The sequence below is a fragment of the Nocardioides sp. NPDC047086 genome (genome assembly GCF_040643685.1).
Classification (GTDB): Bacteria; Actinomycetota; Actinomycetes; order Propionibacteriales; family Nocardioidaceae; genus Nocardioides.
Genome location: NZ_JBEYUV010000024.1, coordinates 1 through 93,316 on the forward strand (window position 1 = coordinate 1; position 93,316 = coordinate 93,316).

The following is a 93,316-nucleotide window of genomic DNA, read 5'->3' on the forward strand; positions in this document are numbered from 1 at the left end:
GGGCGACGAAACTCGAGTTTCGTCGCCCACAACTACAGATTCGACGCGCCATAACTGCGGATTCGGCTGCTTGGGTCCGTGTGTCGGTGGTCAGAAGCGGCGTGAAGAGTACGTGGGTGTGAGCGCGTCCTTGATCTCGCGGAGCCAGGCGTCGAGGCGATCGCCGGTGAAGTCTCCTCGTCGCACGACGATCACGATCCAGCCATGGTCGACCAGCCAGCCCCGTCGCTCCTCGTCGTAGATCTGCTGGTCCGGGTCGTCATGGTCTTCGCCGTCGTACTCGACGGCAACCTTGGCGAGGCGGTAGGCGAAGTCGAGGCGATAGGTCGGGATGCCTTCCACATCGACCCAGACCTGTGTCTCCGGGAGTGGTAGACCGGCGTCGCTGATGGCCAGCAACGTCCAGGACTCTCGCTGGGATTCGACGTGGCGATTGAGAAGCGGAACGAGACCCCGGAGCTGGACGACTCCACGGCGGCCTTTGAAACGGGGAAGCTCCTGGTTGAGAGCAGCCCGGGTGATGCCGTGCTCCTTGGCGAATTCGTTGATGGCGGCCATGGCCTCGCGGCGCTTCAGGTTGCAACCGAGGTCGAGTGCGGTTCGCAAGGGGGTCGTGATCTTGACGCCGTTGATCGTCATGATGTCCCGGTCGAGGAGGTCACGTGAGCGCCCGTCGACCCCTTCCAGTCGCGTCGGCGCGTAGCCACGCCGGGCGCAGGTTTCGACGGCTGGAATCTGGCTCTGTTCGCTGAGCGAGTAGGTGTTGATCCCATGGATCCATGCCGCTGTGCGGTCGGAGACGACATGGTGAGGAGATACGACGCGGGAAACCGCTGCAGCTCTTGTCTCCGCGGTGTCCTCCACGTCGGAAGGAATGAAGACACCGCGGAAGGGCCTGAGAATCTCACCGCGCTCGACGGCAACGCGGAGGTCGTATCGCTTGATGGAGAGCTCGCTGAGCTCACTGGCTGTAAACGGGCGCGCTGGCAGAGCCGAGGTAGCGCCGACAACTGACAGGTTCATGCGGGCCACTGTCCGCTTGTGGCGTACGAATTTCACTGCCGTTTCCGTCGGCTGTGGATAACGTCAGCTCGAAGGACGCCTGTGGACGGTAAGTGGCCCGAACTCGTTCGCCAGAACCACCTACTCGTTCGCCACAGCTACCGATTCGGCGGGGAGGGTCAGTACTGGCCCTTGAGAGCCCGGGGGATCTCCTTGCCCTGGGCGATGGCCTTCTCGGGAGCCTTGACCTTCTTCACCTTGCGTACGCCGATGAAGGCGAGCAGGGCGGCGAGGAGGACGTAGAAGCCGAAGACGATGAGGAAGGACCAGTGCAGGCCTAGGCCGGTCAAGTGGATGAAGTAGGCCGCCGAGACCGACAGCATGATCACGGCCAGGACCAGCAGGAACGCGGTGGCGGCGAAGAGACCGACGCCGACGCCGGCATTGGTCACCGAGACCTTGAGCTCCTGCTTGGCGAGCGTGATCTCCTTGTTGACGAGCTCGGAGATGTCGCGGGTGGCGTCGACGACGAGCTTGCCGATCGTCGGGTCCTCGTCGCCCGGGGACTTCACGATGTCGACTGCCATGGGAACCCTTCGCTGAACGTGTGTTGGGGGAGCGCCCACGACCTTACCGGTCCAGACCCCGATCATCCTCGAACACGTCCGGCACGCCGTCGTTGTTGGCGTCGATCGTCTCGAGTTCCTCGATGCGGCGGTAGACGCGGTTGCGGGCCCGCAGCACCACCGTGGCCAGCAGAGCAGCCAGCACGGACCCGAACAGAACGCCCACCTTCATGTGGTCGTGAGCCGACGGATCGGAGCTGAAGGCGAGCTCGCCGATCAGCAGGGACACCGTGAACCCGATCCCGGCCAGCATCGCCATCCCGATCACGTCGGTCCAGGCGAGGTCGTCGTCGAGGGAGGCACGGGTGAACCGGGCCAGCAGCCAGGTCGACCCGGAGATCCCGATGGTCTTGCCGACGACCAGGCCGAGGATGATGCCGAGCGTGATCGGGTCGTGCAGGGCTCCGGTGATGCCCGCCCAGCCGCCCAGCGACACGCCGGCGGCGAAGAAGGCGAAGATCGGCACCGCGACGCCTGCCGAGATCGGCCGGACCAGGTGCTCGAAGTGCTCGGCGAGCCCGCGCTTGGCCTCCGGGTCGCGAGCGATCACGGGCACGGTGAACCCGAGCAGCACGCCGGCGACGGTGGCGTGGACACCGCTGGAGTGGACGAGGGCCCAGGCGATCAGGGCGAGCGGGAGGAGCAGCCAGGGGTTGCGTACGCGGCGCTGCACGAGCACCGCGAAGAGTCCGATCGGGATGAGCGCGAGCAGGAGGAAGCCGATGTGCAGCTCGGAGGTGAAGAAGACCGCGATGACGATGATGCCGAGCAGGTCGTCGACGACGGCGAGGGTCAGCAGGAACGTACGCAGCCCCGCAGGCAGATGCGTCGAGATGACCGCCAAGATCGCGACCGCGAAGGCGATGTCGGTGGCCACCGGCGTCGCCCAGCCGGCCAGCGAGCCGTCTCCGATCAGGTTGACGGCCACGTAGACCAGCGCCGGCATGACCATGCCGCCGACCGCGGCGGCGATCGGCAGCGCGGCCCGCCGCGGGTCGCGTAGGTCGCCGGAGACGAACTCGCGCTTGAGCTCCAGACCGGCGACGAAGAAGAAGATCGCCAGCAGGCCGTCGGCCGCCCAGGCCCCGATGGTCAGATCGAGATGGAGGGCCGCCGGGCCGATCCGGAAGTCGCGGACCGCCTCGTACGCCTCCTGCCAGGGGCTGTTGGCCAGGACCACCGCGATGAACGCGGCGATGATGAGGAGTACGCCGCCCGTCGTCTCGGCTCGCAGGATCTCGGCCGTGCGCGAGGTCTCCAGCCAGGATCCGCGGGTGAACAGGCGGTTGCGGGTGTCGGTCACGGGTGTGCCTCCAGGGGCTCAGGGGTCGACGAATTCACGCCGACCAGACTTCCCGGCACACCTGACGACGACCCTAGCAAGCGCCGTTGTCGGCGGCAGGAGGGTGATCAACTTGGGGTCACATCCGGCCGAAGCACAAATGAAAACTAAAGCAAACACAAACAAAACCATGAAACAGAGAGTGAGTTGCTGCACAAATGCCCCGCCCGGCACCGGGTTTCGTTGCATAGTGGAGGAGCCCTCACCGAATGGTGGGGCCGCTCCGGTCGCGCCGAGGCCCGTCACAACCGGAGGAGAGTCGATCCGACCACGGTGGCGGGCACGGGGGAGCCGAGCAGTACGCCGGGAGCCAGAGACAAGGCAGACCGGCTCGGGGTGAAGGCGTAGACGGAACACCACCAGCGCCCGGGCAACAGCAGCCCGAATCCGACAGGTAAACCTTCGCAGGCGTCGCTGCAACAGGGGAACCCCGAATGACCGGATCGTGTGTCCGTGCGCTTTCGCGCGTCTACAGAACGATGACCGTCGGCCTCGCGACCGCCCTTGTGGTCGGTCTCGCGCTCGTCGCCGCTCCCAACCAGTCCGCCACGGCAGCTTCCCCGCCGGGCGCAAGTGCCCAGGCCGGCGCCGACAACGGTGCCCGGACGAGCACCCCCACCACCAAGAAGAAGCACAAGAAGTCGCGCGGGTTGCGGGCGCTGCGTCGCGCCAAGAGCCAGGCCGGCGATCCCTACTCCTACGGCGCCAACGGCCCCCACGCCTACGACTGCTCGGGCCTGACCCAGTGGGTCTACAAGAAGCTCGGCCACAAGCTGCCGCACAGCTCGTCAGCCCAGGTCGGCCACACCTTCAAGGTCAAGAAGCCGCGCAAGGGCGACCTCGTCTTCTTCTACGGCAGCGGCGGCGTCTACCACGTCGGCATCTACGCCGGGAAGCGCGACGGCCGCCGCTGGGTCTGGCACGCGCCCGGATCCGGGAAGGCTGTCACGAAGGACCCGATCTGGACCGACAGCTACTTCATCCGCCGGGTGAAGTACAAGAAGCACTAGCACGTACGCAGCGGCCCGGTCGCCCCGCGAGGGGTGACCGGGCCGCTGTGCGAGTCAACCGTGATCAGTCGTCTGTCGCGGTCGTCTTGCCGGCTGCGATCAGATCCATGATCGTCTGGTCGGCAAGCGTCGTCGTGTCGCCGACGCCGCGACCCTCGGCGAGGTCGCGGAGCAGTCGCCGCATGATCTTCCCCGAGCGGGTCTTGGGCAGCTCGGGCACAATCATGATCTGCCGCGGCTTGGCGATCGGGCCGATCTCCTTGCGGACGTGGTCGGAGAGCTCCTTGTGGCAGTCCTCGGGCGACCCGTCGCGCAGGATGACGTACGCCACGACGGCCTGTCCCGTGTCGGGGTCGGTCGCGCCCACGACCGCCGCCTCAGCGACGTAGGAGTGGGAGACCAGGGCCGACTCGATCTCGGTCGTGGAGAGCCGGTGCCCGGACACGTTCATCACGTCGTCGACGCGGCCCAGGACCCAGACGTCGCCGTCCTCGTCCTTCTTCGCGCCGTCGCCGGCGAAGTAGAAGCCCTGGTCCTTGAACCTCGACCAGTAGGTGTCGATGTAGCGCTGGTCGTCCCCCCAGATCGTACGCAGCATCGACGGCCACGGCTGGGTCAGCACGAGGTAGCCCCCGGCACCGTTCGGGACGGAGACGCCGTTGTCGTCGACCACGTCGGCACCCACGCCCGGCAGGGCCTTCATCGCCGACCCCGGCTTCCCGGCCGTGACCCCGGGGAGCGGCGAGATCATGATCGCGCCGGTCTCGGTCTGCCACCAGGTGTCCACCACGGGCACCTTCGAGCCACCGATGACCTCGCGGTACCAGATGTAGGCCTCGGGGTTGATCGGCTCACCGACGGACCCGAGCAGGCGGACCGAGGAGAGGTCGCGGGCGTCCGGGATGGCGCGGCCCTGCTTCATGAACGTCCGGATCGCAGTCGGCGCGGTGTAGAAGAGGGTGACGCCGTACTCCTCGATGATCTGCCACCAGCGACCCTTCTCCGGGTAGTCCGGGGTGCCTTCGTAGAGCACCTGGGTCGCGCCGTTGGCCAGGGGTCCGTAGACGATGTAGGAGTGGCCGGTGATCCAGCCGATGTCGGCGGTGCACCAGTAGACGTCGGTCTCGGCCTTGAGGTCGAAGACCTCCCAGTGGGTGAACGCCGCCTGGGTGAGGTAGCCGCCGGTGGTGTGCAGGATGCCCTTCGGCTTCCCGGTGGTGCCGCTCGTGTACATGACGAAGAGCGGGTGCTCGGCGTCGTGCGAGACCGGGGTGTGCTCGGTCGACGCCGACGACACGACGTCCGACCACCACTTGTCGACCGACTCGTTCCAGTCGACGTCCTGCCCGGTGCGCTTGACCACGAGTACGTTCTCGACGAGGCCGGGCTGGGTCGCCTCGACCTTCGTGACCGCCTCGTCCACGGCGGGCTTGAGCGCCGAGGGTGCGCCCCGGCGATAGCCGCCGTCCGAGGTGACGATCAGCTTCGCGCCGCAGTCGACCACGCGGGTCGCGAGAGCGTCGGCGGAGAAGCCCCCGAAGATGACGGTGTGGATCGCGCCGATCCGCGCACAGGCCAGCATCGCGAACACGGCCTCGGGGATCATCGGCAGGTAGATCGCCACCCGGTCGCCCTTGCCGACCCCGAGTGCTTCGAAGGCGTTCGCGGCCCGGGAGACCTCGTCCTTGAGCTCGGCATAGGTGATCGTCCGCTTGTCGTCGGTGGGCTCGCCGACCCAGTGGATCGCGACCCGGTCACCGAGCCCGGCCTCGACGTGGCGGTCGACGGCGTTGTAGGCGACATTGATCTCGCCGCCCTCGAACCACTTCGCGAACGGCGGGTTGTCCCAGTTCAGGACGCGGTCGAACGGCTTCGACCAGGTGAGCCGCTCCGCGGCGGCCGCCCAGAACGCGTCGCGGTCCGCCGCGGCGGCGTCGTACGCATCGGCCTTGACGTTGGCAGCGGCGGCAAGCTCGGCAGGCGGCTCGAACCGGCGCTTCTCGTGCAGCAGGTTGGACAGGGTCTCGTCGCTCACAGTGACTCCTACGTACGAAAAATGTGTGGCTCAAGCCACAGGGTAGTGCGGGGGAAAGAATGATGGCGGGCCGTCGTACAACATCAGGTGTACGACGGCCCGCCGAGGGGGATCAGTGCGTGATCGCCTTCTCCGAGCCGGCGCCGGTGAGGGCGCGCACCTCGAGCTCGACGTACCGCTCAGCGGTCTCCGGCTCCTTCGAGGTCACCGTGCCCAGCCAGCCCAGGAAGAACCCGAGCGGGATGGAGATGATGCCGGGGTTCTCCAGGGGGAACCAGGAGAAGTCCACGCCGAGCGGGAAGAGCGAGGCGGAGATCGTCTCGCCGGTCACCGCGTCGACGGCCGTCTTGCCGGAGACGACCGGCGAGAAGAAGACCAGGCCGACACAGGAGATCAGGCCGCCGTAGATCGACCAGACCGCGCCGCGGGTGTTGAACCGCGCCCAGAACATGTTGTAGATGATCGCGGGCAGGTTCGCCGAGGCGGCGACCGCGAAGGCCAGCGCCACGAGGAACGCGATGTTCAGCGACTGTGCCGGGATGGCCAGCAGGATCGCGACCAGGCCGATGCCGGCCGCGGCCCAGCGCGAGACCTTCATCTCGTCCTTCTCCGAGGCCTTGCCGCGCTTGATCACCGAGTTGTAGATGTCGTGGGCGACGGAGACCGACGAGGTCAGCGTCAGACCCGCGACCACGGCGAGGATCGTGGCGAAGGCGACCGCGGAGATGAGTGCCAGCAGCACGGCACCGCCGACGGAGCCCTCGCCGCCGCCGACCTCTTGGGCGAGCAGTGGCGCCGCCAGGTTGCCCGCCTTGTCCATGGTCGCCGGGTCGACCAGCGCGGCCGCCCCGAAGCCCAGGACCAGGGTGAACAGGTAGAAGACGCCGATCAGGCCGATCGCCCACAGCACCGACTTGCGGGCATCCGCCGAGGTCGGGACGGTGTAGAACCGGATCAGGATGTGCGGCAGGCCGGCGGTGCCGAGCACCAGGGCGAGACCGAGCGAGACGAAGTCGATCTCGCTGGTGAAGCTCAGGCCGTACTTCAGACCGGGCTGCAGGAACGCGTCGCCCTTGCCCGAGGCGTCGGCGGCGGAGCCGAGCAGCTCGGAGAGGTTGAAGCCGAACTGGGCGAGCACCAGGATGACGATCAGCGCCGATCCGGTCATCAGCAGGACGGCCTTGACGATCTGGACCCAGGTCGTTCCCTTCATCCCGCCGACGGTGACGTAGAAGATCATCAGGGCACCGACGAACAGGATCACGACGTTCTTGACCGCCTGGTCCTCGACGCCGAGCAGCAGGGCCACCAGGGCGCCCGCACCGACCATCTGGGCCAGCAGGTAGAAGATCGAGACGACGACCGTGGAGGTCGCCGCGGCCATGCGGACCGGGCGCTGCTTCATCCGGTACGCCAGCTGGTCGGCCATCGTGTAGCGACCGGAGTTACGCAGCACCTCCGCGACCAGCAGCAGCGCCACCAGCCAGGCGACGAGGAAGCCGATCGAGTAGAGGAACCCGTCGTAGCCGGACAGGGCGATGGCGCCGGAGATACCGAGGAACGACGCCGCCGACATGTAGTCGCCGCCGATGGCGAGACCGTTCTGGAAACCGGAGAAGCCGCGGCCACCGGCGTAGTAGTCGGCCGCGGTCTTCGTCTGCCGGCTCGCCCAGAAGGTGATGCCGATCGTGATCGCGACGACCGCGAGGAAGAGGACCGTGGTGAGGATCTGGCTGCCGTCCATGTCAGACCTGCCTCTTCTCGATCTCGTACTCCGCGTCGAGCTTCCTCGCCAGGGGGTCGAGGTGCTTGTTGGAGTAGTTGGCGTAGAGGTACGCGATACCGAACGTGGTCACGAACTGGAGGAGTCCGAAGACCAGCGCGACGTTGATGTTGCCGACCAGCTTGGTGTCCATGAAGCCGTCGGCCCAGTTGGAGCAGAAGACGTAGAGGAGATACCAAGCCAGGAATGCCACCGTGGCCGGGAATACGAACTTCCGGTACGCCGACCGCAGAGCGCGAAACTCCGCCGTGGCGTGCAGGCTGTCGTAGACCGGGTCGTGTCGGTGGGCTTGGTCGTGTGCTTCAGCGCTCACGGTTAACCCTTTCGTTGACGAGGCCGTCCATCGTGGGGGTGACGGACGGACGACGTGTGATCGCAGTCACATTAGGGGTCGCTCGCCCTGCTCGTCGCGGGGTGACACGCACTCCCTCGGTCAGCGGCACGGTCGCGCGACGAGCGGTCGATTTCGTACGTCGAGTGGCTGGTCTCGCCTGTCGGGGGTCAGCGCTGCAGGGCGGGTGAGACGGCGGGCTCGATCGTCGGTTCGGGGGTGTGGAGGCGCACCAGAAGCCGGGTGGTGTGGGCCGGGACGTGAGCCGAGGTGGCGAGGCTGACGGTGATCATGACCGCGAAGGAGAGCGGCACCGCCCACAGCGCAGGCTGGGCGAGCACGACATCCGCCCACGTGCCCGTGCGCGAGCCGCTGATGGTGAACACCACGGCCGAGCCCGTGGTGACCAGGCCGGTGACCAGCCCGGCGGCGGCGCCGTGGGCGGTCAGCCGGCGCCACCAGATGCCGAGCAGGAGCAGCGGGCAGAAGGTCGCCGCCGCGAGCGCGAAGGCCAGCGCGACCCCGCGGGCGACGCCGACGCTGGGCGTCAGCAGGGCGCCGGCGACCGGGACGATGACGGCGACCAGCGAGGCGATCCGGAAGGCGGCGACGCCACCGAACCGGCTTCCTCGGCGGCGCAGCCACGGCACGACCACATCCTGGGAGAGCACGCCGGAGACGGCGATCGCCAGGCCGGACGAGGTCGACAGGAAGGCCGCGAAGGCGCCCGCGCAGACCAGTCCGGTCAGCGCGTCACCCGCCCAGCCGGGGACCATCAGGCGGGGCAGCTCGAGCACCAGGGTGTCGGCGGAGGCGGGAGTGGCTGCGTACACGCGTCCCAAGAGGCCGAGGATCGGCGGCAGCAGGTAGAAGGTGCCGAGCAGCGCGAGCACGACCAGGGTCGTGCGGCGGGCGGCGCGGCCGTCGGGGTTGGTGTAGAAGCGGACGCCCACGTGCGGCAGGCCCATGGTGCCGAGGAAGGTCGCTGCGATCAGGGAGTAGGTGGCGTAGAGACCGGCGGAGCCGTCGGTGCCCATCGGCAGCGACCAGGTCTGGCTGAGGTCGGTCGCGCGGGGTGCACCGTCGCTGTCCCAGACCGCGACCAGCACGCCGACGGGGACCAGGAGCGCGGTCAGCTTGAGCCAGTACTGGAAGGCCTGCACGAAGGTGATCGAGCGCATCCCGCCCGAGAAGACGCTGACCAGCACCACCGTCCCGACCAGCACGGGTCCTACCCAGCGGGGCGCTCCGGCGACGAGCTCCAGGGTCAGCCCGGCGCCCTGCAGCTGGGGCAGCAGATAGAGCCAGCCGATGCTCACGACCAGCAGCGAGCACAGCCGCCGCACCCCTCGTGAGGCGAGCCGCTCCTCGGCGAAGTCGGGCAGCGTGTACGCCCCTGACCTGCGAAGAGGGGCCGCGACCAGGGTCAGCAGCACGAGATAGCCGGCGGTCCAGCCGATCGGATACCAGAGCATCTCCGCGCCGGAGGTGAACACCAGCCCGGCGACCCCGAGGAAGGAGGCGGCCGAGAGGTACTCCCCGCCGATCGCGCTCGCGTTGAGGCCGGGTCGCACCGACCGCGAGGCGACGTAGAAGTCGCTCGTGGTCCTGCTGAACCGCAGCCCCCAGGTGCCGATGGTCAGCGTCGCCAGGGTGACCAGGGTGACGGCGACGATCGCCGGGGCGGAGTCGAGGGTCATGGCGCCTCGTCGTCCGAGCGGAGCAGGTCGGCGTAGCTGGCCTCGTTGCGCTCCGCGCCGCGCAGATACCAGCGGCCGAGGAGGAACAGGAACGGGTAGACCAGCACCCCGAGGAGCAGCCAGGGGAGGGGGACGCCGAACGGAGCCGTGCGCACCAGCCCCGGAGCCAGCCAGAACAGCAGCGGGAGCGAGCCGACGCCGAGGAAGAGCACCGCCAGGGTGCGTACGGCGATCGAGAGCTGGGCGCGCATCAGCGAGCCGAGGTAGATCTCGCCGAGGCGGGTGTCCTCGTCGACGTCGACGCGGCGCACGGCCGGGCGTCGCCGGGGCGGTCCGGTGACGCGTACGCGTTGGGGCTCAGTCATCAGGATCTGCTGTCAGGAGGGGTCATGAGCGCCGGGCGAGCAGGTCCTTGAGCTGGCGCGTGTGCCGGCGGCTCACCTGCAGCTCGCTGCCGCGGGCAGGGCCACCGACGACGACCGAGGTGCGCCCGGCCTCCGACCGCACCTCGGTGACGTGGGCGAGGTTGACGAGGAGGGACCGGTGGATGCGTACGAAGCGGGCCGAGGCCCACTCCTGCTCCAGCTGGGTCAGCGGGACCCGCACCAGATGGGAGGCGTCGGCGGTGTGCAGCCGGGCGTAGTCGCCCTGCGCCTCCACGTGGGTGATCTGGGAGCGCCACACGAAGCGGGTGACGCCGCCGAGCTCGACCGGGATCTGTACGTCGCCGCTCGGCTCCTCCTCCGGCATGTTGCCCATCAGCCGGGTGACGGTCTCCGCCAGGCGCTCGGCGCGCACCGGCTTGAGCACGTAGTCGACCGCGCGCAGGTCGAAGGCCTCCAGCGCGTGCTCCTCGTGAGCGGTCACGAACACGACCGCCGGCGGCGTCTTGAACCGCGCCAGGAGCCGGGCCAGCTCCAACCCGTTGAGGCCCGGCATCTGGATGTCGAGGAACACCGCGTCGACGCCCGAACCCTGCAGCTGCTGCAGCCCGTCGGTCGCGTTCAGGCAGGTGCGCACCTCCGCCACCCGGGCATCCTGGGTGAGCAGGTAGGAGAGCTCGTCGGCCGCCGGCGGCTCGTCGTCGACTACCAGGATCCGCAGCCGGCCGCCGGGCGCGCCCTGCCGCGCGGCGACTGCCTGGGTGGTGCGGTTCATGTGTGGACTCCTGGGGCGAACTTCGGGATTCTGAGGATGACCTTCGTGCCGGCACCGGGGGCGGTCTCGACGACCAGCCCGTAGTCGTCGCCGTAGGCGTTGCGGAGCCGGGCGTCGACGTTGCCGAGCCCGACGGAGTCGGCGCCGCCGGCCAGCGCGTTGCGTACCTTCTCCGGGTCCTCGCCGGCGCCGTCGTCCTCGACCTCGATCACGCACTCGGTGCCGCTGTCGGCGGCCCGGATGGAGATGTGGCCGGTCTGTGCGTCGGCCAGACCGTGGCGTACGGCATTTTCGACCAGCGGCTGCAGGCACAGGAACGGCACCGCGATCGGCAGCACCTCAGGCGCGACCGAGAGCCTCACCGAGAGCCGCTCGCCAAACCGGGCCTGCTCCAGGAGCAGGTAGCGCTCCACGGAGCGGAGCTCCTCGGACAGCGTCGTGTATTCGCCATGGGTCCGGAAGGAGTAGCGGGTGAAGTCGGCGAACTCGAGCAGCAGCTCGCGGGCGCGCTCCGGGTCGGTGCGTACGAAGCTGGCGATCGCCCCCAGCGAGTTGTAGATGAAGTGCGGGCTGATCTGAGCGCGCAGCGCGCGCACCTCCGCCTCCATCAGGCGCCGCCGCGACGCGTCGAGCTCGGCCAGCTCGAGCTGCCCGGAGACCCAGGTCGCGACCTCGTCGGTCGCGCGGACCATCATCGCCGAGGTGTCCGGGGCGTACGCCTGCAGCGTGCCGACCAGGTGGTCGTCGACGACCAGCGGGCTGACCACGGCCGAGTGCAGCGGGCAGCCGGCCAGGCCGCACTCGAGGTCGACCCGGTCGTAGAACCGGGTCGCACCGCGCTCCAGGGTTCCCTCCGCCAGCTTGGTCACCTGGTCCTGGTGGTGGGTGCCGATGCCTTCCCAGGCGAGCAGGCCGTCGGTGTCCGTGATCGCGAGCGCGGGAGCCGCCAGGAGCGCCTGCAGATGAGGGGCCGCGCGCTCCGCGCTGTCGACGGTCAGGCCGCCACGCAGCGCAGGGCTGGCCAGCGATGCGTTGTGAAGGGTGCGGAAGGTCGCCCGGTCGGCCTCTGTGCCCAGGTGAGTGCGCCTCCAGCGCCGCATCCACACTCCTTCTCTCCGGTGGTCGAGCCTGCCGAGCGGTGTATCGAGCTCGTCGAGATGACCCCAACAATTGTGACGGCGCCCACGCTATCTGTCACCCGAGCCGCCGTAGGGCCGCGAGGTACGTTTGCGGCATGCGATTGAGTCGAGTGATCCCGGGTCTGCTGGCCGCCGGTGTAGCGGGTGCGGGCGCCGCCTTCGTGATCGGCATGCGCAACAAGTCGCCCTGGCTGCAGGACCGCATCCGCGCCTTCTCGAAGCGGTTCGCCTCCGAGGCTCTGAAGACCGCCGGGACCGAAGGTGCGACCAACGGCGTCGTCCTCCATGTCGGCCGCGCGAGCGGCCGGGAGTACGCCACCCCGATCACGCCGTTCCCCACCCCGGACGGCTTCGTCATCAACCTGCCCTACACCTCGAAGGTCGACTGGGCCCAGAACGTCCTGGCTGCCAACTCGGCCACGATCGTCTACGACGGCGTCGACCACCGGGTCACCGATCCCCGCGTCGTCCCCTACGCCGAGGTCGCGCCTCTGCTCCCGAAGGCCGCCGGCGTCTTCCGCGCCGTCTTCGACGTCCAGGAGTTCCTCCGCGTCACCAACGCGGACTGATCTCTCGTCGGGTTGGCGGGACTCGAACCCGCGATCGCCTGGACCCAAACCAGGAGGGATGGCCGCTTCCCTACAACCCGTCCACGTACAACAAGGCCGCCACGAGGAGTTCGTCCTCGGAGCGGCCCCGGTCGTTCCTGCGTGCAGGCTCAGCTCGGCGGCCGCTCCCCGGACGGGTAGCGGAACGGAAGCGGTCGCTGCTGCATACCGACCACGCTAGGCAGGCGCGGCGCCGGATGCACACCATTTTCTTCGCGTACGCCCTCCGGTGAGTCCGGGTGCGGGCGGCTCATTCCGCGCTCTCCCGCTCCTCCAGCCCGACGGCCTGTCGTAGCTCGTCGCGGTCGTCGCGGAGCTCGGGATGGTCGCGGGCCAGTCGTTCCATCATGGCGGAGAGCCCTTCGGCGATGGCGTTGAGCTTCTGCTGGACGGCGTCGTCGGTCCGCTTCTGGGTGTTCTGCAGGAGCGCCACCAGCAGGAACGTGACGATCGTCGTGGCCGTGTTGATGATCAGCTGCCAGGTGTCCACGTCGGGCAGCACGATGATGGACGGCGCCCAGATCACCACGAGCAGCACGCACATCACGAAGAACCACGCCCGCGACACGAACGCGCTCGCATGGGTGGCGAATCTGTCGAACACCCCGACGTCGTTGCTGACCTGGGAGGGCATCGTCTTCACGTCGTCGTGGTGTGACTGGCCGGACCCGTCCCGTTCGGAGTGCTGCTCACGCTCACTCGTCGACATCACTACCTCCTGTGCCGAGGGCTCCGGTACCCGAATCACGGTCCCGCCACCCCCGCGGCCGATCGCCGTGGGCACCACCGACGACGTCGGGCCGGATCGCCCGAGGACGATCCGGCCCGACGAGCGAGGTACGTCAGTTGCTGACCGGGAAGGCGAGCAGCGAGCCCGGGTGGGCGAGGTCGGTGGTCGGGGCGTCCCCCTCACCGCGGACGAGGCCGGCGGTGTCGGTGATCGCGTAGACCGTCTTGCCGTCGGGGCTGACGATGGTGGCGCGGAACCGGTCCTGGTCGGTGTAGAGCGGCTCGACCGCGACCACGTCGGTCTCGATCGAGTTGAGGCCCAGCCGGTAGATCGTGCCGTCCTTGAGGCTGGTCATGATCACCGAGTTCTCCCAGCCCGGCATCGCCCGGCCGGTGGCCGGCTTGTAGTAGGTCAGGCTGGAGGGCGCGATGGTCGGGTAGCAGATGTAGTAGAGACCCGACTCGTCGCACGGGGCGCCGGTGAAGTCGTGGTCCCAGGTGACCGACGTTCCGAAAGTGTCCAGCGGCTCGGTGAAACGCTCGGTGAACTCCGACTCCTTCCACGTCGGTACGTCCTGGTGGATCTCGAAGTCGGAGTGCGTCAGCTCCGCGCAGGGCGTGGGGGAGGAGGCGCTCCAGTCGCCGTAGACGTAGGCCGACTCGTCGTCCTGATAGCCGGCGACGTTGGGCCAGCCGTAGTTGCCGCCGGCCCGGAGCAGGTTGATCTCGTCGTCGGTCTTGGGCCCGTGCTCGGCCTCGAGGAGCTTGCCGGACGCGGTGAACGCGAAGCCCTGGGGGTTGCGGTGCCCGTAGGTCCAGATGTGGCTGCGTACGCCGCTGATCGTCGGGTTGTCGGTCGGGATCGAGCCGTCGCGGTTCAGGCGCAGGGTCTTGCCCTGGTAGGCGAACCAGTCCTTGCCGGCGACCTCGGCCGCGGTGGGCAGCGTCTGGGCCTGGTTCTGACGGCAGGCGAGGGAGTACTGGTTGGTGCCTTGGTCGCCGATCGAGTAGTAGAGCTTCCCGTCGGGACCGATCAGCAGGCGGCCGGCCTGGTGGTCGATGCTGCCGGGCAGCCCGGAGATGATCGTCGCGGGCTTGACCAGCTTCTTGGTGGCGTCGTCGTAGCTGTAGCGGACGATCTTGGTACGCCGGGTCTCACCCGTGGACTCCTCGGCCCGGCCGGAGTCGTAGGTGAACGAGACGTACGCATAGCCGCGGTCGTTGTTGACGACCGACGGTTCCACGGCCAGACCCAGCACGCCGTCCTGGCCGCTGGAGACGGCCTGGGAGGAGAGGTCCAGCAGGGTGCTCTTCGCGCCGGTCGTGGGGTCCACGCTGAGGACCGACCGGCCGCTCTTCTCGGTGAGCCAGAGCTTGTCGCGGGCTCCCCACGCGAGCGAGTAGGGGTTGTTGAGGCCGTCGGCGACCACGCTCGGTCTGCCCAGCGCCGGATCGGCACCGGTGCCCGCGGTGGCGGGCGGAACGGTGATGGCCAGCGCTGCCAGAGCGGCGGATCCGGCGGCGAGACTCAGGCTTCGTGTGATGCTCATGAGACGTACTTCTCCTCCAGGGGAAGGGGGATCGAAGAAAACAAAACAGCGATCCTCCCCGAGAGATGTGGCCGGTGCCACGAGGACGCTGGCGCGAACTATGGCGGACCTGAGTTGATCTGGCAACGACCTGGTTCCGGTCCCGAGCGGTAGGTTGCGGAGCGTGGGATACGAGCTGAGTGACCGGTTGGTGGTCGGGATCGCGTCGAGCGCGCTCTTCGATCTGACCGAGTCGGATGCCTACTTCCGCGAGCACGGGGAGGGGGCCTACCGCCGCTACCAGGACGAACGCATCGACGAGCCGCTCCGGCCGGGTGTCGCGTTCCCGTTCATCAAGCGGCTGCTGGGCCTCAACGACCTGGCGCCGGACGCCGAGGACGGTCTCGTCGAGGTGATCGTGGTCTCGCGCAACGACCCCAACACGGGGCTGCGGGTGATGCGCTCGATCGAGCACCACGGCCTGCCGATGACCCGCGCGGTCTTCACCCAGGGTCGTTCACCTCACCCCTACATCGGCGCGCTGGACATGTCGCTGTTCCTCAGCGGCAACCGTGAGGACGTCATCGCGGCCAACCGCGAGGGATTCCCGGCCGGTCACGTGCTGCCCTCGGCGGCGACGTACGACGAGACCGACCGCTCCGTCGTCGTCGCCTTCGACTTCGACGGAGTGCTTGCCGACGACGGCTCCGAGCGGGTCTTCCGCGAGGAGGGGATCGAGAGGTATCGGGCCTACGAGGCGAGCCGGAAGACCGAGCCGCTCGCGCCCGGGCCACTGCAGCCGCTGCTGCGCGACCTCAACCAGATCCAGCAGATCGAGGAGCAGCGCCGCCTGGAGGATCCGGGCTACGAGCCACGGCTGCGGATCGCGCTCGTCACCGCTCGCGGCGCACCGGCCCACGAGCGAGCGATCCGGTCGCTGCAGTCCTGGGACGTCCACGTCAACGAGGCCTTCTTCCTCGGTGGCGTCGAGAAGGTGCGCGTGCTCCAGGTGCTCCGCCCGCTGATCTTCTTCGACGACCAGACGACCCATCTGGACGAGGTGGTCGAGTCGATCGCCGGGGTGCACGTCCCCTACGGCGTCGCCAACTCCGACGACGTTCCCGCTGGTCAATAGGGCCGTCACAGTTCAGCCACAGGATGTTCTCAACTGGGGGACAGCCCCTGGCTTGTGTCACCCTGGAATGAGTTGTACAGATTCTGTTCACGTATGAAGTGCGAGGAGTTCACTCGATGACTTCGGCTATGTGTGCCAAGTGCACCGAAGACGAGGAGATCCGGGTTCTCTCGCGTACGGCGGGGGGCCGCCGGCGACTGATGTGCTGCAGGTGTGGGTACGCGTGGGAGAGCGGGCGCTCCGGCCCCGCCCGGAGAACCGGCCTGACCGGCCTGTTCGGGGCGGCCTGACGCGCCGTCTCGGCGTACGTTTCACGGTGTGGTCGTCTGAGGTTCACCTCAGGCGGGCGCCCGGGTGTTGCGGAGTGGCTTGGGTAGAGGGCTGAGACCTGTCTCGGGTTCCCCTACCAAGCTCCGAGGAGTTCCAACCCATGTCCGCAACTCGACGCTCCCTGCTCACCGGAGGAGCCGCGGCCGGGGTCGGCCTGGCCGTCGCCGGTGCCGTTCCCACTCTTGCCGAGGCGAAGCCGGTCCGGCCCGGCACCCCCGGACGCAAGCGCGCCCGCGAGCCGTTCCCGCCGCTCGTGGACGACCCGAAGGGGATCCTCGCGCTGGCCGAGGGATTCACGTACGCCATCGTCACCTCGGCCGGAGAGACGACCCTGGAGACGGGGGAGAAGACACCGTCCAACCACGACGGGATGATGGTGCTCGGTGGCCGGCGTGGGCGCTACACGCTCATCCAGAACCACGAGATCGAGCCCGGCGAGGGCATCTCGGTGCCGCTGGTCGACGGCACCGTCTACGACCCGGGCGCACCCTCGGGCGGCTGTACCGTGATCACCACCGACGCGGGCGGCGCCAACCTCGGTGAGTTCGTCGCGATCTCCGGAACCTCGACCAACTGCGCAGGCGGCCCCACCCCGTGGGGGACCTGGCTGACCTGCGAGGAGACCGTCAACGACGCCGGCGAGAAGTGGGAGGGCGAGGACGGCACCACGGGCACCTACGAGAAGGACCACGGCTACGTCTTCGAGGTCTGGGCCGACGGCTCGGCCGACCCGCGGCCGATCAAGGCCTTCGGCCGCTACGACCACGAGGCCCTGGCGATCGACCGGACCCGCACCAAGGTCTTCCTCTCCGAGGACGCCGACGAGCCCAACGGGCTCTTCTACCGCTGGACCGCTCCGGCCGGGGTCAGGCTCGGCCCGGGCGTGCTCACCGAGCTGGCCGACGACGCCGGCACGCTCGCCGCGATGCAGATCATCCTCCCCGACGGCTCCGTGGTCCCCGACGTGGCCTACCTGACCTCCGCACAGCTGGGCCGGCCCTTCCCGGTGAGGTGGAAGGCGGTCCCGGAGCGGGACGCCCAGGAGACGCCGTGCCGCGAGCAGTTCGCCGACGGCGAGGTCACCCGCGGTCGCAAGTTCGAGGGCGTGTGGAGCACGGACGAGGGTGTCTACGTGGTCAACTCCTACGCCTGGGAGGACACCGATCTCCCGGCCGACGCGAGCCCGCACGACGGCATGGTCTGGTTCTACGACTTCGAGGCCGAGACCATCCAGCTGGTCACCTACTTCCCGCACCAGAGGCAGTCCGAGGACGATGCCCCGGCGCCGAAGTACACCGACCTCACCTTCGACGGTCCCGACAACGTCACCGTGACCCCCTGGGGTTCGCTGGTGCTGGCCGAGGACGGCACCGGCGCCTCGCACGTGCTCGGCGCGTTCCCGGGCGGCCCGGCGTACGCCATCGCGCGCAACGACCTCAACGACTCCGAATTCTGCGGCCCGTGCTTCTCGCCCGACGGCAAGGTCCTCTTCGTCAACATGCAGGACCCCGGCTACACGCTGGCCATCACCGGCCCGTGGGAGCGCTACCTCGGCTGAGGCCGAGAAGGAAGACGTACGCGGCGGGCGACTCGGGCCGCCCGCCGCGTACGTCCGGATCACCCGAGGTTGACCAGCTTGCCGGCCGGCGGCGAGGTGCCGTCGGTGCCGGAGAGGACGTCGATCGTGGCGACCACGCCCCACCTGGTCCACTCGACCGCTCCGGGAGTCGGCGGCGAAGCCTTCGTCCAACGGTGGCCGTGGCGTACGGCGGTGATCTTGTTGCCGAACATCTCGGCCACGTAGATCGTGCCGTGCGGACTCACCGCTACGCCGGTGGCGCCGAGGAAGTCACGAGCGACCTGCTTCTTGTGTCCCGTCCGGGCGTCGATCTTGAAGACGCTCCCGCGGGGACCGAGCTCGGGCCCCTCCGGTCCGCCCGGCAGGCTGGTGACGTAGAGCCGTCCGTGGTGGCCGGTCTCGACATCGGTCGGCACACCCTCGAAGTAGTAGGTCCGGCCCACGAAGCACTGGTCGAGCCCGAAGCCTTCGACCACCTCCGGAGTGAAGGTGTACGGGATCCCCGGCAGCGTCGTCACGGTCCGCACGTGACCGTACGAGGAGACCGACAGGATGCTGTTGCCACCGGCGTCGGCGACGTAGGTGCGACCGTGGGCGCCGGCGGTGGCGTACGGGTGCGAGTCGATCGCGCCCTTGTAGGCGGCTGGCGCGCCGATCTCGGCCGGCCACTTCGCGTTGCAGGCGGTGTCGCCGTCGCGGAACCCGTAGGACGCACGGCCGTCGGGGTTGCGCTTCGTCTCGTAGGCGTGCAGGTCGGCGACCGTCTTGACCTTGCCGGACGGGTAGAGCCGCTTCAGCCAGCTGCCCGTGTTCTCGAAGGTCTCGCGGTTGGACCGGGTGACGACGAACGTCACCACGCCGTCGTGGACCGAGAGCCCGCCGACCTCGTAGCCGTTGGGGTCGGTGTAGATGACCTTGGCCTTCTTGCCCGGCCGGACCTTCAGGATCTGCCCGGCGAAGTTCGAGGAGACGTACGCAGTTCCGTCGTGGTCCACCGCCGCGCTGAGCGGGCTGAGCAGACCGGTTGCGAGAACGCCCTTGGGCAGACCAGGTTTGGAATGGGCCTGTGCTGCCGGGGTGGTGGCGATGAGCGCCGCGCCGAGGATCAGTGCGACAGCCGCCGTCAGACACCGTGGAAGTCTGGACATGGTGTGTCCCCCTTGTGTTGTCCGTACCGACCGGCGACCGCGTCGTCACCGGTCGTCATTCAGTCTCATTGCCTTCGGTGGCGATCGAATCGCCCGGTTTGGGTAAGGCCTTTACCTGCCGCTCGACGGCGCACGTGAGGTTGTGAGCGCTGTGAGGCCGTGAGAGGAAGTTGACGGTCTGGCCCGCGAGGGTTGGCTGCCGCTGAAACGTGGGCTGGCGATCGTGGGTGGTATCTCGCCGACTGCCCGCACCTGAGGAGCCCACCATGAGCCGCCGCTACTGGATCGACGACTGGCGTCCGGAGGACGCCACCTTCTGGGAGGAGACCGGGGCCAAGACCGCCCGCCGCAACCTGATCTGGTCGATCTTCGCCGAGCACCTCGGCTTCTCGGTCTGGCTGATCTGGTCGGTCTCCTCGGCCTTCCTGGTCGCCCAGGGTTTCGACTTCACCCCGAGCCAGCTGTTCTTCCTGATCGCCATCCCGAACCTGGTCGGTTCGCTGCTGCGGGTGCCCTACACCCTCGCGGTGCCGAAGTTCGGCGGTCGCAACTGGACGATGATGTCGGCCGCGCTGCTGCTCGTGCCGACCCTCGGCTTCGCGTACGCCGTCACCCAGCCGTCCACTCCCTACTGGGCCTTCTGCCTCATCGCCGCCACCGCGGGGCTCGGCGGCGGGAACTTCGCCTCCTCGATGGCGAACATCAACTTCTTCTATCCCGCCTCGAAGAAGGGGGCGGCGCTCGGTCTCAACGCCGCCGGCGGCAACCTCGGCGTCGCGCTCATCCAGTTCCTGCTGCCGGTCATCGTCGGTGGCGCCGGCATCTTCGGGCTGATCAAGGCATCGTCCGGTGGCATCGACCTGGAGCGGGCGGCGTTCGTCTACGCGGCGCTGGCCGTCATCGCGATCCTCGCGGCCTTCTTCTTCATGGACAACATCAGCTCCGCGAAGTCGTCCGCGCGTGAGCAGCTCTCGGTCGTGAAGTCGAAGCAGACCTGGATCATGTCGTTCCTCTACATCGGCACCTTCGGATCGTTCATCGGCTACTCCGCTGCGATGCCGCTGCTGATCAAGCTCAACTTCTGGGTGCCCGAGCCCGCGCCGCTCGGCACCGGCATCTACTTCGCCTACTTCGCCTTCCTCGGCGCCCTGATCGGCTCCGCGACCCGGCCGCTGGGTGGCTGGCTGGCCGACCGCTGGGGCGGCGCGAAGGTCACGCTCGGCGCCTTCATCGGGATGGTCGTCTTCACCCTCGCGGTGCTGTGGACCCTGATGCAGCTCACCCCGAACCCGGACGCCTCGCCCGCCATCGCCCAGGCGAACCAGTCCTGGTTCCCGGTCTTCCTGGGCTTCTTCATGCTGGTCTTCGCCTCGACCGGCATCGGCAACGGGTCGACGTACAAGATGATCCCGTCGATCTTCCGCCGTGAGGCCGAGCTGGCCACCACCCCGGGCACCGCCGAGCGGGACACGGCCCTAGTCGGCGCGACCAAGAAGTCCTCCGCCGCGGTCGGCATCATCGGCGCCGTCGGCGCGATCGGCGGGTTCCTCATCCCGATCGCCTTCAACAGCCCCTGGGTCGACAACCCCCTCGATGCCACCAAGTCGGCGTTCGTCGCCTTCACCATCTTCTACGCCATCTGCGCCCTGGTCACCTTCGTGGTCTACCTGCGGCCGCAGGGTGCTCGGGTCGGTGAGCTGGCGGACGTGCGGATCTGACGGGCCCGGCAGGGGTAACACGGTGTTACACCGGGTAGCAGCGTGCTGCAGCACGCTCTTACCCGCGCGGACACCGTGTTACCCGTGGCTGCGTCGTCAGCTCAGCCCGATCGCAGCCTCCGCGGCGGCCAAGACCGGGGCGGTCACATCCCGGCACCTCGCCGCTCCGGCGGCGTAGACCTGCGTGACGTACGCCCGGTCGGCGGCGAGCTCGTGGTAGCGCTTCTGGATCGGCTCGAGCTCGGCGATGACGGCGTCGGTGACCGCCGACTTCAGAGCGCCGTAGCCCGACAGCCCGGCAGAAGAACCGCCGCAGGCCTCGAGGATGTCGATCAGGTTGGTCACGCCCGGCCGCTCGGGATCACGCGAGACGTCCCCGGCGGAGTCCGTGACCGCACGAGCCACCTTGCGACGTACGACATCGGCATCGTCCAGCAGGAAGATCGACCCGGGGTGCTCGTCGCCGGCGGACTTCGACATCTTGTTCGTCGGGTCGGCCAGATCCATGATCCGGGCCCCGGCCCCGGGGTGCACGGCCTGGGGGACCGAGAAGACCCGGCCGTACGTCGTGTTGAACCGGATCGCGATGTCCCGGGCGAGCTCGACGTGCTGGCGCTGGTCGTCACCGACGGGCACCTCGGTGGCGCCGTAGAGCAGGATGTCGGCGGCCATCAGCACCGGATAGGTGAACAGCGACGCGCGCACCGATGCCCCGACGCGGCGTGACTTCTCCTTGAACTGGATCATCCGCCCGAGCTCGCCGGTGTGCGCGACGCACTCCAGCAGATAGCCGAGGGAACGGTGCGCGGGGACGTGGGACTGGATGAACAGCGTGGCCGGTTCGAGCCCGGAGGCCATCAGGAGGAGGGCCATCTCCTCCGTCCGCGTACGCAGAACCGACGGTTCGTGCGGCAGCGTCAGGGCGTGCAGGTCGGAGAGCCCGTAGTAGGCGTCCGCGTCGGCCGAGGCGGCCATCTCGACAGGCTCGACACATCGCATCGGGCGCAGCGCGCCGAGCAGGTTGCCGAGGGTGAGCCGGCCGGAGGGCGTGATGAGGGAGAGTCGCTTCGTCATGGTGGACCTTTCGGATGGTGAGGCCCACGGGTCAGCGACGATACCTACGAGAAAGGCCGCCCGTGGGCGGCCTGATGTGAGTGCTCGACAAGAGGGTGGACCGCCTAGGAGGCGGACCACCACTCGGTGGAACGAATGCTGAACACCTCTCCAGTGTTGCACACCTCACGGATACCGTGTGGCCCATGACGACTCCGCCGACCACGTGGCCGACCTCGTGCCAGGGGCACTCGACGGTCGTCTTCGACGAGAGCCTGGCCGACTACGACTTCGGCCCGACTCACCCGATGGCGCCGATCCGGGTGGACCTGACGATGCGCCTGGCGGGCGAGCTCGGCGTACTCGACCACCTGAAGGTCGTCGAGGCACCGATGGGCACCCCGGAGCAGCTGCTCACCATCCACGACGAGAGCTACATCGAGGCGGTCATCAAGGCCGGCCGGAGCGGCGAGTCCGACCTCGCCCACGGCCTCGGCACCGAGGACGATCCGGTCTTCGCGCACATCCACGACGCCAGCGCGCACATCGTCGGCGCGAGCATCGAGGCCTGCCGCCAGGTCTACTCCGGCGAGAGCCTGCACAGCGCCAACATCATGGGCGGCCTGCACCACGCGATGCGCGGACGAGCCTCCGGGTTCTGCATCTACAACGACGTCGCCGCCGGCATCCAGTGGCTCCTCGACCAGGGCGTGAAGAAGGTCGCGTACGTCGACGTGGACGTGCACCACGGGGACGGTGTCGAGCGGGCCTTCTGGAACGACCCGCGCGTCCTGACGATCTCGCTCCACGAGACCGGGCAGCTCCTCTTCCCCGGCACCGGCTTCGCCGAGGAGGTCGGCGGGCCGGAGGCCGAGGGGACCGCGGTCAACGTCGCGCTGCCACCCGGCACCGCCGATCACGGCTGGCTGCGCGCCTTCCACGCGGTCGTGCCCGACCTGATCCGTGAGTTCCAGCCCGAGATCCTGGTGACCCAGCAGGGCTGCGACTCCCACACCGACGACCCCTTGGCCGACCTGGCGCTCAGCGTGGACGGCCAGCGGGCGGCGTACGTCGCGCTCCACGAGCTCGCCCACGAGGTGTGCGCGGGCAAGTGGGTGGCGTTCGGCGGCGGCGGTTATGCGGTCGTCGACGTCGTGCCACGCGCATGGACGCACCTACTTGCGCTAGTGTCGGGGAATCCCTTGGAGCCGACGCTCGACGTGCCAGGTGGCTGGCGTGAGCACGTGCAGACGCGCCTCGGGAGGGTCGCACCGTTGCGCATGACGGACGGACGCGAACCGGCCTACCGCGACTGGGGGAGCGGATACGACCCCGGTACGTGGCTGGACCGGCAGGTCCATGCGACTCGCACAGCGGTGTTCCCGCTGCACGGGCTCGACCCGATGCCGTAGCCCGACACCTAGTTTCGAGCCGGCCTAGAAACCTCAGATCGTCGCGCCCAAAAGCAACTCGACACGCCGGTGGTATGTGAGATTCTCAAGGGTGTCCCCTTCCCCATCAGTCACATCAGGCCCTATTCTCACTTTGGGATCGCGTTTTTGGACCAGCGGTGGGGAAGCCGCTGGCGTCGCGATCACTCGAGAGAGAACGGTGGAAGCAGATGGTTACTCCTTCTGGAGACATCTCTGACAGCAAGTTCCTGACCGTTGCCGAGGTTGCGTCGATGATGCGCGTCTCCAAGATGACGGTCTACCGGTTGGTTCACTCGGGCGAGCTGCCTGCGGTACGTGTCGGTCGTTCCTTCCGGGTTCGGGAGGACGACGCGAACGAGTACCTCAAGAGCTCGTTCTACAACGCGGGCTAGTTGTCGGACCCCGCGCCCGGGCAGGATGGGCGCGGGGGCAACACCGGTCTCACCGGGTCACCGATTCTCTGTGGGTGCCCTGACTTCGTTAGTCTTACCCCCTAGGTCTGTTTGCCGCGCGCTGCGGTGAGTGGCCGCGTCGGCACCGGGCCGGCATTCTCTGCAACGATCGTGAAGGGTTCCCCGTGGGTTCTGTCATCAAGAAGCGTCGCAAGCGCATGGCGAAGAAGAAGCACCGCAAGCTGCTCAAGAAGACTCGCGTCCAGCGCCGCAAGCTCGGCAAGTGACGTTCGTGGCGTAGGTGGCGGAACGCACCGGACCCGGCCGGGTCCTCCTGGTCACCGGGGTCTCGCGTGACCTCGGGCGCCGTTTTGCGCGCGCTGCCGCCCGCCACCCGAACGTCGAGCGGGTGATCGGCGTCGATGTCGCACCGCCTCGCGGTGACATCGGCAAGGTCGGATTCGTCCGAGCCGACATCCGCAACCCGGTGATCGCCAAGGTGATCGCCAAGGAGGAGGTCGACACCGTCGTCCACCTCAGCGTCATCGCGACCCCCGGCACCACCGGGGGTCGTTCGACGATGAAGGAGCTCAACGTCATCGGGACGATGCAGCTCCTCGCGGCCTGTCAGACTGCGCCGTCCCTGCGCCAGGTCGTGGTGAAGTCGACGACCCAGGTCTATGGGGCGAGCAGCCGCGACCCGGCGATGTTCACCGAGTCGATGGAGCCGCGGCGCACCCCGTCCTCCGGCTATGCCCGCGACGTGGCCGACATCGAGTCCTACGTACGCGGCTTCGCCCGTCGTCGGCCGGACATCGCGGTCACGGTGCTGCGCTGCGCCAACGTCCTCGGACCGAGCGTGGTCAGCCCGATCACGGCCCATTTCCGGCGCTCGGTCGTGCCGAGCGTGCTGGGCTTCGACCCGCGCCTGCAGTTCCTCCACGAGCAGGACCTCTACGGCGTCCTCGAGCATGCCGTACGCACCGGTGTCCCCGGGACGTTCAACGTCGCCGGTGACGGCGTGCTGACCCACTCGCAGGTCGCGCGCCGGCTGCAGCGGGTCACCGTGCCGATCCCCGAGCCGCTGTTCGGTCTGACGAGGTTCGGTGGCGGCGAGTATCCCGCCGAGCTGAGGGCGCTGCTGACCTACGGTCGCGGCGTCGACACCACCCGGATGCGCTCCCTGCTGGGTTTCGAACCTCGATACACCACCGAGGACACGGTCGTAGACTTTGCGGACAGCGTGATGCCGTCCGCCAACCGTGCTGACCGTGCGCTGGCCGCCTTGGAGAGCCGACTGACAGGAGCGCCCGGTGACTGAGTCCGCCGCCCAGGGTTTCACCGGCACCAACGCGCGCGAGCGCCACCCGCTGCGGGCGATCCCGGCGGCCGACTGGGCCGCGGCTCTGGAGAGTGCCGCCAAAGAGGTCTTCGGCACCGAGTGGGAGGAGCAGCTCGCTCGGTTCATCGTGTTCCTGCGCCGCCGGATCTCGGGCGAATACTCCGTCGACGAATACGGCTTCGACCGCGAGCTGACCCAACGCTTCCTGCTGGCCGTGCTGCGGCCGATCAAGGAGAAGTGGTTCCGGGTCGAGGTGCGCGGTATCGAGAACATCCCGACCGACGGCGGCGCCCTGATCGTCTCCAACCATTCCGGCACCATCCCGATGGACGGCCTGATGACGATGGTCTCGATCCACGACGAGCTCGGGCGTGACCTGCGCCCGCTCGGGGCCGACCTCGTCTTCCGGATGCCGATCGTCGGCAACATCGCCCGCAAGGCGGGCGCCACGCTGGCCTGCAGCGAGGATGCCGAGCGGATGCTGCGCAACGGCGAGCTGGTCGGCGTATGGCCCGAGGGTTTCAAGGGCATCGGCAAGCCCTACAGCGAGCGCTACAAGCTCCAGCGCTTCGGCCGCGGCGGCTTCGTCTCCTCCGCGCTGCGCACCGGCGTCCCGATCGTGCCGCTCTCCGTCGTCGGCGCCGAGGAGATCTACCCGCTGGTCGGCAACATCCCGGCTCTCGCCAAGGTTCTCGGCGTCCCCTACCTGCCGATCACGCCGTTCTTCCCGCTCCTCGGGCCGCTGGGTCTCATCCCGCTCCCGTCGAAGTGGCTGATCGAATTCGGCGAGCCGATCCGCACCGATGCGTACGACGACTCGGAGGCCGATGACCCGATGCTGGTCTTCAACGTCACCGACCAGGTGCGCGAGACGATTCAGCAGACCCTCTACCGCCTGCTGGGCGAGCGCGCCTCCGTCTTCGGCTGACGCCGCCCCGCGCCGAGAAGTCGGCTTTTGGCCGCGAGAAGTCGATTTCTGGCGTCGAATGGACCATTCGGTCTCATGAAATGACCTCTCGGCGTCAGAAACTGACGCCTCGGCGCTGTGCGTTACGGGGTGAGGAGGCCGGTGGCGCCGGCGAGGACGTCGCCGACCAGGCCGGTGACGCCGGTGACCAGGCCGGTGACGGGGTCCGTCACGGTGCCGGTGTCGGGGTCCGGCTCCTCGGAGGGATCGCCGTCGGCGGGGTTGGTGGGGCTCGGCAGGATGCTGCCGTCCTCATCCGGTTCCTCGGAGGGCTTCTCCGGGTCTTTCTTCTCGCCCTTGGGGTCGGTCACCGAGCCGGGACCGATCTTGTCGGGGTCGATGGAGGGCAGGTCGAGGGCGTTGTCGTCCTGGGTGAGCGGCGGCAGCGCCTCGGCCTCGACGACGGTGTCGGCCGGAAGCAGCCCGTCGATGTCGGAGGTGAGGCTGGAGACCAGCGTCGCCGGAAGCTCGGTGATGCCACCCTCGCAGGTGGGGCAGAGCTGGGCGGCGGCCTGGTCGATCAGCACGAGGGTCTGGGCGGCGTCGGAGACCGCGGGCTCGGCCCGCTCGGGCACCTTCGGGCTCAGCTCGGCCAGTTCCTCGACGCCATCGGCCGCGAACGTACGCAGCTGGGCGAGCGAGTCGTTGTCCTGGGACTGCTCGAAGTCGCTGATCAGCAGGTCGGAGCCATGCGCGGCCTGGCGTGAGAACGTCTCGAGCGTCGTGGTGACCCGCTCGGCGTCGGTCATCGGCGCGTCGGCGACCAGCGACTTGGCCTCGCGCAGGCGGGTGCCGGCGTCCTCGAGGATCCGGATGCCACGGGCCTGGGTGCTGACGGTGAAGCCGGCGGAGACGTTCTCCACGGCACGCTTGACCGGGTAGAGCGAGTCGCCGGGCAGAGCGGTCTGGGACGCGGCCGCGGCACCCGCGGTGCCGCCGACGATCGCCATCGCGGCGAGGGCGACGGCCAGATTGCGCTGCCGGCGCGGCCTGCGTACGGGACCGACGGTGAGCTTGCGCTCGACGGTCTTCTCGGTGCGCGGCGCGGGCACGAGCTCGGTGTCGGCGGCCTCCATGAGGCGCTCGCGCAGGGAGACGGAGAAGTCGCGACTGGGGACGGCGGAGTCGCTGAGCGTGGAGAGCGACGAAGCGAAGACGGCCAGATCACGAAGCTCGTCGGCAGACTGCGAGGCACGCCGATCCGTCGCGGCACACGCCGCGACCATTCGGTCGAACTCGTCGGCACGCTTTCGCGCCGGGAACGCCGGGCTCATCGGAGGGTTCCTACTCGGTATCGGCAGTCAGGGATTCGTCGAAACAGCTGCTCACAAGGTGCAGCCATGTCGGACAACGAGTCGCCCCGGCCGCGGGTTACGGCAACCGGTCGAGCATTCAAGGTGGTGCGGAACACAGTCATCAGCGGATCCCGTCAGGCATCTGCTTGGCGAGATTGCGGATCCCGCGCAGCTGGAGCTGTTTCACGGCTCCGTCGCTGCGCCCGAGGATAGCCGCTGTCTCCGCGATTGACAGCCCTTGGAGGAAACGCATGATGATGCAGTCGCGCTGCTCGTCGGGAAGCTTGGAGAGAGCGCCGAGCAGCATCTCGTTGGTGATCCCGGCCATCACGATCTTCTCGGGCCCGTCCGAGGAGGAGTCGTGCTGGCCCATGTCCTCGGTGGTCATCTCCAGGCGCGTACGTCCCGCCTTGAAGTGGTCCGTGGCCAGGTTGCGGGCGATGGTCATCAGCCAGGCGCCGAAGTCCTTGCCCTGCCAGCGGAAGCCGGTCATCGAGCGGAGCGCCCGGAAGAACGTCTCCGAGGTCAGGTCCTCGGCGACCTGGGTGGAGCGGGTCCGGTAGAAGAGGAAGCGGTAGACCGCACCGTGGTAGTGGTCGTAGAGGAGGCCGAACGCCTCCTTGTCGCCCTTGCGGGCGAGCTCGACCAGCGCGATCAGCCGGGTGCGGTCGGCCTCGCTCTCCTCCGAGGAGGCGGCGAGCCCGGTGTCGTCGTCCGGCTCGTGGTCGGAGTGGGGCGTGGAGTCGTGGGTGCCACCCGAGCCGTGACGCTCGGGCTCGGCGAGCGGGCCGGACGCACCGGCCATACCGGCGTATGCGGGTTCGTAGCCCTCGTTCATCAAGAGCTCGACCGCAGCGCGAAGTGCATCCAAGCGACGATGGACGTCATTGGCGCGGCGCGACATGTGGGTCCCTCCCGAAGACTCCCCCTGAGCGAGCCCAACCTTACGGGTTGCGGCATCCCGATGTCAGGTCCCGAGCCGAAGTTGCCTCGGCGTGTGGTGGCATTTTTCCGACATGACGGCGAATACCCGTCACTGCATGCGGCTCGCCGGCGGCGCGATCACTCCCGCCGTCCGCGCAGCGCGATCGCCACCGCGATCGCTCCCGTGGCCGCGCCACCCAGGGCTGCGGTGACCACGCCGGCCCGGGCTGCCTTGCGCCCGGTGCGGTAGTCACGGATCGGCCAGCCCTTCGCGCGCGCGTGGGCGCGCAGACGCGCGTCCGGGTTGATCGCACACGGATGTCCGACCAGGGAGAGCATCGGCAGGTCGTTGTAGGAGTCGGAGTAGGCCGCACAGCGAGAGAGGTCGAGGTCCTCCCGGGCGGCGATGGCCTTGACCGCCTCCGCCTTGGCCGGCCCGTGCAGCATCTCGCCGACCAGCGCGCCGGTGTAGACGCCGTCCTCGGTGGCCGCCACCGTCCCGAGCGCGCCGGTGAGGCCGAGCCGCCGGGCGATGACCCGCGCGGCCTCGACGGGCGCCGCGGTCACCAGCCACACGCGCTGCCCCTGGTCGATATGGGTCTGCGCCAGGGCGCGGGTGCCGGGCCAGATCCGGTGGGCCATGCCCTCGTCGAAGATCTCCTCCATCAGGCTCTCGACCTCCTCGGCGCGATGGCCGCGGATGAACGACAGCGCCGAGGAGCGCGCCGACTCCATGTGGGCCGGATCCTCGACCCCGGCCACCCGGAAGTAGGCCTGCTTGTACGCAGCCGAGGCGATGTCGCGGGTACGGAAGAACTTGCGCCGATGCAGGCCGCGGGCCAGATGGAAGATCGTCGCGCCCTGCATGATCGTGTTGTCCACGTCGAAGAAGGCTGCCGCCGTCGGGTCTCCGGCCGTCGGATAGAGCCAGGCCTCGATCTCCGCGGCCGCGGCCGATGCCTCGCCGGCGAGAGTCGAGCGGCGTTTGAGGTCTTTTCGCCGCAGCTCGGCGCGGCGGCGGTCGCTGGCGCTGCTCATTTCGCCAACAGTAGTGGTCCGGGGGCCGTCACGGGGCCCAGGTGTCAAGATGGTCGGATGGAACCGCGTGTGACCTTCTACTCCCGTCAGGGCTGCCATCTGTGCGACGAGGCTCGGCTGGTCCTCGAGAAGGTGGTCGGGGACGACTACGCCGAGGTCGACATCGACGCCGACGAGGAACTGCGAGAGCGTTTCACGAACGAGGTGCCCGTGACGTACGTCGACGGGAAGCAGCACGACTTCTGGCGTGTCTCCGAGGAGCGGCTGAGGGCAGCGCTCGCGCGCTCCCCAGAATAACTGTCGATCGGCCCATTACCCCGAACAACCCCCCTATGCCAACTCGGCAAACACGTGTGCTAGCCGACGCTCTGCGAGTTTGTTCTCGCGGTCACAAACTCCGTATGGTGGCGGAGCCGCAGGGCGATCCCGGGCTAAAAAGCCCCCGTCTGTGGCGCCGGCATTGAAAGAGCAGAGCGTGACGGCACGGAGTACGAATACGGGCGAGGGCAGCGGTGCCCAGGACCCCCACCGGGACATTCCCGAGGCGACAGTCGCCCGGCTTCCGGTCTACCTCCGGGCCCTGACCTCGCTCGCCGAGCGCAACATCGTCTCCTGCTCCTCCGAGGAGCTCGCGACGGCCGCCGGAGTCAACTCCGCCAAGCTCCGCAAAGACCTCTCCTACCTGGGCTCCTACGGCACTCGTGGGGTCGGCTACGACGTCGACTACCTGAGCTACCAGATCGCCCGAGAGATCGGCGTGACCCACGACTGGCCGGTCATCATCGTCGGTATCGGAAACCTGGGTCAGGCGCTGGCCAACTTCTCCGGCTTCAGCAGCCGTGGCTTCCGCACCGTCGCGCTCCTGGACGCGGCCGCGCAGATGCAGGGTCGCACGGTCGCCGGGCTCGAGGTCCGGCCGTTCGCCGACCTGGCTGAGATCGTGGCGGCCGAGCAGGTCTCGATCGGGGTCATCTCCGTGCCGGCGACGGCAGCCCAGGACGTCGCCGACGCGATGGTCGCGGCCGGCATCAGCAGCATCCTCAACTTCGCGCCCGCCGTCCTGAACGTGCCGCCCGGTGTCGACGTACGCAAGGTCGATCTCTCGATCGAGCTGCAGATCCTCGCGTATCACGAGTCGCGCAAGGCTGCAGAAGCTGAAGAGGCGGTAGATAATGGTTCCGAGGAAGGGATCACGGCATGAGTGAGCGCCAGCGAAAGACAACGAACCTCAGGCCGGCGAGTCCGTATCCTTGCTCCTCCTCGACGGAGGCGCCGGCATGAGTGTCCTTGTTGTCGGCATCTCCCATAACTCCGCGCCCGTCTCGCTGCTCGAGGCGGCGTCCGTGGACGCCGACGGGCTGCAGAAGCTCCTCACCGACGTGGCTGGTTGTGAGCACGTCAGCGAGGCAGCGGTGATCGCGACCTGCAACCGTCTCGAGATCTACACCGAGGTCGAGCGCTTCCACGGCTCCGTCGAGGAGCTCTCCCGCCGCATCATCGAGGGCGCGGGCCAGACGCTCGAGACGATGCTGCCGCACCTCTACGTCCACTACGACGACGGAGCCGTCTCCCACCTGTTCAAGGTGGCTGCCGGGCTCGACTCGATGGCTGTGGGCGAGGGTCAGATCCTCGGTCAGGCGCGTGCGGCCCTGCAGCTCGGCCAGGAGATGGGCACGGTCGGACCGGCGCTCAACAGCCTGTTCCAGCAGGCGCTGCGGGTCGGCAAGCGCTCGCGCGCGGAGACCGACATCGACCAGGCCGCCCCGTCACTGGTGACCGCGTCGCTGGGCCGTGCCGCTCGAGCCGTGGGTGACGTACGCGGCAAGCGGGTCGCGGTCGTCGGCGCCGGCGCGATGGCTGGGCTGGCCACCGCGACCGTGTCCCGGCTCGGGGCCGCCGACGTCGTCGTGGTCAACCGCACCACGGCCAACGCCGAGCGGCTCGCCAAGGAGTACTCCGCGCGTTCGGCCTCGCTCGACGAGCTCGCCGAGGAGGTCGCGGCCGCCGACATCGTGATCACCTGTGCGGGCGCCAACGGGCTGCTCGTCCCGGCCGACATGGTCGGTGACCGCAGCAGCCGGCCGATCGCGCTGATCGACCTGGCGCTGCCCCACGACATCGACCCCGACGCGGGGTCGCTCCCGGGGGCCACCCTGATCGACCTGGCCGCCCTCGCCGACGAGCTGCACGCCTCGCCCGCCGGCAAGGAGGTGCTCGCGGTCCGCGACATCGTGACCCAGGAGGTCGCGGCGTTCCTGAGCGCTCGTCGCCAGTCCGCGGTGACCCCGACGGTGGTCGCGCTGCGGACCATGGCCACCGGCGTCGTCGCCGCCGAGATGGAACGCCTCGACAACAAGCTGCCCGGCCTCGACGAGGCGACTCGTGCCGAGGTCCTCCGGACCGTACGCCGCGTGGCCGACAAGCTGCTGCACGAGCCGACCGTCCGGGTCAAGGAGCTCGCCAACGAGACCGGCGCGGTGTCCTACGCCGCTGCGCTCGCCGAGCTCTTCGCGCTCGACCCCGAGGCCGTCTCCGCGGTGACCCGGGCCGACGTCCCAGGAGACCACTCATGAGAACCCTTCGCCTCGGCACCCGCCGCTCCCAGCTCGCCGTCACCCAGTCGACCCTCGTCGCGGAGATGCTCCGCGCCCAGGGCCACATCGTCGAGCTGGTCGAGATCGTCTCCGACGGCGACCGCACCCAGGCGGCGAACACCCCGCTGACCAGCGCGAACTCGACCGGCGTCTTCGTCAGCGCCCTGCGCGACGCGCTCCACGCCAAGGAGATCGACCTCGCGGTCCACTCGCTCAAGGACCTGCCGACCTACCCCGAGGACGGCATCGAGCTGGCCGCGATCCTGCCGCGTGAGGACCCGCGCGACGTGATCGTCGCCCGCGACGGCCTGACTCTCGGCGAGCTTCCGCCGGGCTCGCGGGTCGGCACCGGCTCGCCGCGACGCGTCGCCCAGATCAAGGCCCTCGGCCTCGGCCTGGAGCTGGCCGGCATCCGCGGCAACGTGGACACCCGCATCGGCAAGGTCCGCTCGGGCGAGTTCGACGCTGTCGTGCTCGCGCGTGCCGGCCTGGCCCGCATCGACCGGCTCGACGAGGTCACCGAGGTCCTCGACCCGATCCAGGTGCTTCCCGCTCCTGGGCAGGGGGCCCTGGCGGTCGAGTGCCGCGCAGGTGACGCCGATGCCGACGTACGCAAGCTGCTGACCTCCCTCGACGACTCGTCCACCCGAGCGGCTGTCGAGGCGGAACGCGCGGTGCTCGCCACCCTCGAAGGTGGCTGTGCCGCGCCCATCGGGACCCTCGCCGACGTGGTTGAGGGTGAGGAAGGACCAGAGCTCTGGGTGCGGGCAGTGGCGCTCTCACTCGATGGCTCGCTCTCGGTTCGACTCTCCGCATCCGGACCGATCGACGACGCCGCAGGCGTCGGGCGTCGGCTGGCCGAGGAGATGCTCGCCGAGGGTGCAGCAGATCTGACCGACGACCCCACCACTGAACCCGGCCAGGCTGTCATGGACACGGGCGGTTCCCCCCAGACCGCTCCCGAGCAGGACAAGGTGCACAACGCATGACCCGAGCAAAGACCACCGAGCAGACGGCCGAGCTCAGCTCGGCCACCCCACTGGGCTGGGTGTCCTTCGTCGGCAGCGGTCCCGGTGACCCTGAGCTGCTGACGGTACGGGCGATCGACCTGCTGAAGCGGGCCGATGTTGTCGTGACCGAGGCCCCCGAGCACGCTTCGATGGTGCGCGGCGTACTCGGCATTCCCGAGCCGGTCGAGCCGGCCGAGGGTGACGAGGCCCCGGAACCGGTCGGACCCGAGTTCATCGACGGCGGGTTCGGCGTCGACGGCCAGCCCCTGGCCAACGCCGCCCGTGCCAAGGCCGTCGTCAAGCAGGCGAAGCTGGGCAAGCGCGTCGTGCGCCTGATGACCGGCGACCCCTTCCTCTACGCCTCCGGCCCCGAGGAGGCGCAGTCCTGCGCCAAGGCGGGCATCGGCTTCGAGATCGTCCCCGGCGTCTCGTCGGTGTCGGCCGTTCCCGCGTACGCCGGCATCCCGTTGACGACCAAGGACCACCAAGAGGTCGCGGTCGTCACCTGCAACGAGAAGATCGACTGGAGCCAGTACGCCGACAACCGCACTCTGGTTCTCCTCTCCGGTGTCGGCATGATCGGTGACATCGCGAAGGAGCTCGTCGCGGCGGGCCGCCCGGCCAAGACCCCGGTCGCGATCACCCGCGTCGGCACCACGACCGAGCAGTCGACGGTAGAGTCGACGCTGGAGAACATCGCCGTCGACGCTCGTGCCGCACGGATGGCGCCGCCGGCGATCGTGGTGATCGGCAAGGTGGTCAACTTGCGTGAGACGCTCTCGTGGTTCGAGACGAAGCCGCTGTTCGGCTGGCGCGTCCTCGTGCCGCGTACCAAGGAGCAGGCGCCGGCGCTGTCGCTGAAGCTGAAGGGCTTCGGCGCCGTGCCCGAGGAGGTCCCGACGATCTCCGTCGAGCCGCCGCGCAACCCGCAGCAGATGGACAAGGCCGTACGCGGCCTGGTCGAGGGGCGCTACAACTGGATCGCCTTCACCTCGATCAACGCGGTGCGCGCGGTCCGCGAGAAGTTCGACGAGTACGGCCTGGACTGCCGCGCCTTCTCCGGTCTGAAGATCGCCGCGGTCGGCGAGAAGACCGGCCAGGCGCTCGAGGCCTGGGGCCTGCGTCCCGACCTGGTGCCGAACACCGACAACCAGTCGGCCGCCGGCCTGCTCGAGGTGTGGCCGGAGTACGACGAGGATCTCGACCCGATCAACCGGGTCTTCCTCCCGCGCGCCGACATCGCCACCGAGAACCTCATCGCCGGCCTGGTCGACCTCGGCTGGGAGTGCGACGACGTGACCGCCTACCGCACCGTCCGGGCGGCCCCGCCGCCCGCGCCGACCCGCGACGCGATCAAGACGGGCAAGTTCGACGCGGTGGTCTTCACCTCCTCGTCCACGGTCCGCAACCTGGTCGGCATCGCGGGCAAGCCGCACACGTCCACGGTGATCGCGGCGATCGGCCCGGCCACCGCCAAGACCGCCGAGGAGCACGGCCTGCGGGTCGACGTGATGTCGCCCGAGCCGTCGATCGAGGCGCTCACCGAGGCGCTCGCCGCCTTCGGTGCCGCGCGTCGTGCCTCGCTGGTCGAGCAGGGCCTGCCGGTCACCAAGCCGTCCGACCGACGCCCCGCATCGCGCCGCCGTTCGCGCACGAGCTGACCAAATGATTGCCGAGTCGGCTCATCTTGACCTCCTCCGCTTCGCTCCCCGGTCAAGATGAGCCGACTCGGCGTTAGCATGGAGATCTGATGAGCATCGAGAAGCCCGTGATCCGTCCCCGCCGGCTGCGCCGCACGCCGATCATGCGCCGGATGGTCGCGGAGACTGCCGTACGTCCCGCCAACCTGGTCCTGCCCGCGTTCGTGCGCGAGGGGATCGATGAGCCCGTCCCGATCTCGACGATGCCCGGGGTGGTCCAGCACAGCCGCGAGTCGCTGCGCAAGGCGGCGGCCGAGGCAGCGGCGGCCGGCATCGGCGGCATCATGCTGTTCGGCGTCCCGGAGACGAAGGACGCGGTCGGTTCGGGTGCATTGGACCCCGACGGCATCCTCAACGTGGCCATCACCGACGTCGTCGCCGAGGTCGGCGACGCGCTCACCGTGATGAGCGACCTGTGCCTCGACGAGTTCACCGACCACGGCCACTGCGGCGTCCTGGCCGAGGACGGGTCCGTCGACAACGATGCCACCCTCGAGATCTACGCCCAGATGGCGATCGCCCACGCCGAGGCCGGCGTCCACATGGTCGGCCCGTCCGGGATGATGGACGGCCAGGTCGCGGTGATCCGTGACGTCCTCGACGGCGCCGGCCACACCGACGTCTCGATCCTCGCCTACTCCGCGAAGTACGCCTCGGCCTTCTACGGCCCGTTCCGCGAGGCGGTCGACTCCTCGCTCAAGGGTGACCGGCGCACCTACCAGCAGGATCCCGCCAACGCGCTCGAGGGCGTCCGTGAGGCGCTTCTTGACGTGGCCGAGGGTGCCGATATCGTGATGGTCAAGCCCGGGCTCCCGTATCTCGATGTCCTGCAGCGAGTGCGCGAGTCTGTCGATGTTCCGGTGGCTGCCTACAACATCTCAGGTGAGTTCTCGATGTTGGAAGCCGCTGCCGCGAACGGCTGGATCGACCGCGAACCGGCGATCCTGGAGACACTCACCGCCTTCAAGAGGGCGGGCGCGGACGTCATTCTGACCTACTGGGCCACCGAAGCGGCTGGCTGGCTGCGAGGCTGACGTTTTCGCTCGCTCAGCCGATCAGCTCTGTGACGTGGAACATATCCTGAGAGTAGACTCGAGCCTGTGACCAATCGAGAGTTGGGCAGCACAAAGCGCACCGGTCGGCCGCGCAACAGTGGACGCAATTCGGCGAACCCGCGAGAAGAGATCCTCAAAGAGGCGTCCCGCCTCTTCACCGCTCAAGGGGTCGCGGCGACGACGATCAGCCAGATCGCCGAGTGCGTCGGACTGCGCCAGTCCTCAATGTACTACTACTACAAGTCCAAGGAGGAGATCCTCTCCGCCTTGATGGAGAAGAACCGCGAGTCGCTCACGCTCGCGGAGAAGCTTCTCGAGGAGGACGGCCCGGTCGCTCCGCGGCTCTACGCCTTCCTCTACACCGACGTCCGCCAGCTGTGCACCGCGCCGCTCGACTTCTACGAGCTGGAGGTGGCCGCGCTCGCGCAGCCGCAGGTCTTCGCGGGCTTCGAGGAGGACGGCGACAAGCTGCGTGCCGCGGCTGCCCGGCTCCTCGAGCTGGGCGTCGAGAGCAGCGAGCTGCGCCGGACCGACCCGGCGGCGACCGCGCTGATGCTGCTCTCGCTCAACGAAGGCGCCCAGCACCGGCTGTGGCACGGCCGCCGCGACGACGAGAAGGCCTCGACGAGCTCTGCTGCCCTGGCCGAGTCTGTCGCCGACTACCACCTCAGTTCTCTGCTGGCCGACGCGTCCTCCCTGGCTGCGGTCCGCGAGGCCGGCCGCGCCTTCGTCACCGAGTACGAGGACGACCAGCCCGCCGCCTGACGCCGCTCCGTTGGTCGAAGGCCACTTCGTTCAGACCTCGGAGCCGCTAGGCGAAGACGTGTCGAGACCAACTCAGTCCCTTGTCGCGCTCGCTGGGACCGTGTTGGTCTCGACACGCTCGCTGGCGCTCGCGGCTCGACCAGCGAAGGAGACATGCGACGGGCCCCGCCGTGACGGCGGGGCCCTTCGTGGTTCGTGACTACTTGACGAGCCCGAGCAGCCTCAGCAGGCCGGTCAGGATGCCGCCGACAGCATCGGTTGCCTCGGTCAGGGTCTTCCCCTGCAGCTGTGCGACGCAGTCGGTGATCGTGCTCTTCGGGACGGTGCGGGCGAGGACCGAGCCGAGCTGGTCGACCACCGCGTTGGTGCAGATCGTGGTCAGCTCGGAAACGGTCGCGACCACCTTCTCCACCGGCTTGGTCACCGGCTCCAGCGCCTTACCGGGGTCGGTGGTGGGCCCGCCGCCGGCGTCGCCGCCGCCGTTGCCGCCACCGGTGCTACCGCCGGGAGTCTCCCCGGAAGGAGCCTCGCTGGACGGGCTGGAGGGCGACTGCGAGGAGCCGCCGCGCGGGCCGGCCTGCTGGCCGCCTGCGCGGAGCTCGCGGTCCTTCCGCTTCGAAGGCTCGGGAGCCTCCATCCGCGGGATCGCGTAGTCGACCGGGATCGTGCTGTTCGGAATCGAGGTGAAGTCACCGGAGCGATAGGCCTCGGCGACACCGAGCACCGTCGTGACGTACGACTGGCTGTGGTTGTAGCGGAAGACTGCTGCCCGCGCGCCCTGGTCGGTGGAGAGGTCGTCGTCGCCGGAGCAGAGGTAGACGGCGGAGGCGAGGGCGGCGTCGTTGATGTCCTGCGGGTTGCGCTTGCCGTCACCGTCGGCGTCCACGCCGACCATCGCCCAGGTGGAGGGGATGAACTGCATCGGGCCGACCGCGCGGTCGTAGCTGGTGTCGCCGTCGTACTGCCCACCATCGGTGTCGGTGATCTGGGAGACGTTGCCCTTGCCGTTGAGCGGCACCCCGTAGATGCCGGGGGTGGAGACGCCCTCGGCGCTGAGACGGTTGTCGTTGGCGCGTCCGTGGTTGGACTCGACCCGGCCGATCGCGGCGATCAGCGGCCAGTCGATCTTGCAGCCGGCGTCCGCGGCGTTGATGACCGTGGCCGCACGCTGATAGGCGGCGAGCGCGGCAGACGGGATGCCCGCTGCGCTGGCCGTCCCGGGCAGCGACTTGTCGCCCCCGTTGGTCGAGGCTGACACGCTGGCGGGCGCCTCGATGGCCTCCGCCGGGACCGACGTCCCGTCGGGCAGGCTGAACGCGTCGTCGTAACGGGTCCCTGACGCGGTGGCACTCGACTGCGTCAGACCGGTGACGTTGACCGTCCAGGCCGCGCTCAGCAGCGCGAGCGGAACGAGCGCGGTCGCCTTCTGGAGGCGGCTGTAGCGCGTAGCGGACATCGAATCTCCCTCTCAATCCCCAGGGCAGAAAGTCCCGGGTCTTGCTCCCCAAATCGCAACGTTCTCAACGAACCGTCTCACGTCAAAGTTACGCACGTCACGTTTTACTGGCACATTGCGTTCCAGTTAACGAGACGCCGTTGAGACGCAGGTTAATTCGGTTCATGACGACGAACATCGGTTTTCGTACGCATCGGTAACCCGATTCCGTGGTGACGCGCGTGTGGCATGAGGCCCGGAATGGGGATTGCGGCTGGGGTTGATGAAGAATGAGCCGGTGCCTCACGACATCTCACCCCTGTCCGCAGCGGCATCCGAAGCGCTCTTCGCCCGTGCGAAGGCCGTGACGCCGGGCGGCGTGAACTCGCCCGTACGCGCCTTCAACGCTGTGGGCGGGACGCCGCGCTTCATCCGGGAGGCGAAGGGGGCGTGGCTGACCGACGTCGACGGGAACGAGTACGTCGACCTGATCTGCTCCTGGGGCCCGATGCTGCTGGGCCATGCTCATCCGGAGGTCCAGGCCGCGGTCCTGGACGCGGTCGCGCGCGGCACCTCCTACGGTACCCCGACCACGCCGGAGGTCGAGCTCGCCGAGGCGATCGTCGACCGGGCGCCGGTCGAGAAGGTGCGGTTCGTCAGCAGCGGCACCGAGGCGACGATGTCGGCCATCCGGCTGGCACGAGGCTTCACCGGGCGCGACGTGATCCTCAAGTTCGCCGGCAACTACCACGGCCACGTGGACTCCCTCCTCGCCAGCGCCGGCTCCGGCCTGGTCACCCATGCGATCCCCGGCACCCCGGGCGTACCCGAGAGCAGCACCGAGCTCACCGTCGTGCTGCCCTACAACGACCGGGCCGCCGTGACCGCGGCCTTCGAGACCTACCGGGGCCGGGTGGCCTGCCTGATCACCGAGGCCTCGCCTGGCAACATGGGCATCGTGCCTCCGGAGCCCGGCTTCAACGAGTTCCTGGCGACCACCTGCCAGACCAACGGCGCCTTGTTCATCTCGGACGAGGTGATGACCGGTTTCCGGGCCAGCAAGCAGGGGCAGTGGGGCCTGGACGGCAAGAACGAGGGCTGGACGCCCGACCTGGTCACCTTCGGCAAGGTGATGGGTGGCGGGTTCCCGGCGGCGGCCTTCGGCGGCCGCGCCGACGTGATGGGCTCGCTCAGCCCCGACGGGCCGGTCTACCAGGCCGGCACACTGTCGGGGAACCCGGTCGCGACGACCGCGGGCCTGACCACGCTGCGGTTGGCGACCGACGAGGTCTACGACCACATCACCAAGGCCGGCGACGTCGTGAAGGCGGCGATCGAGGAGAGCTTCACCAAGGTCGGTCTGCCGCATGTCATCCAGTCGACCGGCACGATGTTCTCGGTCTTCTTCACCGACAAGCCGGTGCGCGACTTCGACGAGGCCAAGACCACCGACGAGGCGGCGTACAAGGCCTTCTTCCATGCCATGCTCGATCAGGGCGTCTACCTGCCGCCGAGCGCCTACGAGGCCTGGTTCCTCTCCTCCGCCCACGACGAGCGGGCGATCTCCCGGATCATCGAGGCGCTTCCGTACGCCGCCGAGGCCGCTGTGGTCTCGACAGGCTCGACCCCCGAAGGAGCATGAGTATGGAGACGACGGTTCACCTGCTGCGCCATGGTGAGGTCCACAACCCGGAGGGCATCCTCTACGGGCGCAGGCCCGGGTTCAACCTCTCCGAGCTCGGCCTGCGGATGGCCGAGCGCGTCGCCGACCGGATCGGTGGGCAGGACATCACCCACGTCCTCTCCAGCCCGCTCGAGCGCGCCCGGCAGACCGCCGGGCCGCTGGCGAAGGCGCTCGGGGTCGACATCTCGCTCGACGAGCGGGTGCTCGAGTCGGAGAACCTCTTCGTCGGCAAGAGCTTCAAGGACGGCATGGGGCCGCTGAAGGACCCCAAGGTCTGGCCGAAGCTGATCAACCCGCTCAAGCCGTCGTGGGGCGAGCCCTACCTGGAGATCGTGGCCAGGATGATGGCCGCGATCCACGACGCCCGCGATCTGGCGAGGGGCCACGAGGCGGTCATCGTCTCCCACCAGCTGCCGATCTGGACCACCCGGCTCCACATCGAGGGCCGCAGCTTCCTGCACGACCCGCGCCGCCGCCAGTGCGCGCTGTGCTCGCTGACCTCGCTGCACTTCGTCGACGACGAGTTCGTCGCGCTCTCCTACAGCGAGCCGGCCGGCGACATGCTGCCCGCGAAGGACAAGTACGCGCCGTTCTCGGCCGGCGACGCGGAAGATTAACGAGGCTCTCAGGTTTGTCAGGAAGAGTCCTGCGCGTGCGTAAGAAGTTGGGTGGCCTCCTCCTCACCTTGGTGACGGTGGGGCTGCTGGCCGCGTGCGGGCAGACCGGCACGAACGAAGCCGGCTACATCTCCGGTGACGGCCGCACCCGGGAGATCCCGGTCGCCGACCGCGGCGCGCCGGTCGAGCTCACCGGCGAGACTCTCGAGGGCAAGCCGTTCGACCTGGCCGACACCCGGGGCAAAGTCACGGTGCTCAACGTGTGGTGGACCGGCTGCGCGCCGTGCCGCAAGGAGATGCCGATGCTCCAGGCCGCCTATGAGGAGCTGGGTGACGAGGTCGCCTTCGTGGGGCTCAACACCCGCGACGCCTCGGCCGCCCAGGGGCTGGCCTTCGAGCGGCACTACGGCGTCGAGTACCCGTCGGTCTACTCGCCCGACGGTGCCGCCGTCCTCGCGCTGAAGGGCTCGCTGGCGCCGCGCGCCATCCCGGCCACCGCGATCCTCGACACCGAGGGCCGCGTGGCGGCGCTGATCCGCGGCGAGATCCCTTCGGCACGTACGCTCGACGAGCTCATCTCCGCGGCGGGTGAATCCTCGTGACGGACTGGTTCGCGAGCACCGCCGGGAGCGGGTCGCTGATGCTGGCCATCCCGGTCGCGCTGCTGGCCGGGTTCCTCTCCTTCGTCTCGCCGTGCACGCTGCCGATGCTCCCGGGCTACCTCTCCTACGCCACCGGCCTGTCCGGTGCCGACCTCGCTTCCGGTGACGTACGCCGCGGCCGCATGCTTGCCGGGTCGCTGCTGTTCGTCGCCGGGTTCTCCGTGGTCTTCGTGCTGCTCGGCGTGACCGTAGGCGGGATCGCCTACAAGCTGCTCGCCTTCCAGGAGACCGGCACCAAGGTCCTCGGCGTGCTCTCGATCGTCATGGGGGTCGCGTTCATGGGCTTCATCCCGCTGCTGCAGCGTGACCTGAAGTTCCACAAGGTGCCGGCCGTCGGGCTCGCCGCCGCTCCGCTGCTCGGCTTCCTCTTCGGGCTGGCCTGGACGCCGTGCACCGGACCGACGCTCGGTGTCATCACCGGCCTCGCCTGGGACCAGGGCACCGCCGCCCGCGGCGGTCTGCTGCTCGCCGTCTACGCGCTCGGCCTCGGCATCCCGTTCGTCCTCGTCGCGGTGATGTGGCGCAAGGCCACCGTCGCGCTGAGCTGGTTCCGCCGGCACACCCGCGCGATCACGATCGTCGGCGGCGTGCTGATGATCCTGATCGGCGTCGCCATGCTCACCGGCTGGTGGGACAACGGCGTCCAGTGGCTGCAGGTCCAGCTCGTCCAGCGTTGGGAGGGCATCGCACTGTGAGCACCACCTCCGCTCCGGACCAGGAGAAGAACGAAGGCGTACGCCGTCCGGGCGAGCTCAACGCCCGCGAGCTGGCACGCTGGGGCTGGCGTCAGCTGACCTCGATGCGTACGGCACTGATCCTGCTGCTGCTGCTCGCGCTCGCGGCCGTGCCGGGGTCCCTGATCCCGCAGGACGGGGTCGACTCGCTCAAGGCGGACCAGTGGCGCGAGGCGCACACAACGCTGACGCCGATCTACGAGAAGCTCGGGCTCTTCAACGTCTACTCGACGCCGTGGTTCGCGGCGATCTACCTGCTGCTGATGGTCTCGCTGGTCGGCTGCATCATCCCGCGGTGCCTCGTCTACGCGCGGGCCATGCGCGCGGAGCCGCCGGCGACGCCGGCCAAGCTGACCCGGCTGCCCGACTCCACGACGTACGTCACCGACGAGGAGCCCGCCGAGGTGCTCGCCGCGGCCCGGAAGCAGCTCCGCGGCTACCGGATCCGCAAGGACGGTGACGGGGACTCCGTCTCGGCGGAGAAGGGCTACCTGCGCGAGGCCGGCAACCTGATCTTCCACATGTCGCTGATCATCGTGCTGGTCGCGTTCGCGACCGGCAGCCTGTTCGGCTACAAGGGCGGCGTGATCGTGCTGGTGGGGGAGGAGTACGGCTTCGCCAACGAGCTCTCGCAGTACGACGACTTCAAGTCCGGCTCGCTCTTCGCCCCCGAGGACCTCGACGACTTCAGCTTCAAGATCGACGACTTCCACGCCGAGTGGCTGAACACCGGCGCCGGTGCCGGGACCGCGCGCGGGTTCAACTCGAAGATCCGCTACACGGCCGGAACGAGCGACGAGAAGAGCTACGACCTCAGGGTCAACCACCCGCTCACCATCGGCAGCACCGACGTCTTCCTGCTCGCCCACGGCTACGCGCCGGTGATCACGGTGCGCGACGGGAACGGCGACGTCGCCTACTCGGGCCCGACCATCTTCCTCCCGCAGAGCCAGAACCTGCTCTCCTTCGGGGTCGTGAAGGCCCCGTACGCCTCGCCCGAGGAGATCGGCTTCCAGGGGCTGTTCTACCCCTTCGAGGGAACGGTCGACGGCGAGCCGGTCAACCTGATGGGCGATATCGGCGACGGCTCGCACGCGATGCTCTCGCTGCAGGGCTTCCGGGGCGACCTCAACCTCGACGCCGGGCCCCAGTCGGTCTACGCGCTCGACACCTCCAAGGCCAATATGATGTCGCCCGACGAGACCGGCAAGGCGTTCAACCTGCGACTGGGGGAGACGGCCGAGCTCCCCGACGGCCTGGGGTCGGTCTCCTTCGACGACGTCCAGCAGTGGAACCGGGTGCAGATCTCGAAGTCGCCCGGCAAGGAATGGGCCCTCCTCGGCGTCTCCCTCGCCCTCGTGGGGCTGCTCGGGTCCCTCTTCATCCGCTCGCGACGGGTGTGGGTTCGCGCTCGCCGCGTCGATGGGCGCACACTGGTCGAGATCGCCGCCCTCGACCGCTCCGGCGGTGGAGACACCGCTGCCGTCGTCACCGGCCTTGCGGAGACCTTACGAGGCGCGCGAACACAGGAGGAGAACCGATGACTGACCACACCTGGGGCGTTCTCAGCAACCAAGCCATCACGGCCGCCGGCGTCGTCTACTTCCTGGCGCTGCTCTGCGCGCTGGTCGAGTGGTCGGCCTGGCAGTCGCGCGCCAGGGCCGCGGTGGGGGAGAAGGAGCTCGTCGGCGCCGGTGCCCCGGCGGACGAGACCGACGCTCCGGCGGACCCTGCCGATGCCGTACGCGCGCAGCGGGCCGCCCTCTTCGGACGCCTCAGCCTGCTGCTGACGGCGATCGCGGTGGCGTGCCACTTCGTGGCGCTGGTCGGCCGCGGGATGGCCGCGGACCCCAACCGGGTGCCGTGGGGCAACATGTACGAGTTCACGATCTCGGGCTCGTTCGTGGTGGCCGCTGCGTACGTCGCTCTCCACCGGCGGCTGAAGCTGTCCTGGATGGCGCCGTGGGTGCTCGGCTTCACGATCGTGGTGCTCATGCTGGCGGTGGTCGGGCTCTACGAGCCGGTCGCGCCGCTGAGTGAGGCGCTCAACTCCTACTGGCTCGTCATCCACGTCATCGCGGCGATCATCGCGACCGGTGGGTTCACGCTGGGCGGCATCGTCTCGGCGGCGTACCTCCTCAAGGCGCGCTTCCCCGACGCCGCGCTGCTGGCGCGAGTGCCCGATCTCGACAACCTGGACCGGGTCTCCTACCGGATCCACGCCTTCGCGTTCCCGGTGTGGACCTTCGGGGTGCTGATCTCCGGGCCGATCTGGGCCCACGAGGCCTGGGGCTCCTACTGGAACTGGGACCCGAAGGAGGTCTGGGCGTTCATCACCTGGGTCGTCTACGCCGGCTACCTGCACGCCCGCGCGACCGCCGGGTGGAAGGGCAAGAAGGCCGCGATCGTGGCGCTGATCGGGCTGGCCACGCTGTGGTTCAACTTCATCGGCATCAACTACTTCTCCTCGACCTCGCAGCATTCGTACGCTGCGCCCGCGGCCCCGGCGGTTGTCGAGCTCACTGAGGGAGCCTCACGATGAAAGAGTTCTGGATCTACACCGGCCTGCGACTGCTGTCGCTGGTCGCGACCTTCGGCATCGTGGCGGGCGTCTGGTCGCTCGTCGCCGGGGAGGTCGACATCTTCTTCGCAGTGATCGTGGCGTTCGTGATCAGCGGCGTACTCTCCTTCTTCGTCCTCGACCCGCAGCGGCGGGCCTTCGCCGAGAAGGTCGAGGCCCGGGCGGCGAAGGCGGTCGAGGCCACCCGTGCCAAGGAGGACGCGGAGATCGACTCCGAGGCCGACAGCCCCTCGAACGGCGAAGGCGATAGCCACAAGGTGTCCTGACCTGTTAGACAACGGTCATGTCGATCGTTCACAAGGCCACGCTCACCCCGACGAAGAACGAGATCTTCGGCGCCTGGCTCGCCACCCAGACCTGGTCGCCGGGTGAACTGGTGGGCACGATCGGCTCCTACCGGTTCGACGACCCGGCCGGGAAGGTCGGGATCGAGTGTGTGCTCCTCGAGGTGGGGGACTCCGTCGTCCATCTCCCGGTCTCCTACCGCGAGGCGCCCCTCGACGGCGCCGATGACTTCTTGATGGCGACCACCGAGCACTCGGCGCTGGGAACCCGTTACGTCTACGACGCCTGCGCCGACGCGGTGGCCGTCCGGGCCCTGCTGACGGCCGCGCTCACCGGCGCGACCCAGGAGCCGATGGACGTCTACGACCAGGGCCGTCTGGTGGATCGCCGCGACACCGTCGTCACCGCGACCGGGACGGGCTCCTCGACCGTCGGGGTGCCTCACTTCGACGGTGTCACGATCCGCGCCCACGGCGCCGAGTCGCGCGTCGACGTGGGTGGCTTCACCGTCGCCGTGAAGCGCGTCGTCGACGGCTCCGACGCCGATGGCACGGAGTCGATCCAGGTCACCTGGCCGGGCGGGTCCGGGGCGCTGGTCGGCGTACGCCACCGCTGACCCCCGCACGCCGAGTCGGCTCATCCTGACCAGATCCCCCGCCGAGTCGGCGCGTCATAACGCGCCGACTCGGCGGGGTTTCGAGAGGTCTTGGGGCTTGTCTGTGAAACCCCTGTGTGAGCGCTGATGATCAACGCGCCCTCCCGTAAGTCACGAGTCGGAAACATCCTCGTCCTGCACTTGACGCATTCGGACATGAAGGGGCAGCCTGTCCCAATGTGAGCGTTCACATCTGTGATCTGACTCACCTGGGAACCGGCCCGTGCGCCGGTCTCCAGCACCCCCGACAGCGGCGCGTAGGCCTACCGACGTGGCCGTAGATGAAATGGAGCAGGTAAGTGCGCAAGGTACTCACCACGATCACCGCGGCGGCGCTTGCGCTCGGCCTGGCGGCATGCGGCGGCGGCGACGGCGGCGAGGGCGGCGACAAGGGCACCGTCGGTGTGGCCATGCCGACCAAGTCCTCGGAGCGCTGGATCGCCGACGGCAACAACATCAAGAAGCAGCTCGAGGCCGAGGGCTACGACGTCGACCTGCAGTACGCCGAGGACGACATCCCGACCCAGGTCTCCCAGGTCGAGAACATGGTCACCAAGGGCGTCGACGTCCTGGTGGTCGCCGCCATCGACGGCACCGCGCTCGGCGAGGTCCTGGAGACCGCCGAGTCGCAGGACATCCCGGTGATCAGCTACGACCGCCTCATCCGCGACACCGAGGCCGTCGACTACTACTCGACCTTCGACAACTACCAGGTCGGCGTGCAGCAGGCCACCTCGCTGGTCGAGGGTCTGAAGGCCAAGGGCGCGGGCCCCTACAACGTCGAGCTCTTCGGTGGTTCGCCCGACGACAACAACGCCACCTTCTTCTGGGACGGCGCGATGTCGGTGATCGAGCCGCTGATCAAGTCCGGCGAGATCGTCATCCCCTCCGGTCAGACGGACTTCAAGCAGGCCGCGATCCTGCGCTGGGACCCCGCCACCGCGCAGAAGCGCATGGAGGACATCCTCACCAAGACGTACGCCTCGAAGAAGGTCCAGGGCGTGCTCTCGCCCTACGACGGCCTCTCGCTCGGCATCATCGCCGCGCTCAAGGGCAACGGCTACACCACCGCCGACCTCCCGGTCGTGACCGGTCAGGACGCCGAGGTGCAGTCGGTGAAGTCGATCAACGCCGGTGAGCAGTACTCCACGATCTTCAAGGACACCCGCGAGCTCGCGAAGGTGACCGTCGACATGATCATCGCCGTCGGTGCGGGCGAGGAGCCCGAGGTCAACGACACCGAGACGTACGACAACGGCAAGAAGGTCGTTCCGTCCTACCTCCTCGACCCGGTCGTGGTCACCAAGGACGACGTCACCAAGGTGCTCGTCGACTCCGACTACTACACCGCCGACGAGATCAAGTAGCACCCCGTACGCGGCGTGGGCCCGGGTCCCTCCGGACCGGGCCCACGCCGGCCCCTGGCCAGATAGCAGGAACCACATGAGCTCACCGATCCTGGAGATGCGCGGCATCACCAAGGAGTTCCCCGGCGTCAAGGCGCTCGCCGACGTCAATCTCGTCGTCAACCGCGGTGACATCCACGCGATCTGCGGTGAGAACGGCGCCGGCAAGAGCACCCTGATGAAGGTGCTCAGCGGGGTCTACCCCCACGGCACCTACAGCGGCGACATCGTCTTCGAGGGCGAGACCGCCAAGTTCGCCAACATCCGGCAGAGCGAAGCCGCCGGCATCGTGATCATCCACCAGGAGCTCGCCCTCATCCCCGAGCTCTCGATCGCGGAGAACATCTTCCTCGGCAACGAGACCGCCAAGCGCGGCGTCATCGACTGGGGCCGCGCCAACCGCGAGGCGATCGACCTGCTCGCGCGGGTCGGCCTGCGGGAGAACCCGCTGACCCCGGTGAAGAACCTCGGTATCGGCAAGCAGCAGCTGGTCGAGATCGCCAAGGCGCTCTCGAAGGAGGTCAAGCTGCTCATCCTCGACGAGCCGACCGCCGCCCTCAACGACGACGACTCCCAGCATCTCCTCGCGCTCCTGGAGGGGCTGAAGGAGAAGGGGATCACCTCGATCATGATCAGCCACAAGCTGAACGAGATCGAGCAGATCGCCGACGAGATCACGATCATCCGTGACGGCCAGAGCATCGAGACCCTCTCCGTCGCCGCCGGTGGCGTCGACGAGGACCGGATCATCCGCGGGATGGTCGGCCGCGACCTCGAGAACCGCTTCCCCGACCACACCCCCTCCATCGGGGACGTCCTCTTCGAGGTGCGCGACTGGACCGTCATGCACCCGCAGGACAGCCACCGTGAGGTCATCCGCCAGGCCAACCTGTCCGTGCGGGCCGGCGAGATCGTCGGCATCGCGGGGATGATGGGCGCAGGACGTACGGAGCTGGCGCGGTCGATCTTCGGGCGCTCCTACGGCTCGCGGACGTCCGGCTCGCTGGTGCTGGACGGCGCTGAGCTGCAGCTCAACACGGTCACCCAGGCGATCGACGCCGGCATCGCGTACGTCTCGGAGGACCGCAAGGGCCTCGGGCTCAACCTCATCGACGACATCAAGACCTCGATCACCGCCGCGGCGCTGAAGAAGCTGCGTACCGGGCTCGTCGTCGACGAGCACAAGGAGGTCGTGGTCGCCGAGGGCTACCGCAAGAACCTCAACATCAAGGCGCCCTCGATCACCGCCGGGGTCGGCAAGCTCTCCGGCGGCAACCAGCAGAAGGTGGTGCTGTCCAAGTGGATGTACACCGACCCGAAGCTGCTGATCCTCGACGAGCCGACCCGAGGCATCGACGTCGGCGCCAAGTACGAGATCTACGGGATCATCCAGGAGCTCGCCCGCAGCGGTCGCGGCGTACTGGTGATCTCCTCCGAGCTGCCCGAGCTGCTCGGTCTGTGTGATCGCATCTACACGCTCGCCGAGGGCGTGATCACCCATGAGTTCGACCGCTCAGAGGCCACCCAGGAGTCACTGATGCGCTACATGACCGCGGACGCGAGGAAGTAACCCCCGATGAATGCCCTGCTCAACACGCTGCGCGGGAACGTCCGCCAGTACGGGATGATCATCGCTCTGGCGGCGATCGTCATCCTCTTCCAGATCTCGACCGAGGGCGTGCTGCTCAAGCCGCTCAACGTCTCCAACCTGGTCGTCCAGAACGCCCAGATCCTGATCCTGGCCATCGGCATGGTGATCGTGATCGTGGCGCGCCACATCGACCTCTCGGTCGGTTCCGTGGCCGCCTTCGTCGGCGCCGCCTCGGCGATCATGATGACCCAGTACGACTTCCCGTGGTGGCTGGCCGTCTTCCTGGGCCTGTTGATCGGCACCGCGATCGGCGCCTGGCACGGCTTCTGGGTGGCGTACGTCGGGATCCCGGCGTTCATCGTCACGCTGGCCTCGATGCTGCTCTTCCGCGGTCTGACTCTGGTCGTGCTCAAGGGCGCGACCGTCGGTGGCCTGCCGGAGCAGTTCAAGGCCATCGGCAACGGCTTCCTGCCCGAGATCGGGCCGGACACCGGGTTCCACAACCTGACGCTGCTCATCGCCGTGGCCGCCGTCGGTGTGCTGATCTTCCTCGAGGTGCGTCGCCGCAACGCCCAGACGGCCTACAACTTCGACGTCCTGCCCTTCCCGCTCTTCGTGGTGAAGCTGGCGCTGCTGACGATCGTGATCATGTACTTCGCCTACCTGCTCGCCGACGCGCGCGGACTGCCGATCGTCGGGCTGATCCTGGCGGGGCTGATCGTGGTCTACACGTTCATCATGAACAAGACCGTCTTCGGCCGGCACGTCTACGCGATCGGTGGCAACGTCGACGCGGCCACGATGTCCGGCGTCAACACCAAGCGTGTCGACTTCCTGGTCATGATGAACATGGGGCTCCTGTCCGGGCTGGCGGGCCTGGTCACGACCGCCCGCCTGACCGCGGCCAACCCCAAGGCCGGCGTCAACTTCGAGCTCGACGCGATCGCCGCCGCCTTCATCGGTGGCGCGGCCGTCACCGGCGGTGTCGGCACCGTCGTCGGCGCGATCATCGGTGGTCTCGTCATGGGTGTCCTCAACAACGGCATGTCGCTGCTCGGTGTCTCCATCGACTGGCAGCAGGCCATCAAGGGCCTCGTGCTCCTGCTCGCCGTCGCCTTCGACGTGTGGAACAAGCGCCGCACGGCCGGTTCCGGTGGCGCCGGTGCCGAGTCCGCCGAGCCCAGCGCGCCGCCCCCCGACAAGCTGGCCGAGGAGATCGAGGCCATGGAGGCCGAGCTGAGCGTCGACTCCAACGATCCTCCGAAGACCTGATCCGTCCCCCACACCCCCACCCCTCGACCCCTGCCTCCCCCCAAGGCAGGGGTCGTTTGGTTTTCGGGCGAAGCTGGCGGGGGTAACCGTGTTACCCCGGGGCTCGCTCGCCGGACCCCCGGTGTTGAATAGCGGGGTGGCAAATTCCGCTCAGTGGCTCCAGGGAGCCCGCCCCCGCACCCTCCCCGCGGCGCTCGCGCCCGTCATCGCCGGCACAGGAGTGGCTGCGCACGCCGGCGGGTTGGTCTGGTGGAAGGCGCTGCTCGCGCTCGTCGTGGCGCTGGCGCTGCAGGTCGCGGTCAACTACGCCAACGACTACTCCGACGGGATCCGGGGGACCGACGACGAGCGCGTGGGTCCGCTGCGGCTGACCGGCTCCGGCCTCGCGTCACCCTCCTCGGTCAAGCGTGCCGCGTTCATCGCGTTCGGGATCGCCGCGGTCGCGGGCCTGGTGCTGGCGCTGACCTCAGCATGGTGGCTGATCCTCGTGGGCCTGATCTGCATGGTCGCGGCCTGGTACTACACCGGCGGCTCCCACCCCTACGGCTACGCCGGTCTCGGCGAGGTCATGGTCTTCGTCTTCTTCGGGCTCGTTGCGGTCATCGGCACCACGTACGTCCAGACCCAGACCTGGGAGTGGGGTGCGCTGTGGGCCGGTGTCGGGATCGGCGCGATCACCTCCGCGCTGCTGGTCGCCAACAACCTCCGCGACATCCCCGGCGACACCGAGTCGGGGAAGATCACCCTCGCCGTACGTCTCGGCGACGCGCGCACCCGCTGGCTCTACGTCGCCCTCGTGGCCGTCGCCGCCGTCGCCGTCGTGCTCGTGGCCCTGACGACGTCCTGGTGGGCGCTGCTCGGTCTCGGGTTCATCGCTGTCGCCGCGCAGGGCGTTCGCACCATTCTCGACCGCGACAACCTCGGCCCGCGGCTGATCCCGGTCCTCCAGCAGACGGGTCTGGCCACCTTGGTGTGGGGGCTGCTCGTCGGCGTACCCCTGCTGTTCGTCTGACGTAGGCCGCGAAAGGCGTCACGCCGGGGCAGGGACGGGCTGAGTGCGCCGGGCCAGGTAGCGCTCGGCGGCGCGGGCGGAGGGATGGACGCCGATGGCAGCGACGACGATGATCCCCGCGATGATGGCCCAGCCGAGGTGGCCCAGCTCCATGGCCAGGAACGTGTACGCAGCGGGAGCCCACACGGTGCCGAGGGTGTAGCCGACCTGGGCGGCGCCCTGGTAGTCGCCGCGGTGGTCCGGGTCGGAGAGGTCGGCGACCAGGCCCCACTCGCCGGCGGACTGGAAGAGCTCGGCGCCGGTGACGGTCACGTGACCGATCCAGACGAGGGCGATCGTGACCAGGCCGACGGTGTCGTGGGTGACCGCGATGATCGCGCAGGAGGCGAGGAAGCAGAGCGCGCCGCGGCGCTGGGCCTGGAGTGAGGTCGTCACGTCGGTCACACCACGGGCCGCGATGACCTGCAGCCCGACGGCCATGACGGTGTTGGTGCCGAACAGCCACGCCAGCAGCACCCGCGGCGCGTCGGTCTCCTGGACCAGCCACAGCGGGATGACGACGTTGAGCAGGACCTGGTGCGTGCCGAGCACGCCGTCGAAGAAGGTCGTGGCGAGGAACGCGCGGTTGCGCAGGGCGCCGAGGCGGTCGCGTACGTCCTTCTTCAGGTCGCCGGGCGAGGCAGCGGCGGCGAGGCGGGGGAGGCGCGAGATCCAGTAGGCGTTGACCAGCAGTACCACGGCGGTCATCAGCGGGACGGCCTTGATCAGGGTGTTGGAGTCGGCGGCCAGGGCGAGACCGCTTGCCAGAGCCCCGAGCGTGTAGCCGACGTTGCGCGCGGCACGCATGTAGGCGAACGAGCGCACCCGGGTCGCCGCGGGGAAGACCGAGATCCGATAGGCGTCGCGGCCCGACCTCTGCCAGGACGAGGCGAGCGCGAGGAGCACCTCGACGGCGACGTACGCCGCGAAGTCGCCGACCAGCACCCAGGCGCCGAACAGCAGCGCCTGGAGGACGGCACCGGCGATCCACGTGAACCGGGTGCCGAGACGGTCCGCGAGTCGGCCCAGGGGGACGGCGAACAAGAAGGTTGCGACGCCCGCGATCGTGAGACCGAGGCCGACCTGTGCGGCGGAGAGGCCGACGATCTGGGTGAAGAAGACCGCCGAGCCGGTGAGAAAGGTGCCTTCGGCGAAGGCCGAGAGCACCGACTGGTACGACATCGCCCGGATGAGCGGGTCGTCTGAGAGGACCTTGTCCCTCAATCGGATGAAGTGAGAGGACAAGACGACTCCAAACTATCTTGACATCGAGACAAGCGAAGTCTGGTCATCGCGGTGTCCGGCGTCAAACAGTTATCCGTGCTGATCGGTCCCCAAACCGCGCAGCCAGGAAAAAGGAGTCCAGCGCGCCGACGCACCCGCGTCGGCGTAGGTTGCGGGCGAGGTCAGCGGGTGGAGCCCTCGATCGTGCCGATCACGCCGCCGAAGACGTCGGTGGTGACGCCCCAGATGCCGCCGGCGATAGCCGAGACCGTGTTGGTCAGTCCCTGCGGATCGGTGAACAGCCAGAATCCGACGAACAGTGCGCCGATGACGATGAAGATCTTCTTCTTGTCCATGTGAGCTCGTCCTCCCGAGAAATCCGATTGAATGTTGTGTAAATTCGCGAATCCGGACGCAAGCGCGCGAAATTCGCGAGGATGCACCGGGATATAGATTCCCTGAAGTTAGCCTCCACTCGCAAGAATTCAGCGAAGGAGACCACTGAGCGGGACAGTGTCGCGCCCAGTGGTCCGGTCTGTGGCATGGCGGCCTGATGAGGCGGGGTCGACCGAGCGCCCGCAGGCGCGCGTGGGCACGTGTCGTCAGGTGGAACGAGGTGCGCTACGGCGGTCTGGGGACTACGCTCGTCTCACATGGCGGTGGCGTTTGTCCAGAAATGCCGATGCCCGGGAGTTCGCGTCGGCCCGCGGGAGGGGCAAGGCGCCTCCACCCACCGGTGCCGCATGGGGCTGCGCCGGGCGGGACAACCGAATACTTCCGGACGTATCACGCAACCACACCTCACCTCGGGAAAGGGAGCAGAACAATGGCACCGCACCAGTTGATTCAAAGTACGACTCAAGCCGCCGAGTATGGCACCGGCGGCCTGGCCGAGTGGATCACCGACAACATCATCACGCTGGTCGTGCTGATCCTGGGCGTCACGGTCCTGTGGGCTGCCCGCAGCGGCAACATCTCCAAGGCCGTCACCATCGTCGGTGGCCTGATCATCGGTCTAGGCGTCCTCGGCCTGGCCGTGGGCAACAACGCCACGGACCTCGGTCAGTGGATGGCTGGTCTTTTCAAGGGGTGAACTCGGTCCCGTTAGCTAACCCAGGGAGGGATCTCGGGGATGAGGCTGCCTGACGACGACGAGCTGTACGAGGTCGACCAGACCTATCTCGGTCCCCCTCGTCGCTACATCGGGGAGATGCGCTACCGCACCATCTTCCTCTTTCTGGTGATCGCACCATTGACGCTTGTGCTGCTGCGCAAGCTCGGCATGCCGGTGACGCTGCTCAGCATGGGACTGTGGCTGATCGGTGCCTCCTACCTCTCGATGAAGGCCTCCGACTACATCAGCTCGGAGAGCTCGGCCGGCGCCTGGCTGATGACCTTCTGGCACGAGCTGACCACGCCGCGCGTGGAGACCAGCGCCGAGTACGCAGGTGGCGCGGCTGTGGCCTTCCGGCACGCCACGAGCCCCCGCGGTGGCTGGGCGAAGGCCATGCGACGACCCGGCCGGCGGTTCGCGCAGCAGCCGGGTGCCACCCCTTCGACAAGGATGCTGCAGGCGACGGTCGTCACCTCGACCCCGAGCGCCCAGGCAGGACCCATCGCGTCGGGCTCCGCCTCAGCCGTGCCGGTGCGCGGCAAGGCTGCGCCCGTGCGCCCCGTGATCGAGGCGAAGGTCGTCGAGGAGCCGCTCCCGGCCCACCTCTCGGTCCAGCCCGCGGCCCAGCCGGTGAGTCAGCAGCACGCCCCCGGCGTACGTCCGGCGAAGGGCGGCTGGTCGAGCCGGCCGTCCTCCTCGCCGCGTGAGCCTCGCGACGTTCCGTGGAAGGGTGGCGCCCCGTGGCAGGCCCGGCAGGAGCCGGAGCAGCCCACGTCGCGCCCGCAGCCGTCCCCCGAGCCGACAGAGCCGACAGAGCCGGCCGCTCCGGTCGCTCCGCCTGCGCCGCCGGCTCCGACCGCCGAGACCACGGCGTCCGCTGCACCGCCGCCTCCGCCCGCGGCCCAGCCCAAGGTGCAGCCCAAGGTGCAGCCCACAGCGCCACCCCCGCCGCCTCCTCCGCCTCCGCCGCCGCCCGCAGCGGCCCCGGCGACCCAGCAGGCCGCCCCGAAGGCCGCGCCGGAGCCTGGGAAGGAGCCCGCGCCCAAGCCGGCCCGGCAGCCGCTCTCCCACGCGGTCAGACCGGCCGTGGTGATCGCACCGGAGCCAGGCTTCGACGACGCCGAGGAATGGGACGACTTCGAGGATGCGCCCTCGGGACGTACGCGTCCCAGGGACAATCAGGACGAGCGGGCGGTGCCTGACGGGCGCCCGCAGAGTGTGGACGACTACCGCAAGCGCCTCGACGGCGACGACGCACCCAACAACGGAGGAACCGCATGAGGCGGCCGCGAACGGAGCGGGCCTACGGGCCTGGCTTCGAGAAGCCCAAGCCGGGACGCAGGCGCGTCTTCGGCGGGGGCGGCGACGACTCAAAGGGCGTCCATGAGCCCAGAGGCGACAAGTGGGCGCTGGAGGAGGTGCGCGGTCACCTGACCTTCACCAGCGACCGCATCATCGCCTGGTACCTCGCCGAGCCGCAGACCTGGTCGTTCCGCGCCCACTCCGACCTCGAGGCCCTGATCACCGACCAGGCGAGCCAGCTGGCCGACCTGGTCGGGAACACGGTCCACGGCCGGGTCACCACCCGCCCCTATCCCGTACGTCACTGGGCGCACGCCGCGTTCGCGAACGCCCCCGACCCGCAGCCCGGGTTCGAGGAGATGATGGCGCGCAACCAGGCCCACATGGCGGCGCACAGCCAGGCCGACAAGCTCGTCTACTACGGCGTCGACCTCGGCCGCCGCGACGCAACGGTGCGGACGCTGGCGAAGTTCTCCGCCGGCGCCGCCGAGCGGGAGATGGCCGCGATCAGCGAGCGCCTCGACACGGTCAACCGGGTGATGTCGCGTCCGGGCTTCTCCGCGCGCCCGGCGGTCGGTCATGACATGGAGTGGATGATCGCCCGTTCGCTCTCCCTGGGCGCCAAGATCCCCGTGCCCGAGCCGGGTGAGGCCCAGCAGAACTTCCTCGACACCGATGACATGGCCGAGTGGTTCGAGTCGGTCGCCTGGTCGGCCGAGCCGCTGGCGCCGACGGTGCAGGTCACCAGCAGCATCGGCGGCCGCCAGGAGACCAGCCACGTGTGCGTGCTGACGGTCTCCCGGATCGGTGACATCGAGGTGCCGGAGACCCATGCGCCGTGGATGGCGAAGACCGACGCGCTCGGCTTCCCGGTGGAGTGGTCGTTCCGGGTCGAGCCTCGCTCGCCGGAGGACGTCTCCCGCGAGATGGCGTCCCTGACCCGCCGCATCGACGGCCAGGTCAGCCACTGGTCCGACGACCACGGCAAGCGGCCTCCCAAGCAGCTCTCCCGCCAGGCCGGCCGAGCCGCCGACGTCGAGGACGAGATGCGCTCGGAGTTCACCGGCCTGTCCACCCGGACCAGGGGCTGGTACCGGATCGCCGTCACCGGTCGCACGGAGGCGGAAACGCTCGACAAGGCGCAGAAGGTCGTCGACCTCTACCGCCCGCAGATCAAGATCACCCGCCAGCTGGGGCAGTACCACCTGGCTCGCGAGTTCGTCCCGGGCGAGCCGCTCGCTTCGACCGCCCACGCCCGGAAGTTCCCGGTTCTCAAGGTCGCCGCCGGGCTCCCGGCGGTCACCGCGGAGGTCGGTGACAAGCGCGGCTTCTACCTCGGCGAGACCTCGGCGATGGCGTCCCGGGCCGTGCTGATGGACCCGTGGTACCTCACCGAGGTCATGGAGCAGGCCGGCCTGATCCCGCTGGTCGGCACACCCGGGTCCGGCAAGTCGACCCTGATGGGCGTCGTCATCTACATGTCGATCCTGTCCGGCATCCACGGCGTCGCCATGGACCCCGCCGGACGACTGCAGCGGCTGATGACGCTGCCCGAGATCGGCGGCGGCATCTTCAACGGCCGGCAGGTGCCCGCCCGCGCCCGTAGCGTCGACGTCCTCGGCGGTCGCCCCGGGTCGCTCTCGCCGTACGCCGTCGTCCCCGACCCCAACCCGGAGCTGATCCGGGCCGAGGCGATGTCCGACCACGAGTTCGCGGAGAGGCTCCATCGGGAGCGGTCGGCCGCCGTACAGCAGCGTCGCGACCTGACCGTCTCGGTGCTCCGCGCCTGCCTCCCGGTCGGACTCGCCAACAACGAGGAGGTGCTCAAGCGCATCCGTGCCCGTGTCATGGAGGCGCAGGCCGACCGCGGCGCCGACACCTCGACGATCGTGAAGATGCTCTTCGAGGGGGATGGCGGCGATCAGGAGATCGCCCGCGAGCTCGCCGCCGCACGTGAGCGCGAGCTCGGTCGCCTCTTCTTCGGCAACGACTTCCTCCAGTCCGACGAGGAGCTGAAGGGCACGCCGTTCACCTTCTACAACCTCAAGGGACTCAACACCCCGCCCGAGCACGTGCCGCGCGAGGAGTGGAGCGCCGAGGAGCAGATGGCGCGCCCGATCATGACTCTCGCCGCGTGGTCCGCGCTGCACCTGATCTACCGCAGCGACCCCAACGAGCGGAAGCTGTTCGCGCTCGACGAGGCCCACGAGGTCACCCAGGCTTCCGGCGGCACCGGGCGTGCCCTGGTCCACAAGCTCTCCAGCGACTCCCGCAAGAACAACTGTGCCGCGCTGGTCTCGACCCAGAACGCCTCCGCGATCCTGGGCTCCGACATCAACAACTTCGTCGGGGCGGCCTTCGTGGGACGTACGCAGGACGAGACCGCCCAGCGCGACGCGCTCAAGCTGCTCGGCAAGCCCGAGGGACTGGGCTACGAGTCGATCCTGGCACGTCTCTCGCCACGCACGAGGCGGGGTGACGAGCAGCTCGGCTACCGCGAGTTCATCTACCGCGACGGCCTCGGTGGCGACACCGGCCACGGCGGCATGGAGATCATCAAGGTCACGCTCAACCACCACCCTGGTCTGCAGGAGGCGCTCAACACCACCGCCGACCCGACGCGCCGCGTCAGCCGCGCCATCGGCGGCGACCCGGCCGACCACTCCAGGACCGAGCTCTCCGGAGATGGGATCGGCTGATGCTGCCGCGCCCCGCTCACCACAGGACACCCCTGCGCCGCAGGGCCGCTGCCCTCGTCGTACTCGTGGTGGCTCTGCTGTCCGTCGCCGGTCCGGCGGCGGCTGCGGGGCCGAAGGGGATCGACATCCCGATCCCGTTCGATCCGACGGGTGGGCTCTCGGGTGTGAGCGATGCGTGCAACAACCTGGATGCGCCGATGCCGGCTTCTCCGTACGGGGACGGCAGCTTCATCGTGCGGATGACGGCGTTGGGGGCGGCGTCGAAGGCCGGGACCGAGCTGAACGACCCGGAGAAGATCAACGACGAGCTGGATCCGTTCCGGAACAAGGACGAGGTCTCGTTGGAGTCGGCCTACGGCACGACTCCGCAGTGGTGGACCTATGACAACGGGTGCACGGGGCAGTTCGTCGCGGGGGCCGGGACCTCGATCGGCAACATCATGCTGGAGATCTCGGGGATCCTGCCGAACTGGTCGCATGCGTTGTTGAACGCGGTGATCGGGGAGGACTCGTTCCTGAGGGCGTTGGACGACCCGATCGTGGCGGCGAGCAAGGCGGTCACCGATGGGGTGTGGGCGCCGTGGGTGAGCGTGGTGCTGTTGCTGGTCGCGGCGACGGTGATGATCCGAGCGCGGGACGGCCGGTTCGCGCGGGCGGTGACCGCGGCGGGTTGGGCGCTGGGCGTGCTGGTGGTGACCTCGTGGCTGATCCAGTACCCGGTCGAGTCGACCAAGCTGGTCGATGAGGGGGTCCGGTCGGCGACCGGGATGATCGCGACCGGGTTCAACGACGGCCGGACGGTGCCCGGCGTCAACGACGACACCTTCGGTGAGACCGATGCGGTCAAGGCCGTGGACGGCCAGATGGATGAGGTGGTGCGTTCGACGCAGTACCGCACCTGGCTGGCCGGCGCCTTCGGTGACCCGGACTCGGCCACCGCGAAGAGGTACGGGCCGCGGGTGTTCAGGTCGACGCACTTCTCCTGGCAGGAGTACGACACCTACCGCAAGGACCCCAACGGCGAGGGCAAGAAAGTCCTGGAGGCCAAGCAGGACGCGTTCAAGGAGCATGCCGAGGCGGTCAAGAAGTCCGATCCGGTCGCCTATGAGTACTTCAAGGGTGAGCACTGGTCCCAGCGCGCGACCACGGCGTTGGTGAACCTGGTCGTGGTCGTGGTGGTGTGCGGGTTCCTGCTGGTGGCCGGATTGGCGATCCTGCTGTCGTTCGCGTTGATCCGGCTGATCGTGCCGTTCGCGCCGGCGGCGGGGGTCCTGTTCATGCTGGACCACACGCGCGACGCGGCGGTGGCGATGCTGAAGCGGGTGGTGGGTCCGCTGGTGATGGGCCCGATCTACTTCCTGGTCGCGTTGTTGCTGCTGCGGCTGGACTCGGCGATCTTGGGTTCGACGATGTGGTTCGTGCTGCAGCTGGCATTGATCGCGGTGCTGACCGTGCTGGCCTGGCGCCTGACCCGGCCCGCCGCCTACGGCATCCCGCTGCCTGGCATGGGCCGGCTCACCTCGATGCTCTCCTCGTACGTCGGTGCCCGGACGGGCACCGAGGCCGGGGTCCGCGACGCGACCGAGGACCGGCCGCCCGTACCGGGCGGTGCCACGGCGGGCACCGGATCGGTCTCGAGCCCCGGCGGCGTCTACATGCCCGGGCACGAGCTGACCGGCAGCCGACCGAGGATGACCGCCGAGCAGGTGCCCAACCAGGCGCCGGTGACGGCCGCCGGAGCGCTGGGTGCCGGTGCGAGCGCGAGCCGCACACCGACGTACGCCCTGGGGTCCTCGATGAGCGGCGAAGAGGGCGAGCGGGTGGCCGGACAGTGGTTCGACTCGCGCTCCGTCGAGCGCGACGAGCCGGCCTTCCGCGACGAGGCGCGACCGGGGACCGCGGCCGGGCAGGTCTACAACCAGGGCCTCCCCGAGTCGCCGAGCCCGGTCGACTACACCGCGGGGGCCTACGCCGACCGCGAGCCGGAGCCGCCGCGTCAGTCGCCGGTGGCGGAGGCCAACGTGGACTACGACGCCGACGGCAACGCGGTCTTCGTCATCTACTCACCGAACGGGAACCGCTCGGTGCCCGTCGACAACGGTCCGAGCTGGTCTGAAGGAGGAGCCCGGTAGTGCGGTCGACAACGACGCGTGGTGTGCTGTGGGAGGTCATCGCGCCGGTGCTGAGGTGGCCCATGAGGTCGCCGTTCCGGTTCTTCTCGGTGGTCATCGGCATCGTCTTCGTCATCTGGCTGATCGCCCAGTGGAGCGACGCTCCCGACGCCGAGCCGGCCGCGCAGCCCGACCGTGGTGCCGCGTCCGCACAGCAGAGCGCCTCGGCGGCCGGCTCGCCGGCGCCCGTCCCGGACCCGACCCCGCTGGCGACCAAGTTCGTCGTCGCCTGGGCCCGTCCGGATCTGACCACCGAGCAGTGGTGGGCCGGGATCAACGCGGCCCGCCCGGACGAGTCGCTGGCCCAGGCCCTTGGCACCACCGACCCGGCGACCGTGCCGGCGACCAAGGTGGTCGGCGCCGCCAAGGTGCTCGAGCAGAACGACGGGGAGGCACGCGTCGAGGTCGCCACCGACGGTCCGAAGGTCATCGTCTACCTGACGCTGGTCGACAACGTCTGGTACGTCGCGAACATCCTCCCCGGCGGCTGACATGTGGATCTTCAAGGCGCGTCTGATCTGGGGGATCGTGGCCGGAGCGGCCACGCTCGTCCTGGTGGTCGCGGGCGCCTTGGTGATTCTCATCGGCGGCCTGGCGAGCACCGAGCAGAGCACCCAGGACCAGGCCGAGTCGGGCTGTGTCGGTGGGGCCAACGCGGTCCAGGCGGGAAATCTGGGGCCGGATGGTGAGGTCCCCGAGGGCAGCATCGCCGGGTTCGACACCGAGCAGATCCAGAACGCCCGGACGATCGTGGCGGTCGGCAAGCAGTCCGGCGTACCCGCCTACGGCTGGGTGATCGCGCTCGCGACCGCGATGCAGGAGAGCACCCTGCGCAACCTCAACTACGGCGACCGCGACTCACAGGGTCTCTTCCAGCAGCGCCCGGTCTCCGGCTGGGGCTCGGTCGCCGACATCACGAACCCGGTCAAGTCCGCCCAGGCGTTCTACGGCGTGGCCGCCCACACCGGCAACACCGGCCTCCTGGACATCCCGGGCTGGCGCAAGATGCAGGTCACCGCGGCCGCGCAGGCGGTCCAGCGCTCGGCGTTCCCCCTGGCGTACGCCCAGCACGAAGACGAGGCGCGGGCGCTCGTCGCCGCGCTCGCCGACGGGGTCTCGGCCGCCGACCTGGCGGCCACCGCGACCGACGTGTCCTGCACGATCGGCATGGCCGGGATCAGCACCAGCGTCATCCGTCCCATCCAGGCCGGCCTCGCGGTCGACCAGGGCAACTACGGCAACTCCGGCTCCAACTGGGCCAACATGCACACCGGAAACGACTACTCCGCGCCGTGCGGCACGCCCATCCAGGCGGCCCACGGCGGCACCATCGTGATCGAGTCGGGCGGCAGCTGGGGCTGGTCGGGACGCTGGCTGGTGAAGGTGCAGACGGCGCCCGGGAACCTGACCACGTGGTACGGCCACATGCAGTCGCTCTCGGTGGCCGCGGGGCAGACGGTCAAAGCCGGGCAGGTCATCGGGCAGGTCGGCAGCGAGGGCAACTCGACCGGCTGCCACCTCCACTTCGAGGTGCACCCGCACGGCGGCGGCTACCTGCAGGACCAGGTCGACCCCGCGGCCTGGCTGAAGAAGAACATCGGCAAGACGCTCGAGGCGACCAAGCAGGTCGGCGGCCTGCCCGGCGCGGGACAGATCGGCGCCTCCCCGGCCGCAGTCTCCGGCCCGCAGGTGCGCCTGGCGCAGGCCAACATCAAGGTCTCCCTGTCCCGCTCGAAGTACCGCTCCGACCTCGCCGCGGTCATCAAGCACGGGCCCGACTTCGTCTCCCTGAACGAGGCCCAGTCACGTACGGTCTCCGACGTCTCGGTGCGCGGCTACGGCACCTACCGCGCCTCGGAGGACGAGTACGGTCGTCGGAGTCAGGCGCTGAGTCCGGTCGTCATGTGGCGCACCGACCGCTGGGTGGCGGTCGACAAGGGCACCGTCCAGCTCACCAAGCCGGTGACGGGCGTCAAGAACGACAACAGGTACGCCACCTGGGTGGTCCTCGCGAGCAGCGACGGCTCCGGGCGCATCTCGGTGATCTCGACCCACACCATGACCTCGCCCGCCAACAGCCCACAGGCGCGTAAGGACGAGGCCCAGCGCGGCTTCGCGAAGCTCGCCGGACTGGCGCAGGGGCTGCAGAAGTACGGCCCGGTCCTCGTCGCCGGTGACCTCAATTCGCCCTACCCGCGCAATGGGGGCGACGGGGATCCGTGGGGCCCGAAACCGCTGATGACCAAGGCCGGGATGACCTCCTCCTTCGAGACCCTGGGTGCGCCCGCCCAAGGCTGGGCCACCCACGACGGCGGCGGCACCATCGACTGGCTCCTCGGCTCGACCTCGACCGCCACCCCCACCCGCCACGCCACGTTCAAGCTGCAGTCCGACCACCACGGCCTGGTGGGCGACTTCAACATCCGCGGCCAGTAGGCGGTCGGTGGGGCTGGGTAGCGTCGGCCGGCCCGCCGCGAACCCCCGAACCCCAGGAGATAGCGTTGGGGTGTGGACGACGCGGTGGAACGGGCTGAGAGCACCGTCGCCGCGATGGCCGAGTGGCTCGCCGGAGGCGGGCCGGAGCACTGGGTCGTGGAGACCTCGGGATCCACGGGTAAGCCCAAGCGGGTGATGCTCTCGCGAGAGGCCATGAAGGCGTCGGCAGCGGCGTCGGCGCGACGGGTCGGGGCGAGCGGGCAGTGGCTGCTGACGCTCCCGGATTCGTACGTCGCCGGGGCCAACGTGATCGCCCGCTCGCTGCTGGCCGGCCACGAGCCGGTGATCGCCACCGCCCACGGGTCCTTCGCCGAGGCCGCAGCGGCGATGAACGAGGGGCCTCGGTTCGTCTCGATGGTGCCGACCCAGCTGCACCGGATCGTCGAGTCGGGTGGTGACGACCTCGCCGCCCTGGCCGAGTTCCACACGCTGCTGCTCGGCGGCGGCCCGATCGACCCGTCGCTGCGGACCCGGGCCGAGGAGGCCGGGGTCGACGTCGTCGCGACCTACGGTTCGGCCGAGACCTGCGGCGGGTGCGTCTACGACGCGATGCCGCTGGACGGGGTCGCGATCGTGGTCGGTGCCGACGGCCGGGTCCGGATCAGCGGCCCGACGCTCTTCGACGGCTACCAGGACGACCCCGAGCAGACAGCGGAAGCGCTGGTCGACGGCTGGTTCCTCACCTCCGACGCCGGCACCCTGGACGAGGACGGCCGGCTCCGGATCCTCGGACGGGTCGACGACATGGTGATCACCGGCGGCGTGAAGGTGCCGGCGGCGCTCGTCGCGAGGAGGCTCCGCGAGCACCCGGCCGTCGAGGCCGCCGAGGCACTCGGCACCCCCGACGAGGAGTGGGGCCAGCGGCTGGTCGCCTTCGTCGTCGGCGACATCGACGCCGCCGCGGTCCGGGAGTGGGTCGCCGCGGAGCATCCGCGTTCGTGGGCGCCCCGGCAGGTCCTCGCACTCGAGGCGATCCCGCTCCTCGGCAACGGCAAACCCGACCGGCAGGCCCTGCTGAGCCTGGCCACGAGCGACGAGGAGCCGCGATGAGCTTGCATGTCTTCTCGCTGCCGATGACGACCCGCTTCCGTGGGATCACCGAGCGCGAGGGCCTCGTCATCTCGACAGGCTCGATACATCGCTTCGAGGGCGCCGGCGGATGGGGCGAGTGGTCGCCGTTCCTCGACTACGACACTCCCGAGATCGAGCCCTGGCTGCGCTGCGCCGAGGAGGCGGCCGCGGGGGACTGGCCTGCGCCCGTACGCGAGGCCGTGCCCGTCAACGCCACCGTGCCGGCGGTCGGCCCGGAGCGCGCCCACGAGATCGTCACCCGGTCCGGGTGCGCGACCGCCAAGGTGAAGGTCGCCGATCCTGGCCAGAGCCTGGCCGACGACATCGCTCGCGTCGAGGCGGTCCGGGACGCCCTCGGCCCCGGCGGCAAGGTGCGGATCGACGTCAACGGGCTCTGGACGGTCGACGAGGCGGTCGCCGCGATCGCGGTGCTGGACCGGTCGGCCGGCGGGCTCGAGTACGTCGAGCAGCCCTGCCCCACGGTCGAGGAGCTCGCCGACGTACGCCGCAAGGTGGAGGTCCCGATCGCCGCGGACGAGTCGATCCGGCGGGCCGCGGACCCCTATCGCGTACGCGACCTCGAGGCCGCCGACGTGGCGGTGCTGAAGGTGCAGCCGCTGGGCGGCGTACGCGCCTGTCTGCGGATCGCCGAGGACATCGGGCTGCCGTGCGTGGTCTCCTCGGCGCTGGAGACCTCGGTCGGGATGGCCGCCGGGATCGCGCTCGCGGCGGCGCTGCCCGAGCTGCCCTACGCCTGCGGGCTCGGCACGGTCTCGATGTTCACCGAGGACATCGCCGCCGCTCCGCTCCTTCCGTCCGGTGGGGTCCTGCCGGTGCTCCCGGTCTCGCCCGTCCCCGAGCGCCTGCTCGCCGGCCCGGCGCTGCGGGCCGCCCCGGAGCGTACGGAATTCTGGCGGCGGCGTCTGGCGGACGTGCGTTCCTACCGGGAAGCGCTCCGGTGAGCCGACCACTTTCCCGCCATGGCGGGAACGCCCCGAGGAGGATGCATGCCTACTGCTACTGAGCTCGCCCGAGCGGTCGTCACCGCTCTGCTCGAGGCACGGGTCACCGACATCGTCGTCGCGCCGGGATCACGCAACGCGCCGCTCTCCTTCGCCGTCCTCGACGCGGCGCGAGCGGGACGCGTGCGTCTGCACACCAGGATCGACGAGCGGTCCGCCGGCTTCTTCGCGCTCGGCCTGACCAAGGTCGGCTCGCGCGCGGCGGTGATGTGCACCTCCGGCACCGCGGTCGCCAACCTGCACCCGGCCACCCTCGAGGCGGCGCACGCGGGCGTCCCGCTGGCCGTCGTCACCGCCGACCGGCCGGCCCGGCTCCGCGAGACCGGCGCCAACCAGGTCACCGACCAGGTCGGCATCTTCGGGCGGCTGGTGCAGACCGTCGACCTCGCCGAGGCTCCGTCCGCGAATGACGTCGACGCCCTCGATGCCGCACGTGGCCCCGTCCACTGGAACCTCCAGCTCGACGACCCGCTGACCCCGCCCGACCGGTGGCAGCCAGGGGAGATCGCGGTCCGTCCGGAGCCGGTCCGTCCGGAGCTGATGATCCACGAGTCGATCCCGACCGGTGCCGGGACGCCGCGCACGGTCGTCGTCGCCGGCGACGACGCCGGTCCGCCCTCCCGGATCCTCGCCCAGGACGGCGGCTGGCCGCTGTTCGCCGAGCCCTCCTCGGGCGCGCGCACCGGCGACAACGCGCTGCGCTCCTACCGGCTGCTGCTCGAGTCACCGCTCGCGGAACGGATCGAGCGGGTCGTCGTCTACGGCCACCCCACCCTCTCCCGCCCGGTCACCAACCTGCTCGCCCGCGCCGACATCGAGGTCATCGCGGCCCCGGTCGGCGGCGTCTGGCCCGCGCGCCCGTTCCGGGTCGACCGCACGATCAGCACCCGGCTCCACGTCGAGGGCGAGCCCGATCCGGCGTGGCTGGACGAGTGGCGTTCAGCGGATCGCGAGCTCAGCCGCCAGGTGGACCGGCTGCTCCACGAGCAGCAGGAGATGACGGCGTACGACGTCTCCGGCTGTGTCGCCCGGGCCCTGCCCGACGGCGGGCTGCTGATGCTCGGCCCCTCCAATCCCGTACGCGACCTGGACCTGATGATGCGGCCCAACCGCGTCGGCGGGCGACGGAAGGTGATCGCCAACCGCGGCCTGGCCGGCATCGACGGCATCGTCTCGACCGCGATCGGTGCGGCCGCCGGCCGCGCGTCGTCGACGCGGGCGCTCGCGCTGATGGGCGACGTGACCTTCCTGCACGACGCCGGTGGTCTCCTGCTCGGCCCCGAGGAGGTCCGCCCCGACCTCACCATCGTGGTCGCCAACGACGACGGCGGCTCGATCTTCGCCTCCCTCGAGCAGGGCGCCGACGACTACGCCGACAGCTTCGAGCGCCTCTTCGGCACCCCGCACGGGACCTCCCTCGAAGCCCTCTGCGCCGCCCACCGCATCCCGCACCTCGCGGTCACCTCCGTGCCCGAGCTCGAGGCCGCCCTCGCCTCCCCGAACGGCGGCATCGAGGTCGTCGAGGCCGTGGTCTCCCGAGCGGGTCGCCGCGACCTCGACCTCGCCATCCGCGCCCTCGCCCGTTCCTGACATGGCACAGTGACCTCGTGACAGAACAGCCGCAGTGGCCGGGAGTGGTGCCCTACGTCGAGTACTACACCGGCGCGAAGCGCATCCTGGTGCTCCACCTGACCAGCGGAAACGTGATGCTGGCCAACAACCCGGGCAAGCTCCCTCCGATCGCGAGCATCGACGGACGGCAGTACGTCGTCTACTGGGGCACCGTGTCGTTCGAGATCCCCGCCGAGCGCGCCTGCCACGTCAGCGTCCACGTCGAGGGCGACTACATCCAGCAGGCCGCCACGATCCTGCTCGCGCCCGGAGCCGAGCCGATGCAGCTGACGTACGCCACCCACTACACCTCCGGCGTCGGTTCGCTCGCACTCTCCTGATCAGCGCGAGTCGGCCCGTCATGACGAGCCGACTCGGCGAGGAGGGTCACGGAGCCCAGTAGGGGTCTCGGCCGATGAAGCCGAGGAGCTGTTCCTGAGGGGTGGCGTCGGCGGGGACCTCGACACGCGGGCCGAACTGGCCCGAGGCGCGCATGGCGTCCTCCATGGCGGCGGCGCCGGCCAGCATCGCCGCGGCACGCTCGGCGCCGAGGTCGTAGTCGTGCCCCAGGGCGCGGGAGAGGTCCCAGGAGTGCATCCAGATGTCGGGTGTGTAGATCTCCGAGAGCGCCACGTCGAGCGGCTTGTCGCCCATGTGGGGGTTGGAGATCATCCGGCCGGCGGGGTCGTCGAAGAGACCCTGGACGTCGGCGGTGTGCGTCTTCCAGGCGGCGACCGGGTCCGCGGCGACATCGAGCGGCGCCAGCTCCAGGTCGGCCGAGGCGCGGAGGAAGTCGCGCGGCCACCCGACCAGGTGCGAGACCACGTCCAGCGCGGTCCACGCCGCCACCGGGCTGGGCCGGGCCCAGTCCTCGGGGGCGGCGGTGGCGACGAGCTCGGCGAACCGGGCCGCGTCGTACGCGTGCTGCTCGCGCATGCTCAGGGCTGCGGCGCTCACGAGAGCTCCGCGAGGAGCTCGTCGAGCTGCTCGTAGCCCTGGACGACGCCCTTGTCCATGCCGCTGGCCATGATCGCGGCCTGCGTCTCGAAGGACTCGACGACGCTGAGGCCTGTCAGCCGGGTGCGACCGCCGGGGAGCGGCTCGAGGGTGAGGTACTCCAGCGAGGCCCCGTCGGGCGCGCCGCGCCAGGTGAAGGTCTGCACGATGCGCTCGTTCTCGCGCACCTCGTGGAAGCTGCCGAAGAACTGGGTGAACTCGTCACCGTCGCGCTCGGCGGAGTAGGCCCACGAGCCACCGGTGCGGAAGTCCCACTCGGTGATGTGCATCCCGACGTCGCGAGGCCCGAGCCACTTGGCGTACAGCTCCTTCTCGGCGTGGGCGCGGAAGACGAGCTCCGGCGGAGCGTCGAACTCGCGAACGATGGTGATCGTGGGGGTCTCCTTGGAGGCCTCGATCGTGGTCTGGTTCTTCGTGGTGGTCATGATGCGTCCTCTTCTCGTGCTGGTTCTCGGGCTGGTCGGTCTTCCTGCATCTCGGCGAGCAGTGCGTCCAAGCGCTGGTAGCGCTCCTCGGCCTGCTGTTGATATCTGTCGATCCACTTGGTCATGAGGTCGAACACCTCCGCTTCGAGGCGTACGGGCGCGCGGCGCGACTCCCGGCTCACCAGGCCGGCGTCCTCGAGCACCTTGAGGTGCTTGGAGACCGCCTGGAGGCTGACGTCGTACGGCGCCGCGAGCTCGCCGACCGTCGCGTCGGCCGACGAGAGTCGAGCGACCAGGTCGCGCCGGGTCGGGTCCGCCAGGGCCGCAAAGACTCGGGAAAGTCTGTCGTCGCTCATCTCGTACTCCTCAACCAATCGGTTGACAACAAGGCTAGGGTGGCCCGCTCGCTGTTGTCAACCATTTGGTTGAGTAACTTGCTTACCGGAAACGTTCCCCGGGGGACATCGGTTGCGGCACCATGTTTCCCAGCCACGATGTCTCACAGTGCAAGTTTCCTCCTCGGGAAAGGCCTAGCCCCATGAGTCCAACGCGTCGCAGATCCATGAGAGTGACCGCGATAACCGCGGGTCTCCTCCTCGCCATCTCCCTCTCCCCGACCCAGTCCGCCGGTGCCGCCGAGAAGGACGAGCGCCACCTCACTCAGATGGCGAGGTCCCACGGCGTGACCCTCGAGCACGGGGCGTACGTCGGCTGGTCGACGTCGGGCTCGGACGCCGAGGGCGGCACCAGGAACGCCCCGCCGATCAGCGCCCAGGCAACCGTGAGCGGCATCGACGTCTCCGGCCACCAGGGCAACGTCGACTGGGCCTACTGGTGGGGTCAGGGGAAGCGGTTCGCCTATGTCAAGGCGACCGAGGGCACCTACTACAAGAACAGCACCTACTTCCCGCAGCAGTACAACGGGTCGTACAACCAGGGCTTCATCCGCGGCGCCTACCACTTCGCCAACCCGTCCGACTCCGGTGGCGCGGTGCAGGCCGACTACTTCGTCAACAGCGGCGGCGGCTGGTCGGCCGACGGGAAGACGCTCCCGGGAGTGCTCGACATCGAGTACAACCCCTACTCGGGCGGCACCTGCTACGGCCTCTCTCAGGCCTCGATGCGCTCGTGGATCGCGGCGTTTCTGGACCGCTACCGCGCCCGCACCGGCCGTGACGCGGTCATCTACACGACCACCGACTGGTGGACGACCTGCACCGGCAACACCTCGCAGTTCGCCAGCGCCCACCCGCTCTGGATCGCGCGCTACGCCAGCACGCCGGGCACCTTGCCGGCCGGCTGGGGCTACTACACCTTCTGGCAGTACACCTCCTCGCCGTTGGACCAGAACACGTTCAACGGCGCGTACGACCGCCTCCAGGCGCTCGCCCGGGGGTGATTCCTTCGGGGGCGGACCCCGGTCCTCACAGAGCCAGCTGGGCCTTCCAGGAGCCGAGGACCGGGGTCCACTCGAAGATGCGGCGCTCCTTGATCAGCCCGACCGCGAGGAACGGGTCGTCGTCCACGGTCGCCTCGACGGTGGCGAGCTCGCCTTCGAAGACGAGCAGGCCGGAGCCGTCGGAGGTCGGGCCGGAGAGCACCAGGTCGTCCTGGCTCGCCAGGAACCCGCGATGGGCGTCGAGATGCTCGGCGCGTACGTCGGGGAGGTCGTTGTAGGCGTACAGAACCGCGACGATGGCCATCAGAGGTCAGCCCCGTCCGCGAGACGTACGTAGCCGCGCTCGGCCGGGATCAGGGCGGCCGCCTGGGTGTCGAAGATGCCGGAGCCGGCCTCGGAGTAGACCCGGTCATGGATCGCGACCGTCCGGGAGGCGCCGACCTCACGGGCGAAGTCGATCAGCTCGCTCGAGCGCGCCCACGGGGCGGAGACGGGCAGGAAGAGTACGTCCACCGCCTGACCCGGGCCGTCGAGCGCGTCGCCCGGGTGGAAGATCGTCTGGTCGCCGGCGGTGATCAGGTAGCCCGAGTTGTCGAAGTGGGGCAGGTCGGGGTGGATGACCGCGTGCTTGTCGTTGACCGCGGTCACCGGGAGGCCGGCGTCGAACGACTCGCCCGGCTTCACGACCGTGGTCCGCTCGTGGACCGCCGGAGCCGTCTTCAGGATCTGCGCCGCGACCGCGCCGATGGTGTAGACCGGCGCGTCGTTGCCCTCCAGAAGGGCCGGGTTGTAGTGGTCGGGGTGCTCGTGGGTGATCAGCACCGCCGTGGCGCCGTCCAGCGCCTCGGGCTGGGTGAACACGCCCGGATCGACGACCACCACCGCCCCGTCGTGCTCGATCCGGACACAGGCATGGCCGAACTTCGTGATCCTCATGCCGCCGAATCTATCGCGGAGCCTCTAGACGTCGGAGCGGACCATGTTGGCGAGCCACAGGCCGAGGAAGACCGGAAGAAGTACGCCCCAGCCCATCTGCACCGCGGAGTCCTCGGGCAGCGCGACCACGCCGATCACGGCGATGGCGCTCGGCAGCGCCCCCGACACGATCGCGATCCCGATCTCGACGGCGGGGTGGTTGCTCCGGGAGTAGGCGAAGTAGAGGCCCATCACCGCGGCCGCCACGGCGAAGAGGATCGTCAGCACCGCGGCGACGACCAGCAGCTTGTAGGCACCCGGGGCGTCGTCAGGCCGGTCGCCCAACCATGCGACCGCCGACCAGAAGCCGTAGCTGTCGCCGTCCTCACCGTCGTCGTGGACGATCCGGTACGCCGGCACCGAGATCATCGCGACGATCAGGAACGGAATCGTGAGCAGCTGCGTCCGCGCCAGCCGGTCGGCGTTCTCCTCTCCTTCGCGCAGGGCTGTACGGATGAGGCCGTCCGAGTTCTCCATGAACGGAGGTTAGGACAGTGCGTCCCGGATCGGGACGAACTTGGCCTGGGTCTCGGCCAGCTCGGTCTCCGGGTCGGAGCTCGCCACGATGCCGCAGCCGGCGAAGAGGCGGGCGGTGCGGTCGTCGATCATCTCGGCCGTACGCAGCGCGATACCCCACTCGCCGTCGCCGGTGGCGTCCATCCAGCCGACGGGTCCGGCGTAGCGGGCGCGCTCCATCGACTCGATCTCGGCGATGAGCGCGACGGCGTCCTCGCGCGGGGTGCCGCCGACCGCGGCCGAGGGGTGCAGCGCGGCGGCCAGGTCCAGCGAGCTCACCCCGTCGCTGGCGACACCGGTGATGTCGGTGGCCAGGTGCATCACGTTGGGGAGCTTGAGCACGAATGGGGCCTCGGGCACGTTCATCGAGGAGCAGTGCGGCTCCAGGGCGTCGGCGACCGACCTGGCGGCGTACTCGTGCTCCTCGAGGTTCTTCGAGGACTCGGCCAGCGAGGCGGCGAGGGCCGAGTCGAGGTTCTCCTCGCCGGTCGGCCAGATCGTGCCCGCGAGCACGCGGGAGGTGACCAGGCCGCGCTCGCGGCGTACGAGCAGCTCGGGGGTCGCGCCGAAGAGATCGTCGACGTGGAACGTCCAGCAGGTCGGGTACGCAGCGGCCAACCGCCGCAGCACGGCGCGGATGTCGATCGGGGCGCTGGCCGCGGCGAGCAGGTCGCGGGCGAGGACGACCTTGTCGAGGTCTCCGTGCTGGAGCCGGCTCACGGCGTCGGTGACGATCCGCATCCAGTGCTCGCCGTCGACGTACGCATCGGCGAAGACGACGTCGCGCGGTGCTTCCGGCGCCGGGGCCGGCGTCAGCGGAGGAGGTGGCACGGCGGCCGGGCCCACGGTGGTCACCCAGGCGACGTCACCACGCTTTCCGACGACCACCGCGGGCACCTTGAGCACGGAGAAACCCGGCAGGTCCGAGAAGGCGAAGGAGCCGAAGCCGACCAGCCCGGTGCCGGGCTCGTCGACCGGATCGGAGACCGTCGAGACCGCGGCCAGCTCCTCGAACCACTTGGCCGCATGCGCGAACCGCTCCGGTCCGGACGTACGGATCTCGGCGGCGGTGCCCCAGCCGACCAGGCCCTCGCCGTGGCGGACCCAGGACAGGACGCGCCGGCGGGCGGGCAGCAGCGCGAGCAGGTCGTCGAGCGTCTCCGACCCGGCATCGAGGGCCACGGTGGTGGCTACCAGGGACCGCTGCTCAGACTCACTCACACCCCCAGGGTATCGGCGTGGTGTCGGCGAGGACGAGTCGAAGTGATGTATGTGGCATCCGCCCCAGTTGCCATCCATCACCATGTGGGTTGTAGCGTGCCCAGGCGTGAGTACCAACAAAGAGCAGTCGTTCATCGCAGAGAACGGCATCACCCTCGGCATCATCGCCTTGGCCCTCTTCGTCGTGCTGGGCGTAGGCCTGCCACGGTGGGTTGGCGACTCCGAATCTCACTCGAGTGTGAAGATCACGCTCCCGGAGACGCTGCCGGGCGGCTACAAGCCGGCGGACAAGAAGTCCTCCTACGACCTCGACGTGATCAAGAAGCAGGGTGCGTCCGAGGAGCAGCTGGACCTGTTCATCAAGCAGAACGCGGCCAGCTCCAAGACCGAGGACCGCAACGTGTCCGACGCGCTCGGCTTCTCGATGGCCTCGCGCACCTACATCACCAAAGACATGAAGAAGTCCGTGATGATCCGTGCCTTCGCCGGTGACGGCAGCGCCTACTACGGCGGTGGCGAGGTCTCCAAGGTGCGCGACAACGTCTGCTACTCCAGCGCCGACCAGTCGACCGGTCAGACCCAGGCGACCTGCTCGCACGCGTCCGACGACCTGACCGTCCAGGCGACCGCCGCCTCGAAGGAAGACGCGGCGAAGTACGCCGACGAGATCTTCGAGAAGCTCGCCTGATTTCGGTCCCGGACACCGACCCGAGACAGAATCAGCCCGTGACCCGAGCAGATCTGGACAAGCAGCCCGGCGAGGTTCGTCGGATGTTCGACGCCGTGGCCAAGCGCTACGACGTGACCAACGACGTACTCTCGCTCGGCCAGGACCGACGCTGGCGTCGCGAGGTCATCAAGGCCGTCGCCCCGAAGCCGGGTGAGCTCGTGCTCGACCTCGCCGCCGGTACCGGCACCTCGTCCCAGCCGTTCCTGGACGCGGGCGCCTCCGTCGTGCCGACGGACTTCTCGATCGGGATGCTCCAGGTCGGCAAGAAGGCCAAGCCCCACCTGCCGTTCACGGCCGGCGACGGCACCCGGCTGCCCTACCGCGATGCGACCTTCGACGCGGTCACGATCTCCTTCGGGCTGCGCAACATCGTCGACCCCGCGGCCGGCCTGCGTGAGCTGCGCCGGGTCACCCGCCCCGGTGGCCGGATCGTGGTCTGCGAGTTCTCGCACCCGACCTGGAAGCCGTTCCGGACGGTCTACGTGGAATACCTGATGAAGGCGCTGCCGCCGGTCGCTCGGGCGGTATCGTCCTCCCCGGACGCCTACGTCTACCTCGCCGAGTCCATCCGAGCATGGCCCGACCAGGCAGGCCTCGCCGACATGCTCTCCGTGGCGGGTTGGCAGGCTCCGACCTGGACGAACCTCTCGGGTGGAATCGTCGCACTTCATCACGCCACCGCTTGATCTCTGCGAAAGTTCAACTATGACCACCACGTTGCCATGGGACGGCATCTTGATGCCTCGCGAGGCCTACGGGCCCGCAGCGGTCAAGGCCAGGGACTCGCTCACCGACGCGGCCGCGCAGGGCGACTGGCGCCGCGCGCTCTCACAGGTGCGCAACGACTACACCGTCGGCGTCAACACCTGGAAGATCGGCGGCGAGTCGATGTTCACGCCGCTCCACCACGCCGCCTACCTCGGTGCGCCGCGGGAGACGGTGCAGGAGCTGCTCTCGCTGGGCGGGGTCCGGTCGCTGCCCACCGCCCACGGCGAGACGCCCTACCAGCTCGCCAGGCGACGAGGTCACGAGCACCTGCTCGACATGCTCGACCCCTACTTCCGCCCCGGCACCCCGCTCGGGGACAACCTCGAGGCCGTCAACCACCACGTGAACACGACGCTCGCCGAGCTGACCGCCGAGTTCCGTGGCGAGCACCAGCTGCGTACGTTCGACGTCCGGCTCATCTCCGAGGAGGGCGGCCCCGACGAGGCCTGGTTCACCGCCCCGGGGATGTACGGCGGCATCCGGATCGGCATGTTCTGGGGCCGTGCTCACCTGGAGTACAACTCCCGCATGGGCGACTCCTACGCCGTCGTCGGCCCGGAGGGATCGGCCTACGTGAGCCGCTCCAAGCGGGCCCTGTCGGTTCGCTGACCGAGTTTCTCCAGGCGTACGCGGCATGCGATCGTCCTCCCATGGATGACTCGCCTGCCGATCTGATCACGGACCTGAACCCGCTCCCGGACGAGATCGGCGGGAGGCTGCGGTCCCAGCTGGAGTTCATCGCGGAGGCCGACAGGCTCAAGACGATCCTGCGCGCCTCCCCGCTGGCCGCAGCCGACCGCCGCGAGAACGACGCCGAGCACTCCTGGCACCTGGCGCTGATGGTGCTGCTGCTCGCCGAGTACGCCGACGAGCCGATCGATGTCGGGCACGCGATCAAGCTCGTGATCATCCACGACATGATCGAGATCTACGCCGGCGACAGCCCGGTCTTCGACCCGGCCGCCGTCGTCGACCAGGTCGAGCGCGAGCTCGCCGCCGCCGACCGGCTCTTCACGATGCTGCCGCCGGACCAGGCCGGCGAGATCCGCGCCCTGTGGGACGAGTTCGAGGCCGCGGCGACTCCTGAAGCGCGCTTCTGCAAGGCCATGGACCGCCTCGAGCCGATGCTCCTCAACTGGCTCAACCGCGGTGGCACCTGGAGCATGCCCGGCGCCACCGAGTCCCGCGTCCGCGCCCGCGAGGCCGGCGTCGTCGCCGCGAGCACGACTCTCGGTGCCGCTACCGACGCCATCGTTCGTGCGGGTCTCGCCAAGGGCTGGATCCGCCCCGACCCCGACTGAGCCCAATCCCGCCGAGTCGGCTCATCTTGACGCAAAATCTTGCCGAGTCGGCTCGTTATAACGAGCCGACTCGGCGAGAACTGGGGTGAGGACGGGCCGACTCGGCACGTTTCTGCGCGGTGTGCGGCTTCGACGGTCTTGTCGAGCCGTCGGAATACGGGGATACTCCCTCCCGGGTATCGGTTACGCTGCGCCCGACTCTGAAGTCCGGGGTGCTGAGGAGGGCCGCTCGTGGATGTGGACGTGGTGCCGGGCTCGGTGACGTACTGGACCGTGACGCTCGAAGATCAGCGGCGGCTCAAGCGGGCTCTGATGAGGATTCGGGTCGCGAGCCCTGGTTTCTGGATTGGCGGGGTGGCCATTCCACCGATCCTTGCGGGACTCGTCCTGTGGGCCTTGACCACACCACGTGCCGATCTTCCGCTCGAGATCGGACCGAAGGCGGCCACGGCAGTGGCGGTTGCGGTCCTCGTGCCCGTGTTAGTGGGTGGGGAATGGACGGTGCGCCGCCGTCTTGAGCGCGACTTCCCGATTGGCGCCACCTTCACCTCATGGGCGACCAAGTCCGGCATGGGCGTTCGTACGCCGAACCACCTTGCTTTCTATCCATGGTCGCGGCTCACGCAGGTCGATCGGGGATCGGTGCTCGTGCGGTTCCCACAGCCAGTTGGTCGGTGGAGGCAGGCGGTGCCGCTGTCCCTCGTAGCCGGCCCGGAAGAGCATTCGGTGTCGGTGGACTTCCCGGTCCAGCTGATTGGCCCAGGCATTGCTAGGGAAATGGCGATGGGATCGCGTGGGCAGTCAGGGGAGGGCTCGCTGCCAGGAGTACCTGTCGTAATCGATCGCGCGCTTCAGCGGCGGCTTGGCCGAGAGTGGATGCGGGGGCAGATGGGCGCGATGCGGTGGCTGATCCCGGTGTTGGCAGTCCTCCAGTGTGCGATCGATCTGATCGACGGCGCCTACCGGTTTGCGATCTTCTGGATGGTGATTCTGCTGCTCAACACAGTGACCACGCTGCTCGGCGGTGCGCGGCCGGTCGCGAGGATGTATCCGGTCGGCGCGACTGTTGTCGGGTTGGTGGGTGAGTCCGTCGTGATCCAGGGCCCGTGGGGATCTGTCGCCTGGCACAGGGGATGGCTACGGCAGGTCCGGGCGACCGAGCACACCGTGACGTACGAGATCTTGCAGCGCAGACGGCGTGGAGGGCTGGCCAGCATCGACAAGTGGATCGTCGTGATCCCCCGAGCCTTCCTCGACACGCCGGCGCCGGCCGTCGGCACCGAGGTCTGAGCCACCACAACCCTGCAACATCCGCGCACATGCGGAGTTCTGGCACGACCTGGGCGCCGAGCGTACGCAACTTTTCGCTCATATGTGGGGTTCTGTCCCGGGTCTCCGGATCCCTCCCCGGGTTTCCCGTACGGTGCGGTGGCCGAGCTGCGGCGATGTCGAGGAGGCCGTGGTGGACATGGATGTGGTGCCGGGTTCGGTGACCGGATGGACCGTCACGGCTGAGGATCAGCGCCAGATGCGGCGGGCCCTCGTAGGGCTGCGGTTGCGAGATCCGGGCTACTTGTTCGCGGCGCTGGTGCTGCCGCCGATGGTGGCGGGTGCGGTCTGGTTCGCGGGGTTTCTCCCAGAGCCGGGCGCCATCGGCGACACCTTCCGGGTTGTGACGGCAGCGATCCTCGGAGGCACGATTCTCGTGCTCCAGCTGGTGGTGCCGCTGTGGACCGTGCGACGCGCGGTGCGGCGTGACTACCCGGTCGGGGCAGCGCTCACGGCGTGGGCGACGGGGAGCGGTCTGGGGATCCGCACGCCCAACCGGATGGTCTTCTACCCCTGGTGGCGACTCATCCGAGTCGACGTCGGGCCGGTGCTGGTGAGATGTCGGCAGCCGCATCGCGGGCACCTGGTGCCGTCCTATCTCCCCGCGGGACCGGACGAGATCGCAGGGTCGATCGACCTCCCGGCCCCTCTCATCGGTCCGGTGATCCGACGAGAGCTGGAGACGGCGGGTGGCAGAGGATCCATCGAGCCGCAGTTGTCGGGGGTGCGCATCGAGGTGGACCGGGCCATGCGACGACGGCTCGTCTACGCCTGGATGCGGGAACGGATCGGGCTCTCGCCCATCGTGACGTCGGCAGTCGGGGTTCTCGTCGTCCTGGCTTTCGTCACCTTGGGCTTCTACCGAGGCGCGATCTACTTCGCGGTGCTCGGCGCCTTGGGGCCGCTGTCCCGGCTGGCCGGCGCCGAGCAATGGATGCTGGGGATGTACCCGCTCGGCGCCACCATCGGCGGGTCGGCGGGAGAGTCGCTCGAGATCCAGGGACCGTGGGGAAGCGTCGCCTGGCACCAGGGGTGGCTCAAGCAGCGGCGGATGACCGCGCACACGGTGACGTACGAAGTGATGCAGACGAACGCCGACGGAAGTCCCGCCCAACTGCTCGATGTCGAGAAGCGGATCGTCGTGATCCCCCGAGCCTTCCTCGACACGCCGGCGCCGGCCGTCAGCTCCCAAGTCTGAGCCGTCACAACCCCGCCATGCGTGGTGGTGCAAGCGTTTGCCGCCGGATGCCGGTGCACATTTCAACCTCGGCGAGAAAGTGCGCGCGCCATTTCGGCAACCCACTTGCAATCCGTCACAGGAGTGGCAGGATGTGAGTTGGCCCACATTGTGATTCTATTCACAAAGTCTCAAGAAGGGGTGGGCCGCTCAGGGTAGGAGGCGAGATGGAGCTCTACGTGCCGGTGCTCGCGTTGGCGGGACTGGCGACGCTCTTCGCGGTCGGTTCGGTGGTGATGAGCTCGGTCGTGGGACCGAGTCGCGCCAACCAGGCCAAGGCGGATCCCTACGAGTGCGGGATCGAGGCCACGCCGCAAGCGCTGGGCGGTCGCTTCCCGGTGAAGTACTACATCACCGCGATGCTCTTCATCATCTTCGACATCGAGATCATCTTCCTCTACCCGTGGGCCGTCAGGTTCGACGCGATGGGATGGTTCGGCCTCGCGGAGATGGGCCTGTTCCTGCTGACGGTGTTCGTGGCGTACGCCTATGTGTGGCGCCGCGGCGGATTGGACTGGGACTGACATGGGTCTCGAAGAAAAGCTCCCGAGCGGGGTTCTGCTCACGACCGTCGAGGGCCTGGCGGGCTACTTCCGCAAGGCCAGCCTGTGGCCGGCGACGTTCGGGCTGGCCTGCTGCGCCATCGAGATGATGACGAGCGGCGGGCCGAAGTACGACCTCGCCCGGTATGGCATGGAGGTCTTTCGCGCCTCTCCGCGCCAGGCCGACCTGATGATCGTGGCGGGCCGGGTGAGCCAGAAGATGGCGCCGGTGCTGCGCCAGATCTACGACCAGATGCCCGAGCCGAAGTGGGTGCTCGCGATGGGCGTCTGCGCCAGCAGCGGCGGGATGTTCAACAACTACGCGATCGTCCAGGGCGTCGACCACATCGTGCCCGTCGACATGTATCTCCCCGGCTGCCCGCCACGTCCCGAGATGCTGATCGACGCGATCCTCAAGCTCCACGACAAGATCCAGGGCACCTCGCTGGGCGTCAACGCCGAGCACGAGGAGGTCGCCAACGAGACCGCGGCGCTGCGCCAGCTGCCGCTGATCGACCAGACGGGACTTCTGCGGTGAGCGAGAACGAGCCTGGCGGCATGTTCGGCGTGCAGGGCACCGGTGACACCAGCGGCTACGGCGGTCTGACCCGCCAGCACGCGATGCCGAGCCGCACCAGCGACGTCGGTGTGCAGCCCTACGGAGGCTGGTTCAAGGAGATCGCCGACGCGCTCGCCTTCGCCGAGGCGGAGGCGGTCATCCACCGTGGCGAGCTGACCTTCCACGTACGCCGCGAGCGGCTGCTCGAGGCTCTGCAGGTGCTCCGCGACGAGCTGCGCTTCGAGCTCTGCTCGGGGGTCTCGGGCGTGAACTATCCCGACGACGAGGGCAAGGAGCTGCACGCGGTCTACCACCTGCTCTCGATGACGTACAACCGCCGGGTGCGGGTGGAGACGAGCGCGCCCGACGAGGACCCGCACGTGCCGAGCGCGGTGGGCATCTATCCGACGCTCGACTGGCACGAGCGCGAGACCTACGACATGTTCGGGATCGTCTTCGACGGCCACCCCGGACTGACCCGGATCCTGATGCCCGATGACTGGCCTGGCCACCCGCAGCGCAAGGACTACCCGCTGGGCGGGATCCCGGTGGAATACAAGGGCGCCACGATCCCGCCGCCGGACACCCGCAGGAGCTACTCATGACGACGACAGAAGACGAGGGACGTACGTTCACCGTCACCGGCCAGGACTGGGACGAGCTGACCGACGCCCTCAAGGACGTCAAGGACGAGCGGATCGTCGTCAACATGGGCCCGCAGCACCCCTCGACCCACGGGGTGCTCCGGCTGATCCTCGAGCTCGAGGGCGAGACCGTCACCGAGGCGCGTGCCGGGATCGGCTACCTGCACACGGGCATCGAGAAGAACATGGAGTTCCGCTCCTGGACCCAGGGCACGACCTTCGTCACCCGGATGGACTATCTGTCCCCGATCTTCAACGAGACGGCGTACGTCCTCGGGGTGGAGAAGCTGCTCGGCATCGGCGCCGAGGTGCCGGAGAAGGCGGACGTCATCCGGGTCCTGCTGATGGAGCTCAACCGGATCTCCTCCCACCTGGTGGCGATCGCGACCGGTGGCATGGAGCTCGGCGCGCTGACCGTGATGACGATCGGGTTCCGCGAGCGTGAGCTGTGCTTGGACCTGTTCGAGTTCATCACCGGTCTGCGGATGAACCACGCCTACATCCGCCCCGGCGGTGTCGCCCAGGACGTGCCGGAGGGCACGGTCGCGCGGGTGAGCGAGTTCATCGAGCTGATGAAGAAGCGCCTGACCGAGTACGCCGCGCTCTGCAACGCCAACCCGATCTTCAAGGGCCGCCTGGAGCAGGTCGGCTACCTCGATCTGGAGGGCTGCCTCGCGCTTGGTCTGACCGGGCCGATCCTGCGCGCGACCGGCTATCCGTGGGACCTGCGCAAGACCCAGCCCTACTCGGGCTACCAGGACTACGACTTCGAGGTCATCACCTGGGACACCTGCGACTCCTACGGTCGGTTCCGGATCCGGCTGGCCGAGATGTGGGAGTCGCTGCGGATCATGGAGCAGGCTCTCAAGAGGCTCAAGGATCTCGACGGCGCCCCCGTGATGGTGGCCGACAAGAAGATCGCCTGGCCCTCGCAGCTCTCCGTCGGCCCCGACGGCCAGGGCAACTCCCTCGACCACATCCGCCACATCATGGGCGAGTCGATGGAAGCCCTGATCCACCACTTCAAGCTGGTGACGGAGGGCTTCCGGGTGCCTGCCGGCCAGGCGTACGCCGCGATCGAGTCGCCGCGCGGAGAGCTCGGTGCTCACGTGGTCAGCGACGGCGGCACCAAGCCCTACCGGGTCCACTTCCGGGACCCGTCGTTCACCAACCTGCAGGCCACGAGCGTGATGTCCGAGGGCGGCATGGTGGCCGACGTGATCGTGGCGATCGCGTCGATCGATCCGGTGATGGGAGGCGTCGACCGATGACGCTCGCTGCTGAGACCTACGACGAGCTGCGCGAGATCGCCGCTCGCTATCCCCAGGCCCGGTCCGGGCTGCTGCCGATGCTCCACCTGGTGCAGTCGGTGGAGGGCCGGGTCACGCCCGAGGGCATCCATGCCTGCGCCGAGGTCCTGGGCCTGACCCCGGCCGAGGTGAGCGGGGTGGCGACGTTCTACACGATGTACAAGCGCCACCCTGTCGGTCGTCATCACGTCGGCGTCTGCACCAACACGCTGTGCGCGGTGATGGGCGGCGACGAGATCTTCGCCTGCCTGCGCGAGAAGCTCGAGGTCGGCAACGACGAGACGACCGCCGACGGCAGCATCACGCTCGAGCACATCGAGTGCAACGCGGCCTGCGACTACGCGCCCGTGGTGATGGTCAACTGGGAGTTCTTCGACAACCAGACCCCCGAGTCGGCCTCGCAGCTGGTCGACGACCTGCGCGAGGGCCGCGAGGTCGTGGCTTCCCGCGGCGCGCGGATCACGAGCTGGCGCGAGGCCGAGCGGGTCCTCGCCGGCTTCGAGGACGGCCTCGTCGACCAGGGGCCCGCCGCCGGATCGGCGTCACTTGCAGGGCTTGAGATCGCCACCGCCACGCTGGTCGAGCCCGCGAGCGAAGCGAGCGGTGTCGAGACCAACACAGTCCCATCGAGCGCCGACAGCGACCGTGGTGGTCATCTCGACAAGCTCGATACACCGCTCGACACGCCTCCGCCTAGCGGCTCCGGCGGCTCGACCAGCGAGGGGGAGTCCAATGAGTGACGTACTTGTTCCGGTGCTGACCGCCAACTGGGGCGACGAGCGGGCCTGGACGCTGCCCGCCTACGCCGATCAGGGCGGCTACGACGCGCTCGACGTCGCGCTCGGGATGGCCCCCGAGGACGTACAGACGATGGTGAAGGACTCCGGGCTCCGCGGTCGCGGAGGCGCCGGGTTCCCGACCGGGGTGAAGTGGGGCTTCCTGCCGCCACCCGACCCCGAGAACCCCAAGCCGCGCTATCTGGTGGTCAACGCCGACGAGTCCGAGCCGGGCACCTGCAAGGACATCCCGCTGATGATGGCGAGCCCGCACACGCTCGTCGAGGGCGTGATCATCTCCTCCTACGCCATCCGCGCGGAGCGGGCCTTCATCTACGTACGCGGCGAGGTGCTGCACGTGATCCGGCGGCTTCGAGCTGCGGTGCGCGAGGCCTACGAGGCCGGCCATCTCGGCACGAACATCCACGGCTCCGGCTACGACCTCGAGCTGGTCGTGCATGCCGGTGCCGGGGCCTACATCTGTGGTGAGGAGACCGCGCTGCTCGACTCGCTCGAGGGACGCCGCGGCCAGCCTCGCCTGCGGCCGCCGTTCCCGGCCGTCGCCGGTCTCTACGCGAGCCCGACGGTGATCAACAACGCCGAGTCGATCGCCTCGGTGCCGGCGATCGTGAAGAACGGCGCCGACTGGTTCGCCGGTATGGGCACCGAGAAGTCGGCCGGCGTCGGCATCTTCTCGCTCTCCGGTCACGTCAAGAAGCCGGGGCAGTACGAGGCACCGCTCGGCATCACGCTGCGCAAGCTGATCGAGCTGGCCGGCGGGATCCGGGAGGGTCACGAGCTGAAGTTCTGGACCCCGGGTGGCTCCTCGACCCCGTTGTTCACCCAGGAGCACCTGGACGTGACGCTCGACTTCGAGGGGGTGGCCGCGGCCGGCTCGATGCTCGGCACCCGCGCGCTGCAGATCTTCGACGACTCCGTGTGCGTGGTGCGTGCGGTGCTGCGGTGGACGGAGTTCTACAAGCACGAGTCGTGCGGGAAGTGCACCCCGTGCCGCGAGGGAACCTGGTGGCTGGTGCAGGTGCTGGAGCGGCTGGAGAAGGGTGACGGCAAGCCGGAGGATCTCGACCTGCTGCTCGACCAGTGCGACAACATCCTCGGCCGTTCGTTCTGTGCGCTGGGCGATGGTGCGACGAGCCCGATCACGAGCTCGATCCAGTACTTCCGGGACGAATACCTCGCCCATCTCGAGCAGGGTGGCTGTCCCTTCGACGCCAAGAAGTCGACCGCATGGGCGGAGGCCAAGCAGTGACTGATGTGACGCTCAAGATCGACGGCGCCGATGTGACCGTGCCCGAGGGCACGCTGGTGATCCGGGCGGCCGAGGAGGCCGGGATCGAGATCCCGCGCTTCTGTGACCACCCGCTGCTCGCGCCCGTCGGAGCCTGCCGGCAGTGTCTGGTCGACATCCCCGACGCGGGCAACGGCCGCGGGTTCCCGAAGCCGCAGGCCTCCTGCACCATCCCCGTCGCTGAGGGCATGGTGGTGGAGACGCAGAACTCCACGGCCGTGAAGGCGCAGCAGGGGATCATGGAGTTTCTCCTGGTCAACCACCCGTTGGACTGCCCGGTGTGCGACAAGGGCGGCGAGTGCCCGCTGCAGAACCAGGCGATGTCCCACGGCCAGGGCGAGACCCGGTTCGAGGGGACGAAGCGTACGTTCCCGAAGCCGATCAACCTCTCGCCCAACGTGCTGCTCGACCGGGAGCGCTGCATCGTCTGTCAGCGCTGCACCCGCTTCGCCGCCGAGATCCCGGGCGACCCGGGGATCGCGCTGATCCAGCGTGGCGCCCAGCAGCAGATCGGCATCGCCGAGGACAAACCGTTCTCGTCCTACTTCTCCGGCAACGTGATCCAGATCTGCCCGGTCGGAGCGCTGACCTCGGACGACTACCGGTTCCGGGCTCGGCCCTTCGATCTGGTCTCGACCCCGAGCGTCGCCGAGCACGACGCCTGCGGCGCCGCGATCCGGATCGACCACCGCCGTGGCAAGGTCATGCGCCGCCTCGCCGGCAACGATCCCGAGGTCAACGAGGAGTGGATCTCCGACAAGGACCGCTTCGGCTTCCGATACGCGGTCCGCGACCGGCTCACGACGCCCATGGTCCGTGAGGACGGCGAGCTCCGGCCGGCGTCGTGGCTGGAGGCCGTGGCCGTCGCCGCCGCCGGGCTGGCCGGTGCCGGCTCGGTGGGCGTGCTGCCCGGTGGCCGCCTGACGCTGGAGGACGCCAAGGCGTACGCCACGTTCGCGCGCGACACGCTCCGCACGCCGCACATCGACTTCCGTGCCCGTCCGCTGTCGGAGGAGGAGATCGGGTTCCTGCGCTCGCGAGTGGCAGGGACGAGCGTCACCTACGCCGATCTCGACGCCGCCGACCATGTCGTCCTGGCCGGCCTCGAGCCCGAGGACGAGGCCGGGACGCTCTTCCTCCGGCTGCGCAAGGCCAACCGGAACGGCCTGCGGATCACCACCCTCAGCCCGTACGCCTCGGAAGGCTCTCGCAAGCTCGGAGCCGAGGTCGTCCGGACCGCTCCCGGTGCCGAGAAGGACGTGTTGTCGCAGGTCAGCGGGGTCACCGAGGCTTCGGTGATCCTGGTCGGCGAGCGGCTGGCGACCAGCCCCGGCGGCTACTCCGCCGCAGCCGAGCTCGCCGACCGCACCGGTGCGAAGCTCGCCTGGGTGCCGCGTCGCGCCGGCGACCGGGGTGCGGTCGAGGCCGACCTGCTCCCCGGTGAAGGCGGTCTCGACGCCGAAGCCATCGTCCGGGCCGGCCTCGACGCCCTGGTGGTCGCCGGCGTCGACCCCGACGACACCGCCGACCCGGCCGCCTTCCTGGCCGCCCTCGACCAGGCCGGCTTCGTGGTCAGCCTGGAGCAGCGGATCACCGCCGTGACCGAGCGCGCCGACGTCGTACTCCCGGTCGCCACCGCCGCGGAGAAGGCCGGCACCTTCGTCACCTGGGAAGGCCGCCGCCGTCCGTTCGTGAAGGTCTTCGACAAGCCCGCGGCCTACTCCGACGCCGAGGTCCTCGGGCACATCACGACCTCGCTGGTTGGGGCCACTCCGTTCAGACCCGCGAGCGCAGCGAGCGGTGTCGAAACCAACACGGCTTCATCGAGCGCGGCAGGGGACCGTGTTGGTCATCTCGACAAGCTCGATACAACGCTCGACACAACGCTCGACACGCCTCCGCCTAGCGGCTCCGGCGGCTCGACCGACGGGGGCACCTACCGCCTGGCGACCTGGCACCTGATGCTCGACAACGGGACGCTGCAGAGGGGCGACAAGGCGCTGGCAGCGACCGCCCGCCCGGCGTTCGTACGCCTCCCCGCCGCGCTGCACGCGGAGCTCGGTGACGTCGTGACGGTCACCGGCGACCGGGGGAGCTGGACGCTCCCGGCGCTGCCGGCCGAGCTGGCCGACAACACGATCTGGGTGCCGACGAACAGCTTCGGTCGCGGGGTCTGGGCAGATCTGGCCTCGCCGGGTTCGACGGTCACGGTCGAAGGAGCACAGCAGTGAACGGGCTGGAGCAGTTCGGTCAGGACCCCTGGTGGATCATCGCGATCAAGGTCCTGCTGGTCTTCGTCGTCTGCGTCGTGCTGACGCTGTTCAACATCTGGTGGGAGCGCAAGGTCGTGGCCCGGATGCAGCATCGCATCGGGCCGAACCGGCACGGACCGTTCGGTCTGCTCCAGTCGCTCGCCGACGGCGTGAAGCTGGCGCTCAAGGAGGACCTGACCCCGGAGAAGGCCGACAAGATCGTCTTCATCACCGCGCCGGTCCTGGCCTGCGTGCCTGCGTTCGTGACGTTCTCGGTGATCCCGTTCGGCCCGGAGGTCAACTTCTTCGGCGTACAGACGCCGCTGCAGCTGACCGACATGCCGGTCGCGGTGCTGTTCGTGATGGCGATCGCCAGCATCGGCATCTACGGGATCGTGCTGGGTGGCTGGGCCTCGGGCTCGACCTACTCCCTCCTCGGAGGGCTCAGAAGCAGCGCCCAGATGATCTCCTACGAAGTGAGCATGGGCCTGGCGCTGGTCACCGTCTTCCTGATGGCCGGCAGCCTCTCCACGAGCCAGATCGTCGCGGCCCAGCAGGACTGGTGGTTCGGCGCCCTGCTGCTGCCGTCCTTCGTCATCTACTGCGTCTCGATGGTCGGCGAGACCAACCGCGCGCCGTTCGACCTCCCCGAGGCCGAGGGCGAGCTGGTCGGTGGTTTCCACACCGAATACTCCAGCCTGAAGTTCGCGCTCTTCTTCCTGGCCGAATACATCAACATGGCCACCGTCAGCGCGCTCGCCACCACGCTGTTCCTCGGCGGCTGGCGGGCTCCGCTCGGCCTCGGCACCGTCTGGGCCGGCGCCAACGAGGGCTACTGGCCGGTGCTGTGGTTCTTCCTGAAGATGTTCTTCTTCATCTGGGTCTTCATCTGGCTGCGCGGCACCCTGCCGCGGCTGCGCTACGACCAGTTCATGTCGCTCGGCTGGAAGGTCCTGCTCCCGGCGAGCCTCGCCTGGATCGTCGTCGTCGCGGTGATCAAGATGGCCGCGATCGAGGGCGGCTTCAGCCCCAACTGGTTCCTCTTCGGCTTCGGGCTGGCGGCCACGGCCGTCGTCGTGCTCGGCTTCCTCAACCGGCTCCCGGAGAAGGAGGCCCAGGTCACCACGCCGACCGGTGGCTTCCCGACCCCGGCATTGCCGCAGGGCGGGGCCGTACGAGGTGCCGCTCAGCCGCTGGTCTTCGGCCCGCCGCCGACGACCAACGGCGTCCGCATTCTTCCCTCTCGTGAGGAGGCCAAGTGAGCAACGACGACCGCACGTTCAAGGAGCGCTTCTGGGACCCGGTGAGCGGGTTCGCGGTGACGTTCGGGACGCAGTTCAAGAAGCCGGTCACCGAGCAGTACCCACAGCAGAAGGAGCCGACCGAGGAGCGCTTCCACGGACGGCACCAGCTCAACCGGCATGCCGACGGGCTGGAGAAGTGCGTCGGGTGCGAGCTGTGCGCGTGGGCGTGCCCGGCCGACGCCATCTACGTCGAGGGCGCGGAGAACACCGAGGAGGAGCGCTACTCGCCGGGGGAGCGCTACGGCCGCGTCTACCAGATCAACTACCTGCGCTGCATCCTGTGCGGGCTCTGCATCGAGGCGTGCCCGACGCGGGCGCTGACGATGACCAACGAGTACGAGCTCGCCGACACCTCGCGCGAGAGCCTGATCTACGAGAAGCAGGACCTGCTCGCGCCGCTCGAGGACGGGATGGAGGCGCCGCCGCACCCGATGTTCCTCGGCAACGACGACACCTCCTACTACGCGCCGGAGCCGTCCGCTGGTCGAGCCGCGAGGCCGCCTGCGGCCGAGCGTGTCGAGACCAACACGGTCGGATCGAGCACGGCAGGGGACCGTGTTGGTTTCGACACGCCTTCGCCTAGCGGCTCCGGCGGCTCAACCAACGGGGGCCACTGATGAGTTTCGTGATCCTCGCCTCGGTCACGGTGATCGCGGCGCTGGGCCTCCTGTTCGCGCGCAAGCCCGTGCACGCGGCGCTGTCCCTGGCCGTGGTCATGGTCGGGCTCGCGATGATCTACGCGACGCTGGAGGCGCCGTTCCTGTTCGCGGTGCAGATCGTGGTCTACACCGGCGCGATCCTGATGCTGTTCCTGTTCGTGATCATGCTGGTCGGTGTCGACACCTCCGACACGCTCAAGGAGACGATCGCCGGGCAGAAGGTGCTCGCCGTCGTCCTCGGGATCGGGCTGGGCGCCATCCTGATCGCCGGCGTCGGCCAGGCGAGCATCGCCACCATGCGCGGGCTGTCCAGCGCCAACGAGGGCGGCAACGTACAGCGCCTCGCGGACCTCCTCTTCTCCCGCTACGTGATCGCCTTCGAGGCGACCAGCGCGCTGCTGATCACCGCCGCGATCGGCGCGATGGTGCTGGCCCACCGGGAGCGGATCGACCCGAAGCAGAGCCAGACCGACCTGGCCCAGAAGCGGGTCGCCGACTACGCGAAGAACGGCAAGCACCTCGGTCCGCTGCCCCCACCGGGCACCTTCGCGCGACACAACAGCAACGACACCCCGGCGCTGCTGCCGGACGGGTCGCAGAGCACGAAGTCGGTCCCCGCGATTCTCGCCGGCGGCCGGACGGACGAAGGAGAGGACGCATGACGGACAACACCACGGCGTACGTCATCCTGTCCGCCATCCTCTTCACGATCGGCACGATAGGCGTGCTGACCAGGCGAAACGCGATCGTCGTCTTCATGTGCGTCGAGCTGATGCTCAACGCGGCCAACCTGGCCCTGGTGGCGTTCAGCCGGATGCACGGCAACCTCGACGGGCAGGTGACCGCGTTCTTCGTGATGGTCGTCGCTGCCGCTGAGGTGGTCGTCGGGCTGGCGATCATCATGACCATCTTCCGCACCAGAAACACGGCTTCGGTCGACGAGCCAAGGATGCTCAAGTGGTGAACCCTGTCGAGGCCAGCGGCGTCTTCTCGCTGATCTGGCTGGTCATCGCGCTGCCCCTGGCCGGCGCGGCTCTGATCCTGATCGGGCGCCCGCTTGCGCCGGCGCTCTTCGACCGGATCGGGCACTGGCTCGCGGTCGGGCTCGCGGGTGCCTCCTTCGTGCTCTCTCTGGTCCTCTTCATCGCCGCCCTCGGCCGCGACGAGGAGAGCAGGCAGGTCGTCCAGCACCTCTACACCTGGTTCGACACCGGTGACCTCAGTGTCGGGTTCGACCTGCTCTACGACCAGCTCTCCAGCCTGTTCCTGCTGCTCATCACCGGAGTCGGCACGCTGATCCACGTCTACTCGGTCGGCTACATGGCCGACGACGAGCGGCGCACCCGGTTCTTCGGCTACCTCAACCTGTTCCTCGCCGCGATGCTGATGCTGGTGCTGGCGGAGAACTACGTCGGCCTCTTCCTCGGCTGGGAGGGCGTCGGCCTGGCGTCCTACCTGCTGATCGGCTTCTGGCAGCACAAGCCGTCCGCGGCCGCCGCCGCCAAGAAGGCCTTCGTGATGAACCGCGTCGGCGACATGGGCCTGAGCCTGGCGATCGCGCTCTGCTTCGTCACCTTCGGGTCGACGTCGTTCTCGGCGATCGACATCGGCGACACCACCACGACCACCCTGAACTGGCTCGGCATCCTGCTGCTCATCGGCGCCTGCGGAAAGTCGGCCCAGGTGCCGCTGCAGGGCTGGCTGCTGGACGCGATGGAGGGCCCGACCCCGGTCTCGGCGCTGATCCACGCGGCGACGATGGTGACCGCGGGCGTCTATCTCATCGTCCGGAGCAGTGTCATCTTCGACGCCGCCGAGGCCGCCTCGACCGCCGTCGTGGTCGTCGCCCTGGTGACGATCATCTGGGGCGCCGCGATCTCCTGCGTGAAGGACGACATCAAGAAGGTCCTGGCCGGCTCGACGATGAGCCAGATCGGCTACATGATGCTGGCCGCGGGGCTGGGCGGGCCGGGCTACGCGTTCGCGATCTTCCACCTGCTGACCCACGGCTTCTTCAAGGCCAACATGTTCCTCGGTGCCGGCTCCCTGATGCACGGCATGAACGACGACGTGAACCTCAAGCACTACGGTGCGCTGAGCCGCGCGCTCCCGGTCACGTTCCTCACCTTCTCGATGGGCTACCTGGCCATCATCGGCTTCCCCGGGTTCGCCGGCTTCTGGTCCAAGGACAAGATCCTCGAGGTCGCCTTCGCCGACAGCTGGCTGGTCGGCATCATCGCCCTCCTGGCCGCCGGTGTGACCGCGTTCTACATGACCCGCCTGATGATGCTCGCCTTCTTCGGCCGCAAGCGCTGGCCCGAGGGCGTACATCCGCACGAGTCGCCGCGGATCATGACCGGACCGCTCGTCGTCCTCGCCGCGCTGTCGGTCCTCGGCGGTGTCTTCGCGCTCGGCGGCTGGATCGAGCACTGGCTCGAGCCGGTGGTCGCGATCGGTCACGCCGAGCACCACGGTCCGCTCCCGGTGTGGGCGACCTCCGTCCTCGCGGTGCTCGTCGTCGCGATCGGGGTCGCGGCGGCCGGGTTCGTCTTCGGGCGCCGCCCGATCACGACCGAGCCGACTCCCTACCTGCACGTCCCGCACGTCGAGGACGTCGTGGTGCCGCCCGGGATGGCGATCACCCGCGGTGCCCTCGCGACCGACAAGTACGCCGTCGACGGCCTGATGAGCGGTGGCCCGATCGCCCTGGCGGCGATCGCCGGTGAGCTCCGCAAGGCGCAGACCGGCTACGTACGTTCCTATGCCCTCTCCGTCCTCGGTGGCACGGTCCTCGTCGCCCTGGCCCTGATCGTGGTGAGCTGACTTGCTGACAATCCTCGTCCTCGTCCCGTTCGCGGGCGCGCTGATCACCGCGGTGATGCCGGCCCGGCCGAAGCTGTGGGCCTTCGGCTTCGCGATCGCCACCCTGATCGCCGGCATCGTCACGATGTTCACGGCCCCCGACACCGATCTCGTCTGGATGGAGCCGCTCGGCGTCCACTGGGCGCTCGAGATGGACGGCTTCGGCAAGCTGATGGTGATGCTCACCGTCGTCCTGGTGCCGCTGGTGATGGTCGCTGCGGTCAAGGACCACGACAAGCGGTGGTACGCCTGGGCGCTGGCCCTGGAGGCCTTCGCCCTGCTCACCTTCCTCGCCGCCGACCTGTTCGTCTTCTACATCGCCTTCGAGGCGACGCTGATCCCGGCGTACTTCATGATCGGCCAGCACGGTGGTCCCAACCGGGCCCGAGCCGCGCTCAAGTTCCTGATGTTCCAGCTCGGCGGCGGACTGGTGCTGCTCGGTGCGCTGATCGGCTTCTTCGTGGTCTCCTCGGAGGCCGGGTCGCCCTCGTACCTGATCAGCGACCTCGCCCAGCTCGACATCGGCACCACGGCGCAGCGCTGGATCTTCGTGGCGATGTTCATCGCGTTCGCGGTCAAGGCGCCGCTGTTCCCGGTGCACACCTGGTTGGCCGACACCACCGAGCAGGCGACCACGCCGACCTCGGTGCTCCTGGTGTGCGTCCTCGACAAGATCGGCACCTTCGGCATGATCCGGCTCTGCCTGGGCCTGGTGCCGGAGGCGTCCGCCTGGGCGACGCCCGTCGTCGTGGTGCTGGCGCTGATCTCGATCGTCTACGGCGCGGTGCTGGCGATCGGCCAGGACGACCTGCTTCGCCTGATCGGTCTGACCTCCCTCTCGCACTTCGGTCTGATCACCCTCGGCATCTTCGCGGCGACCCGCGAAGGCCTGGTGGGGGCGATGCTCTACATGGTCAACCACGGGGTCGCGACCGCGGCGATGTTCCTGATCGCCGGCTTCCTGATCGCCCGCAAGGGCACCGCCTCGATCTCGTCGATGCGGGGGATGGAGAAGGCGACCCCGGTGCTCGCCGGCACGTTCCTCATCGCCGGTCTGGCGACCGCGGGACTGCCTGGCCTGAGCCAGTTCGTCTCCGAGATCCTGGTCCTGATCAGCGCCTTCGACTACCACTGGCTGGTCGGCGTCATCGCGGTCAGCGCGATCGTGCTCGCGGCCATCTACGTGCTGTGGGCCTACCAGCGCATCTTCACCGGACCCGCTCAGCTCTCCAGGCCGGTCTCCGACCTCGACCGGCGGGAGGTCGGCGTCGTCGCACCTCTGCTCGTCGCCCTTCTCTTCTTCGGCTTCGTCCCCGGACCGCTGATCTCGGCGGCGTCGCCGGTCGTGGAGCCTCTCGTCAATGTGATCCAGGCAGGTGAGTGACGCGATGTTCGAGTCCCCCGGAATTTCGTACGCCACCCTCTGGCCGGTCCTGCTGGTGCTGGCCGTGGCGTGCGCCGGTGTCGTGGTGGAGGCCTTCGCGCCGCGTGCCGCCCGGTTCAACACCCAGGTGTCGCTGGCGCTGGCGGGCCTGGTCGCCGCGCTCGCCGGGACCGTCGCCGTCGGCGCCGGGTCGAGCCTCGGCATCTCGACCGGTGAGGGTGCCCTCGTCGTCGACGGCCCGGGAGTCTTCTCCCAGGGGCTCGTGCTGCTGGTCTCGCTCGGCGGTGTCGCGCTCTTCGCCGAGCGCCGCCTCGACAACGGCGTGAGCGCCTTCGCAGGTCAGGCCGCGGCCCTCCCGGGCACGCCGGCCGAGCGGGCCGCCTCCCAGCGGGGACTGGAGCACACCGAGGTCTACCCGCTGATGATGTTCGCGGTCGGCGGGATGATGCTCTTCTGCATCTCCGGCGACCTGCTGATGCTCTTCGTGGCCCTCGAGGTGCTGTCCCTGCCCCTGTATCTGCTGACCGGGCTGGCGCGCCGCCGCCGCCTGCTCTCCCAGGAAGCCGCGCTGAAGTACTTCCTGCTCGGCGCGTTCTCCTCCGGCATCTTCCTCTACGGTCTCGCGCTGGTCTACGGCTTCGCCGGGTCGATGTCGCTGGCCGACATCGGTGACGTGGCAGCCGAGGGCGGCTCCAGCCCGCTGCTGCTGCTGCTCGGCATCGGCCTGATGGCCGTCGGGCTGCTCTTCAAGACCGGCGCGGTGCCGTTCCACTCCTGGACCCCCGACGTCTACCAGGGTGCTCCGACGCCGGTCACGGCGTGGATGAGCGCGGCCACCAAGATCGCTGCGTTCGCCGCGATGCTCCGGCTCTTCTACGTCGCCTTCGGCGCCGAGGGCGACATCTGGCGCCCGGCGATCGGCGTCATCGCGGTGCTGACGATGCTGCTCGGCGCCTCCTTCGCGGTGGTCCAGACCGATGTGAAGCGGATGCTCGGCTACTCCGCCGTCGCCCACACCGGTTTCCTGCTGACCGGCCTCCTCGGCGTGCAGACCGACGCCTTCGGCTCGACCCAGGCGGTGCTCTTCTACCTGACCGCCTACGGCTTCGCGACCCTCGGCGCCTTCGCGATCGTCTCCCTGGTGCGAGGGCCCAACGGCGAGGTCGGCTCGCTGGACCGCTGGGCGGGCTTGGGACGTACCAACCCGTGGGTCGCGGCGACGTTCGCCGTCTTCCTGCTCTCGATGGCGGGGCTGCCGCTGACCGCCGGGTTCATCGGCAAGTGGGGCGTCTTCGCGGCCGCGCTGGGCGCCGGTCAGTGGCCCGTCGTCGTGGTGGCGATCGGCTCGAGCATCATCGCGGTCTTCTTCTACGTACGCGTGATGATGCTGATGTTCTTCACCGACCCGCGGGAGGACGCGGCCGCGGTCGTGACCCCGTCGTACGCCACCATCGTCGTGATCGCACTGAGCGCTGTCGCGACCGTCTTGTTGGGTGTAATTCCGGGCCCTGTGCTCAGCCTGTTGGTGGATGCGGGAGGATTCATCGGGTGAGCACCAGCGCACCCACCGACCGAGCCCCTGAACTCGCCCTCCCGATCACCGATCCCGAGCTCGAGCAGCGGCTGCGCGCTCGGATGGCGATCGTGGAGGAGAGGCTGGCGGGCTACGCCCGCAGCAGCTCCCCGTTCGTCACGGAAGCGGCTTCTCATCTGCTGGAGGCCGGCGGCAAGCGGTTCCGGCCGTTGCTGGTGCTGCTGGCCGCCGAATGCGGCCCGGAGACACTCGCCGACGAGGTCATCACCGCCGCCTGCGTCGTCGAGCTCACCCACCAGGCCTCGCTCTACCACGACGACGTCATGGACGAGGCGCTCCTGCGCCGCGGCGAGGACACCGCCAACGCCCGCTTCGACAACCACGTCGCCATCCTGACCGGCGACTTCCTCTTCGCCCGCTCCTCGTCGCTGACCGCCGAGCTCGGTCCCGATGCCGTACGCATCCAGGCGGCCACCTTCGCCAAGCTCGTCGAGGGCCAGATCCTCGAGGGCGTCGCGCCGGCCGAGGGGGTCGACCCCGTCGACCACCACCTCGAGGTGCTGGCCGGGAAGACCGGTGTCCTGATCGCCACCTCGGCGCTCTACGGTGCGCTCTTCGCCGGCGCCGACAAGGAGATCCAGGACGCCCTGGTCGCCTACGGCGACATCGTCGGCGTCGCCTTCCAGCTCTCCGACGACATCCTCGACATCGCCTCGGACGAGTCCGGCAAGACGCCGGGCACCGACCTCCGCGAAGGTGTCCCGACGCTCCCGGTGCTGTTCGTCCGCCGCTCGAACGAGCCCGGTGACGCCCGGCTCCTGGAGCTGCTCGACAGCGACCTCACCGATGACGCGGCTCTGGCCGAGTGCGTCGGCCTCCTGCGCGCCCACCCGGCGCTGGCCGAGGCTCGCGCCTACGTCCAGGCCCGCGCCGAGGAGGCCAAGGCCGCCCTCGCGCCGCTCCCCGAGGGCCCGGTCCGCAAGGCCCTCGAGGCCTTCGCCGACATCGTCGCCGTCCGTTCCGTCTGACCCGATCCCCGCCGAGGCGTCAGCCCGTCAGCCCTGTCGGCCTCGACAGGTCTCGATCTTCGACCTTGGGTAAAAAGTCGTTACCTGGAGCGGTAACGTAAGGCTGTGAGTGAGCAGCGGCGTGGAGTGATGTTCGGCGCCGCGGCGTACGTCATGTGGGGCGCCTTCCCGCTCTACTTCCCGCTCCTGGAGCCCGCTGCGGCCTGGGAGATCTTGGGACACCGGATCCTGTGGTCGCTGGTCGTGGCCGGCGCGCTGGTGCTGATCGTGGGGCGCCGCGAGCAGGTGGCCGCGATCCTGCGCGACCGGCGCAAGCTCGGACTGCTGACTGCGGCGGCCGCGGTGATCTCGATCAACTGGGTGACGTACATCTGGGGCGTCAACAACGGGCGGATCGTGGAGACGAGCCTGGGTTACTTCACCAACCCGCTGGTCACCATGCTGATGGGCGTGATCATCCTGCGCGAGCGGATGCGGAAGCTGCAGTGGGTGGCGCTCGGGATCGCGTTCGTGTCCGTCGTCGTGCTCACCATCGACTACGGCCGGCTGCCGTGGGTCGCGCTGATCCTGGCCTTCTCGTTCGGCACCTACGGGCTGCTCAAGAAGAGCGCGGGGGTCGGGCCGTTCGAGTCGCTCGCCGTCGAGACCGCCGTGACGGCACCGTTCGCGCTGGCCCTCATCATCGCCCTCCAGGCCACCGGAAACGGCACACTCGTCGGGCACGGTGCCCTCCACGTACTCCTGCTGATCAGCCTCGGCGTCATCACGGTGGTGCCACTGGCCTGCTTCGGTGCTGCCGCGATCCGGGTGCCGATGGTGACGATCGGGCTGCTGCAGTACCTCGCGCCCATCCTGCAGTTCGCCGTCGGCGTCTTCATCGCCCACGAGGCGATGCCTCCCGGCCGCTGGGCCGGCTTCGCGATCGTCTGGATCGCCCTGGTCATCTTCAGCGCCGAGGCCGTTCACCACCGCCGCAAGGTGCTGCGGACGCTCGTGACCCCGCCGAGCTCGACGACCGTCTAGCCCCACAGGCCGAGACGTCACTCAGGTCGGTCGAGATGGCACCCAGGTGCCATCTCGAC

General features: G+C 69.0%; 89 protein-coding genes and 1 tRNA gene. 62 read left to right on the forward strand and 28 right to left on the reverse strand.

The window, feature by feature from the left end; translation table 11 throughout:
• Positions 1-90: 90 nt before the first annotated feature.
• The 3 genes from ABZ796_RS17395 to nhaA form a co-directional block, all read right to left on the reverse strand.
• Positions 91-1,059, reverse strand: a complete 969-nt coding sequence (locus tag ABZ796_RS17395; RefSeq protein ID WP_357338479.1) for a DUF559 domain-containing protein — start codon at positions 1,057-1,059, stop codon at positions 91-93.
• Between the two features lie 122 nt (positions 1,060-1,181).
• The gene (locus ABZ796_RS17400; protein ID WP_357338480.1) at positions 1,182-1,589 is read right to left on the reverse strand and encodes a phage holin family protein; all 408 of its coding nucleotides are present in this window, start codon (positions 1,587-1,589) and stop codon (positions 1,182-1,184) included.
• Between the two features lie 43 nt (positions 1,590-1,632).
• Entirely contained in the window at positions 1,633-2,931 is a 1,299-nt protein-coding gene (gene nhaA / locus ABZ796_RS17405) for a Na+/H+ antiporter NhaA (RefSeq protein WP_357338482.1), read from the reverse strand.
• Positions 2,932-3,449: 518 nt separating this feature from the next.
• On the opposite strand from nhaA, the gene ABZ796_RS17410 reads away from it, so the two are divergent.
• Complete coding sequence (locus tag ABZ796_RS17410; RefSeq protein WP_357338483.1) at positions 3,450-3,980, forward strand: C40 family peptidase; 531 nt, start codon at positions 3,450-3,452, stop codon at positions 3,978-3,980.
• Between the two features lie 64 nt (positions 3,981-4,044).
• Here the strand turns inward: ABZ796_RS17410 and acs are convergent, their stop codons facing one another.
• The 7 genes from acs to ABZ796_RS17445 form a co-directional block, all read right to left on the reverse strand.
• The gene (acs, locus tag ABZ796_RS17415) at positions 4,045-6,015 is read right to left on the reverse strand and encodes an acetate--CoA ligase (RefSeq protein WP_357338485.1); all 1,971 of its coding nucleotides are present in this window, start codon (positions 6,013-6,015) and stop codon (positions 4,045-4,047) included.
• Positions 6,016-6,127: 112 nt separating this feature from the next.
• Positions 6,128-7,759, reverse strand: a complete 1,632-nt coding sequence (locus ABZ796_RS17420; RefSeq protein ID WP_357338487.1) for a cation acetate symporter — start codon at positions 7,757-7,759, stop codon at positions 6,128-6,130.
• Position 7,760: 1 nt separating this feature from the next.
• Positions 7,761-8,111, reverse strand: a complete 351-nt coding sequence (locus ABZ796_RS17425; RefSeq protein ID WP_357338489.1) for a DUF485 domain-containing protein — start codon at positions 8,109-8,111, stop codon at positions 7,761-7,763.
• A gap of 188 nt (positions 8,112-8,299) precedes the next feature.
• A complete protein-coding gene (locus tag ABZ796_RS17430) occupies positions 8,300-9,829 on the reverse strand; it encodes a cation acetate symporter (protein ID WP_357338491.1) in 1,530 nt (509 codons plus the stop codon).
• Positions 9,826-10,194, reverse strand: a complete 369-nt coding sequence (locus ABZ796_RS17435) for a hypothetical protein (RefSeq protein ID WP_357338492.1) — start codon at positions 10,192-10,194, stop codon at positions 9,826-9,828. The genes ABZ796_RS17430 and ABZ796_RS17435 overlap by 4 nt, the downstream gene beginning before the upstream one ends.
• 22 nt (positions 10,195-10,216) lie before the next feature.
• Positions 10,217-10,987, reverse strand: a complete 771-nt coding sequence (locus ABZ796_RS17440) for a LytTR family DNA-binding domain-containing protein (protein ID WP_357338494.1) — start codon at positions 10,985-10,987, stop codon at positions 10,217-10,219.
• Positions 10,984-12,087, reverse strand: coding sequence for a histidine kinase (locus ABZ796_RS17445; protein WP_357338496.1), 1,104 nt, complete (start codon positions 12,085-12,087; stop codon positions 10,984-10,986). The genes ABZ796_RS17440 and ABZ796_RS17445 overlap by 4 nt, the downstream gene beginning before the upstream one ends.
• A gap of 134 nt (positions 12,088-12,221) precedes the next feature.
• On the opposite strand from ABZ796_RS17445, the gene ABZ796_RS17450 reads away from it, so the two are divergent.
• On the forward strand, positions 12,222-12,695 hold the full coding sequence (locus tag ABZ796_RS17450; RefSeq protein WP_357338498.1) for a hypothetical protein: 474 nt from the start codon (positions 12,222-12,224) through the stop codon (positions 12,693-12,695).
• A gap of 7 nt (positions 12,696-12,702) precedes the next feature.
• Here the strand turns inward: ABZ796_RS17450 and ABZ796_RS17455 are convergent.
• The 3 genes from ABZ796_RS17455 to ABZ796_RS17465 form a co-directional block, all read right to left on the reverse strand.
• A tRNA-Pro gene (locus ABZ796_RS17455) sits at positions 12,703-12,775 on the reverse strand.
• A 209-nt stretch (positions 12,776-12,984) separates the two neighbouring features.
• Positions 12,985-13,443 carry a low affinity iron permease family protein gene (locus ABZ796_RS17460; protein WP_357338500.1) on the reverse strand — a complete coding sequence of 153 codons (459 nt, stop codon included), beginning with the start codon at positions 13,441-13,443 and terminating at the stop codon, positions 12,985-12,987.
• Between the two features lie 133 nt (positions 13,444-13,576).
• Positions 13,577-15,013, reverse strand: coding sequence for a glucose/sorbosone family PQQ-dependent dehydrogenase (locus ABZ796_RS17465; protein ID WP_357338502.1), 1,437 nt, complete (start codon positions 15,011-15,013; stop codon positions 13,577-13,579).
• 163 nt (positions 15,014-15,176) lie between these two features.
• Between ABZ796_RS17465 and ABZ796_RS17470 the strand changes: the two genes are divergently transcribed.
• Both ABZ796_RS17470 and ABZ796_RS17475 read left to right on the forward strand, forming a co-directional pair.
• Positions 15,177-16,127 (forward strand): 5'-nucleotidase, encoded by a 951-nt coding sequence (locus tag ABZ796_RS17470; RefSeq protein ID WP_357338503.1) that lies wholly within the window; start codon positions 15,177-15,179, stop codon positions 16,125-16,127.
• A 430-nt stretch (positions 16,128-16,557) separates the two neighbouring features.
• Positions 16,558-18,015 carry an alkaline phosphatase PhoX gene (locus tag ABZ796_RS17475; RefSeq protein ID WP_357338505.1) on the forward strand — a complete coding sequence of 486 codons (1,458 nt, stop codon included), beginning with the start codon at positions 16,558-16,560 and terminating at the stop codon, positions 18,013-18,015.
• 59 nt (positions 18,016-18,074) lie between these two features.
• On the opposite strand, the gene ABZ796_RS17480 is transcribed toward ABZ796_RS17475, so the two are convergent.
• Positions 18,075-19,184, reverse strand: a complete 1,110-nt coding sequence (locus ABZ796_RS17480) for a ScyD/ScyE family protein (RefSeq protein ID WP_357338506.1) — start codon at positions 19,182-19,184, stop codon at positions 18,075-18,077.
• Positions 19,185-19,450: 266 nt separating this feature from the next.
• Here ABZ796_RS17480 and ABZ796_RS17485 point away from each other — a divergent pair, with 266 nt between their 5' ends.
• Positions 19,451-20,902, forward strand: coding sequence for an MFS transporter (locus ABZ796_RS17485; protein ID WP_357338507.1), 1,452 nt, complete (start codon positions 19,451-19,453; stop codon positions 20,900-20,902).
• A gap of 96 nt (positions 20,903-20,998) precedes the next feature.
• Here ABZ796_RS17485 and trpS read toward each other — a convergent pair whose 3' ends face one another.
• Positions 20,999-21,976, reverse strand: coding sequence for a tryptophan--tRNA ligase (trpS, locus tag ABZ796_RS17490; protein WP_357338509.1), 978 nt, complete (start codon positions 21,974-21,976; stop codon positions 20,999-21,001).
• A 185-nt stretch (positions 21,977-22,161) separates the two neighbouring features.
• Between trpS and ABZ796_RS17495 the strand changes: the two genes are divergently transcribed.
• From ABZ796_RS17495 to ABZ796_RS17515, 5 genes are all read left to right on the forward strand, one after another.
• Entirely contained in the window at positions 22,162-23,367 is a 1,206-nt protein-coding gene (locus ABZ796_RS17495; RefSeq protein ID WP_357338510.1) for an acetoin utilization protein AcuC, read from the forward strand.
• 209 nt (positions 23,368-23,576) lie between these two features.
• The gene (locus ABZ796_RS17500) at positions 23,577-23,780 is read left to right on the forward strand and encodes a helix-turn-helix domain-containing protein (RefSeq protein WP_008356311.1); all 204 of its coding nucleotides are present in this window, start codon (positions 23,577-23,579) and stop codon (positions 23,778-23,780) included.
• 185 nt (positions 23,781-23,965) lie between these two features.
• On the forward strand, positions 23,966-24,067 hold the full coding sequence (locus tag ABZ796_RS17505; protein WP_008356322.1) for an AURKAIP1/COX24 domain-containing protein: 102 nt from the start codon (positions 23,966-23,968) through the stop codon (positions 24,065-24,067).
• 14 nt (positions 24,068-24,081) lie between these two features.
• Positions 24,082-25,101 carry an NAD-dependent epimerase/dehydratase family protein gene (locus tag ABZ796_RS17510; RefSeq protein ID WP_357338514.1) on the forward strand — a complete coding sequence of 340 codons (1,020 nt, stop codon included), beginning with the start codon at positions 24,082-24,084 and terminating at the stop codon, positions 25,099-25,101.
• Positions 25,094-26,050, forward strand: coding sequence for a lysophospholipid acyltransferase family protein (locus ABZ796_RS17515; RefSeq protein WP_357338516.1), 957 nt, complete (start codon positions 25,094-25,096; stop codon positions 26,048-26,050). The genes ABZ796_RS17510 and ABZ796_RS17515 overlap by 8 nt, the downstream gene beginning before the upstream one ends.
• A 122-nt stretch (positions 26,051-26,172) precedes the next feature.
• On the opposite strand, the gene ABZ796_RS17520 is transcribed toward ABZ796_RS17515, so the two are convergent.
• The 3 genes from ABZ796_RS17520 to ABZ796_RS17530 all read right to left on the reverse strand — a co-directional run bounded on the left by ABZ796_RS17520 (position 26,173) and on the right by ABZ796_RS17530 (position 29,346).
• Positions 26,173-27,363 (reverse strand): DUF5667 domain-containing protein, encoded by a 1,191-nt coding sequence (locus ABZ796_RS17520; RefSeq protein ID WP_357338517.1) that lies wholly within the window; start codon positions 27,361-27,363, stop codon positions 26,173-26,175.
• A gap of 142 nt (positions 27,364-27,505) precedes the next feature.
• On the reverse strand, positions 27,506-28,255 hold the full coding sequence (locus ABZ796_RS17525; RefSeq protein ID WP_357338518.1) for a sigma-70 family RNA polymerase sigma factor: 750 nt from the start codon (positions 28,253-28,255) through the stop codon (positions 27,506-27,508).
• A 191-nt stretch (positions 28,256-28,446) separates the two neighbouring features.
• A complete protein-coding gene (locus ABZ796_RS17530) occupies positions 28,447-29,346 on the reverse strand; it encodes an HAD-IB family hydrolase (protein WP_357338519.1) in 900 nt (299 codons plus the stop codon).
• Between the two features lie 57 nt (positions 29,347-29,403).
• On the opposite strand from ABZ796_RS17530, the gene ABZ796_RS17535 reads away from it, so the two are divergent.
• The 7 genes from ABZ796_RS17535 (at position 29,404) to ABZ796_RS17565 (ending at position 36,470) form a co-directional block, all read left to right on the forward strand.
• The gene (locus tag ABZ796_RS17535; RefSeq protein ID WP_357338520.1) at positions 29,404-29,643 is read left to right on the forward strand and encodes a glutaredoxin family protein; all 240 of its coding nucleotides are present in this window, start codon (positions 29,404-29,406) and stop codon (positions 29,641-29,643) included.
• A gap of 178 nt (positions 29,644-29,821) precedes the next feature.
• Positions 29,822-30,547, forward strand: a complete 726-nt coding sequence (locus ABZ796_RS17540; protein WP_357338521.1) for a redox-sensing transcriptional repressor Rex — start codon at positions 29,822-29,824, stop codon at positions 30,545-30,547.
• Between the two features lie 76 nt (positions 30,548-30,623).
• Complete coding sequence (locus tag ABZ796_RS17545) at positions 30,624-31,919, forward strand: glutamyl-tRNA reductase (protein WP_357338522.1); 1,296 nt, start codon at positions 30,624-30,626, stop codon at positions 31,917-31,919.
• On the forward strand, positions 31,916-32,929 hold the full coding sequence (gene hemC, locus ABZ796_RS17550; protein WP_357338523.1) for a hydroxymethylbilane synthase: 1,014 nt from the start codon (positions 31,916-31,918) through the stop codon (positions 32,927-32,929). Before ABZ796_RS17545 ends, hemC begins: the two co-directional genes overlap by 4 nt.
• Positions 32,926-34,611 carry a uroporphyrinogen-III synthase gene (locus ABZ796_RS17555; protein WP_357338524.1) on the forward strand — a complete coding sequence of 562 codons (1,686 nt, stop codon included), beginning with the start codon at positions 32,926-32,928 and terminating at the stop codon, positions 34,609-34,611. The genes hemC and ABZ796_RS17555 overlap by 4 nt, the downstream gene beginning before the upstream one ends.
• Before the next feature lie 89 nt (positions 34,612-34,700).
• Positions 34,701-35,684, forward strand: a complete 984-nt coding sequence (gene hemB, locus ABZ796_RS17560; RefSeq protein ID WP_357338525.1) for a porphobilinogen synthase — start codon at positions 34,701-34,703, stop codon at positions 35,682-35,684.
• Positions 35,685-35,750: 66 nt separating this feature from the next.
• Complete coding sequence (locus tag ABZ796_RS17565) at positions 35,751-36,470, forward strand: TetR/AcrR family transcriptional regulator (protein WP_357338526.1); 720 nt, start codon at positions 35,751-35,753, stop codon at positions 36,468-36,470.
• Between the two features lie 199 nt (positions 36,471-36,669).
• On the opposite strand, the gene ABZ796_RS17570 is transcribed toward ABZ796_RS17565, so the two are convergent.
• On the reverse strand, positions 36,670-37,926 hold the full coding sequence (locus ABZ796_RS17570; RefSeq protein WP_357338527.1) for a lytic murein transglycosylase: 1,257 nt from the start codon (positions 37,924-37,926) through the stop codon (positions 36,670-36,672).
• Positions 37,927-38,203: 277 nt separating this feature from the next.
• Between ABZ796_RS17570 and hemL the strand changes: the two genes are divergently transcribed.
• The 12 genes from hemL to ABZ796_RS17630 all read left to right on the forward strand — a co-directional run bounded on the left by hemL (position 38,204) and on the right by ABZ796_RS17630 (position 50,404).
• Positions 38,204-39,547 (forward strand): glutamate-1-semialdehyde 2,1-aminomutase, encoded by a 1,344-nt coding sequence (hemL, locus tag ABZ796_RS17575; RefSeq protein WP_357338528.1) that lies wholly within the window; start codon positions 38,204-38,206, stop codon positions 39,545-39,547.
• Between the two features lie 2 nt (positions 39,548-39,549).
• Entirely contained in the window at positions 39,550-40,206 is a 657-nt protein-coding gene (locus tag ABZ796_RS17580) for a histidine phosphatase family protein (protein ID WP_357338530.1), read from the forward strand.
• A 35-nt stretch (positions 40,207-40,241) separates the two neighbouring features.
• Positions 40,242-40,808, forward strand: coding sequence for a TlpA disulfide reductase family protein (locus ABZ796_RS17585; RefSeq protein ID WP_357338531.1), 567 nt, complete (start codon positions 40,242-40,244; stop codon positions 40,806-40,808).
• On the forward strand, positions 40,805-41,563 hold the full coding sequence (locus ABZ796_RS17590; RefSeq protein ID WP_357338533.1) for a cytochrome c biogenesis CcdA family protein: 759 nt from the start codon (positions 40,805-40,807) through the stop codon (positions 41,561-41,563). Before ABZ796_RS17585 ends, ABZ796_RS17590 begins: the two co-directional genes overlap by 4 nt.
• A complete protein-coding gene (locus ABZ796_RS17595; protein WP_357338534.1) occupies positions 41,560-43,146 on the forward strand; it encodes a cytochrome c biogenesis protein ResB in 1,587 nt (528 codons plus the stop codon). The genes ABZ796_RS17590 and ABZ796_RS17595 overlap by 4 nt, the downstream gene beginning before the upstream one ends.
• A complete protein-coding gene (gene ccsB / locus ABZ796_RS17600; protein WP_357338536.1) occupies positions 43,143-44,144 on the forward strand; it encodes a c-type cytochrome biogenesis protein CcsB in 1,002 nt (333 codons plus the stop codon). The genes ABZ796_RS17595 and ccsB overlap by 4 nt, the downstream gene beginning before the upstream one ends.
• A complete protein-coding gene (locus ABZ796_RS17605; protein ID WP_357338537.1) occupies positions 44,141-44,449 on the forward strand; it encodes a DUF4229 domain-containing protein in 309 nt (102 codons plus the stop codon). Before ccsB ends, ABZ796_RS17605 begins: the two co-directional genes overlap by 4 nt.
• A gap of 17 nt (positions 44,450-44,466) precedes the next feature.
• On the forward strand, positions 44,467-45,084 hold the full coding sequence (locus ABZ796_RS17610; RefSeq protein WP_357338539.1) for a hypothetical protein: 618 nt from the start codon (positions 44,467-44,469) through the stop codon (positions 45,082-45,084).
• A 338-nt stretch (positions 45,085-45,422) separates the two neighbouring features.
• On the forward strand, positions 45,423-46,490 hold the full coding sequence (chvE, locus tag ABZ796_RS17615) for a multiple monosaccharide ABC transporter substrate-binding protein (RefSeq protein WP_357338540.1): 1,068 nt from the start codon (positions 45,423-45,425) through the stop codon (positions 46,488-46,490).
• 76 nt (positions 46,491-46,566) lie between these two features.
• On the forward strand, positions 46,567-48,099 hold the full coding sequence (gene mmsA, locus ABZ796_RS17620) for a multiple monosaccharide ABC transporter ATP-binding protein (protein ID WP_357338542.1): 1,533 nt from the start codon (positions 46,567-46,569) through the stop codon (positions 48,097-48,099).
• 6 nt (positions 48,100-48,105) lie between these two features.
• Entirely contained in the window at positions 48,106-49,392 is a 1,287-nt protein-coding gene (gene mmsB, locus ABZ796_RS17625; RefSeq protein ID WP_357338544.1) for a multiple monosaccharide ABC transporter permease, read from the forward strand.
• Positions 49,393-49,528: 136 nt separating this feature from the next.
• Positions 49,529-50,404 (forward strand): 1,4-dihydroxy-2-naphthoate polyprenyltransferase, encoded by an 876-nt coding sequence (locus tag ABZ796_RS17630; RefSeq protein WP_357338546.1) that lies wholly within the window; start codon positions 49,529-49,531, stop codon positions 50,402-50,404.
• Positions 50,405-50,422: 18 nt separating this feature from the next.
• Here ABZ796_RS17630 and ABZ796_RS17635 read toward each other — a convergent pair whose 3' ends face one another.
• Together ABZ796_RS17635 and ABZ796_RS17640 are read right to left on the reverse strand one after the other, a co-directional pair.
• A complete protein-coding gene (locus tag ABZ796_RS17635; protein ID WP_357338548.1) occupies positions 50,423-51,625 on the reverse strand; it encodes an MFS transporter in 1,203 nt (400 codons plus the stop codon).
• 224 nt (positions 51,626-51,849) lie between these two features.
• A complete protein-coding gene (locus ABZ796_RS17640) occupies positions 51,850-52,023 on the reverse strand; it encodes a hypothetical protein (protein ID WP_160158737.1) in 174 nt (57 codons plus the stop codon).
• A gap of 470 nt (positions 52,024-52,493) precedes the next feature.
• Between ABZ796_RS17640 and ABZ796_RS17645 the strand changes: the two genes are divergently transcribed.
• The 10 genes from ABZ796_RS17645 (at position 52,494) to ABZ796_RS17690 (ending at position 65,494) form a co-directional block, all read left to right on the forward strand.
• On the forward strand, positions 52,494-52,760 hold the full coding sequence (locus ABZ796_RS17645) for a hypothetical protein (RefSeq protein WP_091043078.1): 267 nt from the start codon (positions 52,494-52,496) through the stop codon (positions 52,758-52,760).
• Between the two features lie 39 nt (positions 52,761-52,799).
• Positions 52,800-54,062 (forward strand): hypothetical protein, encoded by a 1,263-nt coding sequence (locus ABZ796_RS17650; RefSeq protein WP_357338550.1) that lies wholly within the window; start codon positions 52,800-52,802, stop codon positions 54,060-54,062.
• On the forward strand, positions 54,059-56,782 hold the full coding sequence (locus ABZ796_RS17655) for an ATP-binding protein (protein ID WP_357338552.1): 2,724 nt from the start codon (positions 54,059-54,061) through the stop codon (positions 56,780-56,782). Before ABZ796_RS17650 ends, ABZ796_RS17655 begins: the two co-directional genes overlap by 4 nt.
• On the forward strand, positions 56,782-58,914 hold the full coding sequence (locus tag ABZ796_RS17660) for a hypothetical protein (RefSeq protein ID WP_357338553.1): 2,133 nt from the start codon (positions 56,782-56,784) through the stop codon (positions 58,912-58,914). The genes ABZ796_RS17655 and ABZ796_RS17660 overlap by 1 nt, the downstream gene beginning before the upstream one ends.
• A 62-nt stretch (positions 58,915-58,976) precedes the next feature.
• On the forward strand, positions 58,977-59,444 hold the full coding sequence (locus tag ABZ796_RS17665; RefSeq protein ID WP_357338555.1) for a hypothetical protein: 468 nt from the start codon (positions 58,977-58,979) through the stop codon (positions 59,442-59,444).
• Position 59,445: 1 nt separating this feature from the next.
• Complete coding sequence (locus tag ABZ796_RS17670; RefSeq protein ID WP_357338556.1) at positions 59,446-61,389, forward strand: peptidoglycan DD-metalloendopeptidase family protein; 1,944 nt, start codon at positions 59,446-59,448, stop codon at positions 61,387-61,389.
• A 72-nt stretch (positions 61,390-61,461) separates the two neighbouring features.
• Entirely contained in the window at positions 61,462-62,499 is a 1,038-nt protein-coding gene (locus tag ABZ796_RS17675; RefSeq protein WP_357338557.1) for an AMP-binding protein, read from the forward strand.
• Positions 62,496-63,482 carry an o-succinylbenzoate synthase gene (locus ABZ796_RS17680; protein WP_357338558.1) on the forward strand — a complete coding sequence of 329 codons (987 nt, stop codon included), beginning with the start codon at positions 62,496-62,498 and terminating at the stop codon, positions 63,480-63,482. Before ABZ796_RS17675 ends, ABZ796_RS17680 begins: the two co-directional genes overlap by 4 nt.
• Positions 63,483-63,527: 45 nt before the next feature.
• Positions 63,528-65,132: a 2-succinyl-5-enolpyruvyl-6-hydroxy-3-cyclohexene-1-carboxylic-acid synthase gene (gene menD / locus ABZ796_RS17685; RefSeq protein ID WP_357338560.1), complete on the forward strand. Its 1,605-nt coding sequence runs from the start codon at positions 63,528-63,530 to the stop codon at positions 65,130-65,132.
• Positions 65,133-65,149: 17 nt separating this feature from the next.
• Entirely contained in the window at positions 65,150-65,494 is a 345-nt protein-coding gene (locus ABZ796_RS17690) for a hypothetical protein (protein WP_357338562.1), read from the forward strand.
• A 46-nt stretch (positions 65,495-65,540) separates the two neighbouring features.
• Here ABZ796_RS17690 and ABZ796_RS17695 read toward each other — a convergent pair whose 3' ends face one another.
• Genes ABZ796_RS17695 through ABZ796_RS17705 form a run of 3 tightly spaced genes read right to left on the reverse strand, consistent with a single transcriptional unit; the run spans position 65,541 to position 66,951 of the window.
• The gene (locus tag ABZ796_RS17695; protein ID WP_357338564.1) at positions 65,541-66,110 is read right to left on the reverse strand and encodes a TIGR03086 family metal-binding protein; all 570 of its coding nucleotides are present in this window, start codon (positions 66,108-66,110) and stop codon (positions 65,541-65,543) included.
• Positions 66,107-66,595, reverse strand: coding sequence for an SRPBCC family protein (locus tag ABZ796_RS17700; RefSeq protein ID WP_357338565.1), 489 nt, complete (start codon positions 66,593-66,595; stop codon positions 66,107-66,109). The genes ABZ796_RS17695 and ABZ796_RS17700 overlap by 4 nt, the downstream gene beginning before the upstream one ends.
• Positions 66,592-66,951 carry a metalloregulator ArsR/SmtB family transcription factor gene (locus tag ABZ796_RS17705; RefSeq protein WP_357338566.1) on the reverse strand — a complete coding sequence of 120 codons (360 nt, stop codon included), beginning with the start codon at positions 66,949-66,951 and terminating at the stop codon, positions 66,592-66,594. The genes ABZ796_RS17700 and ABZ796_RS17705 overlap by 4 nt, the downstream gene beginning before the upstream one ends.
• A gap of 206 nt (positions 66,952-67,157) precedes the next feature.
• Between ABZ796_RS17705 and ABZ796_RS17710 the strand changes: the two genes are divergently transcribed.
• On the forward strand, positions 67,158-67,994 hold the full coding sequence (locus ABZ796_RS17710) for a GH25 family lysozyme (RefSeq protein WP_357338567.1): 837 nt from the start codon (positions 67,158-67,160) through the stop codon (positions 67,992-67,994).
• A gap of 25 nt (positions 67,995-68,019) precedes the next feature.
• On the opposite strand, the gene ABZ796_RS17715 is transcribed toward ABZ796_RS17710, so the two are convergent.
• The 4 genes from ABZ796_RS17715 to ABZ796_RS17730 are packed head-to-tail and all read right to left on the reverse strand — an operon-like array spanning position 68,020 to position 70,706.
• Positions 68,020-68,298 carry a YciI family protein gene (locus tag ABZ796_RS17715; RefSeq protein WP_357338568.1) on the reverse strand — a complete coding sequence of 93 codons (279 nt, stop codon included), beginning with the start codon at positions 68,296-68,298 and terminating at the stop codon, positions 68,020-68,022.
• Positions 68,298-68,930, reverse strand: a complete 633-nt coding sequence (locus ABZ796_RS17720) for an MBL fold metallo-hydrolase (RefSeq protein WP_357338570.1) — start codon at positions 68,928-68,930, stop codon at positions 68,298-68,300. Before ABZ796_RS17720 ends, ABZ796_RS17715 begins: the two co-directional genes overlap by 1 nt.
• A 24-nt stretch (positions 68,931-68,954) precedes the next feature.
• Entirely contained in the window at positions 68,955-69,446 is a 492-nt protein-coding gene (locus ABZ796_RS17725) for a hypothetical protein (RefSeq protein WP_357338571.1), read from the reverse strand.
• A 9-nt stretch (positions 69,447-69,455) separates the two neighbouring features.
• Entirely contained in the window at positions 69,456-70,706 is a 1,251-nt protein-coding gene (locus tag ABZ796_RS17730; RefSeq protein ID WP_357338572.1) for an isochorismate synthase, read from the reverse strand.
• Positions 70,707-70,812: 106 nt separating this feature from the next.
• Between ABZ796_RS17730 and ABZ796_RS17735 the strand changes: the two genes are divergently transcribed.
• The 22 genes from ABZ796_RS17735 to rarD all read left to right on the forward strand — a co-directional run bounded on the left by ABZ796_RS17735 (position 70,813) and on the right by rarD (position 93,257).
• On the forward strand, positions 70,813-71,394 hold the full coding sequence (locus ABZ796_RS17735) for a hypothetical protein (RefSeq protein ID WP_357338573.1): 582 nt from the start codon (positions 70,813-70,815) through the stop codon (positions 71,392-71,394).
• 38 nt (positions 71,395-71,432) lie between these two features.
• Positions 71,433-72,122 carry a demethylmenaquinone methyltransferase gene (locus ABZ796_RS17740; RefSeq protein ID WP_357338574.1) on the forward strand — a complete coding sequence of 230 codons (690 nt, stop codon included), beginning with the start codon at positions 71,433-71,435 and terminating at the stop codon, positions 72,120-72,122.
• Between the two features lie 19 nt (positions 72,123-72,141).
• Positions 72,142-72,813: an ankyrin repeat domain-containing protein gene (locus tag ABZ796_RS17745; protein WP_357338575.1), complete on the forward strand. Its 672-nt coding sequence runs from the start codon at positions 72,142-72,144 to the stop codon at positions 72,811-72,813.
• 41 nt (positions 72,814-72,854) lie between these two features.
• Positions 72,855-73,505: an HD domain-containing protein gene (locus tag ABZ796_RS17750; RefSeq protein ID WP_357338577.1), complete on the forward strand. Its 651-nt coding sequence runs from the start codon at positions 72,855-72,857 to the stop codon at positions 73,503-73,505.
• A 231-nt stretch (positions 73,506-73,736) separates the two neighbouring features.
• Positions 73,737-74,795: a hypothetical protein gene (locus ABZ796_RS17755; protein ID WP_357338579.1), complete on the forward strand. Its 1,059-nt coding sequence runs from the start codon at positions 73,737-73,739 to the stop codon at positions 74,793-74,795.
• 172 nt (positions 74,796-74,967) lie between these two features.
• A complete protein-coding gene (locus ABZ796_RS17760; protein WP_357338580.1) occupies positions 74,968-76,032 on the forward strand; it encodes a hypothetical protein in 1,065 nt (354 codons plus the stop codon).
• A 206-nt stretch (positions 76,033-76,238) separates the two neighbouring features.
• Entirely contained in the window at positions 76,239-76,595 is a 357-nt protein-coding gene (locus ABZ796_RS17765) for an NADH-quinone oxidoreductase subunit A (RefSeq protein WP_091043014.1), read from the forward strand.
• A 1-nt stretch (position 76,596) separates the two neighbouring features.
• A complete protein-coding gene (locus ABZ796_RS17770) occupies positions 76,597-77,151 on the forward strand; it encodes an NADH-quinone oxidoreductase subunit B (RefSeq protein WP_091043013.1) in 555 nt (184 codons plus the stop codon).
• A 20-nt stretch (positions 77,152-77,171) separates the two neighbouring features.
• Entirely contained in the window at positions 77,172-77,777 is a 606-nt protein-coding gene (locus ABZ796_RS17775) for an NADH-quinone oxidoreductase subunit C (protein ID WP_357338601.1), read from the forward strand.
• Positions 77,774-79,087: an NADH-quinone oxidoreductase subunit D gene (locus ABZ796_RS17780; protein ID WP_357338582.1), complete on the forward strand. Its 1,314-nt coding sequence runs from the start codon at positions 77,774-77,776 to the stop codon at positions 79,085-79,087. Before ABZ796_RS17775 ends, ABZ796_RS17780 begins: the two co-directional genes overlap by 4 nt.
• On the forward strand, positions 79,084-79,866 hold the full coding sequence (gene nuoE / locus ABZ796_RS17785) for an NADH-quinone oxidoreductase subunit NuoE (protein ID WP_357338584.1): 783 nt from the start codon (positions 79,084-79,086) through the stop codon (positions 79,864-79,866). Before ABZ796_RS17780 ends, nuoE begins: the two co-directional genes overlap by 4 nt.
• Positions 79,859-81,172 (forward strand): NADH-quinone oxidoreductase subunit NuoF, encoded by a 1,314-nt coding sequence (nuoF, locus tag ABZ796_RS17790; RefSeq protein ID WP_357338586.1) that lies wholly within the window; start codon positions 79,859-79,861, stop codon positions 81,170-81,172. The genes nuoE and nuoF overlap by 8 nt, the downstream gene beginning before the upstream one ends.
• The gene (locus ABZ796_RS17795) at positions 81,169-83,442 is read left to right on the forward strand and encodes an NADH-quinone oxidoreductase subunit G (RefSeq protein ID WP_357338587.1); all 2,274 of its coding nucleotides are present in this window, start codon (positions 81,169-81,171) and stop codon (positions 83,440-83,442) included. Before nuoF ends, ABZ796_RS17795 begins: the two co-directional genes overlap by 4 nt.
• On the forward strand, positions 83,439-84,725 hold the full coding sequence (gene nuoH / locus ABZ796_RS17800; protein WP_357338589.1) for an NADH-quinone oxidoreductase subunit NuoH: 1,287 nt from the start codon (positions 83,439-83,441) through the stop codon (positions 84,723-84,725). Before ABZ796_RS17795 ends, nuoH begins: the two co-directional genes overlap by 4 nt.
• Positions 84,722-85,384: an NADH-quinone oxidoreductase subunit NuoI gene (gene nuoI / locus ABZ796_RS17805; RefSeq protein WP_357338590.1), complete on the forward strand. Its 663-nt coding sequence runs from the start codon at positions 84,722-84,724 to the stop codon at positions 85,382-85,384. Before nuoH ends, nuoI begins: the two co-directional genes overlap by 4 nt.
• Complete coding sequence (locus ABZ796_RS17810; protein WP_357338591.1) at positions 85,384-86,088, forward strand: NADH-quinone oxidoreductase subunit J; 705 nt, start codon at positions 85,384-85,386, stop codon at positions 86,086-86,088. The genes nuoI and ABZ796_RS17810 overlap by 1 nt, the downstream gene beginning before the upstream one ends.
• Positions 86,085-86,390, forward strand: coding sequence for an NADH-quinone oxidoreductase subunit NuoK (nuoK, locus tag ABZ796_RS17815; RefSeq protein WP_008356449.1), 306 nt, complete (start codon positions 86,085-86,087; stop codon positions 86,388-86,390). Before ABZ796_RS17810 ends, nuoK begins: the two co-directional genes overlap by 4 nt.
• Positions 86,384-88,249, forward strand: a complete 1,866-nt coding sequence (gene nuoL / locus ABZ796_RS17820; protein ID WP_357338593.1) for an NADH-quinone oxidoreductase subunit L — start codon at positions 86,384-86,386, stop codon at positions 88,247-88,249. The genes nuoK and nuoL overlap by 7 nt, the downstream gene beginning before the upstream one ends.
• Position 88,250: 1 nt before the next feature.
• Entirely contained in the window at positions 88,251-89,672 is a 1,422-nt protein-coding gene (locus ABZ796_RS17825; RefSeq protein WP_357338595.1) for an NADH-quinone oxidoreductase subunit M, read from the forward strand.
• A 4-nt stretch (positions 89,673-89,676) separates the two neighbouring features.
• Positions 89,677-91,224, forward strand: a complete 1,548-nt coding sequence (gene nuoN / locus ABZ796_RS17830; protein ID WP_357338603.1) for an NADH-quinone oxidoreductase subunit NuoN — start codon at positions 89,677-89,679, stop codon at positions 91,222-91,224.
• On the forward strand, positions 91,221-92,234 hold the full coding sequence (locus ABZ796_RS17835) for a polyprenyl synthetase family protein (RefSeq protein ID WP_357338597.1): 1,014 nt from the start codon (positions 91,221-91,223) through the stop codon (positions 92,232-92,234). The genes nuoN and ABZ796_RS17835 overlap by 4 nt, the downstream gene beginning before the upstream one ends.
• 105 nt (positions 92,235-92,339) lie before the next feature.
• Complete coding sequence (gene rarD, locus ABZ796_RS17840; RefSeq protein ID WP_357338599.1) at positions 92,340-93,257, forward strand: EamA family transporter RarD; 918 nt, start codon at positions 92,340-92,342, stop codon at positions 93,255-93,257.
• Positions 93,258-93,316 lie beyond the last annotated feature (59 nt).

What these genes read in the sequence shown, in the direction of transcription:
- ABZ796_RS17530 (WP_357338519.1), bottom strand. Translation starts at nt 29,346, where the DNA reads ATGAGCAGCGCCAGCGACCGCCGCCGCGCCGAGCTGCGGCGAAAAGAC.
- ABZ796_RS17420 (WP_357338487.1), bottom strand. Translation starts at nt 7,759, where the DNA reads ATGGACGGCAGCCAGATCCTCACCACGGTCCTCTTCCTCGCGGTCGTC.
- ABZ796_RS17750 (WP_357338577.1), top strand. Translation starts at nt 72,855, where the DNA reads ATGGATGACTCGCCTGCCGATCTGATCACGGACCTGAACCCGCTCCCG.
- ABZ796_RS17710 (WP_357338567.1), top strand. Translation starts at nt 67,158, where the DNA reads ATGAGAGTGACCGCGATAACCGCGGGTCTCCTCCTCGCCATCTCCCTC.
- ABZ796_RS17485 (WP_357338507.1), top strand. Translation starts at nt 19,451, where the DNA reads ATGAGCCGCCGCTACTGGATCGACGACTGGCGTCCGGAGGACGCCACC.
- ABZ796_RS17460 (WP_357338500.1), bottom strand. Translation starts at nt 13,443, where the DNA reads ATGTCGACGAGTGAGCGTGAGCAGCACTCCGAACGGGACGGGTCCGGC.
- ABZ796_RS17640 (WP_160158737.1), bottom strand. Translation starts at nt 52,023, where the DNA reads ATGGACAAGAAGAAGATCTTCATCGTCATCGGCGCACTGTTCGTCGGA.
- ABZ796_RS17500 (WP_008356311.1), top strand. Translation starts at nt 23,577, where the DNA reads ATGGTTACTCCTTCTGGAGACATCTCTGACAGCAAGTTCCTGACCGTT.
- ABZ796_RS17660 (WP_357338553.1), top strand. Translation starts at nt 56,782, where the DNA reads ATGCTGCCGCGCCCCGCTCACCACAGGACACCCCTGCGCCGCAGGGCC.
- ABZ796_RS17400 (WP_357338480.1), bottom strand. Translation starts at nt 1,589, where the DNA reads ATGGCAGTCGACATCGTGAAGTCCCCGGGCGACGAGGACCCGACGATC.
- ABZ796_RS17535 (WP_357338520.1), top strand. Translation starts at nt 29,404, where the DNA reads ATGGAACCGCGTGTGACCTTCTACTCCCGTCAGGGCTGCCATCTGTGC.
- ABZ796_RS17605 (WP_357338537.1), top strand. Translation starts at nt 44,141, where the DNA reads ATGAAAGAGTTCTGGATCTACACCGGCCTGCGACTGCTGTCGCTGGTC.
- ABZ796_RS17680 (WP_357338558.1), top strand. Translation starts at nt 62,496, where the DNA reads ATGAGCTTGCATGTCTTCTCGCTGCCGATGACGACCCGCTTCCGTGGG.
- ABZ796_RS17655 (WP_357338552.1), top strand. Translation starts at nt 54,059, where the DNA reads ATGAGGCGGCCGCGAACGGAGCGGGCCTACGGGCCTGGCTTCGAGAAG.
- ABZ796_RS17670 (WP_357338556.1), top strand. Translation starts at nt 59,446, where the DNA reads ATGTGGATCTTCAAGGCGCGTCTGATCTGGGGGATCGTGGCCGGAGCG.
- nuoK (WP_008356449.1), top strand. Translation starts at nt 86,085, where the DNA reads ATGACGGACAACACCACGGCGTACGTCATCCTGTCCGCCATCCTCTTC.
- ABZ796_RS17520 (WP_357338517.1), bottom strand. Translation starts at nt 27,363, where the DNA reads ATGAGCCCGGCGTTCCCGGCGCGAAAGCGTGCCGACGAGTTCGACCGA.
- ABZ796_RS17465 (WP_357338502.1), bottom strand. Translation starts at nt 15,013, where the DNA reads ATGAGCATCACACGAAGCCTGAGTCTCGCCGCCGGATCCGCCGCTCTG.
- ABZ796_RS17445 (WP_357338496.1), bottom strand. Translation starts at nt 12,087, where the DNA reads ATGCGGCGCTGGAGGCGCACTCACCTGGGCACAGAGGCCGACCGGGCG.
- ABZ796_RS17650 (WP_357338550.1), top strand. Translation starts at nt 52,800, where the DNA reads ATGAGGCTGCCTGACGACGACGAGCTGTACGAGGTCGACCAGACCTAT.
- nuoN (WP_357338603.1), top strand. Translation starts at nt 89,677, where the DNA reads ATGTTCGAGTCCCCCGGAATTTCGTACGCCACCCTCTGGCCGGTCCTG.
- nuoE (WP_357338584.1), top strand. Translation starts at nt 79,084, where the DNA reads ATGACGCTCGCTGCTGAGACCTACGACGAGCTGCGCGAGATCGCCGCT.
- ABZ796_RS17720 (WP_357338570.1), bottom strand. Translation starts at nt 68,930, where the DNA reads ATGAGGATCACGAAGTTCGGCCATGCCTGTGTCCGGATCGAGCACGAC.
- ABZ796_RS17715 (WP_357338568.1), bottom strand. Translation starts at nt 68,298, where the DNA reads ATGGCCATCGTCGCGGTTCTGTACGCCTACAACGACCTCCCCGACGTA.
- ABZ796_RS17700 (WP_357338565.1), bottom strand. Translation starts at nt 66,595, where the DNA reads ATGACCACCACGAAGAACCAGACCACGATCGAGGCCTCCAAGGAGACC.
- ABZ796_RS17705 (WP_357338566.1), bottom strand. Translation starts at nt 66,951, where the DNA reads ATGAGCGACGACAGACTTTCCCGAGTCTTTGCGGCCCTGGCGGACCCG.
- ABZ796_RS17810 (WP_357338591.1), top strand. Translation starts at nt 85,384, where the DNA reads ATGAGTTTCGTGATCCTCGCCTCGGTCACGGTGATCGCGGCGCTGGGC.
- ccsB (WP_357338536.1), top strand. Translation starts at nt 43,143, where the DNA reads ATGACTGACCACACCTGGGGCGTTCTCAGCAACCAAGCCATCACGGCC.
- ABZ796_RS17410 (WP_357338483.1), top strand. Translation starts at nt 3,450, where the DNA reads ATGACCGTCGGCCTCGCGACCGCCCTTGTGGTCGGTCTCGCGCTCGTC.
- ABZ796_RS17635 (WP_357338548.1), bottom strand. Translation starts at nt 51,625, where the DNA reads ATGTCGTACCAGTCGGTGCTCTCGGCCTTCGCCGAAGGCACCTTTCTC.
- ABZ796_RS17570 (WP_357338527.1), bottom strand. Translation starts at nt 37,926, where the DNA reads ATGTCCGCTACGCGCTACAGCCGCCTCCAGAAGGCGACCGCGCTCGTT.
- ABZ796_RS17555 (WP_357338524.1), top strand. Translation starts at nt 32,926, where the DNA reads ATGACCCGAGCAAAGACCACCGAGCAGACGGCCGAGCTCAGCTCGGCC.
- mmsB (WP_357338544.1), top strand. Translation starts at nt 48,106, where the DNA reads ATGAATGCCCTGCTCAACACGCTGCGCGGGAACGTCCGCCAGTACGGG.
- ABZ796_RS17745 (WP_357338575.1), top strand. Translation starts at nt 72,142, where the DNA reads ATGACCACCACGTTGCCATGGGACGGCATCTTGATGCCTCGCGAGGCC.
- ABZ796_RS17780 (WP_357338582.1), top strand. Translation starts at nt 77,774, where the DNA reads ATGACGACGACAGAAGACGAGGGACGTACGTTCACCGTCACCGGCCAG.
- ABZ796_RS17450 (WP_357338498.1), top strand. Translation starts at nt 12,222, where the DNA reads ATGCGATTGAGTCGAGTGATCCCGGGTCTGCTGGCCGCCGGTGTAGCG.
- ABZ796_RS17665 (WP_357338555.1), top strand. Translation starts at nt 58,977, where the DNA reads ATGAGGTCGCCGTTCCGGTTCTTCTCGGTGGTCATCGGCATCGTCTTC.
- mmsA (WP_357338542.1), top strand. Translation starts at nt 46,567, where the DNA reads ATGAGCTCACCGATCCTGGAGATGCGCGGCATCACCAAGGAGTTCCCC.
- ABZ796_RS17765 (WP_091043014.1), top strand. Translation starts at nt 76,239, where the DNA reads ATGGAGCTCTACGTGCCGGTGCTCGCGTTGGCGGGACTGGCGACGCTC.
- hemB (WP_357338525.1), top strand. Translation starts at nt 34,701, where the DNA reads ATGAGCATCGAGAAGCCCGTGATCCGTCCCCGCCGGCTGCGCCGCACG.
- menD (WP_357338560.1), top strand. Translation starts at nt 63,528, where the DNA reads ATGCCTACTGCTACTGAGCTCGCCCGAGCGGTCGTCACCGCTCTGCTC.
- ABZ796_RS17430 (WP_357338491.1), bottom strand. Translation starts at nt 9,829, where the DNA reads ATGACCCTCGACTCCGCCCCGGCGATCGTCGCCGTCACCCTGGTCACC.
- ABZ796_RS17440 (WP_357338494.1), bottom strand. Translation starts at nt 10,987, where the DNA reads ATGAACCGCACCACCCAGGCAGTCGCCGCGCGGCAGGGCGCGCCCGGC.
- ABZ796_RS17480 (WP_357338506.1), bottom strand. Translation starts at nt 19,184, where the DNA reads ATGTCCAGACTTCCACGGTGTCTGACGGCGGCTGTCGCACTGATCCTC.
- ABZ796_RS17725 (WP_357338571.1), bottom strand. Translation starts at nt 69,446, where the DNA reads ATGGAGAACTCGGACGGCCTCATCCGTACAGCCCTGCGCGAAGGAGAG.
- trpS (WP_357338509.1), bottom strand. Translation starts at nt 21,976, where the DNA reads ATGACGAAGCGACTCTCCCTCATCACGCCCTCCGGCCGGCTCACCCTC.
- ABZ796_RS17775 (WP_357338601.1), top strand. Translation starts at nt 77,172, where the DNA reads ATGTTCGGCGTGCAGGGCACCGGTGACACCAGCGGCTACGGCGGTCTG.
- nuoF (WP_357338586.1), top strand. Translation starts at nt 79,859, where the DNA reads ATGAGTGACGTACTTGTTCCGGTGCTGACCGCCAACTGGGGCGACGAG.
- ABZ796_RS17610 (WP_357338539.1), top strand. Translation starts at nt 44,467, where the DNA reads ATGTCGATCGTTCACAAGGCCACGCTCACCCCGACGAAGAACGAGATC.
- ABZ796_RS17645 (WP_091043078.1), top strand. Translation starts at nt 52,494, where the DNA reads ATGGCACCGCACCAGTTGATTCAAAGTACGACTCAAGCCGCCGAGTAT.
- ABZ796_RS17495 (WP_357338510.1), top strand. Translation starts at nt 22,162, where the DNA reads ATGACGACTCCGCCGACCACGTGGCCGACCTCGTGCCAGGGGCACTCG.
- ABZ796_RS17580 (WP_357338530.1), top strand. Translation starts at nt 39,550, where the DNA reads ATGGAGACGACGGTTCACCTGCTGCGCCATGGTGAGGTCCACAACCCG.
- ABZ796_RS17770 (WP_091043013.1), top strand. Translation starts at nt 76,597, where the DNA reads ATGGGTCTCGAAGAAAAGCTCCCGAGCGGGGTTCTGCTCACGACCGTC.
- ABZ796_RS17475 (WP_357338505.1), top strand. Translation starts at nt 16,558, where the DNA reads ATGTCCGCAACTCGACGCTCCCTGCTCACCGGAGGAGCCGCGGCCGGG.
- hemC (WP_357338523.1), top strand. Translation starts at nt 31,916, where the DNA reads ATGAGAACCCTTCGCCTCGGCACCCGCCGCTCCCAGCTCGCCGTCACC.
- ABZ796_RS17435 (WP_357338492.1), bottom strand. Translation starts at nt 10,194, where the DNA reads ATGACTGAGCCCCAACGCGTACGCGTCACCGGACCGCCCCGGCGACGC.
- ABZ796_RS17545 (WP_357338522.1), top strand. Translation starts at nt 30,624, where the DNA reads ATGAGTGTCCTTGTTGTCGGCATCTCCCATAACTCCGCGCCCGTCTCG.